This window comes from Cytobacillus solani, assembly GCF_001420595.1.
Classification (GTDB): Bacteria; Bacillota; Bacilli; order Bacillales; family Cytobacillaceae; genus Cytobacillus; species Cytobacillus solani.
This window is the reverse complement of record NZ_LJIX01000006.1, coordinates 4,037,104-4,152,446: the sequence shown is the minus strand read 5'-3', so window position 1 is coordinate 4,152,446 and position 115,343 is coordinate 4,037,104. Positions and strand designations below refer to the sequence as shown.

Below are 115,343 nucleotides of genomic sequence, written 5' to 3'. Positions count from 1 at the left end.
ATAAGTCAAGCATGAATGCGCTACCGCTCTTCGTGTTTCCTTTATCTCGTTGGGTGTGGTCCAGTCCATACGGTCCTAAGCAAGGCGCTTGCACTTTTCTTATAATGTTCTTACTTAGTTTGTGAGATTTCAAAAATTTCATCTATATCAATTATTGGTAATCCTCTTGACTTCGACTTGTCCTTGTCTTTTTCATATGATAAAGTGACATCAGGGAATTCATAGAAAGCTGAAGGTTCCTGGTTTTATTTTGATGCAATTTTTTTCATATAATGGGGTGGGAATATGAGCAAACAAGAAGAATATTTACGTAAGCCAGAATGGCTGAAAATAAAATTAAACACGAATGAAAATTATACGGGCTTAAAGAAAATGATGCGTGAAAAAGGACTGCATACTGTATGTGAGGAAGCCAAATGTCCAAATATCCATGAATGTTGGGCAGTTAGAAGAACAGCTACATTTATGATTCTTGGCGATACTTGTACAAGAGCATGCCGTTTTTGTGCTGTCAAAACGGGGTTGCCAACAGAGCTTGATTTACAGGAGCCAGAAAGAGTGGCAGACTCTGTTGCATTAATGAATTTAAAACATGCAGTTGTTACGGCTGTTGCTAGAGATGATTTAAAGGATGGCGGAGCTGCTGTCTTTGCTGAAACAGTAAGGGCAATCCGTAGAAAAAGTCCATTTACGACAATTGAAGTTCTTCCTTCAGATATGGGTGGGGTACTCGAAAATTTACAAATACTGATGGACGCACGCCCAGATATCCTAAACCATAATATTGAAACAGTTGAAAGATTGACACCAAGAGTTAGAGCACGTGCAAAATATGACCGCTCATTAGAATTTTTACGCCGTGCAAAAGAGCTGCAGCCTGATATCCCAACTAAGTCGAGCTTAATGATTGGACTTGGAGAAACGAAGGAAGAAATTATCGAAACAATGGATGCACTCCGAGCAAATCATGTTGACATTATGACAATTGGTCAGTATTTGCAGCCTTCGAAGAAGCATTTGAAGGTGCAAAAGTATTATCATCCGGATGAATTTAACGAGTTTAAGGAAATTGCATTGAGCAAAGGCTTCAGCCATTGTGAAGCAGGTCCACTCGTTCGCTCTTCCTACCATGCAGATGAACAAGTCAATGCGGCAGCCCAACGAAAACAGGCATTAGGGGAACAGGAAGTAAAAGAAGCATAAGAATATAAAAGAGTTCAGCTAATTGTCGGCTGAACTCTTTTTAAACTGGAATGACCTGATGCAAGAAGCCACAGAATGCTGAGTCCCTCTAGTTTGTACGGCGATGACCAATGCGCTTGTGCATTTCATAAGGGGGGCTAGGAGCCGCAGCTAGATTGCGGAGCCCTTCCAGTTTGTACGGCGATAATCAAGGCGCTTGTGCATTTCTATTTTCCTTGAGGAGATTTTTTCATATCTTTAATTAGCCTATCGATCCCATGATGGGCAGTTCGACTATCTGAGTCCGATGTTGAGTAGCTTTCAACAAATTGCCTTAAAGCTGTATTATCACTAACATAGATTTTATACCAGCTTGGAACTACAGACATCGCCATTTTTTTCACTTGATCTGCAGTAGCGTTTCGATCTTTTGTATCAGTGGCATAGACAATTAAAACTTCCTGGTCGGTAACAAGTGTAGAAACATCATCGACATTAGGAACCTCTGTGCAAAATTTCCCAATGGTATCTGCTGTTTTTTCACGGTCAATCATTTCATAATGATCATATGATACATTCTCTCCAAGCACGGGGCTCCGTTGATGCCTTACATAGCCAAAATCTTCACTTTTATTGGTTGACCCATTATTTCTGTTATAAATATCAGCGCGCTGATCATTCACATTGATTGTATTGCCGCTTTTTTCATAGAGCCTATCCTGTGCCATTTGATTACTATTGTTTTGACATGCAGTTAAAGCAGCAAGGGCACAAATGCTTGAAATGACTAGTGTCTTTTTTATGTGAAACACCTCCTCATTTATAGAATAGCCAAGCAATTATTTTTTTCTCTTAGTAATTGATGGGGAATCAGTTATAATTTAATTAATGATGAGCGCTTACGCTTTTCAAGTGAGGTGAAAATTTTGATTTGTATTAACAATGTTTGTTATGAAGTAATAGAAGATAATCGAGATGGATTTAATGAAGAGGCATTTCGTGGAAGATACAGCGAGATTTTGACGAGATACGATTATATCGTAGGTGATTGGGGATATGGTCAGCTGAGGCTGAGAGGCTTTTTTGATGATCAAAATCAGAAAGCAACCTTTGATACGAAAATTAGTACATTGACGGAATATTTATATGAATTCTGTAATTTTGGCTGTGCTTATTTCGTTGCGAAGAAAGTAGAAAAGTAAAAAGATGTATAGAGCAGAGACAATTGGAAATATCCTTTGTCTCTGCCTTACTTTAAATGAAAGAATATCTTTTGAGTCAGAGATGTCTAGCGCAAGCGTCCTATCGCCTATCAAACTTCAGGTCCCCTCCGGCAACGATTGCGTCAGCATCGGTTCGCTTACGCTCACCGTATTTCCTTTATCGAAAGAACCGGCCCTTCTGCGTTTGTACGGCGATGATCAAGGCGCTTGCGCTTTTTTTATTTCTGGTAATCTGAATAAGGTGGCTGAATACTCTTGTTAGGATCGTCATGTGGCGGGTGTGCCCCCTCCATTTGTCGGGGCATGTCTTCATGCAAAGTTTTGTTTTCGAAAGTAAATGCACTATACTTCCGTTGTTCTGGAAGCCAAGGAGTACTTTTATTTTCAACCGCTTCATATTTATTGATCGGGGAGCCGTAGGGTCCTTCTGGGTATTCTTCAGCGGTTAGGAAATTTCTCTGGGATTCTACATTTGAAAAGTCCGTATAGATTCTTTGCTTTTTATCATCCATAGAAAATCACCTCAGAAACGTATTCAATAAAATAAAGGAGAACCTTATGTAAAGGTTCTCCTTTATTATTTGTGCTACCCATTGGATTCATTCAAAAGTCTATACTAACTCCATTAGGAAGGAGCGCAATTCCTCTGCATCTTCCTCATTGAGGTTAAATGCATACTCCAAATATCCTTCTTCCTTTAAGTCATCATCACCGATGATTGCAAATCGATTTCCTTGAATATCAAGAACGATTTGTTTTCCATAATAACGATCTGATTGAATGATGGCCAAGTCAAAGCGTTGGTTTTCTCCCATAAAGCTAACAAATCTTGTTTTCGTATTTACGATATCATCATATAAAAAAAAGCGCTCAGACATAGATAAGTTCTCCTTTTTGCCTATATTCTATTACTAATAGTAACCCACCTTCCTTTTAGAATAAAGGGTATTTCCCATTTGCTAATTTTATTTCCATAAATCTTTCTAGTTACGGAAAAATAAACTACTTTTATGATAAAATAAAAACATGTAGAATACAGCACCGAAAGAGGAATGAAGCGAATGGTCCATCGATGCAATGAAAAGACAGCAACCTTTGGCAAATGGATGAAAATTTTCCTTCCATTACATAAGATGCGTGATTATCCCCCACAGTTTATTATTCGAGATCCTATTACAAGCGGGGTAAAAAGAGCTTTTAGAAGTGGCTATGAAGTGGCAATTGTTGTTTTCAATATTAATAATCTAAGGGATCTTCCAAATCACCTTGGACAACAGGGATATTTGAAATTTATTTCTTGTTTAAAGAAAACCTTTTGGGAGGTTATTAAACAAGAAATCGAGGAAGAGGATATCATTGCTCTTCATGATTATTCTAGCGATGGACTAACATTATTTTTATCGATTGATCATAACCGCTACAGTGTAACTGAAATTGACAAAAGAATGAAAAAGATTTTGCGGGAATCTGAAAAGAATATGTATGTGGAAATGCCTGCTGCTAAACCGACGATTGATACAGGTTACATGTTTATAGAAAAGAAGCATTATTCTATTCAGGAAGCGATTTTAAAGGCTCAACAGCAGGCTTTGGCAATGGCCGAGAAGCGAGTACGTTCAGAATTCAATGATATGCTGTATTCAGTTAATAAAATTATTGCTCAAAAGGATATTCGAATGCTTGCACAGCCTATCATTAATGTGGCTACAGGGGAAGTGAAGGCATGGGAAATGCTAACAAGAGGACCAAAGGGGACAGGATTAGAAAGTCCACTCCAGCTTTTTTCTGTGGCAAAACAAACTGGATTGCTGTATGACCTTGAAATGATTGTTTTTGAGAAGATTTTAGAGCAAATTAATGCAACTGGATGCACTCAGGATATTTTTATTAACTTCACACCGATTTCTCTAGGCAATGAACGGTTTATTAGAGATATTAAAAAGATGCTGGCAAAAAATAAAAATATACCTCCTAGGCAGCTTACATTAGAAATTACGGAACGGGACTCGATCGATGGGATGGAGAACTTTCTCTACAATATTAAGGTATTAAGAACATTAGGGTTCCGGATTGCTGTAGATGATACGGGTGCAGGATATGCAAGTCTTCATTCCATTAGTGAAATTATGCCGGATATTATCAAAATAGATCGTTCGGTCATACAGGATATTGATAAAAATTCGGTTAAGGAATCCATGCTGCAAGGACTGCTCTTAATAGCACGAGAGGCAGGTTCACTAGTTGTCGCTGAAGGAATTGAAAATAAAGATGAGGCATCGGTCCTTTCAAGGAATAAGGTTGACTTAGCACAAGGGTATTATTACTCTCGCCCGACAGCACTTATTCAAGGCCTCAAATCATCATAATTGAAGAAGGGTGAAACGTATGTATTTTGTTGACAGGGAAAAGATTGAAACAACACTTGTGTTTTTAGAACAGCAATTTTTCCTTTTCGAGCAAATAAAAAATTGGGATTCACCGATTGAAAAAGCAGCAATGGAGCGAGTAAGTCATTTAATGATTGAAGCCATTCTTGACGTGGGAAATTCAATGATTGATGGGTTTATTATGCGTGACCCTGGAAGTTACGAAGATATTGTTGATATTTTAGACGATGAAAAGGTTATTCATAAGGAATTGAGCGTTAGCTGTAAACAAATCATTAAGTATCGAAAAATGCTAGTACAGGATTATACCGATATTAATCATTCGGAAGTCGCTGAGGTGTTTGCAAAACAATTGCCTGTTATTAAGCAATTCCCAGCGAGTGTAAGGGCATACTTATTGAATGAATTAGGGCCGGTTTCAGCCTTTCGAAATTAAAAGAATAAGCCGAAAAGGCCGGATGTTATCCGGCCTTTTTCTAATGATTGTTATACGAATTGGTGATGATAAAGTCAGGAGTGATGGAAATGAAAAAATATAAAGGGTATTTAATTGATTTGGATGGTACGATGTATCGGGGTACAGAGCTTATCAAAGAAGCAGCAAACTTTGTAAATGAACTGATCAAGTTGGATTTGCCTTATCTCTTTGTCACGAATAATTCTTCAAGGACTCCACAGCAGGTTGCTGATAAGCTTTGTTCGTTCTCGATTCCCGCTACATCAAAGCAAATATTTACAACGAGTATGGCAACGGCGAATTACGTTTACGAACAAAAGAATGATGCCTCCGTCTATGTGATTGGGGAGGAAGGCATTCGTACAGCATTAGCAGACAAAGGATTAACATTTGCAGAAGAGAATGCTGATTATGTTGTCGTAGGGATTGATCGCTCAATTAATTATGAAAAGCTCGCTACTGCATGTTTAGCCGTTAGGAATGGGGCAGCCTTTATTTCAACAAATGGAGATATTGCTATTCCGACGGAAAGAGGTCTTTTACCTGGTAATGGTTCTTTAACGTCCGTGATAACCGTATCGACACAAACAAAACCGATATTTATTGGGAAACCCGAATCGATTATTATGGAACAAGCGTTACAGGTGCTTGGTACAAAGAAATCGGAAACGCTGATGGTGGGAGATAATTATGATACTGACATACTAGCAGGGATGAATGCAGGAATGGACACGCTGCTTGTTCATACAGGTGTCACAACGAAGGAGCTCCTTTCAAACTACGAAAAAAAGCCGACATATGTAGTCAAGTCGCTTCATCAATGGAAATTTTTATAGATAAAAACCAAATGCGTAAGCGTCATTGGAACAATCAAATTACCGATTATTCCTGTGATGAATTCATGAACGTGGACAACTCATCATAACGTTATCGACTAGATTTGTAATTGATTGTATAACGAAAAAGGATGGAGAATGATCTTCTCCATCCTTTATTTTGTCCCTTGTGCACGATGCGCTAAACGGCTGGAAGCAGCTGCAGCGATTGCCCCTACAATATCATCTAAAAAAGTATGGCACTTTCCAGAGCTTTTATCATTTAAATCCTTTAAAATACCAGGTTTTAATTTATCGATATAGCCAAAGTTTGTAAATCCGATCGATCCATATACATTCACAATAGATAGTGCTAAGATTTCATCCACCCCATATAGACCTTCATCAATTTCAATGACATGCTGCAATGGTTCAAGCAGCTTCTTTTCTTCAGCAAGCATATCAAGCTGAATGCCAGTTAGAACAGCATTTTGTACCTCCCTTTTAGAAAGGACGCGTTCAACATTCTCGATGCAAACTTCCATTTGCAAATCGGGATGATACTTCTCTTGTAGAAAATAGACTAAATCGGCAATATCTTGAATTTCTACTCCGCGGTCATGTAGCCATTTTCTCGCTGTTAGTTCAATTGGATCAACTGATTTTTCTTCATTCATCGGCTCCACCTATTTTCTATAATATTTTCCTTAAATATATACGATCTTACATGGAATTATGCTATCTTAGTCTTCTTGGAAATATCTACCCTTTCATCATATCCGAGGTTCTCCATCTTAATCAAGAAAAGATCAAGTTTTGCTTTCGTCATTCATATATATGACCTAAGATGCCTGAAAAAAGAGGTGGAGAGATGTTAAACCATATGCTTGAAAAACAATATGGAATTCAGTTTGATGAAGAAATTCGTGTTGGTAAATATCATGCATGCAGAAAACAAGGGCAAATCTATTTAATTGTCCCTGTAGAAGGATATGAGGCGGACGAATTAACCGAATTAGAAATGCTAGCTGACCATTTAGCAAGAAACGGTGAAAAATATTGCAGCACTTTTTTAAAAACAACAGAGGGACAACAAATAAGCGAGTGGGAGAATCAGAAATATTGTGTATTAAAAAATGAGCATATTCAGAATCGCAAGGTCAATCGTTTTGGAAGAAGATTAGCTAAGTTCCACTACAGGGGGCGGTCTGTTTCATTCTCAGTGAATAAATTAAGCCGAATTGGCCAGTGGAAGCAATTATGGGAAATGAGGCTGGACCAAATGGAAAAGGTTTGGAATGATATGCTCTTTCAGCAGCCTGATAATGATTTTGAACGGATGTTTTTAGAATCATTTCCTTACTATATGGGCATAGCTGAAAATTCGATTCAATACCTAGTAGACACTGAACTGGATGATGAACCTTCATTCATGGATAGCGGGACGGTCTGTCATAACCGATTCACAGATGTGACGTGGGGAAATTCCTATTATATCAAGAATCCATTTGATTGGGTTTTTGACCATTCCTCAAGAGATCTTGCTGAGTGGACGAGAGAAAAGTATTTCCATAACATCAAAACATATGAGCCAGAGATGCGAAAGTTTATTACTGATTATCAAAGCATAGCCCCATTATCTTCGTTTTCATGGCGGCTTTATTATGCACGTATCCTTTTTCCGCTTCATTACTTCTCTTGTGTTGAATCGTATTATGGAACAGAATCAGAACAAGAGAAAAAGCTCCTTGAGGAAAGTCTTCACAAGTTTCTGCAGCAATCAGATGATCATGAGCGGTTTTTAGGACGTTTTTACGAATTTGCTGAAGTCCCAGTCCAAAAGTGGAAGATCCCTTTAGTGGGTTGGCTAAAAAAGTAAGCCTGAACATTCGTGCACCTTTCTCAAAAAAGGTGTATTTTTTTCTACTTTAAATAGATTATAGTACATTTCATCAGAATAATAAGAAAAAACTATTGTAATAACTTGGAATCAGCACTATAATGTCTACTATATAAATACAAATGTACATATACAAAGAACAACGGTGGCTGAACGAGAGGGGAATTATAATGGAAGAAATATCAATTGGATTATTAGGTTTAGGAACTGTCGGATCAGGTGTAGTGAAAATCATTGAGAATCATCAAGATAAGCTTATTCATCAAGTAGGCTGTCCCGTTAAAGTAAAAAAGATCCTTGTGAAGGATTTAAATAAAGAGCGAGCTGTTCAAGTGGAACAGGCACGATTAACTACTAATCCTGATGAAGTTTTAAATGATCCGGAAATTGATGTCATTATTGAAGTCATGGGCGGAATTGATGAAACGAAAAAGTACTTAAAACAAGCATTGCTCAATCGGAAAAATATTGTTACAGCCAATAAAGATTTAATGGCTTTACATGGTGCGGAGCTTCTAACCATTGCTTCAGAAAATGGCTGTGATCTGTTTTATGAGGCAAGTGTAGCTGGAGGAATCCCAATCTTAAGAAGCCTTGTCGATGGTCTGGCCTCTGACCGAATCACAAAGATGATGGGAATTGTAAATGGAACAACTAATTTTATCTTAACGAAGATGGCAAAGTTCGGAAGTGCCTATGAAGAAGCGCTTAAGGAAGCACAGGAGCTCGGCTATGCAGAAGCAGATCCAACAGCAGATGTTGAAGGGCTGGATGCAGCAAGAAAAATGGCGATCCTATCTACACTTGGATTTTCGATGAAAATTGATTTGGATGATGTAAAGGTAAAAGGAATTACAGGAATTACAGAAAATGATTTAGAGTATGCGAAGCAGCTTGGCTATACAATGAAGCTGATCGGTATTGCTCATAGAGAAGGAGAAAAAGTTGAGATCAGTGTTCAGCCTACTCTATTAGTAGAATCACATCCGCTCGCATCAGTCCAGGACGAATTTAATGCTGTTTATGTTTATGGGGAAGCTGTTGGGGAAACGATGTTTTACGGGCCAGGGGCAGGCAGTTTGCCGACTGCTACTGCTGTTGTTTCAGACCTTGTAGGCGTAATGAAAAATATGCGTTTAGGCGTAACTGGAAAAAGTGCGGTTATCCCTCAATATAAAAAACTGCTAAAGGAACCAGGAGAAATATATTCTAAATACTTTTTACGCCTGCATGTGAAAGATGAGGTTGGTGTTTTTGCTGATATTACTTCTATCTTCTCAGAGCACGGGGTCAGCTTCGAAAAGATCCTCCAGCTGCCTTTAAAGAAACAGGGAATTGCAGAAATTGTTCTTGTTACCCATCAAGCTTCTTTGCAAGATTACGAGGATAGTCTAGTTAAATTAAGAGATTTGCATGCCGTACAGACAATTAAAAGTTCATACCGGGTGGAAGGGAGTGCAAATGTATGAGATGGGAAGGTCTATTAAAAGCTTATAAAGAGTATTTACCAATAAATGAGCATACGCCATTACTTACATTAAATGAAGGGAATACACCTCTCATCCGGCTTAATAAGCTATCTGATGAATGGGGGATAGACCTGTATGTCAAAACGGAAGGTGCCAATCCAACTGGTTCATTTAAGGATAGAGGAATGGTTATGGCCGTCGCGAAGGCAAAGGAAGAAGGCAGTGACACCATTATTTGTGCTTCAACCGGCAATACGTCAGCGGCGGCAGCAGCTTATGCAGCAAGGGCGGGTTTAAGATGCATCATCGTTATTCCAGAGGGGAAAATAGCGATGGGGAAGCTTGCGCAGGCCGTCATCTATGGGGCTGAGATTATTTCTATAGAAGGAAACTTCGATGAGGCATTGGCAATGGTTAGAAGGATTAGTGAAGTAGAACCTATTACTCTAGTAAATTCAGTTAATCCATACCGTTTAGAGGGGCAAAAAACTGCTGCATTTGAAATTTGTGATCAATTAGGGCAGGCACCGGATATTCTTGCCCTCCCTGTCGGAAATGCAGGAAATATTAGTGCTTACTGGAAAGGATTCAAAGACTATCATGCAGTAAAAAATACAGGATTGCCGCGCATGCATGGGTTTGAGGCAGAAGGAGCAGCGGCGATTGTGCACAATCGAATCTTTGAAAATCCAGAAACAGTGGCAACAGCGATCCGAATCGGAAATCCTGCTAGCTGGCATTTAGCAACAGCTGCATTACATGAGTCCGAAGGGAAAATCGATGAAGTGTGCGATGAGGAGATCTTGTATATGTATAGAAAATTAGCCTCATCAGAAGGCCTCTTTGCTGAACCTGCTTCCTGTGCATCACTTGCAGGGATCTATAAACAGCTCCGTCACGGGGAAATCCCGCATAAATCAAGAGTTGTTGCTATTTTGACAGGAAATGGACTTAAAGATCCGAATATTGCAATGGAATGCAGTCCTGTTAAACCTGTTTGTCTGCCAAATGATGAGTTTGCAGTTTCGGAGCATATTAAGGGAGTTGTCCATGTATGAGCGAAGGTGAAATGCTCATCATTAAAGTTCCTGGAAGCTCAGCAAATTTAGGGCCGGGCTTTGATTCCATTGGTTTAGCATTGAATGTGTATTTAACATTAGAAGTAGAGAAGGCGAAAGAATGGGAGGTTGTTCCTCTTTCTGAAGAGTTGAATATTTTTCCAAAGGATGAAATGAATTATATTTTTCAAATTGCCATAGAAACTGCTGAGAAACATAATCAAAAGCTGCCAGCTTGCCGGATTAAAGTAAAAAGTGATATTCCTCTTGCAAGAGGGCTTGGTTCTAGTGCGGCCGCCATTGTCGCAGGAATTGAGTTAGCCGATGCGCTCTGTAAACTCCATCTGACTCAACAAGAAAAATTGGAATGGGCTTCTAAGATTGAAGGACATCCAGATAATGTTGGTGCCAGCCTATTAGGCGGGCTGGTTGTAGGCTGTCAGTTTGAGGATGAAGTGAGTATTGAATCCTTTCATCACCTTGAAATCGATATTGTTGCAGTGATTCCAAGGGAAGAGCTCTTAACAAAGGATTCAAGGGGGGTACTGCCACAAACCTTTTTATATGAAAATGCTGTACAAGCTGGGGCGATTGGGAATGTGATGATTGCTGCTCTGCTAAATGGCAATTATAAGCAGGTCGGAAAAATGATGAAGGCTGACCGATACCATCATCCATATCGAAAAGAAATAGTGCCGCATTTGCAAGTAATTGAAGAGCTGGCACCAGACTTCGGAGCATTCGGAGTAGCTTTAAGCGGTGCAGGACCAACGATATTATGCTTGGCGGAAAAGGGGGCAGGCATGGATTTGGCAAAGAGGCTGGCACATGCACTGCCAGAGATGGAATACCGTTATTTAAACATTGAACAAGCTGGAAGCAAGGTGTATGTTTCAAATAAAAAGCGATGTCTCAAATGACATCGCTTTTAGTATTAAAAAACTTGTTCTACTTCTGTAACGCCAGGTACTTCTTCTAAAAGAGCGCGTTCGATTCCAGCTTTTAATGTGATCGTTGAGCTTGGGCATGAGCCGCAAGCACCAAGCAGACGTAGCTTAACGATCCCATCCTCTACATCAACTAATTCACAGTCTCCTCCATCACGTAGAAGGAATGGACGCAATTTATCTAATACTTCTTGAACTTGCTCAAGCATAGCTGTTTGTTCTGCCATTTGTATCTACCCCTTTCTTATTAATTATTATAATCATTCTCACTGCAAAAATCTATTTTAAGACGCGGATTTCCACTAAATGTGAAATTACTTAGGTTTCTATTATTATAATATTGTAAAATAGGATTAAGGATACATTTTTAAATAAGGGGGAAAAGAAATGAAACGAGAGGTTGAAATAAATGTATATGGGGCTGAGCAGCTATGTCCAAGCTGTGTGAACCTTCCTTCTTCAAAAGAAACATATGAATGGCTACAAGCAGCTTTGGAAAGAAAATATCCTCACCAGCCGTTTAAGATTACGTATGTAGATATTCATAATCCGCCTGAGGATAATGAGAAAAGAAGCTTTGCCGAAAGGGTTATTGAGGAGGATATGTTTTACCCTGTTGTCTTAATAGAGGATCAGTTAGTTGGTGAGGGCAACCCCAGATTGAAAACGATTTATGCGGAAATGGAAAAACATGGGTACACCGCAGAATGAAAAAATGGAGCATCCTTTATTGGGATGCTCCTTACTTAGAGAATAAGATGATTCTTTATTTAAAGAATTGTCTAGCTGCAGCCCACAGTGTACTTCGGTCTTCCTCCCTACGATAAGTCAAGTACGAATGCGCTATCGCTCTTCGTGCTTCCTATATCTCAGTCGATAGCCCTCACAGTCCATATGTCGCTAAGCAGGGGCCTTCCGCTTTTCGTTATCCTCGATGGTTTTTATACATCCATAAAATTCCGGATTTGATCATTCTGGCAACTCGGCCAGTAATTGGTCTCTCTGCAACGACACCGAATCCGTGTTTTTTTCCAAGTGAACCAAGAACCCCTTTTAACTTAATCGTTGGCATTTCTTCGGGTAATTCTTCACCTTTCCAACGTTTTAATAGAATTTGTACAATTTGCTCTGCCTGTCCTTCTGCAAGCTGGGCACTTGGAGCATGAGGAAGACTTGCACAATCGCCGACAACATAGACATGCTCATCTGTTGGAAGATTATGGTGCTTTGTCAAAACGACGCGTCCTTGTGAATCTTTTTCAACCTTCATTTCCCGAACGACTTTATTCGGCTGAATCCCTGCAGTCCAAACGATTGCATCACAGGAAATTGGCTCATCATGATTAAAAAGAGTATTTTCCTCTACACGTGTAATATTGGAGTGGCTGACAATTTCAACACTATGACTATCAAACCAATTTTCAACATACTCGCTTAGTCTCTCTGGGAAGGCAGATAAAATGTGACTTCCACGATCAAATAATTTAATTTTTAAATCTGGACGGCTTTCATGAAGCTCTGAAGCGATCTCTACTCCGCTTAATCCAGCACCGACGATTGCTACAACTGATCCTGGGGTTAAATTATTCAATGCTTGATAAGTGGCACGGGATTTTTCGATCGTTTGGATGCTGTACGTATGAACATCTGCACCTGGTACATTGTGGTATTTATCTTCACATCCAAGACCTATAATTAAATCGTCATAAGAAACAGAATTTTCTCCCTGCAATTGCACCTGTCTATTCTCAATATCTACGCCAGTAATCTCTCCAAACTTAATTGTTAATCGTGGATGTTCAGGATATGCCACACGAACATGCTGGTCTGAAATGGTCCCAGCGGCTAAGGCGTAATACTCCGTTTTTAAACAATGATATGGAACACGGTCAATAAGCGTAATGGATACATCTTCTGGAAGATGATTTGGCAAAAGTCTGGCTAACACTCTCATCCCTCCATAGCCTCCGCCAAGGATAACAAGATTCTTCATTTTACATTCCCCTTTAAGTTAACTCTAAAGTAGTGATTTTTCTGAAAAATAACTTTAAAAAATTAAAAAAACTTTCTTTAAATATAAATATCTAATACCCTTTATTCATAGAAAGTATAACGAAATTGTGACAAAATCACAACAGCTATAGGGTGAAACTTGACAAAACAAGTCAGTAAATAGTAATTGTGCTCAAGTGTTGAGGGGATATTAAAGTAAAAACAATTGCGGAAAAATATGAAAAAAGGTAGCATTATCATGACTGCAAATATGAACGGGTCCATGGAGGACTCATCAATTACTCATAGAATAAACGTTTATATAGATGGCAATTTAGGTAAGAGGTGATCGAAGTGATAAAGCCAATCATAGAGTTTTGTATCAGCAATCTGGCAAGCGGTTCACAAAAGGCTTTAGAAACCTTAGAAAAGGATTATGATCTTGATGTCATTGAGTATGGCTGTCTTGGCTATTGTGGAAAGTGTGCAAATTCTCTTTTTGCACTTGTAAACGGAGAACCAGTAACAGGTGAAACACCAGAAGAACTGGTAAAAAATATATATCAATTTATAGAGGATAATCCGATGTTTTAATGGGCATTGGTTCCCGGAATGAGTGGGATGAGTAGAAAAGAGTACTCAATAAGGTGTATTGGTTTCTGAAATGAGCTGGAAAAGAGTAAAAGAGTAGTCAATAAGGTGCATTGATTCCCGAAATGAACGGGAAAAGAGCAAAAGAGTAGTCAATAAGGTGTATTGGTTCCTGAAATGAGCCGGAAAAGAGCAAAAGAGTTGTCAATAAGGTGCATTGGTTCCCGAAATCAGCAGAGAAAGTAAAAAGTTGTACTCCATAGGTGAATAAAACGATCTTATAACAAAAAGCCACACCGATTTCAAGTGAAATTAGGTGTGGCTTTCTTTTAACTGATGTTTTCTGTAAGTTTTGCCGATTTTTGTTCTTCACGTATATCATACCAGCGCTCTTTTGCCATATCGATAATTCCAGATTCAACTGTCCGATTTTGCTGTTCGATTACCTTTGAAAAATACTTTACTGCTTGATCAGTTTGGTGGGTTCTTCGTGCTAATTCACCAATTAAATATAGGATCCTCACTTCCGAAACTTGTGTCCCCTTAAAATCATCTTCCATATATGATTGTAAATAAGCATCCATAGCAAGCTTCATAAAACGCTTCTCTTGGTCCGTATTTTCTAAAAGACGGTATAACCATGCGAGTCTCATGTAAGTACCTGCAACGACAATTTGCTTTTCTTTTTTCAATAAACTGCAATAAATCGCTAGTTTATATGTTTTTATTGCATCGGAAACCCTTCTCTTCTGTCCAAAATCATGTGGAACCCATTGAGAGCATACCTTTGAATGAATTTCTTCAACTGCACCTTGAGGAAAATAGGGAGTGAAATCATCTGTTGAGGAAAATCCGCAATGTGGACAGACATTTACATGATATAAAATAGGATTGATCTCATCAGAGGCATAGATTGGGCAAAAATCAGTATCGTAGCTTGTCACTTTAATAAATCTTGAACGTAGTTTTTTCGTTGTAAAGGTTTTTTTGCACATTCTGCATTCACACTTTTTGTCATAGATGGGTTCAATTTGTGTCACTGAGATCGCCTCCTAGGTACAAAGATTTATTGTTTGTTAAATGGACTATCGTTCATTATTACTATAATTATACTCTATTCAGGAAGAAAAGCACGAAGTTTGTTGCTGAAAAATGATTGGTTCTCATTAGTTGAGGATGAGAGACTTAGTGTATATACTATTAATAAGATGGATTTAATTTTTATTAATAAGTGCAAGGAGGGAAATATAAAATGAGTGAAATCGTTATTTTAACAGAAGCAGCTGCTCTGCAAATAAAAGAAATGATGAAAGCGAATGAGGAGGAAAATGCTTCTTTGCGTGTTTCAGTAAAGGGCGGAGGATGCAGCGGTTTATCATATGGTATGGGATTTGCACATGAAGTAGAAGAAAACGATACCCAATTTGAACAGCATGGAATTCAAATCGTTGTAAACAAAGAGGATGCACCTATTCTGCAAGGGACGAAAATTGATTATAAAGAATCTATGATGGGCGGCGGATTTACAATTGATAATCCAAACGCGATTGCATCTTGTGGCTGCGGATCATCATTCCGTACAGCAACTGCGGCTGGAACTCCAGAAGAGTGTTAATTGGATCAAAACCTAAAGAATTGGCTGATAAATGTACAGACTGATAAATTTCACAATCATACTAACTTTCAGCATGCTAAAATGTAAAAGGTATCCAAAAGTGAAATTTTGGATACCTTTTTTCATTAATTAAACATCGATGAACTGTGCAATGGCTGGATTTTAGCCTTTGGATCGATGTAAGCCTTTGCATTATTTACAGCAGTAGGTGCTTCTCCAAAGCCGCAGGCAATAAGCTTCACTTTTCCGTCATATGTACAAATATCTCCAGCAGCATAAATGCCAGGAATGTTTGTTTCCATTTTTGAATTCACGACAATGGAATTCTTTTCGATTTCTAGTCCCCATTCTTTAATTGGGCCAAGTGAAGAAACGAAACCATAGTTGCAAATCACTGCATCTACATCCAGCGTTACTTCTTCTTTATCATTTACACCTTCAAGGACAACACCAGTTATGCCATTGTCATCCCCGATTAATTCAGCAGGAATGTACGGTGTTTTAATTTCTACTTTTGAGTTATTTAGATTTTCCACACTATGTTCATGAGCACGGAATTTATCACGTCTGTGAATGATTGTTACTTTTTCAGCAATTGGCTCTAGCATTAATGCCCAGTCAACTGCAGAATCTCCTCCGCCAAATACAACGACCTTTTTCCCTGCAAACTGGTTTAAATCGTCGATGAAATAATGAAGGTTCTTGCCCTCATATTGTACAGCACTATCAAGCTCTAGGCGACGAGGTTGGAACGCGCCATTTCCAGCTGTGATTACAACTGTTTTTGTATAATGGATTTCTTTATTTGTAGTCAGTTTAAAAATACCGTCATCTTGCTTTTCAAGCTTTTCCACTGATTGTTCTAATGAAGTAGTGGGCTCGAATTTTGCCATTTGTTCCTTTAGATTATTTATTAGTTCTTGTGCACGTACCTTAGGAAAACCTGCAACATCATATATGTATTTTTCAGGATAAAGGGCTGATAATTGACCACCAAGCTGTGGCAAGCTTTCGATAATTTTTACAGAAGCTTGTCTCATTCCCCCGTAGAAAGCAGTGAATAACCCTACAGGTCCTCCACCAATAATAGTTATATCATACACTTTTTGATCTTCGTTCACTCCATATCCCCCCATTAATAAAGTACACATTCCATCATAAATAATAACATAAATTAATATAAAGCTCACTCTTTGGAAAAAATATTATGAAAAGGTTAAATACTCTAAACATATCCTTGAGGATGAAAAACTAGAAAAGGCGTGGAAACACAAGGGAAATACGTATATACTAAATACATTTTTAAGCTTTTTGGCTTGAAAATCAATTGGAAAAAGCATAATATGTAATGTGAGTATATTGTTAATATTTTATGACATTTTTTCAACATTTTTTTGTCTATTTTAGTGAATAACATCACAAACTATTATCACTAAAAGTACAGCGGTTTCTAAAAATGAACAGTAGAAAATACTAAAAAAGGTGGAAGATACACGTTGAGAAAGGCAAAGATTGTAATTTTAGGAGCAGGTTACGGTGGACTAATGACTGCAACTCGTTTACAAAAAGCAGTCGGAACAAATGAAGCTGAAATCGTATTAGTGAATAAGAATAGCTACCACTATGAAACAACTTGGTTACATGAGGCATCTGCAGGTACTTTACACCATGACCGCGTTAGATATGATATAAAAAATGTAATTGACACGAATAAGGTAGACTTTATTCAAGGCACAGCAGTTGAAATTAAGACTGAGGATAAAAAGGTCATTTTAGAAAATGGTGAAATCGATTATGACTTTTTAGTCGTAGCTTTAGGTGGAGAGTCTGAAACATTTGGCATTAAGGGATTAAAAGAATATGCTTTCTCCATTGTAAATGTAAATGCCGCTCGTCAAATTCGAGAGCATATTGAATATCAATTTGCTACTTATAATACAGAAGAAGAGAAAAAGGATGAGCGCTTAACCATTGTTGTTGGTGGCGCTGGATTTACAGGAATTGAATTCCTTGGAGAACTAGGAAACAGAATTCCAGAACTTTGCAAAGAGTACGATGTTGATTTCCAAAAGGTAAAAGTCATTTGTGTAGAAGCAGCACCAATGGTACTGCCAGGATTTGATCCGGAGCTTGTGAATTATGCGGTTGCCTATTTAGAAAAGAAGGGTGTCGAATTCCGTATTGGCACAGCGATTAAGGAAGCCACTCCAGAAGGAATCATTGTTGGAAAAGGGGAAGAGGAAGTCGAAGAAATTAAGGCAGGTACAGTTGTATGGGCTGCTGGTATTCGTGGGAATTCAATCATTGAAAAATCAGGCTTCGAGGCTATGCGTGGACGTGTAAAGGTTCATTCAGATTTACGAGCTCCTGGACATGATCATGTATTTATCATTGGCGACTCTTCCTTAGTCATTAATGAGGAAATCAATCGCCCTTATCCGCCGACTGCGCAGATTGCTATGCAGCAAGGAGAGACTTGTGCTAGAAATCTTGTTGCTTTAATTCGCAATAAATCTGATTTAGAAACGTTTAAGCCAGATATTAAAGGAACAGTATGTTCCCTTGGTGAAGATGATGCAATTGGGGTAGCGTTTGGTAAGAAAATGATTGGGACTAAAGCTTCGTTTATGAAGAAAATGATTGATAATCGTGCATTGTACATGATTGGCGGTCCTTCACTTGTATTGAAAAAAGGAAAATTTAATATTTTATAATAGAACTTTAAAAGGGTCAGGCTTCTAGCCAGACCCTTTTGTTTTTATTTTTTGATATTTCGTAAAATTTAAAGAATGAATGAGGAAATTTAAGATAATCCAGATTGTATGCGTTACCAGTGGAGATTTTTCGCGAAATTTAGAGCTTTTCAAATTCTATTATTCTTGGTATATTATCAGAAAATTCAGTTACAAAAAGGAGATGGAGAAAATGAAAACAAAGAACTATGAAAAATCAAATGGATGTACGTACTGCTCAGGAAAAGGATATTTTCAGCTTCTCCTTGGCGGTTCAGAAACTTGCACATGCTGCAGTGGATCTGGAAAGAAAAAAGAATCGTAAAATTAGTTGCTCCGCCAATGGCGGAGTTTTCTTTTCTATGGGGGAGCTCCCCCTATTTTTATTGACTCCCATTTGCACATTCAGTACACTAAATATTGATGTGTAAAGGGAGGAACAAAACGATGGAAATGACTATTTTCGTATTGCCTATTTCAATGCTGCTCTTTTTTGTCCTGTTTTTTGGGATTGGTTTTATTTTAAATATGCTATTAAGAATGTCTTGGATTATGGCTATTGTCTATCCGATTATTGCTATCTTCATTATTGATAAAGTTCGATTTATAGAATATTTTTCTAATAGTAAAGAGTCATTTGCAAGTCTAGGTTCTGAATTAACCCAGCTCGCCACTGCTGATATTCTCATTTTATTGAGTGGTCTTGCAGGTGCAATTGGAGCGGGTATTACGATAAAAATCCTCCGTAAAAAAGGATATCAAATGTTTTAAACTCAAAATCTCTGCCCATAAGCAGAGGTTTTTTATTTTATTTAAAATTTTGTAAATTAGTAGCTGTTTTCTTGGAAACAAAGGGTTTTTTATCAGGAAAAGGATAGATTTATTGTTCTTCTTTCCACATTATTTATTCCTTTCATGAATATTTCTTTAAATCTTGGGAAATGAATATTCTTGGGAGGAGTGAAATTATAAATGAGAAGAATAAAAAATTGGACAAGACGAATAATAATGTCAACTCTATTCATTGCGGCATTTTTAACGACTTTCCAGTCTATTTCGGGAGTGGAGGCAAGATCTCTTGTAAATTATTTAAGTAGTGAAGAGATGGGCACAAACGAACAGTCTGATCAAAATCATTTTGACCATACATTAAAAAAGGTTGGAGTAGCTTTTAAATTTTTAAAACGATTTGTGAATGGTGATTTGCAAATTTCATCGAGCAAGGAAGTGTCAGGACATTCGCCGACCTTAGAGGAAGCAATTGATTGGACGCAGTATCCAATCAAGACAGTTGTGGCAACAGGCTATACTGCTTATTATGAATCAACCGGCAAGCATCCTGGTCATCCAAGCTTTGGGATTACATATTCAGGGGTAAAGGTAAAGAGGGATTTGTATTCCACGGTTGCTGCAGATTTAAATGTTTTTCCGATTGGAACGATTCTTTTTGTACCTGGATATGGGTATGGGGTTGTTGCTGATAAAGGTGGAGCGATTAAGGGAAATAAAGTAGATCTCTATTATGAGACAGTTGAAGATGTATACAATAATTGGGGCAAAAAAACATTGGATGTCTATGTTGTCGAAATGGGTGACGGCACCTTAACAGAAGAGGAGCTTCATGCATTGAATGAGAATGAATCCATGCAAGTTTTCCGCCAGCAATATACGAAATCCGAACAGGAATAAGTGTTTCTGCTCTATATGAATGAAAATAATTTAGATGAAAAAACAGGTAACCCGGTTAAAATAGGTACCTGTTTTTTATGTTCTATCTAATGAAGTACGAAATGAAGACCTAATGTTAAAAGAATGCCTGTCAGTCCTCCGAAAAAAACTTCGATTGGTTTATGACCGAGAAGCTCCTTCAATTCTCTCCTTTTTTCCTGTTCGGCTTTCTTCTGCCAAACCTTGGCCTCTTCAATTAAACGATTGAAATCGGATACTAATTGATTTAAGACAATGGCTTGTTCCCCTGCTTGCCGGCGTACGCCCGTTGCATCAAACATCGTGATGATGGCAAAAACGGCTGACACGGCAAATAAAGCGGAATCTAGACCAGTTTCTAAAGCAACACCAGTGGAAAGAGCGGTTACGGCAGCAGAGTGAGAACTTGGCATCCCTCCAGTGCTTGTCAAGAGTGCCCAATTAAGTTTTCTGTAGGCAATGAAATGAATTGGAACTTTGACAAATTGAGCAAAGAAGATGGCTGCAATGGCAGCCCATAAGGGGAAATTCATTAATAATTCCATGTGGAAACCACCTTTATCGCAGATCATAACGAACCTTATTGAAGGCAGATTACGTTGATCCAATTAATAAAATAAGTGCTCAACTTCTATCCCGTTTGTTAAGATGATAATAATAATTTAAAGAGAGTGCAATTCTTTTTTTATAAAGTTATTGTTAACGAGTACGAGGGAGGCATTCAATTGGAGGAGTATCCGCTTGAGTATTATGAGTTTTTTGTGAAGTTTAATGAAGGGGATTACTATACTTGCCATGACCTTCTGGAAGAGATGTGGATGACCGATAAAGGGAATTTATTTTTCAAAGGATTGCTGCAAATGAGTGTAGCTATCTATCATTATGAATATGGAAATGTGAAGGGGGCGAGATTGATGATGGGAGCCGCCAATGAATATTTGCAGGCTTACCGTCCAAAGCATTGGGGGCTTGATCTGGAGCATGTATACTCATTTATTGAAAAGGCTTTAGTGATCTTTCCGGGAAAAATTGATCGAGTCCCCTTTGAGGAAGTAAATACGCTTCCGAAATTGCCAGAATTAATTTTATTTCTAGAAGATTAGCTAGTCGAAATTGTTTCCTGTTTCCTGATATAATGAAAGCAACTTTATGGGGGTGACAAAATGTTTACTGTAAAAAGAGAAATCAATTTTTCGAATGAACATGAATGTTTGATCATTGGTTTATTTGAGAAACCAAACAAATTTGATGGCGTTCTTGCACAACTAGATCAGCAATTTGAAGGACAATTAACGGAGCTCGTCAAAAGCAAGGACCTTTCAGCAAAGAAAAAAGCAGTAACAAAAGTACATACATTTGGACGTATGGGTGCGAAGAGATTATATGTTGTTGGTCTTGGCCGTGAAAAGGATTACTCCTTTGATGTGTTGCGGGAAGCACTTGGAAAGACCTTTAAGGTTGTTAAGTCTTCTACGATTCAGGAAGCTGCTGTTTATCTAGATTCTTTCCTAAATGAAAATGTGGATGCACTAGATGCAGCACATGCGGTTAGTGAGGCTTTCGCTTTATCTACCTATCGTTTCGCAGGATATAAGCAAAAATCGAATGAACCAGCAAAGAATATTGAAGATATGACTGTTTATAGTGAAGTAGCGGATGAAGAGGATGTAAAAGCTTCGTTAACAGTTGGCTATGCACATGGAAAAGGAACAAACTCAGCTCGTACACTTGTGAACCTGCCGGGAAATATGCTTACCGCTACAGACATGGCTAATTATGCGAAAGAGCTAGCATCTAAGTATGATTTCGAAGCGGAAATTCTTGAAAAAGAAGATATGCTAAAGCTAGGGATGGGCGCCTTACTTGCTGTAAACCAAGGGTCTACTGAACCGCCAAAAATGATTGTCCTGAAGTATCAAGGAAAAGAAGAATGGAAGGACGTTATTGGTTTAGTTGGCAAAGGCATTACCTTTGATACTGGCGGCTATTCTATTAAGTCAAAGGACGGCATTGTCGGAATGAAAACCGATATGGGAGGAGCCGCGGCTGTTCTTGGAGCGATGGAGATTATCGGTGAATTAAAACCTGAGCAGAATGTTGTCGCAGTTATTCCTTCTACTGACAATATGGTTAGCGGGAACGCATTTAAACCAGATGATGTGATTACATCAATGAGCGGCAAAACGATTGAAGTATTGAATACAGATGCGGAAGGACGGCTTGTGCTTGCTGATGCAGTTACATATGCGAAGCATCATGGAGCAAATTATTTAGTGGATGTAGCCACTTTAACTGGCGGGGTAATCGTGGCGCTTGGAACGGAAACGACTGGTGCGTTAACGAATAATGAGGCATTATGGGAGCAGGTCCTAGAGGCATCCTATGAGGCTGGAGAGCCAATTTGGCGTTTGCCTTTATTTGAAAAAGACAAACAAAGAGTTAGAAGCAGTAAAATCGCAGATTTAAACAATTCACCTGGCCGTGAAGGTCATGCCATCATGGGTGGCGCTTTTGTCGGTGAATTTGCAGAGGATACCCCTTGGGTACACTTGGATATTGCAGGAACATCTACAACTCGCAAGGAGCATGACCTTGGACCAGCAGGAGCAACTGGAGTAATGGTCCGTACACTCGCCTTGTTTGTAGAAAGATTTGAAACTGAATCGAATTAAGTTTAAAGCTTCGGAATAATTTTCCGAAGCTTTTTTTTGATACAAGTTGACAAAAAGCGATAGGATATGATAATTTTATACTCATATTTTAGTTCTCTACCAATTTACCAAAGTAAAGTAAGATTATGAGAGAGGGTTATCATCATGAATGCAGTCATCATAGCAGTTTTTGTTATGCTTGTATTAAGTCTTTTACGCGTAAATGTCGTTTTATCTTTAATTGCAGGAGCGCTAGTCGGTGGTTTAACTGGAGGCTTAAGTATAAATCAAACAATTGAGGTCTTCTCAAATGGGCTTGGAGGAAGTGCTGAGGTAGCATTAAGCTATGCCTTGTTAGGAGGATTTGCCATTGCTATATCAACCACAGGCCTGCCGAATTTACTAGTGGAGTGGATTCTTCAGAAGGTTGGAAGAGAAGGAGATTCCAAAGGAAAGAAACTTTCTAAAGCACTGATTGTCTTATCTATTTTAATCATGGCTTGTTTTTCCCAAAATGTGATTCCGATTCATATTGCTTTTATCCCTATTCTCATTCCGCCTTTATTAAGGGTAATGAATGAATTAGGTATTGACCGCCGCTTGATCGCTTCAGTCTTGACCTTTGGTTTAACGGCACCTTATATTTTGCTTCCAGCAGGTTTTGGACAGATTTTTCACGAAATCCTAGCAGACAACATGAAAAGCAGTGGATTGGCCGTTGACTTGAGTGATATTCCCAAAGCCATGCTGATCCCAACAGCTGGACTTGTAGTCGGACTGCTAGTTGCTATATTTATATCATACCGAAAGACAAGAAACTATCAGCAAAGTAAAATAGAGGAAATAGAAAAGGCAGGATACTCAAAAGCAGGGATTATTTTCTCTATCATTGCTATTATTGCTGCACTTCTTGTTCAAATTAAGCTCGATTCCATGATTTTTGGGGCATTAACTGGAATTCTTGTTATTTATATAAGCGGTGCGGTGAAATGGCGTGAAGCAGATCAGCTGTTAACAGAAGGGATGAAAATGATGGCCTTCATTGGTTTCGTTATGCTGTCAGCCTTTGGATTTGCTGATGTGCTTAAAGAAACTGGAGATGTAGAAAGCCTCGTAAAACAGTCTGCGGCAATTATTGGCGGAAGCAAATCACTTGCTGCGCTCCTTATGTTAATTGTCGGTCTTATTGTAACGATGGGAATTGGTTCATCCTTTTCAACGATTCCAATCATTGCAACGATTTTTGTTCCGCTTGCGCTTGAAATAGGCTTTAGTCCAATGGCTGCGATTGCGTTAGTTGGAACTGCTGCAGCACTAGGAGATGCGGGTTCGCCAGCATCTGACAGTACATTAGGACCTACAGCCGGATTAAATGTAGACGGCCAGCATAATCATATTTGGGATACCTGTGTGCCAACATTCCTTCATTATAATATCCCGTTAATCCTCTTTGGATGGCTGGCCGCAATGATTCTTTAATTTTTTAACATGCAGCTCCTATAAATGGGAGCTGTATTTCTTTTTTTAAAATTTCAATGGATGAGGGATTTAGAAGCCAAATAAAGAGGTAATAAGATTTTTCCTTTTGCTTTTCTTCCTTGGTAATTCCTTATCGAAAACGAATACATGATCGGATGGGATATGCTGATTCTCCTTATTTATCCCTTCTTCAAGGCATTGTATTCTCTTATTTAACATCTCTACCTCAGCTTGCAGCTCCTCAATTTCCCGCCGATGCTGTAAAAGCTGATAGGATACAACATCATCCGCCTTTTTATTTAGTCTTTGCTCGAACTCGTTCATTCTTGCTAGAAGTTTCTCAGAAAATGGATCATTTCCGGCTGATTTTACTACACCGGTACGCGTCTTTTTTCGTTCTACCGTTACATCCTGAATCATGACCCCCTTTTTTAGCTGTTCCTGAACTTGTTTTAGCAGCTGAATATCCTCGTCTGTAAATGAATAATGCCCGAGTTCATTCCTTTCCATTTGGAGCTCCAGCTGCTTCACCCATCGTTGGATTGTGCTTGATGAAACCCCTAATAACTTTGCGACAGCACTTGTATTCATCCTGAAACCTCCTTAAGCTTCCCTTTTAATAGTGGATTCTCTGAGTTAAAAGCAGATTCCTTCCCGTATGACAAAACAAGTTTCTTTTCGGCAAAGAAAGAGGATTTATTACAAGTTTTTTCCGGCTCATTATTCAAAAAGAAAAGCCATACAAAAAAGTATGGCAAAAGGAATGAATCGGTCTTTACTATTTTTTAATCAAAGCTAAAAAAGTCTTTAAACACAATTGCTGCATATCCCAAATACCCATGAAGAGTTTGATTGGCAGTGGCAGGTATCTTAGGGGGTAACAAATAAAACATACGCATCCTCCTTTTTTAAAATGCTTTCCCCTGCTGATTCATGTCATCATCAGCAGGGGAAGTCACATGAAACCTTTCATATCATCTAATTGGAGCGGTCAGACAGCCACTTGTCTAAATAACCTGGTGCTTTGCCTTCTTTTGCAAGACTCCCGTGGCCTCCTTCGAGAATATGGAAGGATTTATCTATACTTGAAACATGGTCGACGATCGGCAGGATTTGTTCGATTGGAATCAGTCGATCATGACTAGCGCCTACTGCCATTAAATTCGCTGTAATATTTTCTAGTTTAGCTGGTTGATCTCCAATTACTAGATTCCCATTGATAAGTTTATTTTCTTTCTCAAAGTCAACTGCCATCTGCTTTAATGCTGCAGCAGATAAAGGGATGTGACTGTTGGTCCAATAATTAAAGCGACTCCATTTTAAATTTCGCTCTTCATCGTCTGCATGGCTTAAAAGAGAAAGATAAGGAGAGTAAGAGATGGGTACTGTAGCTAGCCGCATCCCCCTTTTAACATATGCGGGAGGGATAATTCCCCAAGCATCTAATATTGGATTAAGATTGATCTCTCCATTTTGGAGCATTTTTACGCCTTCACTGAAAATAGGCATGACACTAAAATCAATCGGAGCAACAGAAATAATAAGATTTTTAATTGGTTCATCGGCAATGGTTGCATAGATAGCAGCAAACGTACCGCCCATACAAAAGCCCATTAATGTGATTTCTGACGCGTTTGAATGGAGCAGTGCTCGTTGAACGCCTTTTTTTATATAGCGAAGAATGTAATCATCCACTGTCAAATCTTTATCTTCATATCCAGGTATTCCGAAATCAAGGAGATACACCTCGTACCCGCTAGAGGTAAAAGCTTCGATTAAGCTATATTTAGGACCAAGATCAAGAATAAATGGTTGATTAATAAGTGAGTAAATCAAAAAAAGCGGTACCTTATATTTTTTATTTTCTGAAGGATAATACCAAAGAGTGGCTTTGTTTTTCTTCCAGATGGCAGTTCGTGGTGTCAGTCCAACCTCAGGTTCTAAGGCAGAAATCGTTTTGATAAAGCCCGTCCATCTATTTATTTTTGGAGTACTCATATTTTTCCCTCTCCCATCTATTTGAGGAAGAAAAGGAAGGACTATTTACAATTGTGTCCTTAAATTCTTCAAAGGACCGGTTTAATTGCGTGACTTGCTCTTCTAATAAATCCAATTTCTCTTCGGCTTGGATAAATAATTTTGTTGTGTTGGCTACGTCGTTTTTTGTTGGAAAATTAAAGGCGATCGATAAGGTTTCGACTGTTTGCTGCAGCTTGCTTATGGAAGCAGCTACAAGCCGTGATTGATTATTCACTGCTTTTAGAATGGATGGTTGATTAAGTGCATCATGAATGGAGTTGTTTAGACCCAACTCTACCTTCAGACCTAATTTCTTGACAGCATTTAGTATTTCTTGCGTGTGGTTTGTAGTCATTATATACGCTCCTTTCTTAGTAACTATCGTTAAGCGGGGCGCTTCCGCTTTTTTATATTCCTGATATCAGCCCGCCATCAATGACGAGTACTTGACCAGTTATATAGTCAGAAGCATTTGAGGATAGGAAAAGGGCTGCTCCTTTAATATCCTGATCAGTGCCAAAGCGACCAGCAGGTATTCTTTTTAAGATAATATGGCTTGTTTGATCAAATGCCTTTGTTTTTTTACTAGGAAAAAATCCTGGAGCAATGGCATTCACTTGAATATTATGCTGTGCTAGCTTTATTGCTAAATCTTTCGTTAATGCATTGACAGCGCCTTTACTTGTACTATAAGCAATAGCATCTAGGAAAGCAGGATTCGTTCCTTTGATTCCAGTTATGGATGAAATATTGATAATTTTCCCATTTCCTTGCTGAGCCATTATTTTGCCCGCTGCCTGCGAAAATAGGAACATTCCTTTCAAATTCACATTCATGACTTTATCCCATTGATCAGCCGTTATTTCTAGTGTAGGAGCAATCCAAGAGGTGCCGCTATTGTTAATAAGAATATCAATCGTGCCAAAGTGCTGAACCGTTTGATCTATTACAGCTTGAATATCCGCTTGGTTTGTAATATCGCATGTTATTGCTAACGATTGTACGCCTTTTTTCACTAGCTGCTCACTAATCTTTTGACAGTCTTCTAGATTTCTAGAGCAGATGACTACATTTGCCCCTGCCTCTGCTAGTGCATTGGCCATTTGTTCCCCAAGCCCTTTTCCTCCGCCTGTTACAATGGCCGTTCTATTCTGTAAATGAAATAAATCCATTACATCCAAATGATATCCCTCCTTATAATTAGTTTTCGAGTAAATGTCTTCGTTATAGTATAGACAAGCATAAGAAGAAGGGTGTCAAAAATGAATCGTTTGCCCGGAAATACCGCGCTTTGAATGGCTTGTCAAACAATTATGTGGATTTTGAAAATAAAGAGGATTGGTGTTGATTATTCTAATTCTTATCATTATACTTAGGGTAGTTTTGATAATAAAAGAGTTGTATAGAAAGGGGAAAATACAATGATTATCGGAGTACCTAAGGAAATAAAGAATAATGAGAACCGTGTGGCAGCAACCCCTGCTAGCGTGTATACATTAGTTCGTGCAGGACATCAAGTTTTAGTAGAAACAGATGCTGGCCTTGGAAGCGGTTTCACTAATGAGGATTACAAGGAAGTTGGAGCAGAAATCGTCTCTACAGCAAAAGAGGCTTGGGCTGCAGAAATGGTTATGAAGGTAAAAGAGCCGCTTGAATCCGAATATACATATTTCCGTGAAGGCCTAGTGCTTTTCACATACTTACACTTAGCTGCAGAGCCTGAATTAGCAAAGGCTTTAGTTGAAAAGGGTGTTACGGCAATTGCATATGAAACAGTGGAAGTCAATCGTACATTGCCATTGCTTACACCTATGAGTGAAGTAGCTGGCCGTATGGCTACTCAAATTGGCGCACAATTCTTACAAAAAACAAATGGCGGCAAAGGAATTTTGCTAGCTGGTGTTCCTGGCGTTTCACGCGGCAAGGTAACGATTGTCGGAGGCGGTGTTGTTGGTATTAATGCGGCTAAAATGGCAATCGGCTTAGGAGCTGATGTGACAATTATTGATTTAAGCCCAGAACGTCTTCGCCAACTTGATGATATTTTTGGAAACAGCATTCAAACCTTAATGTCTAATCCATTCAATATTGCTGAAGCAGTGAAGGAAAGTGATCTTGTTGTTGGCGCTGTCCTTATTCCAGGAGCTAAGGCACCGAAGCTTGTTACAGAAGAAATGGTTAAAACGATGTCTCCTGGCTCTGTCGTAATTGATGTGGCTGTTGACCAAGGTGGAATTTTTGAAACAGTAGATCATATTACAACACATGATAACCCAACATATGAAAAGCATGGGGTTGTTCACTATGCAGTTGCGAACATGCCTGGTGCCGTTCCAAGAACATCTACAATTGCATTAACAAATGTAACGATTCCTTATGCATTGCAAATTGCAAATAAAGGTGTCAAGAAAGCAATTGATGAAAATCCTGCATTAAAGCTTGGTGTGAATGTTGTAAACGGCAGCATCACATATGAGGCAGTTGCAAGAGATCTTGGATATGATTATGTAACAGTGGACTTGGCATTTGAAAATGCTGCAGCAGCAAAATAATTGAAGATTCCCTTTGGCAAACTGTCAAAGGGATTTTTTGTGAGATCATCGATTGACATTTGAAACAAATATTTATATAATTTCAAAAAAATAGTTAAACATTGATGAGGAATAGTAAAATGTGCACTGTTTATTATAGAGAGGGAGCCAATTGCTGAAAGGGTCCTATAAGCAGCCATTTGAACCTGTCTCTGAGTTCTGTATCATTTAAAGATTACAGCGGGTTTACATCCCGTTATCATGTATGAGTGTAAAGCTTTGCTTTAAATTAGGGTGGTACCGCCAAGTGATTGGTCCCTATTTTATCGTAAAGCTTTTTTATTTTACGGCTGTATTAAAGCTGCATGTTGATAATTGTACTGGTTGATTGTAACGAAAGGCGCGAGACTCCTGCGGGAGATGTAGGACAGGTGAGACCCCGCAGGAGCGTATGCGACGAGGAGGCTCACCGCCTATCTCGCGGAAAGCGAGTGCCTGTAGCGAAAATCAGCAGCCATGTTTAACACAGCCCATTTTATAAGAAATTGAGGTGGATTAAGTGGGAAAAGAGTTTGTAAAAGATATTACGGCAATGGAAGTCGATTTTGCCCAGTGGTATACAGATGTTGTTACAAAAGCAGATTTGATTGATTATTCAAGTGTACGCGGTTCAATGATTATCCGCCCCTATGGATATGCTTTATGGGAAAATATCAAAAATGAGTTAGATGATCGAATCAAAGAAACAGGGCATGAAAATGTCTATATGCCACTGTTTATCCCTGAGAGTCTTCTTCAAAAGGAAAAGGATCATATCGAGGGGTTCGCTCCAGAAGTGGCATGGGTAACGCATGGCGGGGAAGAGGAATTAGCAGAACGATGGTGTGTAAGACCAACATCTGAGGTATTATTCTGTGAGCACTATAAAAACATTATTCACTCATATCGCGATTTGCCAAAACTGTACAACCAGTGGGCAAATGTGGTGAGATGGGAGAAAACGACACGTCCGTTCTTACGTACGCTAGAGTTCTTATGGCAAGAGGGGCATACGTGCCATGCGACAGATGAGGAAGCTCATGAAGAAACGGTTAGAATGCTTGATGTGTATGCGGATGTTTGTGAAAATGTGCTTGCTATCCCGGTTGTGAAAGGGCAAAAAACGGATAAAGAGAAATTTGCCGGGGCGAAATACACGTATACAATTGAAAGCCTGATGCATGATGGAAAAGCATTGCAGTCAGGTACTTCACACCATTTAGGTGATGGGTTTGCAAAGGCTTTTGGCATTCAGTTTACAGATCAAGAGGGGAAATTGCAGTATGTACAGCAAACATCATGGGGCTTTACGACACGTATTATTGGCGCAATGATTATGGTTCATGGAGATGACAGAGGACTAGTTATTCCTCCAAAGGCAGCCCCAACTCAACTGATGATTGTTCCTATTGCCCAACATAAGGAAGGGGTTCTTGATTACGCATATGGCTTGAAAGAAACATTAGCCCGTATTGCCCGTGTCGATATTGATGCAAGTGATAAAAAGCCAGGATGGAAATTTAATGAATATGAAATGAAAGGTGTTCCATTACGACTTGAAGTTGGTCCAAAGGATATGGAAAAGCAGCAAGTCGTTTTGGTAAGAAGGGATACAGGAGAAAAGATCTTTGTACCTACTGATCATTTGGAAGCAAAGATTACTGAAATTCTCGATGATATTCAGAGACAACTATTTGAAAAGGCAAAAGAACTTCGTGAAGAAAAAACGTATGTGGCCCTAAATCATGGGGAATTGAAAGAAACATTCGCGCAAAAGACAGGATTTGTTAAAGCAATGTGGTGTGGCGACAGAAGCTGTGAGGATCAGATAAAAGAAGAAACAGGTGCAACCTCAAGATGCATGCCTTTCAATCAAGAAGCTGTTTCAACAGAATGTGTATGCTGTGGAAAAGAAGCGGAGAAATTAGTTTACTGGGCTAAAGCGTATTAATAACTGGGGAACCTCTAAAGGGAAACTGCTCAATATGTATAAAAGCCCACTCAAATCGGGTAAAAAAAGCATATGAAGTAGTGTAGGAATAAATATTAGGAGGTTACCCAGATGTATAATATTAGAAGAGGCCCACATCCAGGGGATACAAGGTTCTTTTTTGCCGGTCCATTGGTTGGTGGATTATTTGGAGGGTTAATAGGTGGCTTTGCTGGAGCAGCAATCGCTAGACCTCGTCCATTTTACGGGCCTGTGCCATATTATGGACCGCCCCCATTTTATGGACCTTATCCTGCCCCCGCTCCATATGGATATGGTGGCTTCGGAAACCCATATTATTAAAAGAGGAAAGGAAAAAAGCTCTCTTACAAGCGGGAGAGCTTTTTTTGTCTTGAAAAAGTATTGTCTAGCGCAAGGGTCCTATCGCCTATCAAAATTCAGGTCTCCTCCCTACGATAAGTCAACATCGGTTAACTCCCCTTATCGTGTTTCCTTTATCGTGCCGTTGTCCCCTCCAGTTTGTAAGAACGATGATCAATGCGCTTGAGCTTTTCTTATGACCATCGTAATTTAAGTGTCAATTTACAACAGTCATTATAATCTTTACCTGAATCAAAATGTAGGTTCAGTCCGTCTGGCGTGTAAGTAACTTTTGGAATCACTTTAATTCCTGTTGATTTAATCAATTGTTCGACTTTCTCCATTTTTGATTGCTGCGCAGCAGTCATCAAATCAAATGAGAACTTTTTGGATTTAGCCATTTCTGCTAGTAAATGACTCGCTTCTTTCATAATAATTGCCATGTCCTTTGCTGAGGTCATAAACATTCCTGGATCAACATTTTGATATTGTCTATAAGTATTGTGCGGGGAATAATAATAGTTGCAATAAGGATAAAAGGGTGGATAGCTTAGTTTGCAAGGATAGAAATATCGGGGGGTCATGGTTAGCCTCCCCTTTCCGTTATAAATTCACATCATTTTCCTATTTATGAAATCAATATATGCAGATTGGGCTTTTTCTGTGTTTTTACAATCATTATCTTTTAAAGTGGTAAGAATATTCTGTTATAGTAGTAAATAAAGAGAATGGAAAGGAGAAAAGAAGCATGAATATAGAAAATACACTTATAAGTGCTCTTGGAATAGAAATTACTACCCTTGAAAAGGGAAAGGTTGTGGCAACGATGCCTGTTGATGATCGGACAAGGCAGCCCTTCGGCTTGCTGCATGGAGGAGCTTCAGTTGCTTTAGCAGAAACAGTCGCAAGCATCGGTGCTTTTGAGCTCGTGGATAAGGCAACGGAATCGGTTGCCGGACTGGAGATTAATGCCAACCATGTAAGAGGAAAGCGGGAGGGAATGGTGACTGCCACTGCAACCGTCCTTCATCAAGGAAGAACAACTATGGTATGGGATATAAAAGTAGTTGATGAAGAAGAAAAGCTAATTTGTGTTTCAAGATGTACCATGGCTGTGATTAAAAGAAAATAGGCAAAAGGGACTGATCTATGAAGATTAGTCCCTTTTATCTCTTTTCGTTCTCTATTATTGTTTTTTCTGTACTGGGGTTGTTTCTTTCAGCTTTAAGTCATCCTGTACACTCTTGTCCCAAAGCTTAACACCGGAATTATAAGCGGCACGGCTGATTAGGTGACCGGCAACTGGAGAGGTGACGAAGATAAATACAATCCCAAGAATGACCCGTGAATTCACTTGACCTTCTTCCATATAAAAGTAAAGAAACGTGCCAAGTAAAACTGCCAACACTCCTAAGGTTGCGGCCTTTGAAGCAGCATGGTTTCTCGTATACACATCAGGAAGTCTAAGTACACCAAATGCCGCAACAAGGCTTAGGAAGGCACCAATAAGTATTAATGCTACAATGATAATTTTAAAGATCTCGATCACGTTCTAGAGCAACCCCTTTTTCTAAATATTTGGAGAATGCTACTGTTCCAATAAAAGAGAGAATCCCAAGCAGTAAGATAACCTCTAGAAAAGCGTTTGTATCTAAGAAAATGGACACGAGTGCAACAATCGCAACGAGATTAATTCCTATCGCGTCAAGTGCAACAATTCGATCAGGCATGGAAGGCCCTTTAATGAGCCTGTATATTAATCCTAGAATAGCAATCGACATGCAAAGGATCGCAATTTTAACAGCTATTAAAATCATTATCGGCTCACCTCCATAATGGCTTTCTCGAATGTATTTTTGATGGAATCAATCGCTTCCTGCGCATCATCCATATCGATGGTATGGATATAAAGAATTTTATTATCTTCAGAGACATCGACTACAAGTGTCCCTGGTGTTAATGTAATTAAATTTGCCAAAATGGTAATTTCCCAATCCTTTTCCAAAACGGTTGGCAGTGCAAAAATGCCAGGTTTAATATCAAGCTTTGGTTTTAGTACTAGTTTTAAAACGCTGATATTTGAAAGGATTAGCTCTTTTATGAAGAGAAGTCCTAAACTAATAATGGCAATGACTCTTCCCAAATAGAAGCGAGAGCTAAAAAACCGTCTAAAAGTGAAGAGAATAACCATACCGAATAAATATCCTTTTAAAAAGGCAACTGGCTCGTATGACAGAGTGAAAAACATCCATAGAAAACCGAGAAACACATTTAATAAAATTTGAAAGGCCATACTTACCACTCCTTTAAGACTGCATCAATATAAATACTCGGATTAGCAAGTGTTTCGGCAGCCTGTGAGATATAAGGGAAGATAAATTCAGAACCTGCCCCATACAATACCGAAATTGTCACGAGAATAACGGGTGCAATTAAGAGCTTTCGTACAGGTACCTTGTCTTCCCCTTTATAATCCTGCGGAGTTCCCCAGAAACCATTAATAAAGATCTTCATGATAGAAAATAATACGAGTAAGCTTGAGGTAAGGACGATACCAGCTCCCCAATAATGCTCGCTTTCGAATCCGCCTTTGACGATCAAGACCTTGCCAACAAACCCGCTAAACGGAGGAATTCCTGCAAGAACAAGTGCAGCAAGGAAGAATGTCCAGCCAAGTCCAGGGTATCGTTTAATCAACCCGCTAATCTTTCTTAAATCGCTCGTTCCGGTAATGGCAATAATAATGCCAATTAATAAGAAAAGACCTGCTTTGATTATCATATCGTGGATAAGATAAAATACGGAGCCAGCGATAGAATCTGGAGTCATAACAGAAACCCCGAAAAGAATCACACCAATAGCAACGATGATATTATATATGATAATTTTTTTAATATCTGAGAAAGCAATGGCCCCTATAACACCAACGATAATCGTGATAATCGTTAGAATCATTAGCAGCTGATGGGTATAGCCTGTATCATGTATGAAAAATAATGTATAGGTCCTCATAATCGCATAGACCCCGACTTTCGTCAGCAATGCACCAAACAAAGCCATAACCGGTGCTGGTGGAGCGTAGTACGATCCAGGCAGCCAGAAGTATAACGGGAATATACCTCCTTTTAATCCAAAAACGATTAAAAATAGAACAGCTATGACTGTAATGATTCCGGATTGGCCAAGCTCATTTAGACGAACTGAAATATGAGCCATATTTAACGTTCCAACAACAGAGTATAGATAAGCAACGGCAATCACAAATAAAGCAGATGAAATGACATTGACTAAAATATACTTAATTGTTTCACGCAATTGAATTTTTGTTCCTCCAAGAACAAGCAAAACATAGGAGGCCATAAGTAAAACCTCAAAGAATACAAACAGGTTAAAGATATCTCCTGTTGTAAAAGCCCCAATTACCCCAACAATTAGAAAGTTCAATGCAGGGTAATAAAAATACCTTTCCCTTTCAATGCCGATTGATCGAAAAGAATAGATGACACTTGTTAAAGCAATAATTGTTGTCGTTAAAACAAGTAGAGCTGAAATCATGTCCGAAACAAGTGTAATTCCAAAGGGAGCCTGCCAGCTAGAAACATCTAATGTTAGAATTCCATCATTTCTTACTTTTTGCACAAGCAAAAACGCAATAATAACGTTAAAGAAAGCTGAAAAAGCAGCAATCCATCGCTGTATGACAACATTCTTAGCAAAGAAGATTAAAAGGATTCCTGTAAGAAATGGAATTAGCAGCGGTAAAATCAAAAAGTTAATCATTTCCTTCATTCCCTCTCAATCTCTCTGTATTATCAGTGCCAAGCTCTTTATATGCCCGGTAGGCAAGCACTAAGAAGAAAGCAGTGACACCAAAGCTAATGACAATAGCAGTTAGGATCAATGCTTGTGGAATTGGATCCGTATAAGAACTTGCTTCCTCACCAAGTAGCGGGACAGTTCCTCGCTTTAAGCCTCCCATTGTCAAAATCAGGAGGTGTGCACCATGACTGAGTAAGCCCGTGCCAATAATGATCCGCAATAAACTTTTTGAAAGCATTAAATAGGTTGCAGACATGAATAATATGCCGATTACAAAAGCCATTACTATTTCCATTATTCATCCTCCCCAATCGTTTGAATAATGGTCATTGTTACACCGACAACAACTAAAAAAACCCCAAGATCAAATATTGTTGCTGTATGTAGAGCTGTATCGCCCAATATCGGTAAATCTACATGACCAAAGGCATGAGTAAGGAGAGGAACATTGAATAATAATGCGCCTGCTGCCGTTCCGCCCGCAAAAAGCAGTCCTGTTGCAGCCATATAGATATAATTAACAGGTAATATTAGACTAACTGTCTTCATATCAAATGCCAACATCAGTAAGATGATTGCCCCTGATGTGAGCAAGCCCCCAACAAAGCCGCCACCAGGTGTGTAATGACCAGCAAAAAAGATATGAAAAGAGAAAAGAATAATGATAAACAAGACAACTTTTGTTGTTGTTTGTAAAATAAGGTCATTTGTTTTCATTTTTCTTTTTTCCTCCCATTCGTAATTTAATCATTGCAAAAATCCCTAAAGCTGCAATCGTCAATACGGTAATTTCAAACAATGTATCAAAGCCGCGGAAGTCTACAAGAATGACGTTAACCATGTTTTTGCCTGCAGCCTCTGTATATGTGTTTTCTACATAGTATTCAGCAATTGAATCGAATACTTTATTGCTGTGTGCGGATAAAGCAATTACTGTCACAATCGCTCCAACACCAATAGAGATGATGGCATTTGTAAGTTTGAATCTATTTCTTTCTTCATTCCTATTCTTTGGCAGGTGATAGAAACATAGGAGGAATAAAGCAACCGAAATCGTTTCAATAACGAGCTGTGTGAGTGCCAAATCAGGTGCACGGAATAGTACATAAAACAATGACACTGTATAACCGACTGCCCCTAAAAGGATAATCGCGGTCATCCTTGATTTTACAAATAAGATACTTATGGAACCGATCACAACAGCCAAAGCAAGCAATACTTCATAAAAACCTATGGATGAAATATTACTCGTATCAAATGTAAATGCATTTTTTACAGCGATTGTTGTCGCTAGGATAAAAATGAAAAATGCAAAAATATAAACGAGATAAGAACGAATCGAACCATTCATATACGTTTTTGTTAATTTATTTGAAGCATGTTGGATCATCTCTAATCCACTATCATACAATCGATTAAATGTTAGCTTCTTCGGGAAGATGTTGTATACTTTTCTCCATTTTGGCAGTGTAAGGAATAGAAGAATTCCTAAAGCAATCACACCGATTGTCATGAATAATTCAGGTTTAAATCCATGCCAGAAGCTAATATGAACATCAATATCATTATTTGGCAAAATAGATTCCAGTGCCGGTGAGATGATGCTGTTTGAAAGAATGTTAGGGAAGAACCCGATAATAATCACAAGTGAGGCAAGAACGATCGGAGATATTAACATGCCCATCGGTGCTTCATGAGGTTTCTTCTCTAATTTTTCTGGCTGATATTTTCCTGTAAAAGTTTTAAATACAAGGATCATACTGTAAATAAAAGTAAATACACTAGCAATCCAAGCGATAACAGGGAAGAGCATGCCCCATGTTTCAAAGTTGAATATATTAAGCTCTGTGACACGGATCATTCCTGTAAAGAACATTTCCTTACTTAAAAATCCATTGAATGGCGGCAGCCCTGCCATTGAAAATGTTCCGATAATGGCTAATGTGAAGGTAATGGGCATAAAATTCATCAAGCCGCCAAGTTTGCGGATGTCTCTTGTTCCTGTTTCATGGTCGACAATTCCGACTACCATAAATAGACTGCCTTTGAAAGTGGCATGGTTAAATAGATGAAAGACAGCCGCTGCAGTTGCTGCACCGAAAAAACTATTGTCGATATCATCAAAATGAAGGGCAGCAGCACCGAGTCCGAGAAGGGACATAATCATCCCAAGCTGACTGACGGTTGAAAAAGCGAGAATCGCTTTTAGGTCTGTCTGTTTCACTGCATTAAAGGAACCCCAGAACAATGTGACAATCCCAAAGCCAGCAACAAGCCATAGCCAAAGTCCTTCAGAAGCAAAAACAGGTGTCATTCGAGCGACTAAATAAATACCAGCTTTAACCATTGTCGCTGAGTGCAGGTAGGCACTGACAGGTGTTGGTGCTTCCATTGCATCAGGCAGCCAGATGTGAAAAGGAAACTGAGCTGATTTTGTAAATGCGCCTAGCAATATACAAACTAATGCTGGGATAAATAATGGGCTTGTTGAAATAGCAGCTGCTTGGTCAATAATCTCGGAAATATTGAATGATCCCGTCATGATATAGAGAAGAATGATTCCTCCAAGCATAGACAAGCCGCCAAACACGGTAATAAGCATAGATTTCTGTGCACCGTATCGAGACTTTTCTCGATCATACCAAAAGCCGATTAACAAAAAGGATGAGAAGCTTGTGAATTCCCAGAATGTATACAATACGATTAAGTTATCTGATAAGACAACTCCTAGCATTGCACCCATAAATAATAGTAAGTATACATAGAAGGTATTAAGCTTTTCTTTATCCTTTGCTAAGTAATAAATTGAATACAATACCACTAAAGAGCCGATACCTGTAATCAGTAAGGCAAATAACAGACCTAATCCATCTACTTTTGCGATAAAGTCAACCCCAAGAGCAGGTATCCAAGGTACGGATTCGGTTATTGTCTGATGGGTAGAAGTGATAGATATAAACGATAGAAAATAACTGAATAGCAGGATGGGCAGTGGAAGAACGAACCAGCCCGTATGTACTTTCCTAAAGAGCTTGTACAAAATAGGAATGAAGATGGCAAGTAAAAATGGTGAAAGAATTGCCAGATGCAGCAAAGACAAATCATAACCCCCTTATAAAGTTTGCGATAATACTCCTATTATTCTTCTACATAAAAGGCAGCAGTATCACATATAGTTTGAAATTATTGTACTAGTTCCTATAGTAATAACTGAAAAACAGCTATAAATAGTAATTATGTTTAGTAGTGGGAGAAGGTTTGTGTTAAAAACTTACTATCTTGGGGTGGTTAAAGCTTGATGTCGATTAAAAACATAGAATAGGTACCATCATTTATTTATATAAAAAGGGTGACGGCATATCCTTTGTCAGGATTTTCGTCACCCTTTCATTTGCGCCTATTATCCAAACCCTGGTTATCCGAAAATAAGAATGACAATAAAATATACTACCATTGTAATTAAACCAACTGGAACGCCAAAACGAGCCCATTCCTTGCTGGTAATATTCAATTTTCCGGCAGCAATAATATTCGGGATATTTCCAGGGATAAGCATTCCACCACTAATAATTAGTCCTAACAAAATGGCTTTAATTGTCGGTGCATCCATGGATGGACTGATTTCAGCAGCAGCAAGTGTAGCATTATCCAATACTGCAGAAATCATATTAATCCAATAAAGTACATATGGGCTTAGATCAAGCAAGTATTTTTCAATAAATGGTTCAAAGCCTGATCCAAGTAACGTTAAGCCCATTACGAATAAATAAATTTTTACTGAACGAATAATAATTTCTTTATAACTTTCTTTTTGAAGACCAGCATTCAGACCGTTATCACTTTCTTTCGGGTTAACCAGGATAGCAGCAAGGATTCCGAAAATAGCAACAGCTGGAATAACATCTGAACCAATTAATTTAATTAAATAGAAGAAGTCTTCATTTAATTTACTGATTGTTATTGTTGCAAGCGGTTCGCCAATCGGTGTTAATGCAGCACCAAGCCCAATTGAGAAACAAGCTAAAACTACAAGGCGAATTTCAGACTTGCGGTCAAGACGCAACACACTAACTATTACGACAAGAACAATGGCAGCAATAATAGCTGTAATTATACTGGAGATAAGTCCAAGAATAATAACGACAAGTGCTAAAAATAATCGGAAAGGAATGGCTTTGCTTATTCCGAGTATCCCTTTTTCCATTGGCGTTTGACACCATCTAAATAATAAGCCAGCAATAAGCACAGCTAATGTGATATGTATAGGGTCTTCAAGTGCTTTTATAAATAACTCCCCGTCAAGCACTTGACTAATCATTGCAGCTGCAATACCCATTATAAATAAGAACACTTCTAAATTATGTTCTACAGCTTTAACTGTAAATGGCAAAAATAAAACTAGTGCCAATATAATAGTTAATCCTAAAATCATGATGTCCCAGGTCCTTTTCTATTTTTATTTATATTATATCATGTAAATTCGGGAAATCTTCAATGATTTTGTTTTTTCTATCATCTTCAATGCTGATTAATAAATAGGTAGAAACACGTAAATTTATAGAAAAAAATTTTTGAGATTTATCAGTTGTCAAGTTATAAAAGGATGTTTTTTGGTAAGAAAGGGTTAAAAATAGTAAATTTTTGTGAAAAATTGAAAAGTTTTTCTATAATAAAGTACGTATAATCATTCATCTTTTTATACACCCTTATCAATAGGAGGTGTGCGATGATAAAAAAGAAAATTATGATTTCTATTTTGATTTTTTCAATCCTATTCTCTTATGCTTGGGTGCTAGATCTGAATGGAAAGCGTGATTTTTACTTGTCAGAGGCTGAAGGAATAGTTGAAGTCTTTGATGGTGAGATCATTCCAATAAGAAGTGCACCTGAAGTTGAAGTGGTAGAAAAACAGAAGGTGAAGGCATTTGGACCGCGTGAATACATTAGAATACAATCATCATGATAAAAAAGGATGAGACTGCTCATCCTTTTTTAGGTGAATTTATTCTCTGTATTGTATTTATTCAACGCTTCCGTAATAATAAAAACTTGATATGACAAAATTTAAATGAGGATATAAAATGAAAAACACCTATTTTATGAGTTATTTTCCGCTGCTTTCCATCATTTTGTTTAGTCTGTCCCTGTCAATAAATATTGAGATGGTCTTGTTGGATTTTCTTAAGTCAGCAGGGATTTATGAAGGGATGCGAGAATTTTTTTCAGATGCCGGAATCAAATTTGCTCTTTTAGCACTATTAATGATCCTATTTTTTTGTCTATATGCTGCGTTAAAATTGTTAGCTGATACGATAAATGAAGTCTCTCTATTATTTTTTTCAAAGGATTCTGAAGGAGAGAGTTTGAAGAAAATTCGAGGCGGAGCAATTATTTATTTTATTGGAAGCTTCATTTCGCTATTGTTAATGAGTACTTTAATAGGAATTCTGGCTGTTTTTGCTGTAACGACAGGGGTTTATTTTTGCTATTTTGTATATAAAATAAGTTCCTCCCTCTCCGTTCTAGGATTGGTTGGAGTGATCTTTTTTCAAGTGCTCACATGGTCATCCTTAGTGATCGGTGTCATCTATTTATCATTGAAGGTCTATAACAGCGTAATAGCAAGTTTACCGATTTAAAGAGGAATCGAAAGAGGGCTCCGATTCCTTTCAAATCTACTAATCTGTCATAATATCCTTCCAAATAAGCTGCTGTGGGGCTGCAGATTGAATGGACTTCATGTTTTCCGGCTTATCCTTTCCAATCCAGACCCCTGCAGTATACTGATCGGTTAGACCAATAAACCAATAGTCTTTATAATCATTTGTTGTCCCAGTTTTTCCGCCGGCATACCCATTTGAAAGATTAATCTTCTTTGCGGTTCCAGATTGAATCGTTTTTTTCATTAATTGTCTTATTTTATCAGTCGTTGCTTTGCTCCAAACCTCCACTTGGCTGTCTTTCCAGCTATACAGTACTTTTCCATCCATGGTTGTTACTTTTTTTATCGCCCTTGGTGGCTGATAATATCCATTGTTTGCAAAAGTGGTATACGCAGCAGTGAGTTCAAGTGGTGTCACGCCAAAGGATAACCCGCCAAGAGCAGAGGATAGTATATGATCTGATGATGTCACTTTGCTAAATTGAAAGTTTGCTAGGTCCTTAAATCCATTCTCGACACCAATTGAATCCAATAGTCTAACGGCAGGTGTATTATAAGAGTAGATAAATGCTCTTTCTAAAGAGACATTTCCATACACGCCGCCTCCATAGTTCTTTGGACAATACCCATTTTTACAATAAGGACCTGCATTTACCTTTTTTTGAAGGGATGCATTTGTTCGCTCAAGATACGGGCCATATACAAGCAGCGGTTTTATCGCAGAACCTGGCTGTCTATATGCCTGGTAGCTTCTGTTAAAATTATATTTCTGATACTGTTTTCCTCCAACAAGAGCAACAACTTGGTGTTTTTCATGGTCGATAACAACAGCTGCTCCTTCTATATCATTATATGGAAGTCTATTCTTTACAGATTCCTTTGCTTTTTCCTGTATGGCAGGGTCAAGCGCTGTTTCGATAATAATTCCTGAAGCTATCACATTCTCGACACGTTTTCTAAGCTTCTCCTCGATCTTTCTCTTCTCTTGTTCAGCTGCTGATACTAGCTTTTTATTGAATCCTTCTTGCTGAGCGATTAAATCACTAAGCTCTGCTTCGACATATGTTACGTAATCTGGATATAAGTCGATCTGTTCTCTGCGATTCAGAAGGATCGGCTCATTTTTAATTTCCTCCGCTTCCGCCAAGCTAATCAATTGTTGTTGACTTAATTGATCGATTAGCCGTTCTTGGCGTTCTTTTGTTCTGTCAAAGTGTTTGAAGGGATTATACATAGATGGATTATTTGGAATCGATGCTAAAAAAGAAAGCTCAGCCTTCGAAAGCTCTTTCGTTTGTTTTTGAAAGTAAAACTGAGAGGCCGCCTCGATTCCATACACGCTATTATGGAAATAAATCGCATTAATATAGAGCTCAAGTATTTCTTCCTTCGAATAATTGCGCTCAATTTCATAGGCATATAATAGCTCACTAAGCTTCCGGTTATACGATTTTTCAGTATTTAAGTAAAGGTTCCTCGCAAGCTGCTGAGTAATGGTGCTCGCCCCTTGTTTAATATCGTTCGAATGCATATTTATGGCAAGCGCCCTTCCGATTGCTGGTAAATCAAATCCGGGATGGTCATAGAAATGCTGATCTTCTGAGACAACAAATAGCTCTTTAAGAAAAAGCGGAATGTCTGCTGAATCAAGGTTGATCCGATTATCAGGCTGAGAAATTTCAGAAATAACCGCACCATCGGAAGCTCTAATAAAGCTTGTCTGCGGCAATGTAATTTCTTTCATATGAATCTTTTTTTCCAATACTTCATGAAAGCCTTGAACTTGGTTTATTTCCGAACCAGCTACAAAAACAACCGTCATGAAGATGGATAGCAAAGCAGCGATTAAGATATATCCCGTTAACATGCGCAACTGCCTCACGTTCCTTTCATTATCACTATATATAATAATATTCGGATGGAATAGGGAAAAGGTTAATGTTTATTTTTTACGTTTGTTTCCTTTAGAAAATCTGTAGAAAAATAAAATTACACAGAAAAATTAAAATCTTCCGTGGTATAATTAATAAAATATGTTCGTAGCAATTTTTTTATGAAAGCAGGTGAGATAATGGAGGATGAGCATCGCTATTTATTTATCGATTTTGAATTTACCATGCCGGATAGAAGCAGCCGATATAAAGGATTTTATCCGGAAATCATTGAAGCAGGAGTTGTTGCTGTTAAGAATGATCAAGTAAATGAACAATTTTCATCATATATTTCTCCCATTCGTTTCCCGATATTATCTGACCGCTGTAAATCCTTTCTTCGAATATCGCAGCAACAGGTCGATCAGGGAATATCACTTTATGAATTAGTGAAAAAATTGAAGGATGTAAGCAATAATAATCCATGCACAATTATTACATGGGGAAATATGGATATGAGGGTACTGCGGAATAATTGTCAGCATGCAGGCATTCCTTTCCCGTTTAAAGGGAAGGAAATAGACTTATCGATGGAATATAAACGTTTCTTTGGAGATAAGAACCAGACGGGTCTATGGAAGGCAGTCCAAGAGTATGGAAAAGAAGGGACTGGCAAGCATCATCGTGCATTAGATGATGCGATGACAACATACAATATTTTTAGATTAGTAGAAAAGGATAAGCGATATTTAGAAAAACCTGAACCGACAACAATTGGTGATCGGGTTGACTTTTCTAAGCTTCTAAATAAATTTGCATAAAAAAGCCAAATCGCTATGTATCGATTTGGCTTTTATTCGTTGAATTTTATTTAAAATAATCCTTTTCCAATGATGCAATGTTCTTAAGGCTTTGTTCCGCCCAAGGAGATGAAACGCCTTCTAGCTCCTGTTTCATTTTTTCTAATGCTTGTCTTAATGAATCATTATAATCGGGAATTTCTTCTTCAAAATGCTTAACCATTTTCATTGGCACATTTGTTTGTTCTCTAAAGGCTAATGCTCTGCGTTCATGAAAAAATATCGCATCTCCATCCTTTGGACTATGCAGATCTCCTTGCATTGGATGTTTCGCTACCGCAAGTACTCTTACTAAATAATGCTGTGGGCGAATTTCTGTTACTTCACCAATATATGTTCCTGATTTATAGTGAGCTCTTACTCGGTCACCAACCTTAAATTCTTCCATGCTGTATCCTCCTCATTCCTTCTATTAAAGGATCCAATTATATCCTTATTATGACTTACTTTAGTGGAAAAACAAAGTGCAAACCGTTATAGTAGTGATATTAATATGATATAATAAAGTATTAAACCACTGTTTTTCGATAGAAAGGGCGAATGGAATGTTAGAATGGACTGTATTGTCTTTGTTTTTATACTTTCCTGAAGATAAGTCTGAATATCTCCCTGCTGCTATTAGTCTAGGGATATTTGCGATTGCTGCTTTTTTCACGTTTAGATTCATTGTTCGAATCTCCAAAAAAGAGGCTTTGAAGGCGAAGGAGCTAGAGGAAAGATTACAGCATCAGATAAATAATAGCGGTGAGAACAGTTAAAAACAGCTGTTCTTTTTTTTGTCTTGCTCCACCCCCCTCCCCCGGAGTTTCCGTTTTTCCTGTTTATCAAAGGATGATCTTGGAAACACTAAGGGCAAATTGTCTTATGGAGGATTTAAGCTCATGAAAAAAGCGTGGTTACTCATCCCTATTCTACTCCTTACAGGGTGTGCAGAAGAAAATATAAGAAACTTAGATGTTGAGATGTTTAATGCTGTAGGCGACTCTTTAGGCAAGATAAAGTTAGAAGAACAGGCATCAGGAGTAAAGATGAAGGTTGATTTGAAGGGGCTTTCTCCTGGGGAGCATGCCATTCATATCCATGAAACAAGAAAATGTGAGCCACCTGATTTTAAGTCAGCAGGCAACCACTTTAATCCAGAAGATAAGGAACATGGTCTTCTTCATCCAAAGGGTGCGCATGCCGGGGATCTCCCTAATCTAATTGTCGAAGATGACGGGAAAGTTAAAGCAGAACTTATGGCTCCACAAGTGACATTAAAAGAAAATAAAAAATCTTTATTAACAAAAGAGGGAACATCCATAGTTATCCATGAATCAGCCGATGACGGCATGACTCAGCCAGCAGGGGATTCAGGTGCACGTATTGCTTGCGGTTCGATTTTAAAAGATAAAGATTCAAAAGGTCAGAAAAAGGCACAGGATGATTAGAAATAACAAGTTACTAATGTTGTTTAAGCAAAGTATTGGTTGTTTACAAGCAAAGTAAAAGAGAGTTCGGTAGTCAATAAGGGTATTTACGCTCGAAACCGCAAATTCCAAAGGAATATGGTCGCCAATAAGGTTAATTGGCGACCATATTTATTTCAAATGTATATGACTCCTTATTCAAATGCTTTTTTCAGTCTTTCTAACCCTTCTAACACAACTTCTTTTGGACAAGCGATGTTCATTCGAACAAATCCTTCTCCCCCCGGACCATACTTTGTTCCCGGCTCTAATGCTAATTTTCCTTTTATTAATAACTGGTCTTTGATTTCATCATCACTTAATTGAAGTGCTTGACAGTTAAGCCAAATAAGATAGCTGCCTTCTGGCTCCATAACTGATATGCCTGGGATGTGCGCATCTATGTATTCTTTCACTGTTTTAACGTTTTCTTTTAAATAGGCTAACAGTTCTTCCAACCATTGTTCACCAGATCGGTAGGCAGCCTCCATTCCAATAATTCCAAAAGTGGATAAACTGAAAAATCCTTGCCTTTCTTGTACGTCTTTAAAGGCTTTACGAAGCTGTTTATTGGGAATAATTACAGCTGAGGCTTGGAGTCCAGCTAGATTAAATGTTTTACTAGGTGCGATACAAGTGACGGTTATTTCTTTGAATGTTTCGTCTAATGAGGCAATAGGTACGTGCTTATTCTTTAAAATTAAATCAGAATGAATTTCATCAGAAAGAATAAGACAATTGTATTGATGGCAGAGCTCGCCAACCCTTGTTAATTCTTCTTTTGTCCATACTCTGCCGCTTGGGTTATGCGGATTGCAAAGCAGAAAAAGTTTTACGCCATCCTTCAGATGATCTTCAAATACGGTAAAGTCGATTTCGTAGCGGTTATTAATTAATTTCAATGGGGTGTTCACGAGTTTTCGCTTATTTTTTTCAATCATTTCAAAGAAAGGGGTGTAGACAGGTGATTGCAGCATAACTTTATCTCCTGGTGCGGTAAAGGCTTCGATGGCGATGGAGATGGTTGGAACGACTCCAGTGCTGTAAAGAACCCAAGAATGGTTAATTTCCCAGCCGTGTCTTTTATTGAGCCATTGTTGGATCGCTTCTGTGGTGGAAGGAGGGGAAAATGTGTAGCCGTATATTCCATGATCTACTCTAGCTTGAATTGCTTCCTTCACTTCATTTGGCGGCGAAAAGTCCATATCCGCAACCCACATCGGCAATACATCATCTGCTCCAAAGATTTGCTTCGTCAATCCCCATTTAACGGAAGAAGTGTGTTCTCGATTCATTTTTTGATTAAAATCGTACATATTCATTTCGTCCCCGCCTTTTCATTTTTTTCCTCTTTACTCTATAATAAAGGATGCAATTAAAAAGTAAAATAAAAGGTGATCATGATGCAAATTCAAGATATAAACATACAGCTTGTATGCACGCTAGATGAATGGGACCCGTTTCAAATTGGGGAAGGCAATTATGATACGGAAATAGCTGATGTTGTTCAGGCTGTTCATGATTTGGATGATATGGAAAAACTTGCAAGAAAAATCCAAGCAATCTACGAATTTTCATTTGAGCAAGTGATCCCACTAAGAGCCTGTAAAGAAATAGCCGAAAAGCTAATCGTAATCAAAAATAGTGCTTCTTGCCAATTATAATAATATCGAGTAAAAATCACCCTTTCAGGAACAAATAAGGGTGATTTTTATTTATATTCATTTACGAAATTTTTTATATGAAATAGAACCTCTTCTGGTTTTTCTTCAGGAACAAGATGGCCGGTTTCTTTTAACACGATCAGTTTGGAATTTTTTAAATCCTTGTGCAGCTGCTTTCCAATGTGTAATGGAACAACTTTATCATGTTCACCCCAAATTAATAGACAAGGTGTATGAATTTCATGAAGCTTTTCATTAGGCAGATCGCCTTCACGGTCCCGAATCATTCTCGTCAAAGCATGAAAGATACGATCCTCTAGGAACGGTTCTAAATAGCCTTTTTCCATTTCCTTATCTATTTTTGAATGGTCATAAACGACATTTCTTAAGTTCTTTTCAACCCCTGATTTTTCAAGATAACGCTTAATAAATAGATGGAAAAAAGGAAGATAGCTCGACATAATAAGAGAACGCTTTGATTTTTGGAGATAAGCCGAGCTGCACAATAAGACACATTGGGCTATGAGATCAGGTCGTAAGTAAGCGATATTTAAGGCGATCTGCCCTCCCATAGAATGTCCAATAATTATAATGTCTTTCAATTGAAGGCTTTCACACAGCTTGATGATTGTCATCGAATGATTTTCGTACGAATAAATGTAGCTCGTGGACTTCCCGCTTTTACCAAATGGGGGCAGGTCAACGGAAATCACACTGAACTCAGTTTTTAAAAGTGGGATAAGGTGTCTGAAGCTAAAGGTAGAAGAAAGAAAGCCATGCAGCAAAACAACGGTCTTTTTTGAATGGGCATGAAGATAAGACTCGTAATAAATTTCATTTCCATTAAGGGTGATTAGATTGCTGTCCATCTTTCCATTCCTCCTTCTATGCTCACAAATAGTATGCTGGAAATTTTGTGTAGAAACAATAAAAAAGGGACAAACCATTTTGGATTGTCCGTTCAAAAAAGGGGGGAATACTAGAAAGCTTATAAGATAAGGATAACCAGGTTTCACTTTTTTATACATGGGTTAAATCCTTTTTTTTAAAACATAATTAAAGAATTCGCGCACAAAATAGAATAACGCCATATATAAATAACTTTTGAAAAAAAAGCCCATCTATGATATAATTTTTAATTGCGAATAAAAACGAAAAATAATATAAAATTTAGGAGTGTTTTCATGTCTGAAAAAATCGAAGTAGGAAGTGTTATTACAGGAAAGGTAACTGGAGTTCAACCTTACGGTGCGTTTGTAGCTTTAGATGAAAATACACAAGGACTTGTTCATATCTCAGAGGTAACTCATGGATTCGTAAAAGATATTAATGAATTTCTTAAAGTTGGCGATGAAGTGAATGTAAAGGTTTTATCTATAGATGAAGAAGCAGGTAAAATTGGTTTATCTATCCGTGCAACAGAGGAAGCACCTGCTGTTGAAGAAAAGGTGAAAAAGCCTCGCAAACGTCAAGCAGCACCAATTAAAGTGGAAAATGATACGGCACAAGGATTCAACACACTTAAAGATAAGCTTCAAGAGTGGATTAATCAGTCTCAGGCTTAATGAATAAATAAAATCCTCTGTCATTTGTGACAGAGGATTTTTATTTTAAGATAAGAAAATATAACTTTGGAATTAGTAAATTGTCTAGCGCAAGTGCCCTATCGCCTATCAAACCCTCCCTACGATAAGTTGACATTCATTCGCTTCTCTCATTGTGTTCCTTTATCTCAGTCGTGTCCCTTCCGATTTGTACTGCGATGATCAACGCGCTTCCGCATTTCTTTTAATTCATATTTTTTTAATCGGTACTGAAGGTTTTGTCTGCTCATGCCTAGGGATTTTGCAGCTTGGGTAATATTGTAACTGTGGAATGTTAACACCTTCTGCAAATAGTTCGATTCTATTTCCTCTAAATATTGATCTAATGGTTTTATATCGTTACGGCTTTCAATAGAAATAGGTTGATCCTTAGTATCTGCTTTAAATTGAGGTTTGTTGCGGAAATGGATTGGTAAGTGTGAATATGTAATCGTTTCTTCATAATCAATCAAGTTCATCGCTCCCTCAATCACGTGCTCAAGCTCTCGGACATTTCCAGGCCATTCATATTGATAGAAGCTATTCTGTACTTTCTCGTCAACTTCTTTGACCATCATTCCGAATAACTGATTATATTTTTCTATAAAAATCTGAACAAGGTCAGGGATATCCTTTTTTCTGTCTCGTAAGGGAGGGATAAATAGAGAAACAACACTTAGTCTGTAATATAAGTCTTTGCGGAGCCTGCCTCCTGAAATAGCGTCTATTGGATCCTCGTTGATGGTGGCGATTATTCTGACGTCAATTTTCCGATCTTTCGTGTCCCCGATTCGTCGAACTGTTTTTTCCTGTATAGAGCGAAGAAGCTTTGCCTGCAGGGCGGGATTAAGTGAGTTAATTTCATCTAACAGTAATGTCCCGCCTTCTGCTTGTTCGAATAAACCAGGCCGTTCGATGGCTCCAGTAAATGCCCCTTTTTTTGTCCCGAAGAGCAAACCCTCAATTAAGTTATCTGGAAGTGCTGCGCAATTTTGTGAAATATATGGTCTAGTAGAGCGGGTGCTGCCATTATGAATACTTTGGGCAAAAAGCTCTTTTCCGGTTCCTGTCTCTCCAATAATAAGGATGGATGAATTTGTCCTTGTTGCTCTCTTGCTTGCTTCGATTACATCTTTGATTTCATGGCTGCTCCCAATGATGCTATCAAAGGTGTAGCGTGTATCACTTTTCTTGTTCATATTTTCTCTAATCAGTTTTTCCAGCTTTGTAACATCACGAGCAATTTCAATGGCGCCAATTCGCAGTCCCTCTTCAATTATTGGAAAGGTATTATTAATTGTCGTTATTTCCTGCCCGCGGTTATTGAAATACGTTTGCTTTTCATTGATGATTGTCTCCCCTTTGGTAAGGGCTTTTAAAAGTGTACTGTGCTCATTTTGATGAAAAGAAAAGACATCTAAGAGGTCTTTATCAAGAACGTCTTCGAACTTCATCCCCTCTATTTCGGCCATTTTCTTGTTATAGATAATGGTCTTCCCGTCCTGATTGACTGCGTGAATACCAATATCGATTTCTTTAAGAATTTTATCAAACAATTTATCCTTCAAATGGTCTGAAGTGAAGTTTTTATTGCTCATGATGATCCCTCCTTCACGTTCCTTTTCTACAAGTGTATAAAGAGAATGGAAGGGGTGCAATATATTTTTGCACTAATTATTTTATTTCTGCAAATTTACTTTGCGGGTATAAAGAGAAAATACAGAGTACATAACGTTTTTTTATTTGGCACACTTCTTGCAATAATTGTTTTATTGAAAATGATAGAGGGGGATGGAAACGTGGTACAACCATACAAACATGAACCATTTACAAATTTTAAATTGGAAGAAAATCATCAAGTCTATTTAACTGGTTTAAAAACAGTTGAAAGCTATTTAGGGAAAGATTACGATCTAGTGATCGATGGAGAGCGCATCTCTACCGAAGATAAAATTGTTTCTTACAATCCTGCAAATAAAACAGAAGTGATTGGCCGTGTATCAAAAGCAAACCGTGATCTTGCTGAAAAAGCGATGCAAGCTGCAGTTGAAGCATTTAAAACGTGGAAAAAAGTAAAAGCAGAAACACGTGCGGACGTTTTATTCAAAGCGGCTGCTATCATTCGCCGCCGGAAGCATGAGTTCTCTGCCCTTTTAACAAAAGAAGCAGGAAAGCCTTGGAATGAAGCGGATGCAGATACAGCGGAAGCGATTGATTTCCTTGAATTCTATGCGCGACAAATGCTAAACATTAAAGACGGAGTGCCTGTAAACAGCCGTCCAAATGAATATAACCGTTATGACTATATTCCTTTAGGAGTAGGTATCATTATTTCTCCTTGGAACTTCCCGCTTGCGATTATGGCTGGAACAACGGTTGCCGCAATCGTAGCAGGGAATACTGTTCTTCTAAAACCAGCTTCAACAACACCAGTTGTTGCTGCGAAATTCGTTGAAGTGATGGAAGAAGCAGGTCTTCCAAAAGGCGTTCTAAACTTTGTACCTGGAAGCGGTGCAGAAGTTGGGGATTACCTAGTAGACCATAAGGATACACGTTTCATTAGCTTTACAGGATCTCGTGATGTTGGTCTTCGTATTTTCGAACGTGCATCTAAATTAAGCGAAGGCCAAGTTTGGATGAAGCGTGTCATTGCAGAAATGGGCGGAAAAGACACAATTGTTGTTGATAAGGAAGCAGATCTTGAGCTAGCTGCTACTTCGATCGTTGCTTCTGCATTTGGCTTCTCTGGGCAAAAATGCTCCGCATGCTCTCGTGCTGTAATCGTAGAAGATGTGTACGATCAAGTGTTAAATCGTGCCGTTGAATTAACAAATGAATTAACACAAGGAGATCCAACTGATCCGAATAACTACATGGCTACAGTAATAGACCAAAGTGCATATAATAAAATCATGAGCTACATCGAAATTGGCAAAAAAGAAGGAAAGTTAATGACAGGTGGAGAAGGAGACGACTCTAAAGGCTACTTCATAAAGCCAACTATTTTCGCAGACCTTGATCCAGAAGCTCGCATCATGAAAGAAGAAATCTTTGGCCCTGTCGTTGGATTTACAAAAGCGAAAGATTTCGATCATGCGATTGAAATTGCGAACAACACAGAATATGGTCTAACAGGAGCAGTTATCACAAATAATCGTAAGAATATCGAAAAAGCACGTGAAGATTTCCATGTCGGTAACCTTTACTTTAACCGTGGATGTACAGGTGCAATCGTTGGATACCAGCCATTTGGCGGCTTCAATATGTCAGGAACAGATTCAAAAGCAGGCGGGCCTGACTACATCCAGCTTCACATGCAGGCGAAAACAACTTCTGAGATGTACTAATAGATAAGGTTCCCTGAAAAGGGTACACTAATTTTGAGTGTTTATTATGTAATTAAATGACTCTTTTTGGTGATTTAGGTTACAATGAATGAGTATTTAATTGAAAATGGGGGAATGGTTCTTCATGGCTCAAACGACACAAACAAGTAGTTTAATTGAACAAACTGAAAAATATGGGGCAAACAATTATCATCCGCTGCCAATCGTTATTTCTAAGGCAGAAGGAGTTTGGGTTGAGGATCCTGAAGGCAATAAATATATGGACATGTTAAGTGCCTACTCAGCTGTAAACCAAGGGCACCGTCATCCTAAAATTATTGCTGCATTAAAGGAACAAGCAGACCGGGTGACACTTACTTCACGAGCTTTCCATAACGACCAGCTTGGTCCATGGTATGAAATGGTTTGTAAGCTGACAAATAAAGAGATGGCCCTTCCGATGAACACAGGAGCAGAAGCAGTTGAAACAGCGATTAAAGCTGCACGTCGCTGGGCATATGATGTAAAAGGAGTAGCAGAAAACCAAGCAGAGATCATTGCTTGTATCGGGAACTTCCATGGCCGTACAATGACGGCAGTCTCGCTATCTTCAGATGAAGAATACAAGCGTGGTTTTGGACCAATGCTGCCAGGAATTAAATTAATTCCTTATGGTGATTTAGAAGCATTGAAAAATGCTATTACTGAAAACACTGCTGCTTTCTTAATCGAACCGATTCAAGGAGAAGCAGGTATCGTTATTCCTCCTGAGGGCTTCTTAAAGAAAGCGTATGAGGCATGTAAAGAAAATAATGTGTTATTCATAGCTGATGAAATCCAAGCAGGTCTTGCTCGTTCAGGAAAAATGTTTGCTTGTGAATGGGAAGATGTAGATCCTGATATGTATATTTTAGGTAAGGCACTTGGCGGAGGTGTTTTCCCAATCTCATGTGTTGTTGCCAATAAAGAAGTTCTTGGCGTATTCAACCCGGGATCGCATGGCTCTACATTCGGAGGAAACCCGATGGCGTGTGCAGTTTCGATTGCGTCAATTGATGTTCTTGTGGAGGAAAAGCTTGCAGAACGTTCGCTTAAGCTTGGGGATTACTTCAAAGCAAAATTAAAAGAAATTAACAATCCTATCATAAAAGACGTTCGCGGCCGTGGTCTATTTATCGGTGTAGAACTAACAGAACCAGCACGCAAATATTGTGAAGCATTGAAAGAAGAAGGTCTATTATGTAAAGAAACTCATGATACCGTGATTCGTTTTGCTCCACCATTAGTAATTAGCGAAGAGGATTTAGATTGGGCAATTGAGCGAATTAAAAAAGTATTAAGCTAATATAGAGCAAAAAATCCTTGCACATGATGATGTGCAAGGATTTTTATTTATTCAAGGCTTTTCGACAGAACTTCTAGAATCTCTAATGATATAATAAGCCGAATAGAGGGGATAATATGATACGAAAAGGAGAGAGTAAATGTGCAAAATTTTACCTTTTGGAATCCGACCAAATTAATTTTTGGCAAAGATCAGATTGAGCAATTACATAAAGAAATTCCGCAATACGGGAATAAAGTTTTAGTTGTATATGGTGGAGGAAGCATTAAACGAAATGGTCTGTATGACAAAGTAATGGCTGAATTGAAGGGGATGGATGCAGAGGTTTTTGAACTTTCTGGGGTCGAACCAAATCCGCGAATTTCAACCGTCAGAAAGGGTGTTGAAATTTGTAAAGAACAAGGAATAGACTTCCTATTAGCTGTTGGCGGCGGAAGTGTTATTGATTGTACAAAGGCAATTGCAGCTGGAGCAAAGTATGCTGGGGATGCATGGGATTTAGTCATTAAAAAAGCTGTTGCAACAGAGGCACTGCCATTCGGAACCGTCTTAACATTGGCTGCTACTGGTTCTGAGATGAACTCAGGGTCAGTTATCACCAATTGGGAAACAAATGAAAAATATGGTTGGGGAAGCCCTGCTGTTTTTCCAAAGTTCTCGATTTTGGATCCAGTTCATACATATACTGTTCCGAAGGATCAAACGATATATGGCATTGTTGATATGATGTCACACGTTCTTGAACATTACTTCCATTTAGCAGAGAATACGGAGTTTCAGGATCGTATGTGCGAATCATTACTGATTACTGTTATGGAAACTGCACCGAAGCTTCTTTCTGACCTTGAAAATTATGAGTATCGTGCAACCATTCTATATGCAGGTACGATGGCACTAAATGGCATTTTAAACATGGGGTATCGCGGGGACTGGGCAACTCATAATATTGAGCATGCTGTTTCTGCTGTTTACGACATTCCGCATGGCGGAGGTCTAGCTATTCTGTTCCCGAATTGGATGAAGCATAATCTTCATGTAAAGCCAGAAAGATTTAAACAGCTGGCAGTCCGAGTTTTCGGGGTTGATCCTACGGGAAAATCGAATGAAGAAGCAGCTTTAGAAGGAATTGAAAAGCTTCGTGAATTCTGGACTGAAATTGGAGCACCTTCAAGGCTGGCGGACTATGGCATTGATGAAAGCAAGCTTCAGCTAATGGCAGACAAAGCTACGGTGAATGGTGAGTTTGGCAACTTTGCGAAATTAAACAATCGAGATGTTATGGAAATTTACAAGATATCCTTGTAATGAATTTTTGAGAAAATGGAGGATCATACATGTCACATATTCGTTTTGATTATTCAAATGCTCTTCGATTTTTTGGTGAACATGAGATTACATATCTACAGGATGCTGTCAAAGTTTCACATCATTCTCTTCATGAGCAAACAGGAGCTGGAAATGACTATTTAGGATGGATTGATTTACCGGTTCATTACGATAAAGAAGAATTCACTCGGATACAAAAATCAGCAGAGAAAATAAAGAGTGATTCTGATATTTTATTAGTAATTGGAATAGGCGGATCATACTTAGGTGCCCGTGCAGCAATCGAAATGCTTACCCATCATTTTTATAATGTGCTTTCAAAGGAAAAGCGGAACACTCCTCAAGTGATATTTGTCGGAAATAATATTAGTTCAAGTTATATGAAAGATGTGATTGATCTTCTTGACGGGAAGGACTTTTCAATCAATGTCATTTCAAAATCAGGTACAACTACGGAACCAGCAATTGCTTTCCGTATTTTCCGACAGCTGCTAGAAAAAAAATACGGCAAGGAAGAAGCGCGAAATCGAATATACGCAACAACGGATAAGGCAAGAGGGGCTTTAAAAACGTTAGCAATGGATGAAGGCTATGAAACGTTTGTCATTCCTGATGATGTTGGCGGGCGCTATTCTGTCTTAACTGCTGTAGGATTATTGCCGATTGCTGTAAGTGGTGCAGATATTGGGCAAATAATGGAGGGTGCAGCACAAGCGTGTGAGGAATACAGTCAATCTGAGCTTCTTGAGAATGCTGCTTATCAGTATGCAGCTGTCCGGAATATTTTGTACAACAAAGGAAAAACCATTGAAATGCTTATAAATTATGAGCCAGGTCTTCAATATTTTGCAGAATGGTGGAAGCAATTGTTTGGAGAAAGTGAAGGGAAGGACCAAAAAGGAATCTATCCGTCATCAGCAAACTTCTCAACGGATCTTCATTCAATGGGGCAATATGTCCAAGAGGGAAGACGTGATCTTTTCGAGACGGTCATTAAAGTGGAAGAACCGCGACATGAATTATTTATCGAAGAAGCTGAAAATGATTTAGATGGGTTGAACTATCTTGCTGGCAAAAGTGTGGATTTTGTCAATAACAAAGCATTTGAAGGAACAATGCTTGCTCATACAGATGGCGGTGTGCCAAATTTAATCATTACGATTCCTAAATTAGACTCATTTACGTTCGGCCATCTTGTATATTTCTTTGAAAAAGCTTGTGCAATGAGCGGATATTTATTGGGAGTGAACCCTTTTGATCAGCCTGGAGTGGAAGCGTATAAAGTTAATATGTTTGCCCTATTGGGAAAGCCGGGTTTTGAGGAGAAAAAAGCAGAATTAGAAAAACGTCTTAAATAAAAGTAAGAGTGTCATCAAATACCGATGACGCTCTTATTTAATTGTCATTCATAATAACAATAAGCTGATCCTGATGAATGATTGTAAAGGGGTGGGGAGGGTTTAATAGTGTTTCCTCTCCTCTTTTTATCCCTAGTAAAAGGATTCCTTCTTTCATAAGCAGGTGGCTTAAATCCATAAAGTTCATATTAACGACTTCAGGAACGGCTGGCTTAAAAGTTAAGTTTCGCTTATCAAGCTGGTTCAATAAATCCAAAAAGGATGTAACTAGTTGTTGAGATGAGATACTATTAATCATTACATAACTAGTAAGGATGTTCGTTTGTACAATTTCATCTGCTCCAGCTCTTTTGGCATTAGCTACCTGTTCAGATGTTAAGATTTCTACGATGCATTGAATTTTGGGGTTCAGCCCCTTTACTGCCAACAGTGTTAAAATGGACCCCATATCTGCATGCAGTTCACCTTTGTTTGGGTCTGCGGTAATAATTACCTTTACTGCATCAAATATGTTCGCCTTAATAAGAACTTCGTCTAGATTCGATCGTCCCTGAATAAAATGGACATTCATAGTGGGTAAGGGGTTCTTATCCAAGGATTCATCGATCAAAGCAATCGAGATGTTTTTATTGTTTGTGCAAAGCGTGCGTAGAATTCCGCGGGTACGTTCATTCCAGCCGATCACAATAATATGATCTTTCCCTTTGAAATCTGCTTTACCCTCCAAAAATTCATTTTGCTTTGTGACTGCAGCGGTTGCTAAACTGGCGAAATAAGTGGCTAAAAAACCAGCACCTGTTAAGATGAGGGCCATACCAGCTAGCCTTCCCGGCACAGATTTGGGGACAAAGTCTCCATAACCAACTGTAGAAGCGGTAATAATAGCCCACCATACCCCTTCGAAAATGGTTGGGAATTGTTCGGGCTCTAATAAATGAACGAATGATCCAAATGAAATAATTACGATAAGAGCAATAATAAGAACTCTCAAAAAAAGTGGCAGTCGCACAAAGGTATTGAAGAAATTATATGACATGTTTTACACCTCTATAATAATTAGCGTAATCCGCTATCCTTAATTATGGACGAAAGGAAAGGGTTTCATAATTGATAAGGGAAATTCATGGATAAAACAAAAATAGCTTCATTCATTCACGATTCGATTGTGAATGAATGAAGCTATTTTTTATGACATGTTTTTAGGAAAAATGCAAAAGATGAAGGTATATTAATCGATCTAGCTTTTGGCTGGATTTTAGAGTTTCAATACTATCAATTCCAGTTTTGTGAGCGGTAAGTATCATTTCCTCTCTAATTTTATTAATGCGTCGTAGTACTAATTGTTCAAGGGTAATCTTGTTCATTTAACCATTCTCCTATTAAATATCTTCTCTTACTTGTATTATAGGAGATATTTCTTATTCCGAAATAGGTTCGACAAAAGTTCTAAGAATAAGACAAAAAAGCCTATTTTTTTGGGAGAATACCTCTTAAAGGCGATCGATCATCCTCCTAATTTATGAATAAAGATAAATAGACTCTGTCTATTAAATTCGCGCTCGGAAAATTATATAAGAGGGGATGTTGACTTCTTCTTGAAATTATATTAATATAATAAATCTAATGAGGTTCATAGGAACAAAGAGTTTGTATTTATTTTATGTTCTTCTATTAAATGTTGACAGAGAACGTTTTACAAAGTATAATAAGTTCTTGTTACTGGACTTGATTGAAATTATTTCAAAAAAGTAATTGACTACATTGAAATAGAATGATAGAATATAGTCCTACCTTAACAAATAGTTCTTTGAAAACTAAACAAAGCAAAAACGTCAACGTTAATTCTTATTTTAAAGAAAGATAAGAAACGAGCAGGTCAAGGAAACGACTGAGTGAGCACCGGATTGTACGAGGGTACATGAGGAGCGGAGCGAGGGAGTTGACGAAGAGATGCGAAGTTTATTATCTTTCGTCGAGCTAATCTTACTCTTTATTGGAGAGTTTGATCCTGGCTCAGGACGAACGCTGGCGGCGTGCCTAATACATGCAAGTCGAGCGAATCTGAGGGAGCTTGCTCCCAAAGATTAGCGGCGGACGGGTGAGTAACACGTGGGCAACCTGCCTGTAAGACTGGGATAACTTCGGGAAACCGGAGCTAATACCGGATAATCCTTTTCTACTCATGTAGAAAAGCTGAAAGATGGCTTCGGCTATCACTTACAGATGGGCCCGCGGCGCATTAGCTAGTTGGTGAGGTAACGGCTCACCAAGGCGACGATGCGTAGCCGACCTGAGAGGGTGATCGGCCACACTGGGACTGAGACACGGCCCAGACTCCTACGGGAGGCAGCAGTAGGGAATCTTCCGCAATGGACGAAAGTCTGACGGAGCAACGCCGCGTGAGTGATGAAGGTTTTCGGATCGTAAAACTCTGTTGTTAGGGAAGAACAAGTACCGTTCGAATAGGGCGGTACCTTGACGGTACCTAACCAGAAAGCCACGGCTAACTACGTGCCAGCAGCCGCGGTAATACGTAGGTGGCAAGCGTTGTCCGGAATTATTGGGCGTAAAGCGCGCGCAGGTGGTTTCTTAAGTCTGATGTGAAAGCCCCCGGCTCAACCGGGGAGGGTCATTGGAAACTGGGAGACTTGAGTGCAGAAGAGGAAAGTGGAATTCCAAGTGTAGCGGTGAAATGCGTAGAGATTTGGAGGAACACCAGTGGCGAAGGCGACTTTCTGGTCTGTAACTGACACTGAGGCGCGAAAGCGTGGGGAGCGAACAGGATTAGATACCCTGGTAGTCCACGCCGTAAACGATGAGTGCTAAGTGTTAGAGGGTTTCCGCCCTTTAGTGCTGCAGCAAACGCATTAAGCACTCCGCCTGGGGAGTACGGCCGCAAGGCTGAAACTCAAAGGAATTGACGGGGGCCCGCACAAGCGGTGGAGCATGTGGTTTAATTCGAAGCAACGCGAAGAACCTTACCAGGTCTTGACATCCTCTGACAATCCTAGAGATAGGACGTTCCCCTTCGGGGGACAGAGTGACAGGTGGTGCATGGTTGTCGTCAGCTCGTGTCGTGAGATGTTGGGTTAAGTCCCGCAACGAGCGCAACCCTTGATCTTAGTTGCCAGCATTCAGTTGGGCACTCTAAGGTGACTGCCGGTGACAAACCGGAGGAAGGTGGGGATGACGTCAAATCATCATGCCCCTTATGACCTGGGCTACACACGTGCTACAATGGATGGTACAAAGGGCTGCAAGACCGCGAGGTTTAGCCAATCCCATAAAACCATTCTCAGTTCGGATTGCAGGCTGCAACTCGCCTGCATGAAGCCGGAATCGCTAGTAATCGCGGATCAGCATGCCGCGGTGAATACGTTCCCGGGCCTTGTACACACCGCCCGTCACACCACGAGAGTTTGTAACACCCGAAGTCGGTGGGGTAACCGCAAGGAGCCAGCCGCCTAAGGTGGGACAGATGATTGGGGTGAAGTCGTAACAAGGTAGCCGTATCGGAAGGTGCGGCTGGATCACCTCCTTTCTAAGGATGAAATGAAGTCTAACTTCATTAAAAGACGTTTCATTGTTCGTTCAGTTTTGAGAGAGCAATCTCTTTATTAACTTAATATCAAAATGAGGGAAATGAGAAGCAAACAGGTCAAGATAGTGACCGAATAATCATCGCTTATCATTTACCGAATTCCGTTATATGGGCCTATAGCTCAGCTGGTTAGAGCGCACGCCTGATAAGCGTGAGGTCGATGGTTCGAGTCCATTTAGGCCCACCATTTCATAACGGGGCCTTAGCTCAGCTGGGAGAGCGCCTGCCTTGCACGCAGGAGGTCAGCGGTTCGATCCCGCTAGGCTCCACCAACATAACGAATCCGTTCGTTATTTTTTGTTCCTTGAAAACTAGATAATGCAATTAAAGAAGATAACCGAGTAATCGCCATCTTAGTTTTTTCTCTTATAATGTTTTAGAAACAAAATAAGAGTGTAAACCATGAGGGCAATGAGCAACAAGCAGATCAAGGAAGCGACCGAGCGAGCACCGGAACGTACTCAGTACGTGAGGAGCACAGCGAGAGAGCTGACGCCGAGATGCGCAGTTGATCATTGACCGAAGTAGGTTAAGTTAGAAAGGGCGCACGGTGAATGCCTAGGCACTAGGAGCCGATGAAGGACGGGACTAACACCGATATGCTTCGGGGAGCTGTAAGTAAGCTTTGATCCGGAGATTTCCGAATGGGGGAACCCTCTATCCGTAATGGGATAGAATCTTTACCTGAATACATAGGGTATTGAAGGCAGACCCGGGGAACTGAAACATCTAAGTACCCGGAGGAAGAGAAAGCAAACGCGATTCCCTGAGTAGCGGCGAGCGAAACGGGATTAGCCCAAACCAAGAGGCTTGCCTCTTGGGGTTGTAGGACACTCTACACGGAGTTACAAAGGAACGAGGTAAATGAACAGGTCTGGAAAGGCCGGCCAGAGAAGGTAAAAGCCCTGTAGTTGAAACTTCGTTCCCTCCAGAGTGGATCCTGAGTACGGCGGGACACGAGAAATCCCGTCGGAAGCAGGGAGGACCATCTCCCAAGGCTAAATACTCCCTAGTGACCGATAGTGAACCAGTACCGTGAGGGAAAGGTGAAAAGCACCCCGGAAGGGGAGTGAAAGAGATCCTGAAACCGTGTGCCTACAAGTAGTCAGAGCCCGTTTATGGGTGATGGCGTGCCTTTTGTAGAATGAACCGGCGAGTTACGATTACATGCGAGGTTAAGTTGAATAGACGGAGCCGCAGCGAAAGCGAGTCTGAATAGGGCGAATGAGTATGTGGTCGTAGACCCGAAACCAGGTGATCTACCCATGTCCAGGTTGAAGTTCAGGTAACACTGAATGGAGGACCGAACCCACGCACGTTGAAAAGTGCGGGGATGAGGTGTGGGTAGCGGAGAAATTCCAATCGAACTTGGAGATAGCTGGTTCTCTCCGAAATAGCTTTAGGGCTAGCCTCATGTAGAAAGAGTCTTGGAGGTAGAGCACTGTTTGGACTAGGGGCCCCCATCGGGTTACCGAATTCAGACAAACTCCGAATGCCAAAGACTTATCCATGGGAGTCAGACTGCGAGTGATAAGATCCGTAGTCAAGAGGGAAACAGCCCAGACCACCAGCTAAGGTCCCAAAGTATACGTTAAGTGGAAAAGGATGTGGAGTTGCTTAGACAACCAGGATGTTGGCTTAGAAGCAGCCACCATTTAAAGAGTGCGTAATAGCTCACTGGTCGAGTGACTCTGCGCCGAAAATGTACCGGGGCTAAACGTATCACCGAAGCTGTGGATGGACATCTACGATGTCCGTGGTAGGAGAGCGTTCTAAGGGCGTTGAAGCTAGACCGCAAGGACTGGTGGAGCGCTTAGAAGTGAGAATGCCGGTATGAGTAGCGAAAGATGGGTGAGAATCCCATCCACCGAATGCCTAAGGTTTCCTGAGGAAGGCTCGTCCGCTCAGGGTTAGTCGGGACCTAAGCCGAGGCTGAAAAGCGTAGGCGATGGACAACAGGTTGATATTCCTGTACCACCAAACTCCGTTTGAGCAATGGGGGGACGCAGGAGGATAGGGTAAGCGCACTGCTGGATATGTGCGTCTAAGCAGTTAGGCTGCAAGCGAGGAAAATCCCGTTTGCGTGAAGGCTGAGCTGTGACAGCGAGGGAAATATAGTACCGAAGTTCCTGATTCCACACTGCCAAGAAAAGCCTCTAGTGAGGATAAGGTGCCCGTACCGCAAACCGACACAGGTAGGCGAGGAGAGAATCCTAAGGTGAGCGAGAGAACTCTCGTTAAGGAACTCGGCAAAATGACCCCGTAACTTCGGGAGAAGGGGTGCTTTTTAGGGTGAATAGCCCTGAAAAGCCGCAGTGAATAGGCCCAGGCGACTGTTTAGCAAAAACACAGGTCTCTGCGAAGCCGCAAGGCGAAGTATAGGGGCTGACGCCTGCCCGGTGCTGGAAGGTTAAGAGGAGGGGTTAGCTTACGCGAAGCTCTGAATTGAAGCCCCAGTAAACGGCGGCCGTAACTATAACGGTCCTAAGGTAGCGAAATTCCTTGTCGGGTAAGTTCCGACCCGCACGAAAGGCGTAACGATCTGGGCACTGTCTCAACGAGAGACTCGGTGAAATTATAGTACCTGTGAAGATGCAGGTTACCCGCGACAGGACGGAAAGACCCCGTGGAGCTTTACTGTAGCCTGATATTGAATTTCGGTACAGCTTGTACAGGATAGGTAGGAGCCTTGGAAGCCGGAGCGCCAGCTTCGGTGGAGGCATCGGTGGGATACTACCCTGGCTGTATTGAAATTCTAACCCATGCCCCTGATCGGGGCAGGAGACAGTGTCAGGTGGGCAGTTTGACTGGGGCGGTCGCCTCCTAAAAAGTAACGGAGGCGCCCAAAGGTTCCCTCAGAATGGTTGGAAATCATTCGAAGAGTGTAAAGGCATAAGGGAGCTTGACTGCGAGACCTACAAGTCGAGCAGGGACGAAAGTCGGGCTTAGTGATCCGGTGGTTCCGCATGGAAGGGCCATCGCTCAACGGATAAAAGCTACCCCGGGGATAACAGGCTTATCTCCCCCAAGAGTCCACATCGACGGGGAGGTTTGGCACCTCGATGTCGGCTCATCGCATCCTGGGGCTGTAGTCGGTCCCAAGGGTTGGGCTGTTCGCCCATTAAAGCGGTACGCGAGCTGGGTTCAGAACGTCGTGAGACAGTTCGGTCCCTATCCGTCGTGGGCGCAGGAAATTTGAGAGGAGCTGTCCTTAGTACGAGAGGACCGGGATGGACGCACCGCTGGTGTACCAGTTGTTCTGCCAAGAGCATCGCTGGGTAGCTATGTGCGGAAGGGATAAGTGCTGAAAGCATCTAAGCATGAAGCCCCCCTCGAGATGAGATTTCCCATAGCGTCAAGCTAGTAAGACCCCTGAAAGATGATCAGGTTGATAGGTTTGAGGTGGAAGCGTGGTGACACGTGGAGCTGACAAATACTAATCGGTCGAGGACTTAACCAAAAACGAAAAGCGGAAGCGTCTCGCTCAGAAATGAGTGGACTGGAGACTCCGACGAAGAAGCGTTCTTTGCTTCTGTGGGAGGAGTTGAAGTACGCGAATTTCTAGACGCTGTAGCTGGACAAAAATGATGTATGTTATTTGTTATCTAGTTTTGAAGGAATAATCCTTTAACTAAAAATAGTCTGGTGGCGATAGCGAGAAGGTCACACCCGTTCCCATCCCGAACACGGCAGTTAAGCTTCTCAGCGCCAATGGTAGTTAGGGGCTGTCCCCTTGTGAGAGTAGGACGCCGCCAGGCAAAAAGGGTATGCCAAAACAATTTTGGTATACTCTTTTTTTATTATCTAACTATTGAACATTCATATATAACAAATAGATTTCTATTTTTCTACAGCATAAACTTCTGTTGTTCCTAATTGTTTTCTCTCAAAATGTTACTTCTTGCAGTACTTCTAATTCCTCACCTTTATTATGTAAATAAGAGATTGCAATAAATAATAATAAGCGCACGATATGAAAGCTGCACCAGTTCGTAATAGGTGAAAAAAGAAGATAGCTATATCGGTACAAAGGTATCCTACTGATATTTATAATTAGAAGGAATTTTAAGAATATATTTATTTCTTAAATATTGTTATTAAATTATAGTATTTCCCCATTGGTAACTTGCGTCGAATATAGAAGAGGTTGGTATTGGAATTGATTTAATTATTTTTGATTAATATTTCAATATTATTTAGTGATATTTTGAATAATGCTACTATTTTCTTTTATGTTCACAAGGATAGTGGTTATATGATAACATCAAAAATGTTTTGTAAATAGTTATTGTGGGAACCATTAAAAGGAAATAAAAGCGCATATTAGTTAGATAGGAGTGAGGTACACATGAATACGATAGACCAGTTTCAATGTGAAAATATGGAACTCTTAATGGAAATATTTGATCATAAAGTTAGTTTAAAAGAAGTCTATAATCTAAAGGGACCAGCTAGTTCAGATTATATTTCTCTTTCCATCAAATTAAATCTACTTATTAAAGAATATTTTGAAGAAAAAACTTTAAATCTAATAAGTATGTCCAAGGATGAACTAATTGAAGTTTGGAAACAAAAAGGATTTAAACATCTTGATACGATTGAAGCAAGTCAAAAGCTTGATGAAATAATAATAAAATATCAAAAGCTGAAACATTTTGGGTAGAAAGTATAAAATATCCTAATATTTCCTCTTGCTATTCTGTGTTACTAGAATAGTTTTTTTATGATTTATGAAAGCAAAATTGTTATAAAGCTGAAAGGGGAAAAAATTCATAGGTTAAATTATATAGTCAAATTTTCGCTAGCTGATACTTATCAAAAAAATTCATCTTCCTTTCCATTTGTAGTATCATTAATTCTATGAATGAAGGGAAGTGTGGATTATGAAATTCATCAAATTCTTAGTAATAACGATTGTATTATTAGGAGCGATTGGGTATGCAGTCTATTATTTTGGAACGAATATGGCTTCAGAAAAGATAATGGAAACGGTAACGACAGAGTTAGAAAACAGCGGTGAGATGGAAGAAATAAAGAAGACAATAGAAAATGATCCAGGATTAAAAGCTTATTTAGAAGAAGCAAAAACAGCAAATACCGAGGATCTGCCATTTGCAACAAAAGAAGAAGCAACAAGAGCACTTATTAGCAAAGTTGGGATTACTGAACTTAATGATATACGTGTGAAAGTGCAAGAGGGATCCATGTCTAAGGAAGAAGTGCTTGAGAATATAGAAGGAAAGTTAACAGAAGATGAAATATTAGCATTGAAGGTTATTGCGTATAAAGAGTTGTATGGTGAATGATGGAAAGAGCCCAATTTTTAGGGCTCTTATTTTTGATTGTTTGTAATTGAAATCTAGTGCAGGGGAAATTTAAATGAGTGAGTTCACCTTATAAGCAGAAAATATTAGTTGACTATTCATTCTTTTTAAAAAAAATGATATTTTTTTTGATATAATGTCCTTTAAAGTAGTATAAATAGTTTGAAACCTGGAGACTGAGAAAGGGGCTGCATATGGAAACTTTATCATGCCAAGCGGGAATCATTTATGATTTTAATAAAACACACAAGCCTATCAAGTCTGTTGCATCTGGTACAACGATAGTCTGCCATTATATGAAGTCACTATGCTTATGAGTGCGGTTGGGCAAGTAGAAGTCTGTCAAATCGTAGACCCGTTAATGACAGCACGGTTTGTAGTTCCTAAATGGTTGTTGTATCAGCTAAATGTTGAAATGATTTAGTGGGACAGGAATCCTGTCCCATATTCTTTATAAAAGTAAAAAACCTAAAGAAATAATAACACCGCTTACGATAAGTGTCAGGACACAGTACCCCATAATATCCTTTGCTTTTAGACCTGCAATTGCTAGTGCAGGCAAAGCCCAAAATGGCTGAATCAAGTTTGTCCAAGCATCCCCCCAGGCAACGGCCATTGCTGCTTTTGGAATGGAAACATCGAGTGCAATAGCTGCATCCAGTACGACCGGTGCTTGAACTGCCCATTGGCCACCTCCAGAAGGAATGAAAATATTAATTAAACCAGCACTTAAGAAGGTGAATAACGGAAATGTGAATTCATTAGATATCGATATGAACCCATTAGCAATAACTGCAGCTAATCCAGACGCTGTCATCATTCCGATAATACCTGCATAAAAAGGAAATTGGACAATGATCCCGCTTGCACCTTTTACTGCATTCATAACCGCTTCTAAAAAATGCTTTGGCGTCCCATGGAAAAGAATGCCTAAGAATAAGAATAAGAAATTAACAATATCAAGATTCAGTTTAAAACCGTTTTGAGCAAAATAGTAGAATAAAAACACGAGCCCAAATAGACCAATTAACAGAGAAAGTATACGGCTATTTTCTAGCCGTTCTGCAGGTGTCATGGCCCCCTTTTCAATAGCAGCAGCTTGAATATCATCTTGTAATAAGGCAGGATCTACAGTTACTGTTTCTTCCTTAGAAGGCATCATTAGCCGATTAACCAGTGGAAGAGCTAAAAATAATGCAATAACAATGGCGAGATTAAAACCGGAAAAAATCGTTTCACTAGTTGGAATAATTCCAATCAAGTCCTGTGAAAAGTGCCCTTCTGTCGCAATGGTTAAAGGAGTTGAGCCTGAAATGCCCCCATGCCAAATTACAAAACCAGAGTAAGCGCTTGCAATTAAAAGCCGATAATCTACATCTCTTACTTTTTTCGCTAATTCTTTTGCGAATAAAGCCCCAATGACAAGACCAAATCCCCAATTTATCCAGCTAGCAATAAGAGAGACAACCGTTACAATGATCACTGCCTGGCCAGGTGATTTAGCTGTAGATGCTAGTGCACCTAATCCCTTTTTAAAAATTCTGCTGCTTGCAAGCACATGCCCTGTTACTAAAACAAGAACCATTTGCATGGTAAAGACAAGTAATCCCCAAAATCCATTCCCCCAGTGCTGAACCATCTGATAAGGCCCGCTATCGGTGAATATAATACCAAGCGTAAACACAACAAAAGTTAGAATAATGACAAATAAAAATGGATCAGGCAAGTATCGCTGCATGACACGATTGAAAAATGATACAAGAGCTTTCATTCATTTTCTCCCTTCTAGTTATTTTAAAACTATTATTTATTATTTCTATAATATTCTTTATTTTCCTTCAATTAATTCAGAATAATAACTTTTATCATCATGTAAATAAGGAAAATAAGTGAGCTTTTCCAGGGAGTTCATTAAAGCAAAACCAAGGATTCTACTAGGTATAACGGCTTATAAAACTATATACAAAGGGATTTTTTTCTAGTAAAATATGTGTGGAAAAGCATTGAAGGAGAATGAGGATGTCAATTAAAGAGTTACAGATAGAAACATTAAGAAAGAAAAATAGAATTACACTGATTATGTTAATCATTTCAGTTGTTCTAGGTGTGGTTGTTGAAGCAAGTTTAGGAAAAACACTGCAGCTTATTTTGACAATCGCTATAGGTGGAGCAGTCCTATGCTCCATTATCGCATTTTTACATCTATCCAAACGATTAACGAAACAAATCGCTTATTTAGCGATAGTTGGATTAACTATTATTCTTGGAATGATCAATTAGTCCCTCTGAGAATAATCTATCACTCATTTACTATTTATTAGTATGTTCGGCCCTGTATATGAATATTGTTCTTTACCTAATGGGAACAGCTTTTGGTGTGGGATTATTGACCTTTGCCTTTGCTTTAAATGGCGAGCTCTATTCCTCTGATATTTCCACTTATTTATTGCTATTTTCTCTTGCTGTCATTGTGTTGTTTTTTCAACAAAAAATTATGGGGAAGCTTGAAGCGGATCTTGGAAAGATGCAGACATCTGCGGAAGAAAAGTTGGAAAATGAATCTAAACATCGCATAATTCTAGAGGAAAACTCACAAATCATAGCTAGTAATATGCAGATGGTAGAAGAACAATCAGAATCAGAAAAACAAATGACGATAGAACTTAATGTTGCGTTGCAGGAGATTGCTTCAGGTACACAGTCGCAAGGGAACGCTATCACCAATATTATGAATTCAATTGAACGTACTGCTAAACAAGTAGATTCAATGAATGAACGTGTGCTGCAAATTAATGAATCGACTGATCAAATGACAGGTCAAATAGAAGAAGGCCGCTCACAATCTCAAATAATGAATGATCAGATGCAGGAATTTAAACGTTTTATTGAATTGATGGAGAAAGATATGAACCAATTAAGTGAAAATATTGAGTCATCCCTGAGCTCTATCCAAGCTATTCAAGGAATAACTGCACAAACGATTTGCTTGCTTTGAACGCATCGATTGAAGCTGCCAGAGCTGGAGAAGCAGGAAAAGGTTTTTCCGTTGTAGCAGAAGAAATTCGCAAGCTCGCGGAAACCTCAGATAAAACAGCCGTTCAAATTTCGACTACTTTAAATCAAGTGCATATAAACAATCAAGAAACACAGAACCAAATGAATCTCGTATCTAGTAAAATGGATGAAAATATTCAAGGAACGGTGAAGAATCAATTGATCTTTGAATCGATTCAGCATTCCATTCAACACCTTCAACAAGAAGTTCAATCATTTAGCGGTGTTGCCAAAAATATTGATCAAGAAACAGATGCGATAGAAGTAGCAGTAAATGAATTTGCTTCTATATTAGAAGAAGCTTCCTCCTCCCTGGAAGAGATTTCTGCAACTGTTCAATCCCAAACCAATAACAAAGAACAACTATCACGCTTAATTCAAGAAACAAATCTTGCTACACAAAACCTTTCGAATCTTTTAAAGTGAGCTCGGTAGTAGGCCATTAAAAAGGAGTCAAAAACCATGTCATAACGACGTGGTTTTTTGACCTTATGGATTATTAGAGGCTCGGTTCCCTGCACATTACGCCACTTTATTAGAAAACATTCCGGCACTAAAATAAGCTGCAGTTATGAATAAATAGATGATAATTGTTGTTATCGTTACACTAATAGAAGTTGTAGCAATAACCCCAATTAAAATAGCAAGCAGTGCTAATAAAGCTATCAATGTCGTAAAAGGAAAAGAGCGAACAGGATAGGGGGCTTTATGTGTCTGTTTAATCCGAGATTTCAAATGTGCCATCGCAATAATGATCCAAATACATAAGACAGTATACCCTAGAGACCCCATTAAATAGTTAAAAGTTTTGCTCCCGGCAAATAGAGAAATGAGCACTCCAATATATAGCGAAGAGGTACAGGCTAAAATCGAATAAACAGGGACTTTCTTTTTAGAAACCTTTGAAAATAGTTTAGGGATATTTCCATCCACTGCTTGTGTATATAGCACCCTTGACGATGAATATAGCCCGGAATTCATTGAAGAAATAACAGCTAACAAGATAATGGCGTTCATAATGTGATCTGCATATGGAATTCCTATCAAGTTAAACACCGTCACAAACGGGCTCTCAGGAACGTCATTCACTTGATTCCAGGGGATCAGGCTCACAATTACAAAAAACGGCAATATATAGAAAGCAATAATCCGTGTTAATGTGCCTTTCACAGCTTTCGGTATCGCCTTTTCTGGATTTTTTACTTCTGCTAAAGTAACACCTATCATTTCAGTACCGCCATATGAATAAATGACTACCAGCATGGCCATAATTAATCCTTGCATGCCATTAGGGAAAAACCCATCGTGTTTGGTCAGATTAGAAAATCCTATCGCGGCATGATCTTGAAATGGTACAAATAAAATGATTAAGCCAAATATGATAAATAATACGATTGCACTGATTTTTAATAGGGCAAGCCAGTACTCTGTTTCAGCAAATAGCTTTACTGAAAATAAGTTTACTAAGGTCACAATAGCAGAGACGATTAAAGCAAGTGTCCAAACGGGTACCCCTGGGAGCCAGTACTGTATAAATATAGCTGCTACCACTGATTCTGCTGCAATATTTAACACCCACATTTTCCAATAAATCCAGTCAAGAAAATGAGCTGCATAATTGCCTAAAAATGGTTGAATTAAATCACGAAATGTTCGGGCCTGTTTGTTTTTTATTGCCATTTCCGCAAGTCCACGCATAATAAAAAATAAGATAATTCCTCCAATAAGATAAGCAACAATTACAGCTGGGCCTGCCATATCGATGGCTGTACTGCTTCCTTTAAATAATCCTGCACCGATTGCTCCTCCCAATGCCATCATCATAATATGGCGTGATGTCATCGTTCGCTTTAAATTCTCTTGTCTGCCATCCATTCTTTCAAACCCCCTACTCTTAGTTGTAAGCATATAAAAAAGCCTATCATCTCTTAAAAGAGACGATAGGCTTAGGCCAACCGCGGTACCACTCTTATTGACTCCTTTTATTATTGAGTCCAGCTTAGCGCAAAGTATATCTTGCGAAACCTTTTAACGCAGGTTAATCGTTAGAACCTAGATAAACATATCGTATTTCGGCTCAACCACTCCCAGGCGAGTTCAAAGTGTCATGTGACTGCGTTCCACCAACCCGCAGCTCTCTGCTCATCATGAACAATCTTCTACTATTCCTAATCATAGTGTTTGTTATTTTAATATGCGACGTTATTGGTAAAATAATATATTGCTATAATATACAAGCTGAAATACTTCATGTCAATGAATAAAATGATTTTTCTAATAAGTAGTGAGGGAAAATAACTTCTATCATTGCAGGATCTAGCCGTATGAGAATAGTACAATCTACTTTTGAGAAATTTAAATAATATCACGATATCTGAGGAGATATCCCTATTTGGAGATAAGTATGGTTTAAATAAAGAATAGATTGAATATTTGTTTATTGTTACTTTTGTATTATAAATCGGGTTTAATATATATGGTATAATTAACAATAAATGACTAGTTTTAGGAGGCGGTTAGATGGTGAATTACTTGATAGGTGATATTCTTAAATCCTTCCGTGAATACAAAAAATTATCCATTTCAGAGCTATCTGACGGTATATGTACAGAAGATGAACTTATTTCTTTTGAAAAAGATAAAGCATACCCGCGTCTGGATACTGTTTATAAATTAGCAGATAGACTAAATATGGATGTTTCATATTTTTTCAATGTAGTTTCTGAAACTAGAATAAATTATTCAACAGCAGTAATACAGCTAATAGAAAAATATAAAAGAGAACGTAATTATCATGCAATAGATAATATTGTACATCAAGAAATGGGCAATCCCTTGTTTAGCCCTCCGTTACTTGCTCAGTACATTAAATGGCATGAAGGAATTTGTGTTTTTTATATTGAAAAAGATTTAATTAAAGCAGAAAGTATTTTAAATGAAGCCATTTCAATTACAAATCCAAATAGAATTAATCTGACGGAAAGAGAAACGGAAATACTGAATAGTATCGCGATACTATATTATGAGAATAATGATTTTCACAGTGCTCTTCCGATCTATTTAGAAGCTCAAACTAATTTAGATAAACTTCCGCATATTCTTAATTCAAAGGTGAAAATAAGAGTATTATTTGGTTTATCTCAAGTATTTACTAAATTAGGGTATTATGAAGAGTCAATAAAGTATTGTCAAAAAGGAATTGACCTTTGTATAAATGAAGAGTCATTGTACTGTTTTAATGAGTTTCACTATCAAATGGGTGATAACTATATTAAATTAGGAGAAAATGAAAGTGGTAAAAAGTATCTGGAGGAATGTTTGCACTTATTAAAATTAGAAAATAAAACAAGATTATTAGAAATTATGGAGAAAGAAGTGGAAAAATTATCAATAAATTGCTAATATTAGTATTAGTAAGAAAATACAGAAAAGGGTGGTGAAATTATGAAAAAGATTTTTGTAAAGAGTCTATTAACTTTAGGAATCTTATGTGTGGGGCTTTTGGGCACAGGTGCTGCTGCTTTTGCTGATTATCCTCCACAACATAGTATTAGCTCTGTAATCAAACCTTTTGACTATCCCCCACAACATTAAACTTTGAATTAGTATGATTACCGAACAAAAAGATTCCCGCCAAACTTATTTGTTTAGTGGGAATCTTTTTTCTTTTGGTTATGATATATTTTATTGTTGATAAATAGATAAAATCACTGAAGTATAGGGATTTTAATGTGGAAAAATGAAGAAAGCTTAGATGGAGCCTTAAACTTTGTTTTAGGCTGGAAAAAACTTTCGGACAGATGTTCATATTTGTCTAGGTATGTTGTTGTAAAGGTAAATGAATGCATATTTGTGACAAAGGTTTTCGTTGGATGAGACTTATGAGTGAAATGGTTCGTGAGCTCATTCACAAGGAGATAATTGATATAATCCATACCCCTATCACAAGTAGAAAAAACCACCAACCCATAAATTTTAGGAACTTTTTTAGAAAAGGCTTCTCAGAAAATTTATCTGAAAAGGAACTCACTTTTAAAACTCCTTCAGGATGCTTCAGCAGCATATAAGAAAAAGTGCCGAAAATTAAAGTGAATATTATTGCGATTACAAACATTTCCATTAGAAACAAATCCCTCCTTTTAACATATTTTATTATTTTAGAAGAAAATTTTATAAATAATCTTTAAGCTTTGAATAACTTTAATTGGTGTTCAGTGTAATGTAAAGTACGATGATTAGGTAAATTTTAACGATATTTATATGACTGTCTTATACAAATATTTAACAATTTATTTCTATATTATATAGAAATATTAAGATATTAATAGTAAAATCTTCATTATATGTAAATATTAGGAGTGATTTAACTTTGAAAAAAATTGTTGGCTTATTGACAGTGCTGCTTTTGATCGTCGTTTTATTTTCGCCTTTGGAAAGTGCTCATGCTGAAAAAATAATTGTTAAATGGGGGAAAATTACGCTCAAGGAAGGGCATATAGGGAAAGTAATAATCAACAAGGATACTCCACTATATAAATTTGATAAAGAAAATAAACTAACTACTGTGCGTACCTTAAAGAAGGGCGAGGAATACGGAGTCTATTCTAAAAAAACGGATAAAACTCATGGTATCTTATATGGCCTTGGATCAAGTCAATTTGTAAAGGACTCGAAATCAATCACTTATCAAACACCCTCTAAAGAAAAGAAAGAACTAGTAGGAAAAGAAAGAATTTGGCTAAGAAACCCTGATTTTTATGAAAACAACAAAGGGGAAATTGTAGACTTGAAAAATTTACAAGAAGCCATTTTAATAAGTTCGGAAAAAAATCCTGAGCTTAGCACCTTAAATATTAAAATTAAAATCGAAGATAAATATTTTACATATCAATACGTAGACGAGACGTTTATTGAAGCAAGTTATATAACAAAGAATCCATTTAATACATTCAAATTTTCCGATACAATGTGGAATCTTATCAAAAATGAAAAGGTACAGACAGGGATGACAATGGAACAAGTATTATTGTCCTGGGGGTACCCAGACGATGTAAATAGCTATGACTCAGATTATATTGCATTAGAACAGTGGGTGTATGGGGATATACTAGACGGTGCCGCTATTTACCTGTACTTTGATAATGGCATCGTAACATCATGGCAGGAGTTCTAATCATTATTGATCTTTTACTAGGTTGTAATTATTCATGTTAACTCTAAGATCCTTTTGGTTAAAAAGAATATTGTTTTTGTGGCCGCGATGTATGCGGCTATTTTTTATTATTCTAACAGTTCCTCAGTGAGACTAATCTAACTTAAACTAACTTTTTGATATAAAATCAAGTAATTATCATTCAATTCAAACATAATAGTAAGAATATACTAGAGGAGTTTCCCTAATTTGTATCATTAATTAAATGGTAAATTATGCTATTCTGCAATTATCAAATAGAATTGGAGGTAATAGACATGAAAAAGCATATTGCTATATTGTTGATTTTATTGCTAGCAATCTCTACTCAAGCTTTTGCATCATCGCATAACTATATTCTAATAAATGATGAGAAAGTCGAAGTTACCGAAAAGGCGAAAGTGACTGATGCCAATGAAGTTTCAATGGATACAGAGTTACAACTAGCCAATCATGATTCAAGAGAAAAATTAGAACCTGAAAGATTGGAGGAATTATCAATTAGTCTTGATGATGATGATTCGTCAATTGTTGATAAACTCTGCTGGGTATGTACAAAATATGTACATAGCGAAGATCCAAAGTTCTATGTTTGTGTTGATGGATATTGGAGTAAATATTGCAGAATTCAATAAAAGGAAAAATCGGCTCAGCTTATCGCTTTGCCGATTTTTTATATTGGCTTTGTAATATAATGATTTAATGAATGGACATACTCTAAAAATACTTTGCTTTTTTCTTTTGGAACATAATAATATTTATCTTTGTTCAGTTCTCTTAAATATACTTCTCCCTTTTCTTCCCAAACCTTAATTTTTAAAAGATCGGGTCCTTGCAGTGTAATCAACAAGTCATAAGATGGATCAGTTATAGGTTTAATCGTGCTTATTTCTGCATTTTTTAGCATCTCAAACACAATTTCACTCCAATTGTCGTCTTTTATTATAAACGTATTTTTCTGATTCTCCTCTTCACCTGGTAAAAAAGAAGTACCTAGCTTTGAAGATGCCAATCCCATTTGGACAATTTCTTTCCCTTCAATGCTTGCCATTAAGCTAGTACGATTATTGAGATTTGTTTCAGTAAATATAATAAACACAAATAGAAAACAAGCGGCGAGCGAGACCATACCTGTTAAAATTTTTGGAAATACTCGTCTCTTTGTGTCAGATTCCCTGCTTATCTCGCATTTAATTTTTTGGAAAGTTTGCTGTTTTTGACGGCTTGAACGAGGAATTTCATTTAGCTCCTGAAAGGAGAGCTCACTTTCAGATAACTTCTTCATTGTTTTCCCTCCTTTTTATCAATTCTTTTTTTAAAGCAGCTATGGCTCTTGAAGTTGTTATTTTTACTCTGTTTTCATTCCAGTTTAATATTTCAGCTGTTTCTTTTATGGAAAACTCTTTTATTTTCCTAAGAATAAGCACTTCCTGATAACTTAGTTTTAAATGACGGATTGCCTCGTATAAAATGGTTATTCTTTCACCTTTCATAACAATCTCTAACGGCGTCTGTTGATTTGACTCAAATTGATACTTTTCTATTGAAAAAAAAGTTAACAAACGCTTCTTCCTTAAATAGTCAATCGTCACATTTCTGGAAATGCGGAAAAGCCATGTAAATAAATGAGATTTGCCATTAAATTGATCCAAATTTCTGTAAGCCTTAATAAAGGTATCCTGAGTTAAATCTTCAGCCACCTCTCTATCATTTACAAGGAGGTATATATAACTGAAAATTTTATCACTATATTCTTGGTATAGTTTTTCAAAAGTATCTACAGAAATTTTTTCCATTTCACCCGCTCCCCTCAAGCATATTGTTAGACGAATAAGATTGAAAAAGGAAACACAATATGAACAGATTTTTTTTTGAAAGCATGACCCTCGAAGTCACATAGTAAACCCTCATAGAAAGGCAAGGAATTTTGATCCATGATGCTTGTCTTATTCTATGCCAGAGGGTAAACAAGACGATTCCACTTTTCGTATGTAATATTGTCTACCATACCAATCGGTAGAAATTTTTCCTAGTACCTTTTTTCCTTATATTCATGAAGAGAAGGTGAGTTTATTTCTATTTTCCTATACATGTTGAGAAAGTAGGAAATTGGATTCTTTTTTCATTAAAATTTGTAACTAAAACTTTAAGTCTGTTACTTTTAGTTTTCAAAGGCATTAATTTTTATTTTCAAAAAAGTTACACATCTTATTAACTATTTCAATTTTATATTTTTTGATAAATGTTTCGATAGGTCAAAAGAATTGGGGTCCAAAGCTCTCTTTCGTTATAACCATGAGACTTTTATGAAAAAATACCTCTACATTCCTTCTTCTCATTTTTTATGATACAAAACTCAAATTATAGATTTTCTATTGGAAAGAGAGCATTTTCAGCTAAGTAGAATGATATTTAGCTGAATCTTTTAGACTAAATGTCTCTTTTACTCCTAATACATTCCTCTCATTTTAAACTGGTACACTTTTCCTTCGTGTGTATTCGACAACTTTCTTTTTTTTTATTAGCTAAAGTTTCAGTAACAAGGGGTCCTTTCCCGCAACTGGAGGTGGTTATTTTCTAACAGGAAAAAGTGTTTATTAACTGCAATTAAACAAATTGATGAGGAGGAATTTTTGTGGGGAAAAAAAGAAAAGTACGATTCCGTTTGCTGTCTATCCTGTCGGTCGCGTTTTTAATTCTCCCACTCATGTTTCCTAATATGGGGCATGCAGAAGGAAAGAGTTCACCGCACACTTCTCTAAAGAAATCATCGCTAGAATCGACCAAAAGCAAAATTAGCAGCAGATTACAAGATGAATTCGATAAACAGGATCAAGTTACATTCTTAATTAAATTTAAGGAACAATCTGATCCTGCAGCTGCGGCAAAAAAGGCTGAAAAGAATGCATTAAATCAAAATCTTACTCCTGCAAAAGCTAAATACATGAAGCGATCAGCAGTCCTTTCCGCATTAAGATCAACAGCTATTGAAACTCAAGGATCTGTAGCAGATTTCCTCCACAAGCAAGAAAAAGAAGGCAAAGCTAAAGAAATTCAATCCTTCTATATTGTCAATGCTATCGCAGTTACAGCAACAAAAGATGTTATGGAACAAGTTGCTGCCTTCCCAGAAGTAGAAAAAGTTCTTCCAAACGAAATTAGACAACTTCATATCCCAGAAAAAGTTGCAGAAAAACCATCTATGCAGCTTGGAAAGGAACCAAAAGCGAATACAAATGCAATTGAGTGGAACATCGAACGTGTTGGTGCACCAGCTGTTTGGGAAATGGGTATTGATGGTTCAGGCACAGTTGTTGCTTCCATTGATACAGGTGTACAGTGGGATCATCCAGCATTAAAAGAAAAATATCGCGGCTATAATCCAGCCAATCCAAATTCGCCTACACATGAATTTAACTGGTTCGATGCTACTGCAGGAAGAGCAGCAGCATATGATGATCAAGGTCATGGAACACATGTAACGGGTACAATGGTGGGAAGTGAACCAAATGGTGCGAATCAAATCGGGGTCGCTCCTGGTGCAAAATGGATTGCCGTTAAAGCGTTTACAGCGAGTGGCGGATCAGATAGTGATCTACTAGCTGCTGGTGAATGGATATTAGCACCAAAAGATGCTGCGGGAAATCCACATCCTGAACAAGCGCCGGATGTTGTTAATAACTCATGGGGTGGAGGTCCAGGGCTTGATGAATGGTACCGTCCAATGGTTCAGGCTTGGCGCGCAGCGGAAATCTTCCCTGAATTCTCAGCAGGAAATACTAGAGCAGGAAATCCTGGTGGACCGGGTTCTATTGCCAACCCAGCTAACTATCCAGAATCATATGCTACAGGTGCAACAGACATAAATAATGGACTAGGAAGCTTCTCGCTTCAAGGCCCATCTCCATATGGAGAAATCAAGCCTGATATTTCTGCACCAGGTGTAAATATTCGCTCATCTGTCCCTGGAAGCATCTATGAAGGCGGCTGGAATGGAACTTCTATGGCAGGACCGCATGTTTCGGCAGTTGCGGCATTGCTTCGACAAGTTGATTCAAGCCTAACAGTGGAAGAAATCGAAGAGATTTTAATGACAACAGCTACACCGTTAACGAATGGAACATATCCGACATCACCAAATAACGGTTTCGGATCAGGTCTCGTTAATGCTTTCGATGCGGTTTCCTCTGTTATTTCCGGTCTTGGAAAAATCAAAGGGCAAGTGGCAAAAGAAGGCAATGATGATGAAGCACCACAAGTGGAACATCATGCACCTCAGGAAACATACGCAGGAATGGACCTGCCTCTAGAACTGAAGGCAACTGACAATGTTAGTGTATTGAATGTTGTCCTCGAATACTTAAAATCGGATGGCAGCTGGGCGACTGTCCAAGCAAGCAGAGTTTCTGGAGATTACCAAGATGGAACATATACGGCAGCCATTCCTGGTGATGATATTGCTGTTCCTTCTGTATCATACAAATGGAAAGTCAATGATTTCGGTGGAAACGAAGTTGGAACAGATACGTACCAAGTTTCCGTTAAGCCTGGCATCACTGTGGGCTATTCTCAAGATTTTGAATCAGAACCAATTGGCTGGACATCATACGGAGTAAAAAACAGCTGGCAATGGGGAGTGCCAACTTCTGGACCAAGCAAGGCCGCATCTGGTGAAAAGGTGTTTGCTACTAACCTCGCAGGAAACTATGATGCCAGTGCAAATATGACTTTAGTTATGCCGCCAATTGATCTTCCAGAAGGTAACGCATTCTTACAATTTAAACAATGGCATAACCTCGAAAGAAACTATGATTATGGCCATGTTTTTGTCTCTACTGACATGGAAAACTGGACGCAAAAGCTTCGCGTGAATGATATCACAGCTGATTGGATTAACGGTGAAGTAGATTTAAGCGAATATGCAGGCCAAAGAATCTATGTAGGTTTTAACGTAACAACTGATGGTTCTGTAGTTAGACCAGGCTGGTACATTGATGATGTTCAGCTTGCTAACACACCGCTTCAGGCTACTAATAAAGCACAGCTTGGCACGACAAAATCAGATACTGCTAAAAATGACTCGAAAGCCACATTAAAGGATGAAAAAGTCGATCCAAACAAAATTGAACCTAAGAAGGATGCGATCGTAAAGGACGAAGGCAGCCAAAAACAGCCTGCACCGGCACTTCTTCCATTAACAGCTGAGGTAAGTATTTTAGAATCTGGCAGATCTGTGTTTACTAAACCTCAAGATGGAACATATGAATTTACACATGCATCAGGCAGTTTTACTGTTCAGGCGGAAGCATATGGCTATCGCTCACAATCTCAGACTGTAAATGTGCCGCAAGATGGTGAAGTAACTGCAAACTTTGTCCTTGAAGAAATCCCACAAGGAACTGTGACTGGAACTGTTACAAACGAAGCTACTGGGGAGCCAATTTCAAATGCAACGCTTCTTTTAGTTGAGGATGCTGCTGTTCAGCCAGTAGAAACAAATGCAAACGGTGAATATTCATTAACAGCTTATGAAGGTACGTATACATTAAAAGTGATGGCACCTTCATACTATAGTCAAGAAATCGAGGTTACGATTAGCGAAGGCACAATTGAACAAAACGTACAGTTAAAGCCATTTATCGGATACCCTGGTGAAATTGGCTATGATGACGGAACAGCCGAAAATGCCCGTGCATTCTACGATGCCGGAAATGGCTGGGCGGTTAAAATGAGTCTAGCAGCAGGACAGGAAAGTGCCATGGTTACTGGTGGATTATTTCGTTTCTGGGATACGGAATGGCCAGTTCCAGGAGGTACTGCATTCAAGGTTGAAGTCTATGATGCAAGCGGTCCAGATGGAGCCCCTGGTAAAAAACTTGCCGGACCATTTGATGCAACTGCTCTAAGAAACGGTGAATGGACACATGTGGATTTAAGCGAGCATGGAATCATGGTAAACGGTGATTTCTACATGGTTTACATTCAAAGTGCAATTAATACAAGTTCTCCTGGCTTAGCGACAGATGAAAATGGACCAAATGCGAAGCGGAGCTGGCAGCTAGTTGGTGGAGCTTGGACTCCTTCTCCAGAAGAGGAAGGGAATTATATGATCCGTTCCACAGTTAACTATGAAGTGACAGCACCAGTTATTACCTCTCCTAAAGACGGAGACTATACAAAAGAAGGTACAGTGAAGGTCGAAGGTACAACTTCACCGGCAGCAACCGTTAAGATTTTCAATAAAGGTGAAGAGATTGCCACTACTGAAGCAACAGAGGCAGGAACCTTCTCAGCAGACGTTTCATTGACAGAAGGAGAGAATATCCTTACTGCAAAAGTTACAACAGAGTTAGGATCAACCGACGCTTCTAATCCTGTAAAAATCATTTTCGACCAAACCAATCCTGAACTAGAAATTATTTCACCAGAAGATAAGTCGCAATCGAATAAGGAAACTGTCACAGTGGAAGGAACGGTTTCTGATGAGCATTTAGACTCTGTTAAAGTAAATGGGCAAGATGCGAAAATGACAGACGGAAAATTCTCTCTTCGCATCCTGTTAAATGAAGGGGAAAACATTATTACTGTTGCAGCTCAGGATAAAGCTGGAAACACAGTTGAGAAAACAGTAACCGTTCATGCTGTTTACACTGCTCCAGCAATTGAAAACCTTCTTCCAACTGAAGATAAAGAATTGAAGAAGGGTGAGTCTGTTAAAATTGAGTTTGATAGTGCACCGGGGCTAAAAGCAACCTTTGCTATTAGAATGCCTTTAACAAATGCGGGTGATATCGCAAATGCAACTGAGCTCCCTATGATGGAAACTGCTCCAGGACATTATGTAGGTTACTATACAGCCACTTCAAATGTAAAAGCGGCCGGAGCTGAAATCGAAGTGAAAGTATCTGATGACTTTGGCAACGAAACACGTAAAGTCGCTGATGGCAAGCTGTATATTAATGAGAAAAAGAAGGAAGAAGATAACAAAGATGACAACAAAGAAGAAAAAGATCCTGATAAAAATGAAGAAAAAAACGGAGATAGCCTTAATTAAGTAATCTTCGTCAGGCCCATTCATCTGTAATGGGCCTGTTTTATTGTGAAAATGAAAAAACTCTGAGATGCACTATGGCTCTAAGAGTTTTTTATGCAGCATTAAGAACTCCTGGGAAAATGAATACTATTTTTTGGAAAGCTTAGCTAGTATTAATCTGTTTTGGTTCATTAAAATGCTACTGAATACTGTTGTTGCGATTATTCCTAGCAAAGAGAAAAAAATAATAACAGCAAATTTATTTTCCATAAAAACCTCCAGTTAATTTTATTGATAATTTGCCACTAATATAAATGATTTATTCTATGCGTAATTATGTATATAAAAAAGAGCCTTTAAGGCTCAGAAGCAAACTGGATGGCAAAAAAATTTATTGTACAAGTTTATTATATGAAGTATTTTGAATAATGATTGGGACGAGAAATAATGCAAATAAATAAATTATGCAGGAACTACTACTTCTAGTCCCCGAAAAGAGGGAATTGAGAATACTTATCAAACTGGAGGTTGCGAAAATAGCAAGAGAGCGAAAGATTTGCTCTCCCTTAGACTTTACCAGAATTCCCAACAATAAGTATTAGGAGACTACAAGCATTAGGTTGATCCCAAAGAGGATGGATTTTTAACACTTTTTGCATTAAATATAGGTGATAAAAGCAATACAAGAGAAATTCTTAACAATATTGAAATAAAATCTGATTTAGCGATTGTTATTGATTTATTGGATGATGAGGATCATATTGTTGGGGAGTATTCAGTCTCAAAAGAAGATGCTATAAAAATTAATAAAAGATTAGGTCATGAACTTGATTGGAAACAAAATGATAGAAAAAGAACCCACTTAGGTTCCTTTTAAAAAAAAATTTCCTTTTCGTTAATACCCAGTATCTTGGCAGTTAATTTAATACTAATTGCTTCTAATTCTTCAGCATTAAGATCATCATTTGTACTATTCATTGAATGGGTATCCATTTTCTTTTCTGAATCAGTTTGACAGGACTCTTTATTATTATCATTGTTTTTATTCATAGAAGGCTCTGTATCAGACTTAGGTATTTTTGCATCTATATTACCTAAAGCTTTCATTATTTTTTTTTCATTACTTAATTTTATCATTAACAAAAGCATATCTTTAAAATCATTCTTCTCATCTATATTAAAGTTATTTTGTTTTTGGATATTAGTTTTCATTACAGATCGATTTAGATTAGTGGGTAAAACAGCAAAACTATTTCTTTGAATATTCATTTGATATCCCTCCCCTGTGGATTATTATAACTCATTAGTAAAATTATAACAAAAATTTATTAAGTAAACATAAGGTAGGTTTGTTTTTTAATAGACTAAATGGAAACACAATGACCAAACTCTTTATTAGCACATTTATATGATTATCAACCAAACTCTGACCATATTAATTGTTATTGACTATTTTCTGATTCCCATAATAAAAGATAGAATAGGAATGCTTATTTGATTAAAGATACACGAATGAGTTTTTTCCTGCTTTAAAAAATGGAAAAAATTTTCGTTTATACAATAATTCACCTAAAGAATAGTAGCCTTTTTCCGATAAGAAAATTATGATGACCCAATTCATTGAAGTTTAGAACAAGATAGAAAATTGAAAGAGGAGATATCAGCATGAAATCAATCAAGTTTAAGCTTATTAGCATCTCGCTATTGTTACTTGCTATACCAAGTTTAATCATTAGTTTAGTTAGCTATGAAAATTCAAAAGACAGTTTAGAAGCGTCGGGAAAAATGATTCTAAAAAATAGTGTAGAATCTGCCATACAATTAATAAATGAATTAAATGAAGAAGTTGAGCATGGGGAATTAACTTTGGAGGAAGCTCAAGAAAAGGCTAAGGAAATACTAATCGGACCGAAAAGAAGTGATGGGACTAGGGAGATTGTAAATCCAGTAGATATAGGAGAATATGGGTATTTGTATGCTATTGATATGAATGGCGTACAGGTTGCTAGTCCCTCTGTTGAAGGTCAAAACAATTGGGATAATAAAGATAAGAATGGGAAGCTATTTATTCAGGAGAAGATAAAGAAAGCTAAGTCAGGTGGTGGATTTACAACGTTTTATTTTGTGCTCCCAAATAATAAAGATCAAGTTGCTGAAAAAATATCATACTCTAAGTTGGAACCACATTGGGGATGGGCTGTTTCAGCAGGAGCATATAAGATGGACTTTAATAAACCAGCGAATGAATTATTAAATATTTTAGCAATTACACTTAGTTTAGCTTTAATAATTGGAACGATTATTGCTTTATTATTCGCTAAGCACTTGGCAACACCTCTTACAAAGCTTTCAAAAAAGGTCAACGATGTGGCAGATGGAAATTTATCTGTTTCATTAGATGAGTTGAAGCGAAAAGATGAAATAGGCTCGCTAAACAAAAGTTTTAATGAGATGGTTTTACATTTAAAAAATTTGATTGGGAATGTAGAAAATTCGATTACCGAAATTCAAGGGACCTCCTTAAATTTAACAGCAGTTGCCGAAGAAACGACAGCTTCAGGAGACGAAATTGCTAGAGCAATTGATGAAGTTTCACGAGGTTCTGTTCAGCAGGCTTCTGATGCTGATGATACGAATCAAATGACTACTAAATTTGCGAATCAAATCGTAGTTGTGCATGAAAAAAATAACCATATGTTAGAGTCCTCTCAAGATATGCAGCTTGCCAATGAAAAAGGACTAGAGAATATCCAGTTCCTTAAAGAAAAATCCGGACAAACATCAGAGTTAATCAATCATGTTCAACGTGTCATCATCAGTTTAATTAATAAAGTGAAAGAAATCGAAAATATTGTAGGAGCCATAAATGATATTTCTAACCAAACCAATTTATTAGCCCTCAATGCTAGTATTGAAGCAGCTAGAGCGGGAGAACATGGAAAAGGTTTTGCAGTTGTTGCTGAAGAAGTTAGAAAGCTGGCAGAACAAACATCAGAAGCGACGCTTAAAGTAAGAGAATCCTTGAATGGTATTGAAACTGAAACGCACTTAGTAAACGAAGAAATGGATAAAACATTATTAATCGTAAATGAACAAAATCAAGCCGTGAATAGTACGGAATCTGCATTCAATCATATCGAATCTTCCGTATATAATATTATAACTGCGATTTCTGAGACAGCATCAGGTGTAGAAGCTCTCATGGATGCAAAGGATCTGATTGCAAAATCGGTTGAAAGTATTGCAGCTATTAGTGAGGAAACCGCTGCTTCAGCAGAGCAAGTGACTTCTTCTGTTGATGAACAGCAAAAAGCCATTCAAGTAGTAACTCAGTCTGCAACAAAATTATCAGATGAAATTAATGATCTAAAGCAAGCTATAGACAAATTTGTTCTGTAAAATATACGAATGTAAATAAATATTATCGTTTTTTAATATTACAGCGTTAATAACTTATCAAAGAAAAGAAAGTGAAAAATCCTAAGCTTCATTAGGATTTTTCACTTTTTTGCATTTTCTATAAAAATCTTACTAACATGAGTATTTTCATTTAGGAACCAAAGAAATAGTTTATTAATTGCCGCGATACCATGAAGGATGTCTCCAATAGGTCACTAAAGACCAAAGACATTCTCATACTCCATTAAGAGCTCATAGACATGAATGGAATAAAGTAAGTGCAACCTATCCAGTACCACCAGCACAAATTTAGGAGATTGAAACTAGTTTTTTAATGATTCAGCTGCCGATCAAGGGATTTTTTTTATTTTTGGTTTTTATAATCATCTTGTTTTCGTTTTAATAGTCTTTTCCAGTTCCGTTAAATTAGGCTTATGTATCAGTAACAATACCCATCTATTGTACATAATCTGTTGATGAATTCTAATATTCAATGTATTCATCTGGTATACAGTTCTTTTTTCGATTTAACTTGGCTGTTCCCGTTTCAAGTTGCGGTATCCCTTATTAATTTGTTTGAGGAGGAAAAAAATGAATAATTTCCAAAGTGAACTTCAAATGTTGAATGTTGGCGATTTCCAAGCGACTCAGGCAGTCCCTTGGGATCAAAATCAGTACTATACCGATCAGGATCGACAATTCATTGGTTTAGGATTTGGTTTTGGCCGATGCTTTAGTTGTTTTAGCTGTTTTAACTGTTTTAACTGTTTTAACTGCTTTAGTTGCTTCCGTTGCTTTAACTGCTTTAGTTGTTCTAGTTGCTCACGCTGCTCCAGATGCGGCGGGGGCCGTTGTGGTGGCGGTGGTCGCTGCGGTGGTGGCGGCAGCTAAGCCGGTTAATAGTTTAGTTTTCTATTTGAGAAGATCCCTGCATTGTTGCAGGGGTCATTCTCTATAAGTTAAGACATAACGGACAAATTGCAGTACATACGATGTTAGTGGCAGGATATTGAACATTTATGTTCACAAGCGGTAAGGAGGAGAAAGATGACAAATTTGAACCCTTCTATGCGTATGAAAGTGAAAAGGGACACGTTTTATCTCCCTGAACCAAACAGAGGTGTGTATTTTCGAAACAACTTAAGTTCATTCCGTATCGAAGGCAGTGGGATCGATCAATGGGTTGAGAAGTTGTTGCCGATGCTCAATGGGGAGTATACGTTAGAGCAGTTGACTAACGGATTGCCTGGCCCATACCGGGATCGGGTATATGAAATTGCAGAAGTGCTGTATGCGAATGGGTATGTCCGAGATTTAAGCCAGGACCTTCCGCATCAATTGTCGGATGATCATATTAAAAAGCATGCATCTCAAATTGAATTTGTGGATAATTTAGTTGGTTCTGGGGCGGCACGTTTTCAAGTTTTCCGTCAGGCCAAAGTGCTGGCAGTTGGTTCGGGTCCTATTTTAAATTCATTGGTTTCTTCGTTGATTGAATCGGGTTTGACTAAGATCCAAGTACTAATCACAGACAAGGTTCCGACCAATAGACAGAGGTTAAAAGAACTCGTGGAACATGTACGAAAAATAGACCCAGAGGTTGACTTAGAGGAAGTTCCGCGAAAGAAGGAGGGTTGGCGAGAAATAGTGAAGCCCTTTGATTCGATTTTGTATGTGAGTCAGGAGGGAGAACTAGAGGAACTTAGACATCTTCATACAGTTTGCAGGGAAGAGAAGAAAATGTTTCTTTCTGCTATATGCCTGCAGCAGGTAGGTTTAGCAGGTCCATTAGTACATCCAAATTCCGAGGTGTGTTGGGAGACAGCATGGCGCCGTTTACACCATTCTGTATTATTCAAAAATAAGCAACTCCCTCCCTTCTCTGCCATTCCGGGATCGTTGTTAGCCAATGTGATCGTATTTGAAATGTTTAAAGAGGTTACAGGAGTCATGGAATTGGAACAGAGGAATAAGATTTTTCTTCTGGATTTGGATACATTGGAGGGAAACTGGCATTCACTTTTGCCTCATCCACTGGTAACAAGCGGTAATTCTGCTGAATGGGTTGAAGATGTCGAAAGCCGGCTGCAAATAGGCTTAAAGAAAGTTGAGCCAGGTAAATTACTTCTTTATTTCAACCAATTGACGTCAGAAGAATCTGGGATCTTCCATATTTGGGAGGAGGGAGATTTAAAGCAGCTTCCGTTAGCTCAGTGCCGCGTTCAGGCAGTTGACCCGTTGTCGGAGGGTCCGGCTGAGTTGATGCAAGACATTGTCTGTTCAGGTTTGACTCATGAGGAGGCACGAAGAGAAGCAGGACTAACTGGGATTGAAATGTATATATCCCGAATGGTCAGTTTGATCGTTAATACTCTGCCAATAAATAAAAATGTTGAAGGAGGTTTAGTAGTACCGGAGGAAATGGTCGGGGTTGGAGCTGGTGAATCGTTTGTGGAAGGTGTTGGCCGTGGGTTGCAAAAGTGTTTGGCAGAGGAGCTTAGCAAGCAACAACTTAATCAGAAGTATTGTGTTTCTCGAGTACAGTTGAGTTTTATAGAAGATGAGAGATGCAGGTTCTATTTAGAGGCACTGACTACGATGCGGGGAGCGCCAATTATCGCAACAGGAAAGGAAGTATCCGGTTTTCCTGTAGTCTGGGTAGGTACGAAAGATGGATGGTATGGCAGTGCAGATTTAAATATAACAATGGCGTTACGGAAGGCATTACAGCAGGCACTTATCAAAGTGCAAGACAAAGCAGACTCCTCTAATGAACTAGCCTGTGAGGTAACGTCCGTACTTTTGGAAGAAAAGATGCCGGTTAGTCTTAGCATTCCTGCGTATGAAGAGAGGATACAAGCGGACCTCCTACAGGGAGCTATGGAAATATTGGAACGGAATGGCAAACGGGTCTTAGTATTCGAATTAGGACTTGAACCTGTTTTTAAAGAGCAACTAGACGGAGTGTTTGGTGTTTTGCTGCTAGAGGAGGAATCACATTGAGTGCCTTCGTTTTGGTTGTCGGAGAGGGGGTACTGGCGGACCTTGTAAGCGAGGAACTGTCAGCACACCAACTAGTTATTCGTAAGACCAATTTTGAGGAAGGAGTTCCAAAAAATACTGACTTCGCCCTTGTTTTGGATGATGGTTGGGAACCCTCTGTTCATCAAAAGGCGGAAGAAGTGTTACGAAAGACTGGTACTCCCTGGTTAAGAGGCTTCATTTCATTTGGAGAGGGTGTAGTTGGTCCGCTCGTACGACCAGGTGCAGCAGGTTGCTCTCAATGTGCGGACATGAGGCGTCTCATGGGAGGACGTGACCGCACAGAGATGTGGGAGGTGCAAAAGAGGCTTGCTGTGGCCGGAGGAATGGAAAGTGACCCGTGGGCTTCAAGTACCGGACTTTTGCAAATGGCTCACCTGATTGGGAGTGAGGTACAGAATATATTACAAGGTGATAAGGCTTATTCGGAAGGTAAGGTGTATCTAATTGATTTGAAAACACTGAAGAGTTCCTTGCATACTTTTCTACCCGACCCGTTGTGTTCGGTCTGTGGTCGATTACCCGACGATTCACAAACATTAGCCAAAATTTCACTGCAGCCAAGTCTGAAAATCAGCTCCAGCAGTTTCCGCTGCCGTCCATTGGATGAGATGAAAAAAGTTATTGTCAAAGACTATCTGGATAATCGTACTGGCCTTTTGAATAGTAAAATGTATGACCTAGTGACTCCATTTGCTGATGCGAGTGTCAATCTGCCTATGTTTACCGGAGACGAGGGAACAGCTGGCCGGACTCATTCATACGCAGAAAGCGTGTTGACAGCCATCTTAGAGGGATTGGAGCGGCACTGTGGTTTGGAGCCACGTGGGAAACGGACAGTAATCCATGATAGTTTTCGTAACCTGGAAAATCAAGCGCTCAATCCATTGAAGGTAGGAGTACACGCAAAGGAACAATATGAGCAGCCTGGTTATCCATTTAAATCGTTTGATCCTGCCCGTTCTATTAATTGGGTGTGGGGTTATTCGCTGTTAGAAGAGCGTCCAATTCTGGTTCCAGAGCTCCTTGCCTATTACAGTGTTGGATGCGGGTCACACGGTTTTATCTATGAAACTTCCAATGGATGTGCACTAGGAGGAAGTTTAGAGGAGGCCATTTTCTACGGAATTATGGAAGTGGTCGAGCGTGATTCATTCCTTATGACTTGGTACGCGAAGCTAAACCTTCCACGACTGGATCCTTTTACAGCTGACGACCTGGAGTTGGAATTAATGGTCGAACGGATGCGAGCAGTCGCTGGGTATGATTTGTATTTGTATAACTCCACGATGGAACACGGTATTCCAAGTATTTGGGCAATGGCTAAAAACAGAAAGGAAAAGGGATTGAATCTCATCTGTGCTGCCGGAGCTCATCTGGATCCGGTACGGGCGGTGAAAAGCGCGGTTCACGAGCTTGCTGGCATGATGCTGAACCTTGATGAAAAATTTGAGGCGAACCAGGAGGAGTATGAAAGAATGCTGCATGATTCTTCCCTAGTTCGGCAGATGGATGACCACGGAATGCTATACGGTTTGCCGCAAGCAGAAAAGCGCTTAAGCTTTTTGCTTGACGACAATGGCCCAATGCGAACTTTTAAGGAGGAGTTTATGTGGAAGTCGAATCATACGGATCTTACCGATGATTTGCAAGACATCCTTCATGTGTTCCGTCAGTTAAACCTTGATGTAATTATAATAGACCAGACGACACCGGAAACGAGACGAAACGGATTGTATTGCGTAAAAGTACTGATTCCGGGGATGCTGCCGATGACATTCGGGCACCACCTTACCCGCCTGACAGGGCTTGAAAGGGTACTCCGCGTCCCTATGGAGCTTGGGTATACGAATAAACCATTGAGACCAGAACAACTCAATCCACATCCGCATCCGTTTCCTTAAGCAGTGATTAGGAGGTAGAGAATGAGTCTGGAAAAATTTCTGCACAATCTGCATTTTGATATTGATAAAGCAAATCAGCCGAACTGGGAAGCGGATTGGGAGGATGCACCGCTTGCATATAAACTCTACAGTGGATTACCGGTTGTTCCATTGTCTGCGGAAGTACCGCTGACGCTTACGGGAGGAGAACCTCCGGCTAGACTGGATCTTAATAGAGTTGGTCATTTTCTCTGGTATGTATTCGGTTTTACTCAATTGAGCCAATCAGTCTTTCCGATGGATTCCACAGAGCAAGATTCCTACCCTTTGCAGTCGTATCGGCGGTTTGCTCCTTCTGGTGGAGCGTTGTACCCTAACGAATTGTACGTGTATTTGAAAGTAGAGGGACTCCTTGATGGAGTTTATCATTATGATGCAGCACACCATAGCCTGGTATTGCTGCGGGAAGGGAATTTTGATTCCTATATAGCAAGAGCTCTGGGCAATCGGTGTGACATCTCCTCGTGTTTTGGTATTGTCTTTGTGTCGACAAGGTTCTGGAAAAATTTCTTTAAATACAACAATTTTGCGTACCGACTCCAAGGATTGGATGCGGGTGTGCTGATTGGACAGTTAATGGAGGTAGCGAAACGGTTTGGCTTCGCCTCAGGGGTGTACTTTCAATTTCTTGATACCGCAATCAATCATCTTCTTGGATTATCCGAACAGGAGGAGAGCGTATATAGTGTAATCCCACTTTCGGTGGAAACCACTAACTGGTCTACTAACGGAAGGGGACTATACGAAAATGTTATATCGGAGGAATTGAGACAAGAGCTGCCAGCGATTCACCCAGAACATTTCGAGCGGTCACTTAGTGTCAGAGAATATCCGATGATAACTGCGATGAACGAAGCTTCTAAGCTGAATTCCACATGGGCATTTCGGGTGATGGAGGGGAGGGGAATTGCGGAACGTGTGGATCCCGCAGTGGTATTACCTCATATAGAGCCTCTGTCGTATGATCTGGCCGAGGCCTGCGGAAACCGATTTTCTCCCGACATGGATTTCGTTTTGGGAATGGTGAGTCAACAACAACTGGCCGCCCTTCTCCTAGAAGCTACAGCTTCTTTTTCATACCGAAATGATTTAGATGAAGCATATAGGAGTTCCTTCCCTCGTGTAACAATTTACAGCTGTTTATATAATGTTGAAGGTATTTCAAATGGGGCGTACTATTATGACAGTACAGAACACATGTTAAGAGAAATTTGCCCAGGAGACCATCGACTCCATTTGCAGACTGGAATGTCTCTGGATAATGTGAATTTGCTCCAAGTACCACTTTGCCTGCATGTGGCTGGTGACAAAAAATTCTATAAAAAAGAACTAGGATACAGGGGATATCGAATCCAACAGATGGAAGCAGGCATGCTCGTGCAACGATTGCTTTTGGCCGCTTCAGCTCTCGGGATGGGAGGGCACCCGCTTCTTGGATTTGACGCGAATTTAAGTGATGAACTCTATAAAATGGATCAACAAGGAAAGACCAGCCTAATCCAAATCCCAATTGGTCCCTATCGATCTCGTCCTTGGCTGAGGGGAAGTTTGCACAGCTAATTCACTTCAAACGCATCAACCCTTTTCCCGTACCATCTCAAGTTTCTCCATTAATACTAAATGTTCTAAAATAAGTCGGAAATGCGGAGTGAAAATAGCAAAAATTTTACTTCGGCGACAACTTGATAATCACAAAAAAATAGAAGAGTAAAAAAAGAAAAAACCCTTGCTTTGTAGAGTGACCCAGTAAATTGAGACAAGGAAAAAACACCCCCTGTATCGTATTTAGTTAGTAACTAATCGATACTTCTGAAGGGTGTTTTTTATATGGGAAAGAAGGTACATTATCCAATCAACACCTAAGTACGGAAATAAAAAAACAATGGTAGATGGGATCACGTATGATTCACGGGCAGAAGCCATTTATTACAACCAATTAAAGTGGAAAAAGCATGCAAAGCAAATTAAGGATTTCAAGTTGCAGCCAAGGTACCTACTTCAAGATAGTTTCAAAAAGAATGGAAAAACTTATCGGAAGATTGAGTATATTGCAGACTTTGAAGTAACTAACCTAGATGGCAGTACCCAAATAATTGATAAAAAAGGTGTAATCACAAAGGAATTCGCAATCAAGCAAAAACTTTTTGAACTAAAGTACATGGATTCAATTACTCTCTTGAAATATATAAATGTCCAATTTGTGGAGGTGTATTTAAGATCAATAACGAACTACAGCAACATATCAGCAAGTTTACGATTGATAAGAACACAGCAGCATATCTTTTCCAGTCAAGAAGAGGTCAGGACCGCATACACAGGGTTCAGGCATGGAAGATTCTCAATGCTGAGCTCAAGAGGTTGGTATAAGTGAGATAGGTACTCACACCCTTAGAAAGACGTTTGGATATCACTTTTACCAAAAGTACAAGGATGTCGCGGTCTTACAGCAGATATTTAACCATAGTAGTCCTGCGGTGACAATGAGGTATATCGGGATTAACCAGGACATTATGGATGAAGCTGTTGATGGGTTTAGTTTATAGATTTTGTATTATGTTTATTAACATTGAAAGTAAAAAAGCGCTAAGAAATTTAGCGCTCCAAACAAGAATCAAGGTCCACAAATTTTGTGGTTGCCAACATGACTTCCACATGCTGCTGAAGCACCAGAAGTAAAAGCAGTAGAAGATAACAATATTCCTAATGCGATAGCTATGTAAAATAGTTTTTTCTTCATAGTTTCACCCCTTTTCAATTACTAACTAATTATAACAAATGTTGGTAATAAATCAGGGTGAATATTTCGTAAAAATCAGACAATAAAGTGTATTAATCGACACAGTAGTTAGGAGGAATGAACGTGCGTGAGATAAAATTTGATGCAATCTATAAGCCGACTGGCGAACACTTTAATCCTATTTGAATTAATTTTAATGACAATACAGTGGTAGGGAATTTTGACGGTCAACAGGGGGACTGGTGCCACTTTTCTTTAGATGGTAAATATGGCGATGTGATTTTAAGGCAGTACTCAGGCCTAAGAGACAAGAACGGCAAGGAGATTTATGAGGGGGATATAATCAAAAAGAAGTTTAAAGACAGAGAAATCGGGGAGTTCTATGCAATCGGTCAAGTGGTTTTTGGGAAATGGTATGCAGGATTTACCGTTCCATATAATTACCACGGTTATAACAAATTAGAACGATTGAGCAGCAGTGAAGATAAAGATGGTTGGGTTGTTGCTAATCGTGATATGGAAGTCATCGGAAACATTTACGAAAATCCGGAGTTAATCAACTCTTGAATTAAGATGTTTCAAAAAAAAGAAAATGCACTCTTAGTTGAATGCATTTTCTAATCTTAAGCTTTTAAGTCAATTGACTTACCTAAAGTCGGATGAGATGCTTCTAACATTTTAATTAATTCAGCACTATTTTGCTCCGTAGACTCCATGACTTTTTTTGTCAGAGCAATGCTAACATTTTGTTTAAGTGTAGCTTGATTCATTCCAATTGATAATGCTGCAATATCCAAAATATTCACCTCTTTTTAATATATCGGATAGGTTTCGAGAAATTAAATAAGCAAAGTGTTGTGCGCCCATAAGGGCAGATAAGAATTCGCTGTGTGGCAACAGCGTAGGTTAAAATTCACAATCTATACCTATCATCAATCATCTTATCCGAAAGGGAAACCAGACGGGGAGTGTAGCATGGTGAATAATGCCATAAGTTGGCGAGATTCTACGTCACGACTGAATGGCTAGATGAAATATGTAAATAAGGAAGAAAGCTATACTGCTTGAATGATAGTCTAAGGACGATGATGCTTGCGCATGAAGAATGGAATCTGAAACTTCATGAGAATATGGGGGAGGTGTTGGAACACTGCACCAAACCAAGTGAATCATATTCTTCCATCTACCATCAGTAGAAACAGACGAAAGTCACTTCCGACATTACAATAAGCTATGTTTTTATCTGTCTAAATGGGGATTACCTAAGTTGGAAAGCCTTTTGAGGCTATGATAGTTGTATCTGAATATCCAATAGGGTAACGGAGTTTCCGTAGTAGTCTGAGATAGGGAAAGCCTATTACATGGCGAAGGGAAACAGTTTGTCGAGTTTGATACGAAAATGGGTCAATGCGGGAGGCATTATGAGAAATCCGATATTAGTGTTAAACACTCTATCTTCCAAAGCGAAAATAAAAGGATATCAATTTGAACGCTTGTATAGGAATCTATACAATCCTGAATTTTTTCTCAAAGCTTATGGGAAAATATATGCCAAAACAGGGAATATGACTGCTGGTTCTGATGGAAAGACAGTTGATGGTATGAGCATTGAAAGAATTGAACGTATTATCGAGAGCCTAAGAAATCAAACCTATAGTCCAGTGCCTGCAAAACGTGTGTATATTCCCAAGAGTAACGGAGGAAAAAGACCTCTAGGAATTCCGTCTTTTGAAGATAAGCTTGTTCAAGAGGTAGTTAGAAACTTATTGGAAGAGATATATGAACCTGCTTTTTCACCCAATTCACATGGATTTAGACCAAGAAGAAGCTGTCACACAGCACTTCTACAATGTAAAAATACTTTAACACATACAAAGTGGTTTGTAGAAGGTGACATCAAAGGATTCTTTGATAATATTGACCACCATATTTTAATAAACATTCTTCGCAAAAGAATAAAGGACGAAAAGTTTATTAATCTAATATGGAAGTTCTTAAAAGCTGGCTATCTTGAGGATTGGAAATTTCACCAAACATACAGTGGAACCCCACAAGGTGGGATAATCAGCCCAATATTATCTAATATCTATTTAAACGAATTGGACATTTATATCGAGGAATATAAAGCTTCCTTCGATAAAGGAACCAAAAGAGCAGCTAATAAGGAGTACATGAAAATAAGCAAAAAAATACATGAACTCAAGAAAACACTTCACAACGAATGGCAAAATCTTACGGAAGAAAATAGGTTTAATTACAAACAGGAAATCAAAAACCTGTACAACTTACGAGGTACTATGCGGAGAACGGTTCAGAATGACCCTAATTTCCGAAGAATACAGTACGTAAGATATGCCGATGATTTCCTTATAGGAATTATAGGAAGTAAACAGGACGCCGAAAAGGTTAAGGAAGACCTAACAAGATATCTAAAGGAAAAGCTTAACTTAGAGCTATCACAAGAGAAAACCCTAATTACCCATAACAAGAAGAAAGCACGTTTCTTAGGATATGACATCATGATTTCGCAGGATGAATCCCTCAAAGGAGGTACTTTCAAGGGACAGAAAATTACTCGCAAATCTGCAAAAGGTAAATGCTATCTCAGTCTACCTAGAGAGAAATGGATTAACAAATTATTATCTCTAGGTGCGCTTAGAGTGTCCTTCGGACATATCTGGAAGCCAATACACCGTACCTACTTAAGTAATCTTGAAGATATTGAAATAATCAGTACGTACAACAGCGAAATTGAAGGACTATATAATTATTACAGAATGGCTTTCAATGTTAGCAATCTTCATAGCTATTATTATGTAATGAAATTTAGCTTTCTTAGAACAATGGCTCAGAAATATAAGTCATCGGTAGGTAAAATGGCTAGTAAATACAGAGTTCANCTTCATTGTTAGACTGTTCGGTGGAAGGACTAGCTTAGTAGAGCGCCTACTTGCGAATAAATGTGAATGGTGCGGAGCTGAGAACGTACCCATCGAAGTTCACCATGTGAGGAAAATAAAAGACCTTAAAGGCAAAAAGTTATGGGAGCAAAATATGATAGCGAGAAGAAGAAAAACCATGACACTGTGTAAAGAGTGCCATGTAGACTTACACGCTGGAAGACTAGATTGACAAATGGAGAGCCGTATACATCGAGAGGTGTACGTACGGTTCGGAGGAGAGCGTTTGGAAACCTATCATAGCAATATGACAAGGCGCTGGGCGCTTATCCTACCATTAGACGAAAACTGTGAAGTGAAATGGCAGAATCAGGAAAAGGTAGTTAGTTGTACAAGTTTAACAGTTGTCCAATCCCAGCCATACTCACAAACATAATATATTTATAAGATTAAAATTTTATGAGGTGATTTTCAATGGATAATAATAACCAACCTTTTCAGGGTTGCTGTCCACTTAGTCCGGGTTCAAAACCGCCAAAGCTGCCAAGATTAATTGGTCCTCCAGGTCCACCGGGACCTCAAGGTATTCAAGGTCCTCAAGGTATTCAAGGCCCAGGAGTTACTCCTGCATTCGGTTCATTGTATGGGGATATTACAATTAGAGAAGTTATGTTTGGTGGACTAATAGAGTTTGATCCACCTGCTGGACCTAGTTTAAATACAGTGCCAGATCCCGCAACGAATACTATTGCTATCCAAATAAATGGTGTTTATGAAATTAGCGCGGACATCACTGTATTGCTAGAATCCGGAGAATCCGTTGGATTCTGGATTGAAGGCAGTTCTACAGGAATGATTGTAGGATCCAGATTCGATACCTTTATTAGCAACATACAAGGAGATATTATTATGAATACCACGATAGGAAGGACAGTTCAAACAAATTTAATTGCAGGAGAAACGGTGTTTATAAGGGCCGTATCTGAGGCTGGTAGTGCTCGATATAGATCTGCGTCGTTTACTGTAAATCGTATCGGACCATAAATATGGTCATTGAGAAAGAGATTAGTTAAACCTATAAAGAACCCAAAAATATTATTTAAAGTTTGGTTAGGGTTGTCACATTCCGAGTATTTAGCGAAACAAAATGACAGATCAGTTTATGTGAATTAATAAAACCTACGCATAAACGGAGTAAATGCGTAGGTTTAGGTGAAGTGTATTATTTTAAATTTTAGCAGCCCAAATTTCGATTTCTATCTTTATTTCTGGTAACCCTAATTTTACAATATAACCAATTGTCATTGCAGGATAATTGGTTCCAAATAATTTTTCCCACTTAGAATCAAAATATTGCCAATCAATATTTTCAGTAGCCCAAATATTAACCTTGATAATATTATCAGGAGATAAATTATCAGATTGTAATACTTTTTGTATATTTTCAAAAGTATTCCCAATTTGTTCGTTCATATCATCTGGAATTAAACCATTTTTGTCAATTCCTATTTGACCAGATGTCACATAAAGTTCTGCATTTCTTGGTATTTTGGTGATATGAGTATATTTCCCAACTGGTTCAGGAATCCCAACAGGATTGTTTCTAATAATTTTTTCAACGTTCATTTAATTACCTCACTATTTTGTATTACTGCTGTGTACCTCAAAGTCATTTTTGGACACACTTCACCCCTTAAAATGACTTCTAGAAAAAAACAGCAGTTGAGTACCCATATCCAATTGATAAAGAGCTTAGCGACTTTTTCTTCATATGATCTGGGATACTCCTTTCTTTACTTAATAAGGTAATTTATTAGAAATAAGTATAAACTATATCAGATTATTAATACAATATTTAAGTTTGTACAAGATAGGATTTGTTTTCTTCATCAGCCAACGAGCAGGATTATTAAATTGACAGAAAGAAACTTTGTGTTAAGTACGTTAAAAGAGGCATTAAATAAACGTCGACCAAAAAATGTCCTTTTGCATAGTGATCAAGGATCGGTATATACCTCCTATGCTTATCAAAATTTCGCAAAAGAAAAAGGCATTATCACAAGCATGTCTCGCAAAGGAAACTGCCATGATAACGCCGTAATCGAATCCTTTCACTCCTCGCTAAAGTCGGAAGGATTCAAAGACCATAGAAGATCTTCTAACACTAATATTAAAGTAATAGAGATTGTGAATCAATATATGTGTTACTATAACGAAAAACGAATACAGGCAAAATTAAACTACCTGGCTCCAATCGAATACGGACGACAGGTAGCATAGGTGTTTTTTTAAAGTCCCATATTCGCGGGTCAGCTCAATACACAAGGGTTTTTCGTATGTGGAACATAGGGGACTCGAACCCCTGACCTCTACGCTGTCAGCGGGATTCAAGTAAATAAACTGGGTTAAATGAGATAAATGTAGATTAATTAAGTCTTGTATATCAAGGGTTTGATGGCTACTAAAAGAAATCTAGGACAATCTAGATAAAATAAAAAAATTAAGTCTGTGCACACATTCGTGCACACTTTTCTCTTGAAGGTAATGTTGAAGAAAGGAATTATGACAGCCATCCATTTTTCTTATTGAGCTAACCATTTAAAAAGATCAACTAGAACTTTTTTGGTTGAACTAAGTGATCTTATTGTGGATTGTGGCATTGTAAAAAAGCTTGTCATAATTAAGTATGATCGTTTATAAAAAATATGGATCAAAATATTGTATTAATTATACAGAATTCACTTTTTTACTTTTGTAGATGCTCAGAATTCCCTAGCATGTTACTCAATTAAAGGGCCAGATTGTTGAATAACACCTTTAAAATGAACTGGATATTTATGTTAATATTAGTTGGGAATGTAAGAAATGAACTTAAATTAACGTGGCAGTTTAATTGAAGATGGCATTAGTAACTTATGGTAAAGTAAAGTTTGAATATTCATGAAATAGGGTAAGGGAGACGAATATGAAAACAACTAATTACACCAAAATCGCTGAAAAGTATGATAAAAACCAATACAGAAGCAATGAGATTCGATTACGATTTAAAGGAATACATTGAAAACAATAGTAAATCTGAATATCATGTATTAGATTTATCCTGCGGAACAGGTCTTTTCTTGGCAAAACAAATAAATTATTTTGAAGAACTCAACATAAAGTGGTATGGACTGGACTTATCAGAACAAATGTTGAATAAGGCTAATGAAAAGGTGCAAAATGTAAAATTTGTTAAAGCTGATGTAGTGGATATGCCTTATGTTTCAGAGACTTTTGATTTTATTTCAAATAACTATGCCTTCCATCATTATAGCGATAAAGGACAAGCATTAAATGAGATTTATCGTGTTTTAAATAAAGGCGGTATCTATAAATTACATAATATCGCAATTCATAATATGCCTAAATGGTGGGTTTATCACTACTTTCCAACTGCTTATTTTGAAGATTTAAAGAGATATTGGCAGAAGGAGGTTATCTTTAGTGAGCTTAACTCAAGAGGCTTAGAAGTAATTCTAAAGGTTGAGTATAGGATGGAAAATATAAGGGTAATGGATTACCTCAGTTACGCTGAAAATAGAGTATTTCCGTACTTACTTTAATTAATGATAAGGACTATGAGGAAGGATTAGAAAGAATGAGATACGATTTAAAAAATAATCCTGCCAAAACTATTGTAAATGATTTTGCTGAAATGTTTTGTATCGCTAAAAAAATATAGTTTCCTTCTACTGCAAACGTGGAAAACGTAGTACCTTACTTGAGAAAGGAAATGGTGAATCCCGTGGGGGATCTCTTGGAGGGAGGAGTGATCTTTGCATAAGAAGATAAGCTATTCACGGAAGGAAGAATAACAATGCTTTTGAATCAAATCCTGTCACGGGAGAATAGCTTCTAGCATTAAAGCGAGTAGAAAAGAATAAAGGAAGCCATGGTGTGGATGAGATGCCCGTACAAAGCCTGTCCGTAGAGTCGAAATTCCGAAACCTGATGGCGGTGTTCGGTTACTAGGTATTCCAGCCGTGACAGACCGTTTGATACAACAAGCAATCGCCCAAGTGTTATCGAAGATATATGACCCAATGTTCCCGCACATAGTTATGGTTTTCGGCCAAATCGAAGTAGTCATGATGCGATGTGGAAAGCAAAAGAATATCAAAGAAGGTTACAGATGGGTAGTAGATATGGACCTGGAAAAGTTCTTTGACAAGGTTAACCATGACAGACTTATGAGTACATTAACGAAAAGAATCGACGATAAACCATTATGAAGCTTAGTTCTTGATATGGCTGGTCACAACCTACAAATCGAACAAACTGATGTATTTAATGCATTAGTTCATAACTGGTTAAACAGACTTGAATCGGAAGTCTACTAATTAAAGAAGGAGAATGGAAAAAGGACTGATTTCTCTTGATAAAGCCTGTTCAACGGGAAATTTTGCTTCAAATAAATTAAATCAAGTGATCGTTGAGACCCTTGATTTAATTTATACCTAACTTTCTGCCAATTCCTTCCTATTCGGAGCATGTGGTGGTTCTTCCATCCATCCCCTTTCTATTAAAATTTCGGTGCCCTCCTTCCCATACTGCAATATTTCAGGAATTAGTTTTGAATATTCAGTAGCAAGGTCTATACGTGCTGATGTAGCTAATGCATGACCAATATAGGTTATTCCTTGCGTATTGAGTATAGTTACAAGGTTCATGATGAGCTTTTTTGAAAAAGGAGATACCGTAGAAGTTGATACTTCTGAATTAACCATTATAGTTCCAAGCAGATCTTCCTTGATTAAAGTATGGTTAAGGAAATGGATTTGCTTTTGAGCTAATTCTTTTCCTTTTATCAAAAATTTTTTTATTTGTTTATCCTTTACAACTTGAATAAATCCGGTGAGTAAGACTAAAGCAAAATAATTCCTTTCAATGTTAAAAAATATTTCAGATAGTTCAAGAACATTTAAAGGGCGTTTCTTTTCGAACCACTTGGATAAAAATGTTTCTTTCTTTTTAACGAATTCAACTTTGTCGGGATAAGGAATCATTGTTGGGCGATCGTATATCCCTTTAGAAAGCATTAGATTTACTGATGTATTATAAAGATCCAATGTGGAAGTTAAACACTTAGAGAAGAAGGAGCGAATATCTTCGCGGGCAACATTAGAAATTAGCATACTATAGGTCATTAAACCCATACGGCTCATCCCGTAAACGTAGCTTACAGGAAATAAATCAAAAAACAAAGGTGGAGCTGAAAGATCAATGTCTTCATCGGAAAATCCGTTAGGAATAGGGAAATTCTCCTTTTCAAAAATATTCTTGATTTCATCAATATGTTTTTGTGATATATCTAATGTTAGTTTAATTATGGGTTTAACTTCTTCATTGTTAGACTGTTGCAGGAAATGCTTAGAGAGACAGATTGACAAGCTATCGTTTAAATAAGTAGCCCATAATCCTGCAATTTCTGTTGATGATAAACCTACAGTATGTTTTGTATTCATTTAAAATCTCCTCTTAAAACTGAATTTTCTAATTTAAGTATTACTCATACCAAAACAACTTATTCTTCAATTCATATTTCTGCAGAATAAGCGAAAGAAAGAAAAGTTACGTTCTGACCTTCGAGCTCAATATGCAATTCTTGAAATTGATGAGACGGGGATTGCTGAAGTGAGATTTAAAAAATTTTCCTATGGTGTAAAAAAGAAATTAAAAAACGCTATTAGTAATAAACTTGCTTATATTGACTTATAACGAGAAATGCTTGAGACAGGAAAACGATAAAAGTAAAAAATGGGATTTGGGAGTGGGTAAGGCACTTCTTATTGCGATAATAATAGCTTTTATTATTCGAGCTTTTTTTTACACACATTGTAGTTGATCTTCTTCAGTGGAACCCACTTTACAAGACCAAGATCGTATGATTGTAACAAAAATTGGAGAACCGAATAGATCTATTATAGGGCACTATCCTTGAACAAGGATAAGTGCCTATTTTTATTTTAGTGTCAGATTGTTGGATAACATTTTCAAATGTTGGTCTAAGTTTAATGCAGGTCCGAAAGGCTCCAGGATAAACTTAAACCATAATTAAACTTTCCTTAAATAAGATTTTAAAAAAGAGATATAAAATGTTAAATAGTTATTGAAAAAAAACGGTATATCTGATATTACTGCTTATTACAGAAAGAGGCGGAAATAGTGAGAACATGGAAAAAGGTAAGATTTTGGCTTTTTATAAGAAATGTTTTATTAATTGTTACAGCGATATTTTGTATTTGGATTATATTTAATCAGATTATAATTGCATATGAACAAAATAAATATCTTCCGTTAGGTCAATTAGTTGAGGTGGACGGTGAGAAAATGCATGTATATACAAAGGGGGAAGGTAAAAACACCATAGTCTTATTAAGTGGCGCCGGTACCGCAGCACCTGCATTGGATTATGAACCTTTAATGAATGAAATGGCGAAGAATAATAGAATAGTAGTGGTAGAGACTTTCGGATACGGATGGAGTGATACCACCAATAAGGAACGAACAGTTGAAAACATCGTAGAGGAAATAAGAGAAGCACTTAATAAAGCCAATATAGAAGGACCATACATATTAATGCCCCACTCCGTTTCTGGCATTTACAGTATGTATTATGCCAATAAATACCCTAATGAAATTAAAGCCATCATAGGAATTGATTGCACTTTGCCTCAAGTGGTGGAGTATTTTAACGAATCTGTCCCAACCATGCCTCAATATTTGAGCATGTTAGCCCCCACTGGAATTGCAAGGTTAGCAGTATATATGAATCCAGATGAGTACCTTCCAAATGCGAATAAAGGGATTTATTCTGATGAAAATTTAAAGATAACTAAAAGTATTTCTGCCTGGAAATTAGGTAACAAAAATATAGTTGATGAAGTTAATGAAATGAATCATAATATCGAAAAAACGATTGAAATGTCATTTCCTCCAGAGATCCCTGTTATGATATTTACTGAGAAAGATGACAAAGTGACGGAAGATGGGAAAACCATTTTATCTTTTTATCGGACGCAATTAAGCCATGTACCTTCTAATAAGCTCATTGTCCTAGAGGGACATCACTATCTACATTGGTCTCATTCTGAGGAAATAAGCCAAAACGTTAATGATTTTTTAAATGCTTTTTAATGAGTTGAATGTTTAAATATTATTATTGGGTAAGTTTAGGTTGAAAAAATATTATTAAAAAAGGACAATTCCTATTTTTATGGTGTTGTCCTTTATTCTGACTTACTTACTTTTCAAAGCAGCTGCAAAGAGGGGATCATTTTACTGTAATGGTCGATAGTATACGAGCCATGTCTTGAGGAGACTCTTTCCTGCCACATTCTAACCACTACTAAATCGCCCTGATATGGGCAGATGCAATATAAGATGCTAAATAAATCTTCTTCCCTAATAATTGAATTTGGCCTCTCCTTAAATATTGTTTTCCACAAGAAGTCCTTTATTCTTGATTGAAAAGTTAAATTTCCTTTTGGACCAAACATAGCTTTCATAAATCCGTGATTTTTATTTATATACTCAAGCATTGAAATTGCAAATGGGTTTGGTGCTAGAGTTGGTTTATTGGATTCAACTGCCGCCATAAGTCCTGGAAAGTTTTGTTTAGCCATTCGGGTCAGATCAGAATAAGTGTAGTGCTCATTTTCCATTTAAGGGCCAGTTTCATGTATGATAAATAATACTTTGGGTTACACTCAGGTCCAAAACCTTCAGAGGAACAAAATGTCCAAGCATACCATAAAGGTCGGTATCAAGCAGCCAGGGAAATCGAGATAGAAAATCATAATGAAAAATTAGGTTGAATATTATCTACGATATAAGTGACACAAATTTCTTCTTTTGATTTGGCTGTTCCTGATAAAATAATCTTATTTGATGAAAATAATTACTGCTTAAGAGGAAAAAGCTTCACTCAATTGAGAAGCTTTTATACATGAATTTGTCATGATGTTTTATATCACATGTACTATTATTGAGTAAAATGGTGTAGTAGAGTATTTCTATTCTATAAATTCCATTAGTAGATTTGTAAAAAAACGTAAGGAAAAAGATCGGATTTTGTTAACACAATCTTTATTAAGCTATAAATATATCTACATACTGGTTCAACATTCCTTTCCTAGAATATATTTGAATACATATTTTTTAGATAGGAGATGGAGAAAATGAGCAAAAAATTATTAATTGGTACTGGGGTGGCTTTTTCGTTGTTATTCAGTCCATTCAGTCAGGCGTTTGCAGAAGAACCAACAGTGGGCGAAAGAAAGCAAGTGGATAATGTAGCACACCGTGGTGCAACAGGGTACGCACCTGAAAATACAATTGCTGGTTTTGATCTAGCGGTTGAGATGAAAGCCGATTATATTGAAATCGATGTTCAAAGAAGTAAAGATGGTGAAATAGTAGTAATCCATGATACAACAGTAGATCGTACAACAGATGGAACGGGAAAAGTAGGGGATTTAACATTTGAACAGCTTAGAAGTCTTGATGCAGGTAGTTGGAAAGGGGAACAATTTGCAGGAGAACCAATTCCAACATTTGAAGAGATTCTTGATCGTTACCATGGAAAAGTTGGAATTTTAATAGAATTAAAAGCCCCAGAGCTTTACCCTGGTATTGAAAAACAAGTGGCAGAAGCATTAAAAGAACGAAATCTCGATAAACCGCAAAATGAAAAAATCATTATTCAATCTTTTAACTTTGAATCGATGAAAAAAATGGACCAGCTTCTTCCTAAAGTTCCAATCGGTGTATTAACTTCTAACCTTAAAGATACAACAACGGAAGCTTTACAAGAATTTTCAACCTATGCGGATTGGTTTAACCCAAGCTATGGAATTGTGACAGAAGAATTAGTGAATCAAGTTCACTCTCTTGGTATGCAAATTGGATCATGGACGGTACGAAGTCAAGAAGCAGCAGACTTTCTATTCGATATGAAGGTTGACGCGATCATCACTGATTATCCGGATTATGTAGATCCTAGAAATTAATATTTTTGTAAAAGGGTTTAAGAAAAGGGGTAGTTGCTACTCCTTTTTTTGTTTGGATTCTTGATGTTGTTTTTTTATGCAGAAATTTACTTAATGTAAAGAGTGGTTTAGTTAAACAAGGATAAGGTAGCAAATCATAATCATTATCTTGATCTTCGACAATCGGGCGCTTGTGCGGCTGAGCAAGGTCGTATCATATAACGGGTGGGATTCCCGTCGAGTAAGAACTAGCCATTCGCTCGTAACGAGTCTTGGAGGACTAAAGGTAACTTTAGTTTTTAAGCGTAGACAGTGAGGTGGCGGGCCGAAAGCCTAATGGTTGAAGGGATTGAGCTCCATAATGATTGTAGTTCGAGAGGGCTGATGCTTTAAGCGCTGCAGAAAGCTACATTTTATCTTTCGTTAAAGGCAAGAATGATAAAACCTCTCTGGAGTCATAGACCTTAGCACGTCATACATTGATATGATACGGCAACTCAGGAGACCCTACCGGTCTTTTCTTTTTTTTTAGAAGAGTATGGTGTACAAGCGATAAAAAGCAAGGAAACCAAATGCCGTTGTAGGGAGTCGGATAGCAGCGTAGTACCAATGAAGTTGGGTAATGCCGATGGAGGAAAGGCTGCTACCTAATTATCACCCTTACTAGAGACACATTTACTACACACAGAGGTAGGTATTTTAAATGGAAACAAAACTACTAAGGATAGCAGAATTAGCAAAGTCTGATCCTAAAATAAAGTTTACATCTCTTGCACATCTATTAAACAAGCAAGCACTAGCTCAATGTCATCATGAACTACCCAATAGGAAAGCAACAGGGATTAACGGTACAACTAAGGAGCAGTACGGTGAAAATTTAGAAGAAAATATAGAGGTGTTAGTAAGTAGACTTAAAAGCAAAAGTTATCGTCCTGTTCCAGTCAGGAGAATGTATATTCCAAAGCTCAATTCAAACAAGAAAAGACCATTAGGAATACCGGAACACGAAGACAAGATTGTTCAAAAAGGCATTACCAAGATACTAAACACCATCTACGAAAATGATTTTCTAGACTGTTCCTTTGGGTTTCGTCCAAACCGTTGTTGCCATGATGCTTTGAAAATACTGAACTTCTATATTGAAAAGAGATCAGTAAATTATGTAGTAGATGTTGATATTAAAGGATTCTTTGACAACGTTGACCACAAATGGATGATGGAGTTCTTAAAACTGCGAATTGCAGACCCTAACTTACTAAGAATAATTGGCAGGTTTCTTAAAGGTGGATATATGGAGGAAGGAAAGAAATACAAAACAGACAATGGCACACCGCAAGGTGGTGTCATATCTCCGATATTAGCCAATGTGTATCTCCATTATATTCTCGACCTATGGTTTGAGAAAAAGGTCAAGAAACAATGCAACGGACAGGCATATATAGTAAGGTATGCAGATGATTTTGTGTGCTGTTTTCAATATCAGAGCGAAGCTCAGGAGTTCTTCCAATCATTAAAACTTAGATTAAAGAAATTTAATTTGGAAATTGCTGAGGATAAAACCAAAATTATTCCCTTTGGACGGTTTGCGGAGAAATATGCAAAACAAAAGGGGAATAGTAAACCAGCGACCTTTGATTTCTTAGGCTTTACACACTATTGCGGGGAAAGTAAACAAGGGAAATTTTGGGTGAAACGGAAATCGAGTAGAAAAAAAGTCCAAAATAAATTAAAAGAATCTAAAGAATGGATGAAGAAGAATAGAAATAAGAATATCCATATAATCATGGATAGATTTCGACGCTCGCTTATCGGTTATTACAACTATTATTGCATCACTGATAATAGCCTAAATGTCAGCAACTTCAAGTGCAAAATTGAGGAACTACTGTTTAAATGGCTCAATAGAAGAAGTCAAAGGAAATCCTTTACATGGGACAAATTCAGACTATTTCTTGATAAATATCCACTACCTTCACCAAAAATTAAAGTGAATATATACAATTTAAGAAAAGAGATTAGCTACATTCTGTGAATGATGACTAGGAGGAGCCGTGTGCATTAATAGTGCAAGCACGGTTCTGTGAGGGTCTGGAGCACAATTTACCGTAAGGTAAAAAGGCTCCATTCTACTCGACTTCTGAAATAGGAAAGCGCCTTTGTTCATGAAAAGGGCCATTTAACGGAATAAAAGACTAAGTTTCAATTACAACATAATTTAGAAAAACTGGGGTAGAAAGTAACCTATAAGAAATGGGGTGTTAAAATGAATTTGTTACTTTGGATAACGGTTGGTTTTATCGTAGTAGGACTTTTTGTCCTTATGTCAATGAAAAAAAGCATGGAGGAAAGAGTTGCTTTAGCAATAGAAAACAAGGACGGTATGGAAGGCAAACAGACATCAACTAAACCCGTTGTTTGGTGGATAGTAGGAGCCACGGTGTGGGGATTAGCAAGTATGTTATTAATTGTGTGGTCTTTTTCTGTTTATGTATAAATGATGGATGCAATGTAGATAGGCTGAGGGTAAATAATTCATTTTTGTTATAGTCCATATTTAAGCAAACGGGCGCGTTTATTTAGGAACGCGTCTTTTTTATTAAAGGGCCAGATTGTTGAATAAACCCATTATATATATGTTATTAAGCTAAATAGCAGGATGTTGAGTAAAGGTGTAGAATTTGGATATTTGTAATAGTTTTCTGATTGGAGAGAAATACTTTTTTCAAGATATTAAGAGATAAAAAATCATATTTCATGGATTTTGTTTTGATGAATTAAAGGTTGGATTTTATTGAAAGTAGAAGTGCCCATACGAGTAAAGGAGACTAATTTAGATGGATAACAGTATCGAGTATGCTGAGTTTGAGTGGGTTAAAAAAATGATTATGTGTAATTTTAAGAACTTGAAAATTAATCATATAATGCCACTTGGTGAGGGCTGGATGAGTCGTGCCTATCTGATCAATCATGAGATAGTATTTCGATTTCCAAAGGAAAAAGACGGATCTATTGATACAGAAAAAGAAATAAAGGCGTTACCAAGCCTAAAAAAACATATTTCTCTAAAAATACCGGAATTTATTTATTGTGGGAAACAAGATAATGGTTATCCCTTTGTCGGCTACAGATTATTGCCAGGAGTGCCTATGGATGAACAACTATTTTGCTCATTACCATCAGAAACAAAGGACAAAATCGCCCATCAAATCGCCGAGTTTATGGATCAAATCAGTTCATTCTGTGTTGAACAGGCGAAAAACTTAAATATACCTGAAACGAATTTCTATCAATATTACTTAGAGAATTTCAATGAGGTGAAGAAAAAAGCCTTTACTAAAATCAATCAAGATATGCAAACATATATTGCTTTTCGATTCGAAACATACCTAGAAGATAAAAACCATTTCAGATATTCACCTAAGCTCCTTCATGCTGATTTATCGATGGACCATTTATTATTTGATCTAAAGAGGCAAGAAATAACTGGAATCATCGACTTTGGTGACATGAAGATTGGTGACCCTGATTATGAATATTTATATTTGTTGGAAGAGTGTGGGGAAACATTTACTAAAAAAGTGATGGAACTGAGAGAGGAAGAAAACGTTCAACATAAGGACGAAAAGCTCTCTTTTTTCCTGACAGCTGATAACGTGGCACTATTATTAGAAGGACTAAATAGAAATGATAGGGAGATGTTTGAAGAAGCAGTAGAACTCATTCAGTGTGAAATGAATACAAACCACAAAGGATGACCGTAATTATATACGAGTTTTTCTTCAAATGAAGAAAAATGATATTGTGTGAATACGAAAACGACGATAAAGTGCAATAAATTTGAATCTGTTAAGGGCGTAATTCTGCTGCCTGATCTGACCCCTGTCAAGTTGACACAAAAAATAAGCGCAGTTAAACAGCCTGACTTCTATATTCGATAGGAGTCAGGCTGTTTAGCTTGTTTTGAAACCTTTCGTGGTTATAAAAGAGAATGTAGTCTTTAATAGCCCTTCTAACCTCTTGTGAAGTTTTAAAAGAATGCAGGTTAAAACATTCTGTTTTTAAATGACTAAAGAAATTTTCCATACTAGCGTTATCCCAACAGTTGCCCTTTCTAGACATACTAGCTTTCATTTTATTTCTTGTAAGTAGCTGATTATAGTTATGGGACGTGTATTGGTATCCTTGATCACTATGGAGAAGGATTCCCTTTACATTCTTTCCTTTTATGGCTTTTTTTAGAGTATCCAAGACTAGTTTATAATCATTGCGTCTACTAATTTGGTACGCAACAACTTCGTTATTATATAGGTCTTTGATGGCAGAGCAGCTGTATAGAATGATTTGATAAATCATCAATGATTTGAAATAGAATACTAGGTTCTAAATCAAGTCCCCCTTTCACATCTTTAAAAGCTTTTTTAATAGTTCGTTCTCAGCTTCTAATCGCTTGATTTTCTTTTGAGGATTTTCAATAGTAGATGAAGAGACTTTATCAGACCCACTTTTTCTTCCGCGTTTCTCTCTAAGACCAACAATTCCATCTACATTAAACTGTTTAACCCACCGTTGTATGTTTTTTCGATGAATGTTTAATTCTCTGGAAACAGCTGAATAATTCTTCTTTTGATGATATAAATCCACCGCTTTTTTCTTAAACGATATATCATAAGCCTCTGCTTTTTTCTCCATAAAAAATCCCCCCTCCTAGTAGACAGATTAATGCGCCTTTTTAAATGTGTCTACTATAAGGGGAGCATACCATATCACTGGCTAACCTTTTTTATAGGTTCTTATTATAACGGCAGTCGGGATGGAATGTAGCCCCACGGGACTTGATCCTGGGTGCAAGACGTGTCATCTTCTATTTTTTATAAGCCTGTTTCAGACTGATTGGGGAAAACGAACCCGTTTTGCCGAGTAACTTATTACCATGTTAATGCACACCTTTACCAAAAAAAACAGTATTTTTGTAACACCATTTCATCTTTGCGGTCTGGAGCAGTAACCCTGTCACTAGGCCTATTAAGTATCAAATATTATTGACGAGACAACCATTTTTTTATACAAGGACAAAACATATTTTGTTAATTATCTTGTTGACAAAGAACTGCTTATTAGTTAAACTCCTTTTGTACTCATGTTCAAAAAAATAAACAAAAGTTCATTTAACACATTTATTAACAGGTAGTTATTTAAAAAGGCTGTTATATTAGTGTCTTAATGATGGGGGCTATCATGGCTGTTTTAAACCGAACTAACAATTTTGTCACATCCCTACTTATGTACAACTTTTCTTAGTTGCCTGGTATCGACTACTGAATTTTTCTTTATTTAATTTAAAATCCTTGTGACCAATAATTATTCGATTCATTTTTACTGACTATGGAAACCAACATCAAGGTTTAATGATGGTTCCCCTCATGAATTGTTGCTTTGAAGGAGATTTTTTTGAAAGTAAATTAGTAGGAAGAAATGTCCCCATCGAAATTTACCTACTAAGAGAAAAGGGGAGTTTATTTTGAGGATTTTAGAAATTTTAGTTATTTTCTTTTCTATCGTTTTACTCTTAAGCATGTTTTTATTCAAAAATGAAAAGCGAAATGCGATTATAATAGGCCTCGCTATACTTTATCTTATTGTGGCTCTGCAAATAATTATTGAAGGATATCGATGGCAAATGCTTTTGGGGTATATCGCACCATTAATTTTAACTTTAACAAATTTGCTTTTTGCTATTACCAAAAGCAAAAAAAAGTATTGGAAGTGGGGGATAAGTAGTTTTTCAATTGTTTACATTGTTGTTATGGTAGGATTACCTCTTCTATTTCCTATCTTTTCATTTGAAAAACCAACAGGGGAATACTTTATAGGTACCAAATCTTATCACATAATTGATAAGAATAGGAAAGAAGTGCGTTCTTCAGATAAAGGTAAACATAGAGAACTAATGATCCAAATTTGGTACCCAAGTAAAGAAGCAAATTCCCTTCAATCTGAGCCGTATATTGAAGAAGTAAAGGCAATAACAGCTGGAATTGAACGTGCACTCTCATTTCCGGCTTGGACTTTAAGTCATCTAAATCTTGTTAAAGCTCATGCTCAAAAAAATTTGGGGATTTCCAACGATAATAACAATTTTCCAATACTTATTTTTTCTCATGGAATGACAGGTTTTCGGAAGCAAAATACCTTTCAAATAGAGGAACTTGTAAGCCACGGCTATATTGTCGTTGGGATTGATCACGTTTTCGATGCTGCAGCTACAGTATTTCCAAATGGTAAAGAGGTCTTGTTGGAACCAAATAATTTATCAGGCTTCGAAAGTCTTGATCAGCACATGAAAATTTGGACAGAAGACGTATCGTTTGTCTTAGATACATTAGAAGAGTGGAACAGTGACAAAGATATGGGGTTTTTTCTTAATGGTAAGTTAAATATGGAGAAAATAGGCATGTTTGGTCACTCTTATGGTGGTGCTGCAGCTGCCCAAATGTTGTTAAAAGATTCACGTATTAAAGTAGCCTTGAACATGGATGGAGTCTTGTATGGGGAACCAATCCCAACAGTTGGATTTTCAAAACCTTACATGCAAATGAATGCAGAAAAAAGTATCGATAAGTCCATTTTTGACGCTTCCTTAGATGCTGCCATTTCACTTAGTGGGAGATCACGATCTTCCTATGAATCGTTTTGGAAAGAAAGTCAGGAAAGACGGGAAAATGCCTCGAAGGGTAAAGGATTTACAATGGTTATTTCCAACACATCTCATATGAGCTACACAGACTTCCATCTATTCTCGCCTCTTCTGTGTAATAAAGGTGAGGACATTCGAAAAGTACACAAAATTATTAACGAACTTAGCTTAGCCTTTTTTGATGAGTTCCTCTTAGAAAAAGGAAGTGGTCTTATCTTGGAAAAAGCAAATAATTATCCTGAAATAGGTCTACTCTCTTCAATAGAATGAAAACCAAGTCAAAAAGGTGGATATATAAATGAACAATCAAAATCCATTGAAATTTGAATATTTATGCTCATTTAAAAAAAGATTAGAGCTTTTGCCTAATATTACATTTCATAATATGTAAATACAACCCAAGGAAAAACGATCGGGATTCGACTAGGATAAACCGCTGTAGGGTTTTCGGTTAATGTATGGGAGGCAATGGACAATGAGTAGGGAAGGTAGGAAGGCATTTATTATGTGGTTGCGTGAGTTGGACAGCAGTGAGTTGATTCGGTTGTATCATACAAAGGAGGACTATATAGAAGATGAGTTGCGTGCCTATTGTGCGGATCAGTTGTTACGCTGTGGTTACAATTGGTAGATGGTCTGGGAGATGGGCCCGAGTTTATTCTCGAATGTGGAGAAAAGTCAAATCCACTATTAGTTCTGCTTCACAGAACCTATAGCTGAATCTATCGTGGGAAATTCATACAATTACCTCTCTACAACATCGTGGAGAGGTAATTGTATTCATATACAATACATAAAATATCATATTCAATGATGAACAAAGTAAAAGGGAGTCTCGCTTTTGGAAGTGTTGAATGATTATTGTAAGGTAAAAAAAGAAAAATGTAATAGTGTAATTTTCGGATAATTTTATTAATATTAGCTTTTAATTTCAATATGTCAACAAAGTTATGTGAAAGAACTTTGTTGATACTTTGACCGAAATATGACATTTACTTTTTTAATGAGTTATATATTTTTTTGTTTTTTAATGATGTTAAATACTTCATTAAATAGGTGTTCATAACTTGATTGAGAGGAAGATAGTATTTTTAATTGACGAATAGCTCCTTCACAAACACCCCATCTTATATATGAGTTTTGAGTTTCATCCAAAATAAAACTAATTATTTCTTTTTCTTCTTGTGAAAATTCATAATCATTTATCACTTTATTAAGTAATCTTTGGATTTTACTCTTAGCTTTTTCTTGATTGTCAACTGCATTAGGCGATTTATATGGAAAGAGAATTTGATTAGTTCGCTTTGTTATTTCAATGTTTTTCTCTAAACGTAAAATATTGTAATCTAAAATATCAGAACTATTAATATTCAGCTTCATTTGATCAGAATACCTAAATTGATAACCTAATCCTCCAATAAAATGGGTGGATAAATCCATCGCGCTTTCTACTATTTCATTCCCATAAACCTCTATTAAGCGTTCTGCTAGCCAATTCAGCTCTTTATAATGGCTCTCCGCCATATATTTCTGTAATCCCTCATCATTTTCCCCCAAAGAAATATTATATAACTCTGAAATTTTCTCAGTCCCATAAATGGAGTGTTTTACTCGAAGCTGAGAATAAAAAATTTGTTTATCATAAAGATTTCCTTCTTGTAACAACATGTTTTGCTGCTCTTCAACTTTTGCATCAACTTTTTGAATAATATAAAGAATTAATTGTGATTTCGAAGAGAAGTAATTATAAAATGTACCTTTGGAAACTTTTGATTGTTCCAAAATATCCTGGATTGCAGTTTCATGATAGCCTTTTGTTCGAAACAACTGTTTTGCTACTTCAATGATTTTCTCTTTTTTACTCATAAATTGTTATCTCCTCAAAAAATTATTGACATCTTTATTATACCATATTATCATAAAAATAAACTTGAGTACAAAAAAATATACATTGGTTTATTTTGAGTGAGAGGAATGTAAAAAAACATGGAAAAAATACAAACGCAACCAGTTGATATTAATGGAAATCACTTTAAACGAGCTGGATTTGTACTTGTTTTAATGGTTGGAACATTTTTAACCATTATTAATCAAACCTTATTGGTCACCGCTTTACCAAAAATTATGAGCGATTTAGATATCAGTGCTAGTAATGCACAATGGCTTATCACTACATTTATGTTAATCAGTGGCATAATGATTCCTACTTCTGCATTTTTGTTAAATACAATAACCAATAGAAACTTATTTTTTGCGGCAATGGTTAGTTTTGCAATAGGTACTGTAATTTGTGCACTAAGTACGACATTTAACACACTTCTCGTAGGGCGTATCATTCAAGCTATTGGTTCAGGATTAATGATTCCTTTAATGCAAACGCTAATGTTTTTAGTATATCCAGCTGAACGGCGAGGGGAAGCCATGGGGTTAGTAGGAATTGTTATAGCGTTTTCTCCTGCAATTGCTCCTACTGTATCAGGTTGGATTGTTGATTATTATAATTGGCGTTACTTATTTTATATAATTCTTCCAATTGTTGTGCTTAATTTGTTGCTAGCATTCTTCTATATGAAAAACATTATAAATTTAACTAAGCCGAAGGTTGATTTTTTCTCTATTTTGCTTAGTAGCTTAGGTTTGGGTTCACTTCTCTATGGGATAAGTGTTGCAGGAAATGAAGGGTGGCAAAATATGAATACATGGATTTCTTGCGTAATAGGTATTGTAGTAATAATACTATTTTCCCGTCGTCAATTTAAATTAGCACAAGCATTTTTGGAGTTAAGAGTATTTAAAAGTAGAACTTTTACTTTGTCTACAATTATTGTAGCTATTATTTTTATGACAATGATTGGTTCAGAAATTCTATTACCTATTTATACACAATCAATAAAAGGATTTTCAGCACTTCAATCAGGGCTAATATTACTTCCTGGCGCACTTGTTTTAGGTGTTATCTCACCAATTGCAGGGAAATTATTTGATAAGTATGGTGTCAAGAAAATGTCAATGATTGGCATGTTTATTTTAGCTGTAGCAACATTCCCTTTCTTATTGCTTACTAAGGATACAGCTACTTGGTGGATTGTTTGTCTTTATTCATTAAGGATGTTAGGTATGGGATTTGTAATGATGCCTTTAGCTACAGCGGGGATAAATGCATTGTCTAATGATTTAATAAGTCACGGATCTGCGATTAATAATACTGTTCGTCAAGTGTTTGCTTCACTTGGAGCTGCAATAATGGTAGGGGTTATGTCAGCTACAGTTACTAGATATTCAAATGATTATGAGGGCATTTCTTTATCATCATTGCTGAAGGGACTTAATAATGGCTTTATGTCTGCTTTCATTTTAATAGTGATTGCATTTATATTATGCATTTTTATAAAATCACCAATATATACAAAAAAGGAAGAATAATATCATTCTTGCTAAGAAAAAATTGCCCGAAAGAAGACTTAAATGTTACTGAACTTAAAATGGCTGGAGGCATATGCTCTTTAGAAGTAGCAGAAAGAATATTTTTTTTAAAGAGATATGAAATTTACAATGGATAATGTTTGTGAATGAAGCAGAATTCTGTAAAAAATATTGTACCTATACTTTAATAGTAAAGAGCAACTTTCTTCGAAATTATAAAAAGGGATATAAACTTTTTTAGTATGATGTGAGAAGAATCCATGAGGATAAAAATTTGAAATGTAATAGATGAGCATCATCTGTAGTCTCATAGCGGCTCTAATATCAAAAATATTATTCGGTAAAAATGGAGGAAGTAGTCCGATAAAAAAATTTGGCTGTTTTCGTAAACTTTGTTGTTTTTGAGTAGTAAAAATAGTGGGCTATAATAAAATATATAAATGAAGTATTCAATAGTTGTTTAATAGTATGAAAGAAAGGAGTGGAGCCTAATGAGAAATATTATTCCGCCATTGTTAGCCTATTTGATTGTTTGTGTGATTGCAGTCTTAATTCCTGCATCAGAAGGCTATAATACGGTAGGTTGGAAATTGTTTGTTGGACAGATTTATGCAATTCCAGTTTTAATCGTTGTAGCTTTGGTCACGTTTTATGTGAACAAAAAACTTTCACACAAAAAAAAATAAACTCAATGGATAGTAATTAGTAATTGCTATCCATTTTTAATACCCTCACGCTATACCCCTTAAAGAATTGAGTTCAAATATGGGGAAATAACTGGAGTGATTTAGACCTTGGTATGGAAAAATTTGAAGATGTAGCAAAGAGAGGAATTAAATTTATAGAAGAAATAAATCGTGTATATAGAGGTAAAAGGGTTTTAGTAGTGAGCCACGGGGCTTTAATTGGTCTGACACTACAGCATTTGCTACCCGAAAGATTTCCAACAACTTATATTGAAAATACTTCTCTTACAATTCTTAAGAATATTGAAGGTAATTGGAATTGCAATCTTTATAATTGTACATTACATCTGAAATAATTCCATTATTAAACAAAATGGAGCTTATCTTCAATATACCAATATGAATGTTGTTCCATAATCGGGCGAATTACTTGAACAGCCGGGCTGCAATAGCAGGCTGTTTGTTTATTTAACGAAAGGGAGTTTAGTTGAACAAATCCCACAAAATCTCACAAAATGATAAAATAGGAATATGAGTTCTATTTTGATTGTACTGTCAATCTTATGGGGAGGAAAATAAAATACATGAAACATAAAATTGCTTTACTAGCAGATGTCCATGGAAATGCAAGTGCTTTAAAAGCAGTTGTCGAAGATTCGGTCAAAGAAAGTGTCACTGACTATTGGTTTTTAGGAGATTTAATCATGCCCGGGCCCGGAGCAAATGATTTGTTTGAAATATTAGATAGTATTAAAGTTACTGCTTATGTTAAAGGAAACTGGGAAGACAGCTTCCTTGACGTACTCAATAAAAAGATTGATTTTGATAACGCTACTGATATCTATGTTTCTAGGTTAGTTCAGTACCAGTGTGAAAATTTGGATAAAAACCATATTAATCTTATTAAGAATTTACCAGTACACCTAACAAAACAAGTTAATAATCTATCTATCAGTATTAGTCATAATCTACAAAATAAAAATTATGGAGGAGAGTTATGGCCTACTAATAATCAGAAAAGTTTTGATCAGTTATTTGAGCATGATTACGATATTGCGATTTATGCTCATACCCATCACCAATTGTTACGCTATAGTAGCAATGATCAATTGATTATTAACCCAGGAACTATTGGACAGCCTTTTTACAGATGGGACAAGTTATGTTCTGACCTACGTGCTCAATATGGGATTCTTGAAATTGACGAGACAGGGATTGCTGAGGTGAGATTTAAAAAAATTTCCTATGATGTAGAAAAGGAATTAAAAAACGCTAGCAGTAATAAACTTCCTTATATTAACTTATATCGAGAAATGCTCGAGACAGGAAAAACTCATACCCATGATATTGAATTATTACAAAAGCTCAATAATAGATTTAATTATAAAGATGAAATAAATAATTTTTTTGAAAAAAACTACTGGTAATTTAAAAGAATAAAATGAACCTTCTTCAACTTACGAGTGCGTTTAGTTTAACAATACATGTACTTATGATCTTCCACAATCGGGTGCTTGTGCGGCTGAGCAAGGTCGTATCATATAACGGGTGGGATTCCCGTCGAGAAAAACTAGCCATTCGCTCGTAACGAGTCTTGGAGGACTAAAGGTAACTTTAGTTTTTAAGCGTAGACAGTGAGGTGGCGGGCCGAAAGCCTAATGGTTGAAGGGATTGAGCTCCATAATGATTGTAGTTCGAGAGGGCTGATGCTTTAAGCGCTGCAGAAAGCTACATTTTATCTTTCGTTAAAGGCAAGAATGATAAAACCTCTCTGGAGTCATAGACCTTGGCACGTCATACATTGATATGATATGGCAACTCAGGAGACCCTACCGGTCTTTTCTTTTTTTTAGAAGAGTATGGTGTACAAGCGATAAAAAGCAAGGAAACCAAATGCCGTTGTAGGGAGTCGGATAGCAG

110 protein-coding genes, 2 tRNA genes, 3 rRNA genes, 4 pseudogenes and 2 other annotated features are annotated in these 115,343 nt (G+C 37.8%); of the genes and pseudogenes, 77 read left to right on the top strand and 42 right to left on the bottom strand.

Annotated elements, in window-relative coordinates; genetic code table 11:
• The first annotated feature begins 285 nt into the window (after positions 1 to 285).
• Complete coding sequence (gene lipA / locus AN957_RS22655; protein WP_053477782.1) at positions 286 to 1,203, top strand: lipoyl synthase; 918 nt, start codon at positions 286 to 288, stop codon at positions 1,201 to 1,203.
• Between the two features lie 206 nt (positions 1,204 to 1,409).
• On the opposite strand, the gene AN957_RS22650 is transcribed toward lipA, so the two are convergent.
• Positions 1,410 to 2,021, bottom strand: coding sequence for a YhcN/YlaJ family sporulation lipoprotein (locus AN957_RS22650; protein WP_245637804.1), 612 nt, complete (start codon positions 2,019 to 2,021; stop codon positions 1,410 to 1,412).
• A gap of 87 nt (positions 2,022 to 2,108) precedes the next feature.
• Here AN957_RS22650 and AN957_RS22645 point away from each other — a divergent pair, with 87 nt between their 5' ends.
• Positions 2,109 to 2,384, top strand: coding sequence for a YutD family protein (locus AN957_RS22645; protein WP_053477783.1), 276 nt, complete (start codon positions 2,109 to 2,111; stop codon positions 2,382 to 2,384).
• 239 nt (positions 2,385 to 2,623) lie between these two features.
• Here the strand turns inward: AN957_RS22645 and AN957_RS22640 are convergent, their stop codons facing one another.
• Both AN957_RS22640 and AN957_RS22635 read right to left on the bottom strand, forming a co-directional pair.
• On the bottom strand, positions 2,624 to 2,917 hold the full coding sequence (locus AN957_RS22640; protein ID WP_053477784.1) for a hypothetical protein: 294 nt from the start codon (positions 2,915 to 2,917) through the stop codon (positions 2,624 to 2,626).
• A gap of 99 nt (positions 2,918 to 3,016) precedes the next feature.
• Entirely contained in the window at positions 3,017 to 3,283 is a 267-nt protein-coding gene (locus AN957_RS22635) for a DUF3055 domain-containing protein (protein WP_053477785.1), read from the bottom strand.
• A 183-nt stretch (positions 3,284 to 3,466) separates the two neighbouring features.
• On the opposite strand from AN957_RS22635, the gene AN957_RS22630 reads away from it, so the two are divergent.
• The 3 genes from AN957_RS22630 to AN957_RS22620 all read left to right on the top strand — a co-directional run bounded on the left by AN957_RS22630 (position 3,467) and on the right by AN957_RS22620 (position 6,085).
• Complete coding sequence (locus tag AN957_RS22630; RefSeq protein ID WP_053477786.1) at positions 3,467 to 4,771, top strand: EAL domain-containing protein; 1,305 nt, start codon at positions 3,467 to 3,469, stop codon at positions 4,769 to 4,771.
• A 19-nt stretch (positions 4,772 to 4,790) separates the two neighbouring features.
• Positions 4,791 to 5,228: a DUF86 domain-containing protein gene (locus AN957_RS22625; RefSeq protein WP_053477787.1), complete on the top strand. Its 438-nt coding sequence runs from the start codon at positions 4,791 to 4,793 to the stop codon at positions 5,226 to 5,228.
• 89 nt (positions 5,229 to 5,317) lie between these two features.
• Entirely contained in the window at positions 5,318 to 6,085 is a 768-nt protein-coding gene (locus tag AN957_RS22620; RefSeq protein ID WP_056686137.1) for a TIGR01457 family HAD-type hydrolase, read from the top strand.
• 155 nt (positions 6,086 to 6,240) lie between these two features.
• On the opposite strand, the gene AN957_RS22615 is transcribed toward AN957_RS22620, so the two are convergent.
• Positions 6,241 to 6,741, bottom strand: coding sequence for a phosphatidylglycerophosphatase A family protein (locus tag AN957_RS22615; RefSeq protein WP_053477789.1), 501 nt, complete (start codon positions 6,739 to 6,741; stop codon positions 6,241 to 6,243).
• A 194-nt stretch (positions 6,742 to 6,935) separates the two neighbouring features.
• On the opposite strand from AN957_RS22615, the gene yutH reads away from it, so the two are divergent.
• The 4 genes from yutH (at position 6,936) to thrB (ending at position 11,411) form a co-directional block, all read left to right on the top strand.
• Entirely contained in the window at positions 6,936 to 7,943 is a 1,008-nt protein-coding gene (gene yutH, locus AN957_RS22610; RefSeq protein WP_053477790.1) for a spore coat putative kinase YutH, read from the top strand.
• Between the two features lie 191 nt (positions 7,944 to 8,134).
• Positions 8,135 to 9,433: a homoserine dehydrogenase gene (locus tag AN957_RS22605; protein ID WP_056686134.1), complete on the top strand. Its 1,299-nt coding sequence runs from the start codon at positions 8,135 to 8,137 to the stop codon at positions 9,431 to 9,433.
• Entirely contained in the window at positions 9,430 to 10,491 is a 1,062-nt protein-coding gene (thrC, locus tag AN957_RS22600; protein WP_053477792.1) for a threonine synthase, read from the top strand. Before AN957_RS22605 ends, thrC begins: the two co-directional genes overlap by 4 nt.
• Complete coding sequence (thrB, locus tag AN957_RS22595) at positions 10,488 to 11,411, top strand: homoserine kinase (RefSeq protein WP_056686132.1); 924 nt, start codon at positions 10,488 to 10,490, stop codon at positions 11,409 to 11,411. Before thrC ends, thrB begins: the two co-directional genes overlap by 4 nt.
• 14 nt (positions 11,412 to 11,425) lie before the next feature.
• Here the strand turns inward: thrB and AN957_RS22590 are convergent, their stop codons facing one another.
• A complete protein-coding gene (locus tag AN957_RS22590; protein WP_053477794.1) occupies positions 11,426 to 11,665 on the bottom strand; it encodes a NifU family protein in 240 nt (79 codons plus the stop codon).
• Between the two features lie 160 nt (positions 11,666 to 11,825).
• Between AN957_RS22590 and AN957_RS22585 the strand changes: the two genes are divergently transcribed.
• Entirely contained in the window at positions 11,826 to 12,149 is a 324-nt protein-coding gene (locus AN957_RS22585) for a YuzD family protein (RefSeq protein ID WP_056686129.1), read from the top strand.
• A 214-nt stretch (positions 12,150 to 12,363) separates the two neighbouring features.
• On the opposite strand, the gene AN957_RS22580 is transcribed toward AN957_RS22585, so the two are convergent.
• Positions 12,364 to 13,431, bottom strand: coding sequence for an NAD(P)/FAD-dependent oxidoreductase (locus AN957_RS22580; protein WP_053477796.1), 1,068 nt, complete (start codon positions 13,429 to 13,431; stop codon positions 12,364 to 12,366).
• Positions 13,432 to 13,784: 353 nt separating this feature from the next.
• On the opposite strand from AN957_RS22580, the gene AN957_RS22575 reads away from it, so the two are divergent.
• Positions 13,785 to 14,024, top strand: coding sequence for a YuzB family protein (locus AN957_RS22575; protein WP_053477797.1), 240 nt, complete (start codon positions 13,785 to 13,787; stop codon positions 14,022 to 14,024).
• Positions 14,025 to 14,350: 326 nt separating this feature from the next.
• Here AN957_RS22575 and AN957_RS22570 read toward each other — a convergent pair whose 3' ends face one another.
• On the bottom strand, positions 14,351 to 15,061 hold the full coding sequence (locus tag AN957_RS22570; RefSeq protein ID WP_053477798.1) for a DUF2225 domain-containing protein: 711 nt from the start codon (positions 15,059 to 15,061) through the stop codon (positions 14,351 to 14,353).
• Between the two features lie 212 nt (positions 15,062 to 15,273).
• Here AN957_RS22570 and AN957_RS22565 point away from each other — a divergent pair, with 212 nt between their 5' ends.
• Positions 15,274 to 15,636, top strand: coding sequence for a HesB/IscA family protein (locus AN957_RS22565; protein ID WP_056686126.1), 363 nt, complete (start codon positions 15,274 to 15,276; stop codon positions 15,634 to 15,636).
• Positions 15,637 to 15,761: 125 nt separating this feature from the next.
• Here AN957_RS22565 and AN957_RS22560 read toward each other — a convergent pair whose 3' ends face one another.
• On the bottom strand, positions 15,762 to 16,757 hold the full coding sequence (locus AN957_RS22560) for an NAD(P)/FAD-dependent oxidoreductase (protein WP_053477800.1): 996 nt from the start codon (positions 16,755 to 16,757) through the stop codon (positions 15,762 to 15,764).
• 375 nt (positions 16,758 to 17,132) lie between these two features.
• On the opposite strand from AN957_RS22560, the gene AN957_RS22555 reads away from it, so the two are divergent.
• From AN957_RS22555 to AN957_RS22540, 4 genes are all read left to right on the top strand, one after another.
• Positions 17,133 to 18,350 carry an NAD(P)/FAD-dependent oxidoreductase gene (locus AN957_RS22555; protein WP_056686124.1) on the top strand — a complete coding sequence of 406 codons (1,218 nt, stop codon included), beginning with the start codon at positions 17,133 to 17,135 and terminating at the stop codon, positions 18,348 to 18,350.
• A 211-nt stretch (positions 18,351 to 18,561) separates the two neighbouring features.
• Positions 18,562 to 18,693 carry a YuiA family protein gene (locus AN957_RS28195; RefSeq protein WP_172797670.1) on the top strand — a complete coding sequence of 44 codons (132 nt, stop codon included), beginning with the start codon at positions 18,562 to 18,564 and terminating at the stop codon, positions 18,691 to 18,693.
• A gap of 122 nt (positions 18,694 to 18,815) precedes the next feature.
• Complete coding sequence (locus AN957_RS22545; protein WP_053477803.1) at positions 18,816 to 19,139, top strand: YuiB family protein; 324 nt, start codon at positions 18,816 to 18,818, stop codon at positions 19,137 to 19,139.
• A 201-nt stretch (positions 19,140 to 19,340) separates the two neighbouring features.
• A complete protein-coding gene (locus tag AN957_RS22540) occupies positions 19,341 to 20,057 on the top strand; it encodes a 3D domain-containing protein (protein WP_053477804.1) in 717 nt (238 codons plus the stop codon).
• Positions 20,058 to 20,143: 86 nt separating this feature from the next.
• Here AN957_RS22540 and AN957_RS22535 read toward each other — a convergent pair whose 3' ends face one another.
• Entirely contained in the window at positions 20,144 to 20,620 is a 477-nt protein-coding gene (locus AN957_RS22535; RefSeq protein WP_053477805.1) for a divergent PAP2 family protein, read from the bottom strand.
• 180 nt (positions 20,621 to 20,800) lie between these two features.
• Here AN957_RS22535 and AN957_RS22530 point away from each other — a divergent pair, with 180 nt between their 5' ends.
• The 3 genes from AN957_RS22530 to AN957_RS22520 all read left to right on the top strand — a co-directional run bounded on the left by AN957_RS22530 (position 20,801) and on the right by AN957_RS22520 (position 24,205).
• Positions 20,801 to 21,178 (top strand): DUF309 domain-containing protein, encoded by a 378-nt coding sequence (locus AN957_RS22530; RefSeq protein WP_053477806.1) that lies wholly within the window; start codon positions 20,801 to 20,803, stop codon positions 21,176 to 21,178.
• A 60-nt stretch (positions 21,179 to 21,238) separates the two neighbouring features.
• Complete coding sequence (locus AN957_RS22525) at positions 21,239 to 22,747, top strand: leucyl aminopeptidase (protein WP_056686121.1); 1,509 nt, start codon at positions 21,239 to 21,241, stop codon at positions 22,745 to 22,747.
• A 144-nt stretch (positions 22,748 to 22,891) separates the two neighbouring features.
• Positions 22,892 to 24,205 carry a Na+/H+ antiporter family protein gene (locus tag AN957_RS22520; protein WP_056686119.1) on the top strand — a complete coding sequence of 438 codons (1,314 nt, stop codon included), beginning with the start codon at positions 22,892 to 22,894 and terminating at the stop codon, positions 24,203 to 24,205.
• Positions 24,206 to 24,274: 69 nt separating this feature from the next.
• Here AN957_RS22520 and AN957_RS22515 read toward each other — a convergent pair whose 3' ends face one another.
• The 4 genes from AN957_RS22515 to AN957_RS22500 all read right to left on the bottom strand — a co-directional run bounded on the left by AN957_RS22515 (position 24,275) and on the right by AN957_RS22500 (position 27,405).
• The gene (locus tag AN957_RS22515; protein WP_053477809.1) at positions 24,275 to 24,796 is read right to left on the bottom strand and encodes a MerR family transcriptional regulator; all 522 of its coding nucleotides are present in this window, start codon (positions 24,794 to 24,796) and stop codon (positions 24,275 to 24,277) included.
• 387 nt (positions 24,797 to 25,183) lie between these two features.
• Complete coding sequence (locus tag AN957_RS22510; RefSeq protein WP_053477810.1) at positions 25,184 to 26,203, bottom strand: alpha/beta fold hydrolase; 1,020 nt, start codon at positions 26,201 to 26,203, stop codon at positions 25,184 to 25,186.
• A complete protein-coding gene (locus AN957_RS22505; RefSeq protein WP_056686116.1) occupies positions 26,181 to 26,579 on the bottom strand; it encodes a hypothetical protein in 399 nt (132 codons plus the stop codon). Before AN957_RS22505 ends, AN957_RS22510 begins: the two co-directional genes overlap by 23 nt.
• A gap of 52 nt (positions 26,580 to 26,631) precedes the next feature.
• Entirely contained in the window at positions 26,632 to 27,405 is a 774-nt protein-coding gene (locus tag AN957_RS22500; RefSeq protein WP_053477812.1) for a glucose 1-dehydrogenase, read from the bottom strand.
• 240 nt (positions 27,406 to 27,645) lie between these two features.
• Between AN957_RS22500 and ald the strand changes: the two genes are divergently transcribed.
• From ald to AN957_RS22485, 3 genes are all read left to right on the top strand, one after another.
• Positions 27,646 to 28,776: an alanine dehydrogenase gene (gene ald, locus AN957_RS22495; RefSeq protein ID WP_053477813.1), complete on the top strand. Its 1,131-nt coding sequence runs from the start codon at positions 27,646 to 27,648 to the stop codon at positions 28,774 to 28,776.
• 92 nt (positions 28,777 to 28,868) lie between these two features.
• Positions 28,869 to 29,078 (top strand) — a binding site (T-box leader).
• A 269-nt stretch (positions 29,079 to 29,347) separates the two neighbouring features.
• A complete protein-coding gene (proS, locus tag AN957_RS22490) occupies positions 29,348 to 30,745 on the top strand; it encodes a proline--tRNA ligase (protein ID WP_053477851.1) in 1,398 nt (465 codons plus the stop codon).
• 111 nt (positions 30,746 to 30,856) lie between these two features.
• A complete protein-coding gene (locus AN957_RS22485; protein ID WP_053477814.1) occupies positions 30,857 to 31,087 on the top strand; it encodes a hypothetical protein in 231 nt (76 codons plus the stop codon).
• Positions 31,088 to 31,299: 212 nt separating this feature from the next.
• Here AN957_RS22485 and AN957_RS22480 read toward each other — a convergent pair whose 3' ends face one another.
• On the bottom strand, positions 31,300 to 31,566 hold the full coding sequence (locus AN957_RS22480; protein WP_231690144.1) for a YuzC family spore coat inner layer protein: 267 nt from the start codon (positions 31,564 to 31,566) through the stop codon (positions 31,300 to 31,302).
• Between the two features lie 287 nt (positions 31,567 to 31,853).
• Here AN957_RS22480 and AN957_RS22475 point away from each other — a divergent pair, with 287 nt between their 5' ends.
• Positions 31,854 to 32,237, top strand: coding sequence for a hotdog fold thioesterase (locus AN957_RS22475; protein WP_053477816.1), 384 nt, complete (start codon positions 31,854 to 31,856; stop codon positions 32,235 to 32,237).
• Positions 32,238 to 32,291: 54 nt separating this feature from the next.
• Here the strand turns inward: AN957_RS22475 and mnhG are convergent, their stop codons facing one another.
• The 8 genes from mnhG to AN957_RS22435 all read right to left on the bottom strand — a co-directional run bounded on the left by mnhG (position 32,292) and on the right by AN957_RS22435 (position 39,356).
• Positions 32,292 to 32,654: a monovalent cation/H(+) antiporter subunit G gene (gene mnhG / locus AN957_RS22470; protein ID WP_053477817.1), complete on the bottom strand. Its 363-nt coding sequence runs from the start codon at positions 32,652 to 32,654 to the stop codon at positions 32,292 to 32,294.
• Positions 32,638 to 32,922, bottom strand: a complete 285-nt coding sequence (locus AN957_RS22465) for a Na(+)/H(+) antiporter subunit F1 (RefSeq protein WP_053477818.1) — start codon at positions 32,920 to 32,922, stop codon at positions 32,638 to 32,640. The genes mnhG and AN957_RS22465 overlap by 17 nt, the downstream gene beginning before the upstream one ends.
• Positions 32,922 to 33,398 (bottom strand): Na+/H+ antiporter subunit E, encoded by a 477-nt coding sequence (locus AN957_RS22460; RefSeq protein ID WP_053477819.1) that lies wholly within the window; start codon positions 33,396 to 33,398, stop codon positions 32,922 to 32,924. The genes AN957_RS22465 and AN957_RS22460 overlap by 1 nt, the downstream gene beginning before the upstream one ends.
• Positions 33,399 to 33,400: 2 nt before the next feature.
• Complete coding sequence (locus AN957_RS22455) at positions 33,401 to 34,885, bottom strand: Na+/H+ antiporter subunit D (protein WP_053477852.1); 1,485 nt, start codon at positions 34,883 to 34,885, stop codon at positions 33,401 to 33,403.
• Positions 34,878 to 35,219, bottom strand: coding sequence for a Na(+)/H(+) antiporter subunit C (locus tag AN957_RS22450; protein WP_053477820.1), 342 nt, complete (start codon positions 35,217 to 35,219; stop codon positions 34,878 to 34,880). Before AN957_RS22450 ends, AN957_RS22455 begins: the two co-directional genes overlap by 8 nt.
• On the bottom strand, positions 35,219 to 35,641 hold the full coding sequence (locus AN957_RS22445) for a Na(+)/H(+) antiporter subunit B (RefSeq protein WP_053477821.1): 423 nt from the start codon (positions 35,639 to 35,641) through the stop codon (positions 35,219 to 35,221). The genes AN957_RS22450 and AN957_RS22445 overlap by 1 nt, the downstream gene beginning before the upstream one ends.
• Positions 35,628 to 38,024 carry a Na+/H+ antiporter subunit A gene (locus AN957_RS22440; protein WP_053477822.1) on the bottom strand — a complete coding sequence of 799 codons (2,397 nt, stop codon included), beginning with the start codon at positions 38,022 to 38,024 and terminating at the stop codon, positions 35,628 to 35,630. Before AN957_RS22440 ends, AN957_RS22445 begins: the two co-directional genes overlap by 14 nt.
• 315 nt (positions 38,025 to 38,339) lie before the next feature.
• Positions 38,340 to 39,356, bottom strand: a complete 1,017-nt coding sequence (locus tag AN957_RS22435) for a DUF1646 family protein (protein WP_053477823.1) — start codon at positions 39,354 to 39,356, stop codon at positions 38,340 to 38,342.
• A gap of 294 nt (positions 39,357 to 39,650) precedes the next feature.
• Between AN957_RS22435 and AN957_RS22430 the strand changes: the two genes are divergently transcribed.
• Together AN957_RS22430 and AN957_RS22425 are read left to right on the top strand one after the other, a co-directional pair.
• Positions 39,651 to 39,887 carry a hypothetical protein gene (locus tag AN957_RS22430; protein WP_053477824.1) on the top strand — a complete coding sequence of 79 codons (237 nt, stop codon included), beginning with the start codon at positions 39,651 to 39,653 and terminating at the stop codon, positions 39,885 to 39,887.
• Positions 39,888 to 40,005: 118 nt separating this feature from the next.
• The gene (locus tag AN957_RS22425) at positions 40,006 to 40,563 is read left to right on the top strand and encodes a DUF5366 family protein (protein WP_053477825.1); all 558 of its coding nucleotides are present in this window, start codon (positions 40,006 to 40,008) and stop codon (positions 40,561 to 40,563) included.
• Between the two features lie 39 nt (positions 40,564 to 40,602).
• Here AN957_RS22425 and AN957_RS22420 read toward each other — a convergent pair whose 3' ends face one another.
• The gene (locus AN957_RS22420; RefSeq protein WP_231690145.1) at positions 40,603 to 42,453 is read right to left on the bottom strand and encodes a transglycosylase domain-containing protein; all 1,851 of its coding nucleotides are present in this window, start codon (positions 42,451 to 42,453) and stop codon (positions 40,603 to 40,605) included.
• Between the two features lie 204 nt (positions 42,454 to 42,657).
• Here AN957_RS22420 and kapD point away from each other — a divergent pair, with 204 nt between their 5' ends.
• Positions 42,658 to 43,278, top strand: coding sequence for a 3'-5' exonuclease KapD (gene kapD / locus AN957_RS22415; RefSeq protein ID WP_053477827.1), 621 nt, complete (start codon positions 42,658 to 42,660; stop codon positions 43,276 to 43,278).
• A gap of 46 nt (positions 43,279 to 43,324) precedes the next feature.
• On the opposite strand, the gene kapB is transcribed toward kapD, so the two are convergent.
• Entirely contained in the window at positions 43,325 to 43,705 is a 381-nt protein-coding gene (kapB, locus tag AN957_RS22410; RefSeq protein WP_053477828.1) for a kinase-associated lipoprotein KapB, read from the bottom strand.
• Positions 43,706 to 43,862: 157 nt separating this feature from the next.
• On the opposite strand from kapB, the gene AN957_RS22405 reads away from it, so the two are divergent.
• Positions 43,863 to 44,075, top strand: coding sequence for a hypothetical protein (locus tag AN957_RS22405; protein WP_053477829.1), 213 nt, complete (start codon positions 43,863 to 43,865; stop codon positions 44,073 to 44,075).
• A gap of 123 nt (positions 44,076 to 44,198) precedes the next feature.
• Positions 44,199 to 44,747: a superoxide dismutase family protein gene (locus AN957_RS22400; RefSeq protein ID WP_053477830.1), complete on the top strand. Its 549-nt coding sequence runs from the start codon at positions 44,199 to 44,201 to the stop codon at positions 44,745 to 44,747.
• Positions 44,748 to 44,920: 173 nt separating this feature from the next.
• Here AN957_RS22400 and AN957_RS22395 read toward each other — a convergent pair whose 3' ends face one another.
• Positions 44,921 to 46,087 (bottom strand): MalY/PatB family protein, encoded by a 1,167-nt coding sequence (locus AN957_RS22395; protein ID WP_053477831.1) that lies wholly within the window; start codon positions 46,085 to 46,087, stop codon positions 44,921 to 44,923.
• An 81-nt stretch (positions 46,088 to 46,168) separates the two neighbouring features.
• Here AN957_RS22395 and AN957_RS22390 point away from each other — a divergent pair, with 81 nt between their 5' ends.
• Positions 46,169 to 46,429 carry a DUF1871 family protein gene (locus AN957_RS22390; RefSeq protein ID WP_053477832.1) on the top strand — a complete coding sequence of 87 codons (261 nt, stop codon included), beginning with the start codon at positions 46,169 to 46,171 and terminating at the stop codon, positions 46,427 to 46,429.
• A 47-nt stretch (positions 46,430 to 46,476) separates the two neighbouring features.
• Here the strand turns inward: AN957_RS22390 and AN957_RS22385 are convergent, their stop codons facing one another.
• Positions 46,477 to 47,298, bottom strand: a complete 822-nt coding sequence (locus AN957_RS22385) for an alpha/beta fold hydrolase (RefSeq protein ID WP_053477833.1) — start codon at positions 47,296 to 47,298, stop codon at positions 46,477 to 46,479.
• Positions 47,299 to 47,613: 315 nt separating this feature from the next.
• On the opposite strand from AN957_RS22385, the gene yugI reads away from it, so the two are divergent.
• Positions 47,614 to 47,994 carry a S1 domain-containing post-transcriptional regulator GSP13 gene (gene yugI, locus AN957_RS22380; protein ID WP_056686113.1) on the top strand — a complete coding sequence of 127 codons (381 nt, stop codon included), beginning with the start codon at positions 47,614 to 47,616 and terminating at the stop codon, positions 47,992 to 47,994.
• A gap of 167 nt (positions 47,995 to 48,161) precedes the next feature.
• Here the strand turns inward: yugI and AN957_RS22375 are convergent, their stop codons facing one another.
• Positions 48,162 to 49,610, bottom strand: a complete 1,449-nt coding sequence (locus AN957_RS22375; RefSeq protein ID WP_053477835.1) for a sigma-54 interaction domain-containing protein — start codon at positions 49,608 to 49,610, stop codon at positions 48,162 to 48,164.
• 201 nt (positions 49,611 to 49,811) lie between these two features.
• Here AN957_RS22375 and pruA point away from each other — a divergent pair, with 201 nt between their 5' ends.
• The 4 genes from pruA to AN957_RS22355 all read left to right on the top strand — a co-directional run bounded on the left by pruA (position 49,812) and on the right by AN957_RS22355 (position 55,367).
• Positions 49,812 to 51,359 (top strand): L-glutamate gamma-semialdehyde dehydrogenase, encoded by a 1,548-nt coding sequence (pruA, locus tag AN957_RS22370; RefSeq protein ID WP_082446863.1) that lies wholly within the window; start codon positions 49,812 to 49,814, stop codon positions 51,357 to 51,359.
• Between the two features lie 124 nt (positions 51,360 to 51,483).
• Entirely contained in the window at positions 51,484 to 52,683 is a 1,200-nt protein-coding gene (locus AN957_RS22365; protein WP_056686110.1) for an ornithine--oxo-acid transaminase, read from the top strand.
• A gap of 141 nt (positions 52,684 to 52,824) precedes the next feature.
• Entirely contained in the window at positions 52,825 to 53,988 is a 1,164-nt protein-coding gene (locus AN957_RS22360) for an iron-containing alcohol dehydrogenase (protein ID WP_053477837.1), read from the top strand.
• Positions 53,989 to 54,017: 29 nt separating this feature from the next.
• Complete coding sequence (locus AN957_RS22355) at positions 54,018 to 55,367, top strand: glucose-6-phosphate isomerase (RefSeq protein ID WP_056686107.1); 1,350 nt, start codon at positions 54,018 to 54,020, stop codon at positions 55,365 to 55,367.
• A 37-nt stretch (positions 55,368 to 55,404) separates the two neighbouring features.
• On the opposite strand, the gene AN957_RS22350 is transcribed toward AN957_RS22355, so the two are convergent.
• Both AN957_RS22350 and AN957_RS27450 read right to left on the bottom strand, forming a co-directional pair.
• On the bottom strand, positions 55,405 to 56,403 hold the full coding sequence (locus AN957_RS22350; protein WP_053477839.1) for a potassium channel family protein: 999 nt from the start codon (positions 56,401 to 56,403) through the stop codon (positions 55,405 to 55,407).
• A gap of 163 nt (positions 56,404 to 56,566) precedes the next feature.
• Positions 56,567 to 56,731, bottom strand: coding sequence for an aspartyl-phosphate phosphatase Spo0E family protein (locus AN957_RS27450; protein WP_082446691.1), 165 nt, complete (start codon positions 56,729 to 56,731; stop codon positions 56,567 to 56,569).
• Positions 56,732 to 57,357: 626 nt separating this feature from the next.
• Here AN957_RS27450 and AN957_RS22345 point away from each other — a divergent pair.
• From AN957_RS22345 to AN957_RS22315, 7 genes are all read left to right on the top strand, one after another.
• Positions 57,358 to 58,908: ribosomal RNA gene (locus AN957_RS22345) — 16S ribosomal RNA — on the top strand.
• Between the two features lie 170 nt (positions 58,909 to 59,078).
• Positions 59,079 to 59,155: transfer RNA gene (locus tag AN957_RS22340), tRNA-Ile, on the top strand.
• Positions 59,156 to 59,164: 9 nt separating this feature from the next.
• Positions 59,165 to 59,240 (top strand) — tRNA-Ala (locus tag AN957_RS22335).
• 255 nt (positions 59,241 to 59,495) lie between these two features.
• A 23S ribosomal RNA gene (locus tag AN957_RS22330) occupies positions 59,496 to 62,428 on the top strand.
• Positions 62,429 to 62,609: 181 nt separating this feature from the next.
• A 5S ribosomal RNA gene (gene rrf / locus AN957_RS22325) occupies positions 62,610 to 62,726 on the top strand.
• Together the 16S, 23S and 5S rRNA genes with 2 tRNA genes alongside form the textbook arrangement of a ribosomal RNA operon.
• 590 nt (positions 62,727 to 63,316) lie before the next feature.
• Entirely contained in the window at positions 63,317 to 63,631 is a 315-nt protein-coding gene (locus AN957_RS22320) for an aspartyl-phosphate phosphatase Spo0E family protein (protein WP_053474525.1), read from the top strand.
• A gap of 220 nt (positions 63,632 to 63,851) precedes the next feature.
• Positions 63,852 to 64,274: a hypothetical protein gene (locus AN957_RS22315; RefSeq protein ID WP_082446689.1), complete on the top strand. Its 423-nt coding sequence runs from the start codon at positions 63,852 to 63,854 to the stop codon at positions 64,272 to 64,274.
• 469 nt (positions 64,275 to 64,743) lie between these two features.
• On the opposite strand, the gene AN957_RS22310 is transcribed toward AN957_RS22315, so the two are convergent.
• Positions 64,744 to 66,063 carry a short-chain fatty acid transporter gene (locus tag AN957_RS22310; protein WP_056686104.1) on the bottom strand — a complete coding sequence of 440 codons (1,320 nt, stop codon included), beginning with the start codon at positions 66,061 to 66,063 and terminating at the stop codon, positions 64,744 to 64,746.
• A 248-nt stretch (positions 66,064 to 66,311) separates the two neighbouring features.
• On the opposite strand from AN957_RS22310, the gene AN957_RS22305 reads away from it, so the two are divergent.
• Genes AN957_RS22305 through AN957_RS22295 form a run of 3 tightly spaced genes read left to right on the top strand, consistent with a single transcriptional unit; the run spans position 66,312 to position 67,772 of the window.
• A complete protein-coding gene (locus AN957_RS22305; RefSeq protein ID WP_056686101.1) occupies positions 66,312 to 66,572 on the top strand; it encodes a hypothetical protein in 261 nt (86 codons plus the stop codon).
• 58 nt (positions 66,573 to 66,630) lie between these two features.
• Positions 66,631 to 67,287, top strand: a complete 657-nt coding sequence (locus AN957_RS22300) for a methyl-accepting chemotaxis protein (protein ID WP_156341159.1) — start codon at positions 66,631 to 66,633, stop codon at positions 67,285 to 67,287.
• Complete coding sequence (locus tag AN957_RS22295; protein ID WP_172797669.1) at positions 67,284 to 67,772, top strand: methyl-accepting chemotaxis protein; 489 nt, start codon at positions 67,284 to 67,286, stop codon at positions 67,770 to 67,772. The genes AN957_RS22300 and AN957_RS22295 overlap by 4 nt, the downstream gene beginning before the upstream one ends.
• Positions 67,773 to 67,868: 96 nt before the next feature.
• On the opposite strand, the gene AN957_RS22290 is transcribed toward AN957_RS22295, so the two are convergent.
• Positions 67,869 to 69,221, bottom strand: a complete 1,353-nt coding sequence (locus AN957_RS22290) for an amino acid permease (RefSeq protein WP_053474529.1) — start codon at positions 69,219 to 69,221, stop codon at positions 67,869 to 67,871.
• 55 nt (positions 69,222 to 69,276) lie between these two features.
• Positions 69,277 to 69,531: a binding site (T-box leader), on the bottom strand.
• A gap of 335 nt (positions 69,532 to 69,866) precedes the next feature.
• On the opposite strand from AN957_RS22290, the gene AN957_RS22285 reads away from it, so the two are divergent.
• The 4 genes from AN957_RS22285 (at position 69,867) to AN957_RS22270 (ending at position 73,172) form a co-directional block, all read left to right on the top strand.
• The gene (locus tag AN957_RS22285) at positions 69,867 to 70,748 is read left to right on the top strand and encodes a helix-turn-helix domain-containing protein (protein ID WP_075209218.1); all 882 of its coding nucleotides are present in this window, start codon (positions 69,867 to 69,869) and stop codon (positions 70,746 to 70,748) included.
• Between the two features lie 42 nt (positions 70,749 to 70,790).
• A complete protein-coding gene (locus tag AN957_RS27885; protein WP_156319076.1) occupies positions 70,791 to 70,940 on the top strand; it encodes a hypothetical protein in 150 nt (49 codons plus the stop codon).
• A gap of 775 nt (positions 70,941 to 71,715) precedes the next feature.
• Positions 71,716 to 72,519, top strand: a complete 804-nt coding sequence (locus tag AN957_RS22275) for a hypothetical protein (protein WP_053474531.1) — start codon at positions 71,716 to 71,718, stop codon at positions 72,517 to 72,519.
• Positions 72,520 to 72,815: 296 nt separating this feature from the next.
• Positions 72,816 to 73,172: a hypothetical protein gene (locus tag AN957_RS22270; RefSeq protein WP_056686095.1), complete on the top strand. Its 357-nt coding sequence runs from the start codon at positions 72,816 to 72,818 to the stop codon at positions 73,170 to 73,172.
• 38 nt (positions 73,173 to 73,210) lie between these two features.
• Here AN957_RS22270 and AN957_RS22265 read toward each other — a convergent pair whose 3' ends face one another.
• Positions 73,211 to 73,822 carry a hypothetical protein gene (locus AN957_RS22265; RefSeq protein ID WP_053474533.1) on the bottom strand — a complete coding sequence of 204 codons (612 nt, stop codon included), beginning with the start codon at positions 73,820 to 73,822 and terminating at the stop codon, positions 73,211 to 73,213.
• The gene (locus AN957_RS22260; protein WP_053474534.1) at positions 73,806 to 74,333 is read right to left on the bottom strand and encodes an RNA polymerase sigma factor; all 528 of its coding nucleotides are present in this window, start codon (positions 74,331 to 74,333) and stop codon (positions 73,806 to 73,808) included. The genes AN957_RS22265 and AN957_RS22260 overlap by 17 nt, the downstream gene beginning before the upstream one ends.
• 839 nt (positions 74,334 to 75,172) lie before the next feature.
• On the opposite strand from AN957_RS22260, the gene AN957_RS22255 reads away from it, so the two are divergent.
• On the top strand, positions 75,173 to 79,591 hold the full coding sequence (locus AN957_RS22255; RefSeq protein WP_053474535.1) for a S8 family peptidase: 4,419 nt from the start codon (positions 75,173 to 75,175) through the stop codon (positions 79,589 to 79,591).
• 852 nt (positions 79,592 to 80,443) lie between these two features.
• On the opposite strand, the gene AN957_RS22250 is transcribed toward AN957_RS22255, so the two are convergent.
• A complete protein-coding gene (locus tag AN957_RS22250) occupies positions 80,444 to 80,839 on the bottom strand; it encodes a hypothetical protein (protein ID WP_053474536.1) in 396 nt (131 codons plus the stop codon).
• A 396-nt stretch (positions 80,840 to 81,235) separates the two neighbouring features.
• Here AN957_RS22250 and AN957_RS22245 point away from each other — a divergent pair, with 396 nt between their 5' ends.
• From AN957_RS22245 to AN957_RS28680, 7 genes are all read left to right on the top strand, one after another.
• Positions 81,236 to 82,969, top strand: a complete 1,734-nt coding sequence (locus tag AN957_RS22245) for a methyl-accepting chemotaxis protein (RefSeq protein ID WP_053474537.1) — start codon at positions 81,236 to 81,238, stop codon at positions 82,967 to 82,969.
• 591 nt (positions 82,970 to 83,560) lie between these two features.
• Positions 83,561 to 83,860: a heterocycloanthracin/sonorensin family bacteriocin gene (locus AN957_RS27145; protein WP_075209216.1), complete on the top strand. Its 300-nt coding sequence runs from the start codon at positions 83,561 to 83,563 to the stop codon at positions 83,858 to 83,860.
• A 156-nt stretch (positions 83,861 to 84,016) separates the two neighbouring features.
• Positions 84,017 to 85,972: a putative thiazole-containing bacteriocin maturation protein gene (locus AN957_RS22235; protein ID WP_053474539.1), complete on the top strand. Its 1,956-nt coding sequence runs from the start codon at positions 84,017 to 84,019 to the stop codon at positions 85,970 to 85,972.
• On the top strand, positions 85,969 to 87,915 hold the full coding sequence (locus AN957_RS22230; RefSeq protein ID WP_053474540.1) for a TOMM precursor leader peptide-binding protein: 1,947 nt from the start codon (positions 85,969 to 85,971) through the stop codon (positions 87,913 to 87,915). Before AN957_RS22235 ends, AN957_RS22230 begins: the two co-directional genes overlap by 4 nt.
• A 21-nt stretch (positions 87,916 to 87,936) precedes the next feature.
• The gene (locus tag AN957_RS22225) at positions 87,937 to 89,514 is read left to right on the top strand and encodes a SagB family peptide dehydrogenase (protein WP_053474541.1); all 1,578 of its coding nucleotides are present in this window, start codon (positions 87,937 to 87,939) and stop codon (positions 89,512 to 89,514) included.
• Between the two features lie 322 nt (positions 89,515 to 89,836).
• On the top strand, positions 89,837 to 90,325 hold the full coding sequence (locus AN957_RS28685; RefSeq protein ID WP_056686092.1) for a DUF1064 domain-containing protein: 489 nt from the start codon (positions 89,837 to 89,839) through the stop codon (positions 90,323 to 90,325).
• Entirely contained in the window at positions 90,318 to 90,497 is a 180-nt protein-coding gene (locus AN957_RS28680; RefSeq protein ID WP_342668518.1) for a tyrosine-type recombinase/integrase, read from the top strand. Before AN957_RS28685 ends, AN957_RS28680 begins: the two co-directional genes overlap by 8 nt.
• A 68-nt stretch (positions 90,498 to 90,565) precedes the next feature.
• Here the strand turns inward: AN957_RS28680 and AN957_RS28935 are convergent, their stop codons facing one another.
• The gene (locus AN957_RS28935; RefSeq protein ID WP_256376260.1) at positions 90,566 to 90,691 is read right to left on the bottom strand and encodes a hypothetical protein; all 126 of its coding nucleotides are present in this window, start codon (positions 90,689 to 90,691) and stop codon (positions 90,566 to 90,568) included.
• A gap of 276 nt (positions 90,692 to 90,967) precedes the next feature.
• Here AN957_RS28935 and AN957_RS22215 point away from each other — a divergent pair, with 276 nt between their 5' ends.
• A complete protein-coding gene (locus AN957_RS22215; protein WP_172797668.1) occupies positions 90,968 to 91,258 on the top strand; it encodes a YopX family protein in 291 nt (96 codons plus the stop codon).
• 56 nt (positions 91,259 to 91,314) lie between these two features.
• Here the strand turns inward: AN957_RS22215 and AN957_RS27135 are convergent, their stop codons facing one another.
• A complete protein-coding gene (locus AN957_RS27135; protein ID WP_379999526.1) occupies positions 91,315 to 91,497 on the bottom strand; it encodes a YjfB family protein in 183 nt (60 codons plus the stop codon).
• A gap of 615 nt (positions 91,498 to 92,112) precedes the next feature.
• Between AN957_RS27135 and AN957_RS22210 the strand changes: the two are divergent.
• From AN957_RS22210 to AN957_RS22205, 4 genes and pseudogenes are all read left to right on the top strand, one after another.
• Positions 92,113 to 93,590 (top strand): annotated as a pseudogene (locus tag AN957_RS22210) (reverse transcriptase domain-containing protein); the annotation flags it as partial.
• 1 nt (position 93,591) lies between these two features.
• Positions 93,592 to 93,823 (top strand): annotated as a pseudogene (locus AN957_RS28675) (HNH endonuclease); the annotation flags it as partial.
• Positions 93,824 to 93,877: 54 nt separating this feature from the next.
• Entirely contained in the window at positions 93,878 to 94,027 is a 150-nt protein-coding gene (locus AN957_RS28315) for a hypothetical protein (RefSeq protein ID WP_156341158.1), read from the top strand.
• 38 nt (positions 94,028 to 94,065) lie between these two features.
• Positions 94,066 to 94,635, top strand: a complete 570-nt coding sequence (locus AN957_RS22205) for a hypothetical protein (RefSeq protein ID WP_053474544.1) — start codon at positions 94,066 to 94,068, stop codon at positions 94,633 to 94,635.
• A 183-nt stretch (positions 94,636 to 94,818) separates the two neighbouring features.
• Here AN957_RS22205 and AN957_RS22200 read toward each other — a convergent pair whose 3' ends face one another.
• On the bottom strand, positions 94,819 to 95,217 hold the full coding sequence (locus tag AN957_RS22200; RefSeq protein WP_053474545.1) for a RidA family protein: 399 nt from the start codon (positions 95,215 to 95,217) through the stop codon (positions 94,819 to 94,821).
• Positions 95,218 to 95,505: 288 nt separating this feature from the next.
• Between AN957_RS22200 and AN957_RS22195 the strand changes: the two genes are divergently transcribed.
• The 4 genes and pseudogenes from AN957_RS22195 to AN957_RS28665 all read left to right on the top strand — a co-directional run.
• Positions 95,506 to 95,871, top strand: a complete 366-nt coding sequence (locus AN957_RS22195; RefSeq protein WP_053474546.1) for a DDE-type integrase/transposase/recombinase — start codon at positions 95,506 to 95,508, stop codon at positions 95,869 to 95,871.
• Positions 95,872 to 96,593: 722 nt separating this feature from the next.
• Complete coding sequence (locus AN957_RS22190) at positions 96,594 to 97,193, top strand: class I SAM-dependent methyltransferase (RefSeq protein WP_231690013.1); 600 nt, start codon at positions 96,594 to 96,596, stop codon at positions 97,191 to 97,193.
• A 420-nt stretch (positions 97,194 to 97,613) separates the two neighbouring features.
• Positions 97,614 to 97,862, top strand: a complete 249-nt coding sequence (locus AN957_RS28670; protein WP_053474547.1) for a reverse transcriptase domain-containing protein — start codon at positions 97,614 to 97,616, stop codon at positions 97,860 to 97,862.
• 6 nt (positions 97,863 to 97,868) lie between these two features.
• Positions 97,869 to 97,970 (top strand): annotated as a pseudogene (locus AN957_RS28665) (alpha/beta fold hydrolase); the annotation flags it as partial.
• Positions 97,971 to 98,087: 117 nt separating this feature from the next.
• Here the strand turns inward: AN957_RS28665 and AN957_RS22180 are convergent.
• Positions 98,088 to 99,095, bottom strand: a complete 1,008-nt coding sequence (locus tag AN957_RS22180) for a DUF3231 family protein (RefSeq protein ID WP_053474548.1) — start codon at positions 99,093 to 99,095, stop codon at positions 98,088 to 98,090.
• 94 nt (positions 99,096 to 99,189) lie between these two features.
• Here AN957_RS22180 and AN957_RS28660 point away from each other — a divergent pair.
• Together AN957_RS28660 and AN957_RS22175 are read left to right on the top strand one after the other, a co-directional pair.
• Positions 99,190 to 99,348: pseudogene (locus tag AN957_RS28660) on the top strand (metallophosphoesterase family protein); the annotation flags it as partial.
• 447 nt (positions 99,349 to 99,795) lie between these two features.
• Positions 99,796 to 100,767 carry an alpha/beta fold hydrolase gene (locus AN957_RS22175; protein WP_425388927.1) on the top strand — a complete coding sequence of 324 codons (972 nt, stop codon included), beginning with the start codon at positions 99,796 to 99,798 and terminating at the stop codon, positions 100,765 to 100,767.
• Between the two features lie 113 nt (positions 100,768 to 100,880).
• On the opposite strand, the gene AN957_RS22170 is transcribed toward AN957_RS22175, so the two are convergent.
• Positions 100,881 to 101,294 carry a TetR-like C-terminal domain-containing protein gene (locus AN957_RS22170; protein ID WP_053474549.1) on the bottom strand — a complete coding sequence of 138 codons (414 nt, stop codon included), beginning with the start codon at positions 101,292 to 101,294 and terminating at the stop codon, positions 100,881 to 100,883.
• Positions 101,295 to 101,810: 516 nt separating this feature from the next.
• Here AN957_RS22170 and AN957_RS22165 point away from each other — a divergent pair.
• The 4 genes from AN957_RS22165 (at position 101,811) to AN957_RS22150 (ending at position 106,375) form a co-directional block, all read left to right on the top strand.
• Positions 101,811 to 102,641 (top strand): glycerophosphodiester phosphodiesterase, encoded by an 831-nt coding sequence (locus AN957_RS22165; RefSeq protein WP_053474550.1) that lies wholly within the window; start codon positions 101,811 to 101,813, stop codon positions 102,639 to 102,641.
• Between the two features lie 682 nt (positions 102,642 to 103,323).
• A complete protein-coding gene (gene ltrA, locus AN957_RS22160) occupies positions 103,324 to 104,652 on the top strand; it encodes a group II intron reverse transcriptase/maturase (protein WP_056686089.1) in 1,329 nt (442 codons plus the stop codon).
• A 231-nt stretch (positions 104,653 to 104,883) separates the two neighbouring features.
• Positions 104,884 to 105,114 (top strand): hypothetical protein, encoded by a 231-nt coding sequence (locus AN957_RS22155; protein ID WP_053478226.1) that lies wholly within the window; start codon positions 104,884 to 104,886, stop codon positions 105,112 to 105,114.
• A gap of 340 nt (positions 105,115 to 105,454) precedes the next feature.
• The gene (locus AN957_RS22150) at positions 105,455 to 106,375 is read left to right on the top strand and encodes a phosphotransferase family protein (RefSeq protein WP_053478227.1); all 921 of its coding nucleotides are present in this window, start codon (positions 105,455 to 105,457) and stop codon (positions 106,373 to 106,375) included.
• Between the two features lie 154 nt (positions 106,376 to 106,529).
• Here the strand turns inward: AN957_RS22150 and AN957_RS29230 are convergent, their stop codons facing one another.
• Complete coding sequence (locus AN957_RS29230) at positions 106,530 to 106,973, bottom strand: IS3 family transposase (RefSeq protein ID WP_156341157.1); 444 nt, start codon at positions 106,971 to 106,973, stop codon at positions 106,530 to 106,532.
• A gap of 45 nt (positions 106,974 to 107,018) precedes the next feature.
• On the bottom strand, positions 107,019 to 107,309 hold the full coding sequence (locus AN957_RS22140; protein WP_053474551.1) for a helix-turn-helix domain-containing protein: 291 nt from the start codon (positions 107,307 to 107,309) through the stop codon (positions 107,019 to 107,021).
• An 829-nt stretch (positions 107,310 to 108,138) separates the two neighbouring features.
• Here AN957_RS22140 and AN957_RS22135 point away from each other — a divergent pair.
• Complete coding sequence (locus AN957_RS22135; RefSeq protein WP_053474552.1) at positions 108,139 to 109,584, top strand: alpha/beta hydrolase; 1,446 nt, start codon at positions 108,139 to 108,141, stop codon at positions 109,582 to 109,584.
• A gap of 205 nt (positions 109,585 to 109,789) precedes the next feature.
• The gene (locus tag AN957_RS27875) at positions 109,790 to 109,945 is read left to right on the top strand and encodes a hypothetical protein (RefSeq protein WP_156319077.1); all 156 of its coding nucleotides are present in this window, start codon (positions 109,790 to 109,792) and stop codon (positions 109,943 to 109,945) included.
• A gap of 377 nt (positions 109,946 to 110,322) precedes the next feature.
• Here AN957_RS27875 and AN957_RS22130 read toward each other — a convergent pair whose 3' ends face one another.
• Positions 110,323 to 111,180: a TetR/AcrR family transcriptional regulator gene (locus AN957_RS22130; protein ID WP_053474553.1), complete on the bottom strand. Its 858-nt coding sequence runs from the start codon at positions 111,178 to 111,180 to the stop codon at positions 110,323 to 110,325.
• A 120-nt stretch (positions 111,181 to 111,300) separates the two neighbouring features.
• On the opposite strand from AN957_RS22130, the gene AN957_RS22125 reads away from it, so the two are divergent.
• The 4 genes from AN957_RS22125 to AN957_RS22110 all read left to right on the top strand — a co-directional run bounded on the left by AN957_RS22125 (position 111,301) and on the right by AN957_RS22110 (position 114,850).
• Positions 111,301 to 112,737 (top strand): MDR family MFS transporter, encoded by a 1,437-nt coding sequence (locus tag AN957_RS22125; RefSeq protein WP_053474554.1) that lies wholly within the window; start codon positions 111,301 to 111,303, stop codon positions 112,735 to 112,737.
• A gap of 491 nt (positions 112,738 to 113,228) precedes the next feature.
• Entirely contained in the window at positions 113,229 to 113,423 is a 195-nt protein-coding gene (locus tag AN957_RS22120) for a DUF4017 family protein (protein WP_053474555.1), read from the top strand.
• Between the two features lie 77 nt (positions 113,424 to 113,500).
• Positions 113,501 to 113,779 carry a histidine phosphatase family protein gene (locus AN957_RS22115; protein WP_281176538.1) on the top strand — a complete coding sequence of 93 codons (279 nt, stop codon included), beginning with the start codon at positions 113,501 to 113,503 and terminating at the stop codon, positions 113,777 to 113,779.
• Positions 113,780 to 114,007: 228 nt separating this feature from the next.
• Positions 114,008 to 114,850 (top strand): metallophosphoesterase family protein, encoded by an 843-nt coding sequence (locus AN957_RS22110; RefSeq protein ID WP_053474557.1) that lies wholly within the window; start codon positions 114,008 to 114,010, stop codon positions 114,848 to 114,850.
• Positions 114,851 to 115,343 lie beyond the last annotated feature (493 nt).

Bases quoted from the DNA above. Each gene is read 5' to 3' on its own strand.
- AN957_RS22465 (WP_053477818.1), bottom strand. From the start codon at position 32,922: ATGATTTTAATAGCTGTTAAAATTGCGATCCTTTGCATGTCGATTGCT.
- AN957_RS22150 (WP_053478227.1), top strand. From the start codon at position 105,455: ATGGATAACAGTATCGAGTATGCTGAGTTTGAGTGGGTTAAAAAAATG.
- AN957_RS27875 (WP_156319077.1), top strand. From the start codon at position 109,790: ATGAGTAGGGAAGGTAGGAAGGCATTTATTATGTGGTTGCGTGAGTTG.
- AN957_RS22430 (WP_053477824.1), top strand. From the start codon at position 39,651: ATGATAAAAAAGAAAATTATGATTTCTATTTTGATTTTTTCAATCCTA.
- AN957_RS22510 (WP_053477810.1), bottom strand. From the start codon at position 26,203: ATGAGTACTCCAAAAATAAATAGATGGACGGGCTTTATCAAAACGATT.
- AN957_RS22425 (WP_053477825.1), top strand. From the start codon at position 40,006: ATGAAAAACACCTATTTTATGAGTTATTTTCCGCTGCTTTCCATCATT.
- AN957_RS22445 (WP_053477821.1), bottom strand. From the start codon at position 35,641: ATGAAAACAAATGACCTTATTTTACAAACAACAACAAAAGTTGTCTTG.
- AN957_RS22265 (WP_053474533.1), bottom strand. From the start codon at position 73,822: ATGAAGAAGTTATCTGAAAGTGAGCTCTCCTTTCAGGAGCTAAATGAA.
- AN957_RS22235 (WP_053474539.1), top strand. From the start codon at position 84,017: ATGACAAATTTGAACCCTTCTATGCGTATGAAAGTGAAAAGGGACACG.
- AN957_RS22545 (WP_053477803.1), top strand. From the start codon at position 18,816: ATGGAAATGACTATTTTCGTATTGCCTATTTCAATGCTGCTCTTTTTT.
- AN957_RS22120 (WP_053474555.1), top strand. From the start codon at position 113,229: ATGAGAAATATTATTCCGCCATTGTTAGCCTATTTGATTGTTTGTGTG.
- AN957_RS22365 (WP_056686110.1), top strand. From the start codon at position 51,484: ATGGCTCAAACGACACAAACAAGTAGTTTAATTGAACAAACTGAAAAA.
- AN957_RS22520 (WP_056686119.1), top strand. From the start codon at position 22,892: ATGAATGCAGTCATCATAGCAGTTTTTGTTATGCTTGTATTAAGTCTT.
- AN957_RS29230 (WP_156341157.1), bottom strand. From the start codon at position 106,973: ATGATTTATCAAATCATTCTATACAGCTGCTCTGCCATCAAAGACCTA.
- AN957_RS22615 (WP_053477789.1), bottom strand. From the start codon at position 6,741: ATGAATGAAGAAAAATCAGTTGATCCAATTGAACTAACAGCGAGAAAA.
- AN957_RS22585 (WP_056686129.1), top strand. From the start codon at position 11,826: ATGAAACGAGAGGTTGAAATAAATGTATATGGGGCTGAGCAGCTATGT.
- AN957_RS22590 (WP_053477794.1), bottom strand. From the start codon at position 11,665: ATGGCAGAACAAACAGCTATGCTTGAGCAAGTTCAAGAAGTATTAGAT.
- AN957_RS22190 (WP_231690013.1), top strand. From the start codon at position 96,594: ATGATAAAAACCAATACAGAAGCAATGAGATTCGATTACGATTTAAAG.
- AN957_RS22630 (WP_053477786.1), top strand. From the start codon at position 3,467: ATGGTCCATCGATGCAATGAAAAGACAGCAACCTTTGGCAAATGGATG.
- AN957_RS22125 (WP_053474554.1), top strand. From the start codon at position 111,301: ATGGAAAAAATACAAACGCAACCAGTTGATATTAATGGAAATCACTTT.
- AN957_RS22260 (WP_053474534.1), bottom strand. From the start codon at position 74,333: ATGGAAAAAATTTCTGTAGATACTTTTGAAAAACTATACCAAGAATAT.
- AN957_RS22250 (WP_053474536.1), bottom strand. From the start codon at position 80,839: ATGAATATTCAAAGAAATAGTTTTGCTGTTTTACCCACTAATCTAAAT.
- AN957_RS22450 (WP_053477820.1), bottom strand. From the start codon at position 35,219: ATGGAAATAGTAATGGCTTTTGTAATCGGCATATTATTCATGTCTGCA.
- AN957_RS22405 (WP_053477829.1), top strand. From the start codon at position 43,863: ATGTTAGAATGGACTGTATTGTCTTTGTTTTTATACTTTCCTGAAGAT.
- AN957_RS22300 (WP_156341159.1), top strand. From the start codon at position 66,631: ATGAATATTGTTCTTTACCTAATGGGAACAGCTTTTGGTGTGGGATTA.
- AN957_RS22635 (WP_053477785.1), bottom strand. From the start codon at position 3,283: ATGTCTGAGCGCTTTTTTTTATATGATGATATCGTAAATACGAAAACA.
- AN957_RS22625 (WP_053477787.1), top strand. From the start codon at position 4,791: ATGTATTTTGTTGACAGGGAAAAGATTGAAACAACACTTGTGTTTTTA.
- AN957_RS22395 (WP_053477831.1), bottom strand. From the start codon at position 46,087: ATGAATATGTACGATTTTAATCAAAAAATGAATCGAGAACACACTTCT.
- AN957_RS22315 (WP_082446689.1), top strand. From the start codon at position 63,852: ATGAAATTCATCAAATTCTTAGTAATAACGATTGTATTATTAGGAGCG.
- AN957_RS22350 (WP_053477839.1), bottom strand. From the start codon at position 56,403: ATGTCATATAATTTCTTCAATACCTTTGTGCGACTGCCACTTTTTTTG.
- AN957_RS22455 (WP_053477852.1), bottom strand. From the start codon at position 34,885: ATGATTAACTTTTTGATTTTACCGCTGCTAATTCCATTTCTTACAGGA.
- AN957_RS22110 (WP_053474557.1), top strand. From the start codon at position 114,008: ATGAAACATAAAATTGCTTTACTAGCAGATGTCCATGGAAATGCAAGT.
- AN957_RS22205 (WP_053474544.1), top strand. From the start codon at position 94,066: ATGGATAATAATAACCAACCTTTTCAGGGTTGCTGTCCACTTAGTCCG.
- AN957_RS22320 (WP_053474525.1), top strand. From the start codon at position 63,317: ATGAATACGATAGACCAGTTTCAATGTGAAAATATGGAACTCTTAATG.
- AN957_RS22605 (WP_056686134.1), top strand. From the start codon at position 8,135: ATGGAAGAAATATCAATTGGATTATTAGGTTTAGGAACTGTCGGATCA.
- AN957_RS22400 (WP_053477830.1), top strand. From the start codon at position 44,199: ATGAAAAAAGCGTGGTTACTCATCCCTATTCTACTCCTTACAGGGTGT.
- AN957_RS28195 (WP_172797670.1), top strand. From the start codon at position 18,562: ATGAAAACAAAGAACTATGAAAAATCAAATGGATGTACGTACTGCTCA.
- AN957_RS22385 (WP_053477833.1), bottom strand. From the start codon at position 47,298: ATGGACAGCAATCTAATCACCCTTAATGGAAATGAAATTTATTACGAG.
- AN957_RS22620 (WP_056686137.1), top strand. From the start codon at position 5,318: ATGAAAAAATATAAAGGGTATTTAATTGATTTGGATGGTACGATGTAT.
- AN957_RS22355 (WP_056686107.1), top strand. From the start codon at position 54,018: ATGTCACATATTCGTTTTGATTATTCAAATGCTCTTCGATTTTTTGGT.
- AN957_RS22155 (WP_053478226.1), top strand. From the start codon at position 104,884: ATGAATTTGTTACTTTGGATAACGGTTGGTTTTATCGTAGTAGGACTT.
- AN957_RS22565 (WP_056686126.1), top strand. From the start codon at position 15,274: ATGAGTGAAATCGTTATTTTAACAGAAGCAGCTGCTCTGCAAATAAAA.
- ald (WP_053477813.1), top strand. From the start codon at position 27,646: ATGATTATCGGAGTACCTAAGGAAATAAAGAATAATGAGAACCGTGTG.
- AN957_RS22270 (WP_056686095.1), top strand. From the start codon at position 72,816: ATGAAAAAGCATATTGCTATATTGTTGATTTTATTGCTAGCAATCTCT.
- AN957_RS22140 (WP_053474551.1), bottom strand. From the start codon at position 107,309: ATGGAGAAAAAAGCAGAGGCTTATGATATATCGTTTAAGAAAAAAGCG.
- AN957_RS27145 (WP_075209216.1), top strand. From the start codon at position 83,561: ATGAATAATTTCCAAAGTGAACTTCAAATGTTGAATGTTGGCGATTTC.
- ltrA (WP_056686089.1), top strand. From the start codon at position 103,324: ATGGAAACAAAACTACTAAGGATAGCAGAATTAGCAAAGTCTGATCCT.
- AN957_RS22305 (WP_056686101.1), top strand. From the start codon at position 66,312: ATGTCAATTAAAGAGTTACAGATAGAAACATTAAGAAAGAAAAATAGA.
- AN957_RS22420 (WP_231690145.1), bottom strand. From the start codon at position 42,453: ATGTTAACGGGATATATCTTAATCGCTGCTTTGCTATCCATCTTCATG.
- AN957_RS22200 (WP_053474545.1), bottom strand. From the start codon at position 95,217: ATGAACGTTGAAAAAATTATTAGAAACAATCCTGTTGGGATTCCTGAA.
- AN957_RS22535 (WP_053477805.1), bottom strand. From the start codon at position 20,620: ATGGAATTATTAATGAATTTCCCCTTATGGGCTGCCATTGCAGCCATC.
- AN957_RS27885 (WP_156319076.1), top strand. From the start codon at position 70,791: ATGAAAAAGATTTTTGTAAAGAGTCTATTAACTTTAGGAATCTTATGT.
- AN957_RS22485 (WP_053477814.1), top strand. From the start codon at position 30,857: ATGTATAATATTAGAAGAGGCCCACATCCAGGGGATACAAGGTTCTTT.
- kapB (WP_053477828.1), bottom strand. From the start codon at position 43,705: ATGGAAGAATTTAAGGTTGGTGACCGAGTAAGAGCTCACTATAAATCA.
- AN957_RS22640 (WP_053477784.1), bottom strand. From the start codon at position 2,917: ATGGATGATAAAAAGCAAAGAATCTATACGGACTTTTCAAATGTAGAA.
- lipA (WP_053477782.1), top strand. From the start codon at position 286: ATGAGCAAACAAGAAGAATATTTACGTAAGCCAGAATGGCTGAAAATA.
- AN957_RS22285 (WP_075209218.1), top strand. From the start codon at position 69,867: ATGGTGAATTACTTGATAGGTGATATTCTTAAATCCTTCCGTGAATAC.
- AN957_RS27450 (WP_082446691.1), bottom strand. From the start codon at position 56,731: ATGAACAAGATTACCCTTGAACAATTAGTACTACGACGCATTAATAAA.
- kapD (WP_053477827.1), top strand. From the start codon at position 42,658: ATGGAGGATGAGCATCGCTATTTATTTATCGATTTTGAATTTACCATG.
- AN957_RS22170 (WP_053474549.1), bottom strand. From the start codon at position 101,294: ATGGAAAATGAGCACTACACTTATTCTGATCTGACCCGAATGGCTAAA.
- AN957_RS22505 (WP_056686116.1), bottom strand. From the start codon at position 26,579: ATGACTACAAACCACACGCAAGAAATACTAAATGCTGTCAAGAAATTA.
- thrC (WP_053477792.1), top strand. From the start codon at position 9,430: ATGAGATGGGAAGGTCTATTAAAAGCTTATAAAGAGTATTTACCAATA.
- AN957_RS22310 (WP_056686104.1), bottom strand. From the start codon at position 66,063: ATGAAAGCTCTTGTATCATTTTTCAATCGTGTCATGCAGCGATACTTG.
- AN957_RS22245 (WP_053474537.1), top strand. From the start codon at position 81,236: ATGAAATCAATCAAGTTTAAGCTTATTAGCATCTCGCTATTGTTACTT.
- AN957_RS22460 (WP_053477819.1), bottom strand. From the start codon at position 33,398: ATGGCCTTTCAAATTTTATTAAATGTGTTTCTCGGTTTTCTATGGATG.
- proS (WP_053477851.1), top strand. From the start codon at position 29,348: ATGGAAGTCGATTTTGCCCAGTGGTATACAGATGTTGTTACAAAAGCA.
- AN957_RS22480 (WP_231690144.1), bottom strand. From the start codon at position 31,566: ATGACCTCAGCAAAGGACATGGCAATTATTATGAAAGAAGCGAGTCAT.
- AN957_RS28935 (WP_256376260.1), bottom strand. From the start codon at position 90,691: ATGAAGAAAAAACTATTTTACATAGCTATCGCATTAGGAATATTGTTA.
- AN957_RS28685 (WP_056686092.1), top strand. From the start codon at position 89,837: ATGGTAGATGGGATCACGTATGATTCACGGGCAGAAGCCATTTATTAC.
- AN957_RS22130 (WP_053474553.1), bottom strand. From the start codon at position 111,180: ATGAGTAAAAAAGAGAAAATCATTGAAGTAGCAAAACAGTTGTTTCGA.
- yutH (WP_053477790.1), top strand. From the start codon at position 6,936: ATGTTAAACCATATGCTTGAAAAACAATATGGAATTCAGTTTGATGAA.
- AN957_RS22225 (WP_053474541.1), top strand. From the start codon at position 87,937: ATGAGTCTGGAAAAATTTCTGCACAATCTGCATTTTGATATTGATAAA.
- yugI (WP_056686113.1), top strand. From the start codon at position 47,614: ATGTCTGAAAAAATCGAAGTAGGAAGTGTTATTACAGGAAAGGTAACT.
- AN957_RS22180 (WP_053474548.1), bottom strand. From the start codon at position 99,095: ATGAATACAAAACATACTGTAGGTTTATCATCAACAGAAATTGCAGGA.
- AN957_RS22435 (WP_053477823.1), bottom strand. From the start codon at position 39,356: ATGATTTTAGGATTAACTATTATATTGGCACTAGTTTTATTTTTGCCA.
- AN957_RS22540 (WP_053477804.1), top strand. From the start codon at position 19,341: ATGAGAAGAATAAAAAATTGGACAAGACGAATAATAATGTCAACTCTA.
- thrB (WP_056686132.1), top strand. From the start codon at position 10,488: ATGAGCGAAGGTGAAATGCTCATCATTAAAGTTCCTGGAAGCTCAGCA.
- AN957_RS22515 (WP_053477809.1), bottom strand. From the start codon at position 24,796: ATGAATACAAGTGCTGTCGCAAAGTTATTAGGGGTTTCATCAAGCACA.
- AN957_RS22290 (WP_053474529.1), bottom strand. From the start codon at position 69,221: ATGGATGGCAGACAAGAGAATTTAAAGCGAACGATGACATCACGCCAT.
- AN957_RS22580 (WP_053477796.1), bottom strand. From the start codon at position 13,431: ATGAAGAATCTTGTTATCCTTGGCGGAGGCTATGGAGGGATGAGAGTG.
- AN957_RS22165 (WP_053474550.1), top strand. From the start codon at position 101,811: ATGAGCAAAAAATTATTAATTGGTACTGGGGTGGCTTTTTCGTTGTTA.
- AN957_RS22475 (WP_053477816.1), top strand. From the start codon at position 31,854: ATGAATATAGAAAATACACTTATAAGTGCTCTTGGAATAGAAATTACT.
- AN957_RS22525 (WP_056686121.1), top strand. From the start codon at position 21,239: ATGTTTACTGTAAAAAGAGAAATCAATTTTTCGAATGAACATGAATGT.
- AN957_RS22375 (WP_053477835.1), bottom strand. From the start codon at position 49,610: ATGAGCAATAAAAACTTCACTTCAGACCATTTGAAGGATAAATTGTTT.
- AN957_RS22390 (WP_053477832.1), top strand. From the start codon at position 46,169: ATGCAAATTCAAGATATAAACATACAGCTTGTATGCACGCTAGATGAA.